The organism is Pannonibacter sp. SL95 (genome assembly GCF_026672425.1).
In the GTDB taxonomy this organism is placed as follows: Bacteria; Pseudomonadota; Alphaproteobacteria; order Rhizobiales; family Stappiaceae; genus Pannonibacter.
Map to the genome: position 1 here is coordinate 507,904 of NZ_JAPPRC010000006.1, position 115,016 is coordinate 622,919.

Genomic DNA, 115,016 nt, shown 5'->3' on the forward strand with positions numbered 1-115,016 from the left:
CGACCAGATGATCCCCTGGTTCTCGAGCGAGGGCTGGGCCTTCCCACTGGGAGGCACGTCAAACCATTTCCGCCGCTCTGCCTTGATCGAGGCGGGGGGGTGGGACCCCTACAACGTGACGGAAGACGCGGACCTCGGCATTCGCCTCGCGCGATTTGGCTATGACAGCGCGGCGCTCAACAGCACGACTTTCGAGGAAGCGCCGGTGACCTGGAAAGTCTGGTATGCGCAGCGGGCGCGCTGGTACAAGGGCTGGCTGCAGACCTGCTTTGTCCATCTGCGCGATCCCGGCCTCCTGTTGAAGCAGGCAGGCCTCGCCAAGACATTGCCCATGAGCATCCTCATTGCCGGCAGTCTCGTGACCCTCGCGGTGCATCCGCTGTTTACGTTGGCGTTGGTCGGGTATTGCCTGGGCCTGTGGGGCTTGCCGCTGACGGATGGTTTGGTCGGCCAGATGGTCGTGATCCTGAGCGGCCTCACGGCATCGGTCGGCTATGGCGCTGCCGTCTTTGCCAGCCTGACGGCAGCGCGACGGCGCGGCATTCCCTTGCGCATCCTCGATCTGGCCGGCATTCCGCTCTACTGGCTGTGCGCCAGCCTGGCGTTCTACCGCGCCATCTGGGATTTTGTCGTCCGGCCGCACCATTGGCACAAGACGACACATGGCACGGCCCGAAACCGGCTGCTGCCGGTGGCGAACACCATCAGCTGACTGCGGTGGCTGCGTCAGGCGACGAAATTCGCCGACGAGCCTGATCCCGCCGAGATCCCGACGACCAGATCGTTGAAGTCGAAATCGGCGCCTTGTGCCTTTGTGAGGTCCTCAAAACCGAACGTGTTCTGGCCGAGCAGCCGGATATGTTCGGCTCCGTCCGAGTTGGCGATGCCAAGCACGAAGACCTCCTTGGTTCCCGTCAGCAGCACCGGGGCGTAATAGCCATTCTTGCCAGCGACAGTCCACACAGCGGAGACGGGCGATGTGTCGCTCCCCTGGAACGTAAAACTGCCGCCGCCATCGAGGGATTTGGCGACCTCTGAGCGGAACGCCGATGCGTCCGTCATGCTGACGCCATTCAGGCTGATCTTTCCGGACAGATCCATGTCGAGGCGGACAAAGGCGAGCTGATTGGTGAGCGATGTGCTGCCGGTCAGCGTCAGGTTCAGTTTCTGGCCCTGATCGAGATACATCAACGGCAGATCCGTGTTGCGCTGGGCGCTCGCCATCAGGGCATTGCTGCTGAGGTCGTTGTTCGCTGTCGCGCTGAGCGTCAGACCACCAACGGAAACCGTCAAAGGCGATCCGGATGCGCCTGACACGGTTGCGCCCGGATGCAGCGTCACAACGTCATTGCCGCTCAATACGGCAAAGCGCAGCTCCTCGCCGGGGCGCAGCAACACGGATTGGGAGCCAAGCACCAGCGTGTTGCCTGCGTCGTCGGTCGCAGCTCCAACCGTGCCGCGAATGGCATCGTCAAAGGAGACAGAGGCCCCCGACACGCCAGCGCGGTTGACGTAATTGCCTTTCGCGTCAACAGCATAGACAAGAACGGACAGACCCGTGTCGACGGACTCGGACTGAACGGCAAACTTCACCCAACTCGCCTGCGCATTGGGCGCGCTTGTCAGGTCGATCTTCACGCCGTTGCCGGCGCTGTTGGCAAGGATCGGCGCCTCGTCGACATCAACCTTCAGGGTGAGCGTATTGCTCGCCGGCGAGATCGCAGCGCCAATGCCGCTGCCGGCCGCCAGCATCTCCGTCACGGTCACCGTGTAGGTGCCATTGCCAAGCGCCAGCGCCGTGCTGGTCTGCCACATGCCATCGAGATCGCCGCTGGCATAGACCGGCGCCAGCACGTCCTGCCCGCCCTGGCGGACCGAAATGGCGGCCAGGTTGCCCGCGTTCACCTTGTTCGTCGTTCCGGAAATCCACGAAGCGGTCCCGGTGGCGCTGTTGGTGCCAGTCCAGCCAAACGCGAGTTCGGCGCTGGTGCTGGTTGCGTTGTTGCTCGCCAGATTGACTTGGCCTGACAGGGCCGTAAACACGCCGGCGACGAGCGTTCCAGCGATCGGGGCCGTTGCCAGTGGCTGCTGGCTGACATGCAGCGGATTGGTGTTCCAGGTCAGCAGATCGGGGCTTAGCGTCGTGCTGCCGCTGTAGAGGAAATCGACCGCAAAAGTCTGGATTGTCGATGAGGTTGCGGTTTGCGGACTGACGTTGGCCAACCCGTCAACTGCAAGGCTACCGGCCTGGTTGGAAATGGCCGGGTTCAGGAACTGGCCACCTTTGGTGGTCGTGTAGAGATTGAAGGTTTTGGCCGCCGCACCGGATCCGACAACGATCTGATACCAGCCTATGCCGTCCTGCACCGTAGGCAGGCTGCTGATGACCAGCGCGCCGGCGGTCTGCGGGGTGTTCGGGATGGCATTGATGACATATGTGCCCGTCGTCGCGTTCTGGGAGATCGCCCAGTTCTGCCATAGACCGCCGTTGCCAGCGCCGTTCAACGTCAACGCCTGGAAATAGGGTTCACCATTCACCGTGCCATCAAAGATGCGCAAGGTGATCAGGGTATCGTCCTTGAGTATCGCATTCTGATTGAAGAAGTTGAGCGTCACTGTACAGGGGTTGACGCTCTGCCATTTCGGAATGTTGTAACTTCCCTGGAAGAACTGCTTCGTTCCGTAGTCAACTTCACCAATCGGCGCGATGTAGTTGTAGATGACCGGTGTCACGTATCCGTTCGGGATCTCGCTGTCATCAAACAGCTTCAGGTCGATGTTCTTGACGTTTTTCCAGACGCCATTGACCTGTTCGGCGACCGAAATCAGCGGCCCGCCCTGGGCATAGGCGTCCATCAGGTTGTCGGAATAGCCGGACCCGTAGGAGTTCGACATGTTGAAGAAGACTTGCGAGTAGTAGTCATGGAACGGCGCTGCCTTGCCGGACAGGCTCTGGCCGAAGGCATAGGTCGGGTCCCAGTTCCAGTTCTGGCTCAGGTTGATGGTCTGGCTGACGAACGGGTTCAGCGACTGTCCTGCGGTGCCATAGTAGCCGGCCGTGAAGCCGGTCAGGAACTGGGTCAGGACTTCACCCCACTGGGTGTTGGCCCCGGTGTTCATTTCCGTCGATCCGGAGTTCAGGATCGTATAGGCCGTTGCATCGGTCTTGCTGGCGTAGATTTCCACGTTGCCGAGAGTGGAATAAATGCTGTTGGCCAGGGCGTCGGCGGTGATCTTGATGTGCCCCTTGATCTGGCTTGTCGCCGTCGGGTTCAGCCAGAAGAAACCGGGCTTGCCGTCAGCGCCAGCGACCCATTCCAGGCTGTACCCGAAAAAGCCGGCTTCATGATAGACGCCATTGCTGTCCTTGGCCCCATTGAAGAAGCCTGACACTGTTACGCCCGGAGCCGCGGTCTTGAGCGTATCGATGTATCCGTTCCAGCTTGACGCCGTGTAGGGTTGGCTTCCAGCTGGCAGCGTGACCGACTGGGCTGGCGACGTGACACTCCGGTAAGTGCCGGCGAGCGGACCATCGGTGAAGGTGCTCAAGGATTGTCCGTTGGCGCTCTTCAGGTTCCAGAACAGCGACGATCCGGATGATTCATAGCCGCGAGTAGCCGTAGTGCCGTTGGCATAGGGCACCTTGATCTCCATCGGAATGCCGAAGCCTTCCACCGATGTCAGGTTGCCTACGTCGCCTGACTGGCCAAGCAATGTGACTTCGAAACTGTCATAGCGAAACTGGTACTGCGCCGCCGTGTTCCAGTTGATCTGGCTCTGCTGGGTGATAAGGCTGGTCAGATCAGTCTGGGTGCCGTTCGGGTCCTGGCTCTGGATGAGGAAATAGATCTTTCCGCCATTAAGCTGTGTCGGCAGATCAATGCTGACAGTGCCCTTGTCCTTGACGGTGCCGTTCGACACCATCTTCGTCCACTGCGCTGCGCCATTGGCATCGAAATAGACCGCGTAGGCATCAACACCCTTGTTGCCCAGCGTTGTTTGCAGCTTCGAGGACAGCGCTACGTTCAACGTCGTCATGATCCGGCTTCCCCACCCGAGAGTTCTTGGCGGAAACCCTGACGTGCAAGCCTTGAATGAAGCTTACCGTGACCATTCAAATTCGAAGGATAGCGAACAAAAGCTTAACCATGCCGCTACGTCAGCGCAGCAGATGGAAGTCAAACAAGTTCGGAAGGACTGGAGCGGGTAGCGGGAATCGAACCCGCGCTAAAAGCTTGGGAAGCTTCTGTGATACCATTTCACCATACCCGCGCGCCCCCATAGATCGCCGCTTGCCCCCGGTCTGTCAAGCGCACATCGCGCATTTCAACGGCCGATGCAGCACGGCTGGCATATCCAGTCGAGCCCGCCCGCGAGCAAACTGGAGACCGAATACTTCTAGATTGATTCAAAAGCAGAAATTCGCTTGCAACCTGCTCCGTGACTTGCAAGGTTGCGCGCGCAATTTTGCTCACTTGGAGTGTCTGTTCATCATGCGTGACGCAGTTCTCGCGCTTATTTCCTCCCGCCGCTGGGAAGCGGGTATCATTACGATCATCGTTTTCAACGCGATCACACTTGGCCTGGAGACAAGTGCATCTGTGATGGCTGCGATTGGCCCCTTGTTGCATTTCCTCGACAACGTCATTCTTGGCATCTTCGTCGTCGAACTTCTGCTGCGGCTTTACGCACACCGGCTTGCCTTCTTCCGCGATCCCTGGAGCATCTTCGACTTCGTGATCGTCGTGATTGCCTTGCTGCCGGCCAGCGGGGCCTTGTCCGTCCTGCGCGCCCTGCGCATCCTTCGCGTGCTGCGGCTGATTTCGATCGTGCCGTCCCTGCGCCGGGTCATCGGTGGCCTGATCGCTGCCCTGCCTGGTATGGGCTCGATCATCGTGCTTATGGTTCTGGTCTTCTATGTCTTCGCCGTCATGGCGACGAAGCTCTACGCCCAGACGTTCCCTGACTGGTTCGGTGATCTCGGACGGACGACATACACCCTGTTCCAGATCATGACGCTTGAGGGTTGGTCCGACGGTATCGTCCGTCCGATCATGGAAGTTCACCCCTATGCCTGGGCGTTCTTCATTCCCTTCATCCTCTGCACGGCATTCACGGTGCTCAACCTGTTCATCGGCATCATCGTGTCGGCAATGGAAGACGAGCACGAACAGGATGCGATGGACGAGCGCCGCGCAATCCAGCTGGATACATCGCAGATCCTTGTCGAGCTGAAGGCTTTGCGTGCCGAGGTGGCTGACCTGCGCGCCGAGCGTCGCTGAACCCGGACGGCTTACGGTTTGATGGCAACAAGATCGGTGAGGCGCTCAGTCCAGCGTCTCACCGGCCCAGGCGTCGACATTGACGGACCGCGCTTCGGCGAGGTTCGTCAGTCCGCGGCGCTTCAGTTCCCGGTCCAGATGGTTCAGGATCGCATGAACGAGATCCGGTCCCTTGTAGACCAGCGCGGAGTAGAGCTGCAGCAGCGTCGCGCCAGCGGTGATCTTCGTGAAGGCAGCCTCTGGCGAGTCGATCCCGCCCACTCCGATGATCGGCAGATCCGGGCCGACCAGCTTGCGCGTCCGCGCGAGAATGATGGTCGCGCGCCGGAACAGGGGGCGACCCGACAGACCGCCCGCCTGCGCGCCGGTCGCCGTATCCGAAAGGCCCTGCCGCGACAGCGTCGTGTTGGACACGATCAGGCCGTCGACGCTGTGCTTGCCGACGGCTTCGGCAATATCCTCCAGCCCTTCTGAAGAGACATCCGGCGCGATCTTCAACAGCACCGGAACCTTGCGACCCGTGTGCGATGCAGCGCGGTCCCGCTCAGCCATTACGGCCGCCAGCAACTCGTCCAGGGCTTCCTTGGCCTGCAGATCGCGCAGGCCCGGCGTGTTGGGCGAGGAAATGTTGACGGTGAAATAGGACGCGAGCCCGGCAAACTTCCGGATGCCGGCGACATAGTCCGCGACCCGGTCCGCCGCGTCCTTGTTGGCCCCGACATTGACACCGACGATGCCGCCGCGCTTTCGACGGGCCTCCAGCCGCGCGAGCAGGGCGTCATGGCCTTCGTTGTTGAAACCGAACCGGTTGATGACGCCAAGGTCAGCGGGCAGCCGGAACAGGCGTGGCTTTGGATTGCCGGCCTGCGGCAAGGGGGTAACGGTCCCGACCTCTGCAAAGCCGAAGCCGAGCCCGAGAACCGCATCGGCAACTTCGCCGTTCTTGTCGAAACCGGCTGCCATGCCCAGCGGATTGGGGAAGGGCAGGCCAAGCACCGTCTGCTCCAGCGACGGGAAACGGGCGTTGTCAAAGCGGGGATAAAGCCCGGCCGCAAGCGCGCGGATTGTCACGCCGTGGGCTGTTTCCGCGTCGAGACAATGGAGTGCGCTGAGGGCGAGGCGACCTGCGAACGAGGACATCATGCATCCAGCTCCGGAAACTGATGGGCGCCATCCTGACCGAGGGGCAGGGGGTGCACCCAAATTGCCTGACTGGGCGAAAGCGTGCCGTACAGATGCGGAAACAGCGCGCCGCCGCGGGAGGGCTCCCACTTCAACGCGGTGCCGAATGCGTCGCTGTCGAAGGCGGCCAGCAGAAGATCAGTCTGGCCTGCGAAATGCCGGGCGGCCGTTTCCCGAACCTGCGCCGCCGTGGAAAAATGGATGTACCCGTCCGCAAGGTCGACCGGGGCTCCCCGGAAAATGCCTTCGCGCTCGGCCGCACGCCACATCGCATCTGGCAGGATCTTGAAGATTAGCGTCATGTCGGGAAACCGTTGTCTTGTGACCGGATGCCATCCACCCGGACGGGCGCAGGCGGGCGGACCCTAAACGCTGCAATTGCGTTGGACAACTGACCTCGGCATGGTTACGGGTCGGTATTTTCTTGACTTCAGGAATAATTGCCGGAGTGTGGAGCGGTTGAGAGGGATATATTCCTGAAATACAATCCGGGAGATGAACGCCATGCTCTCGCACGAGCGAGTATGGGCCGCAATTGACGCCCTGGCCGCCCGCAAGGGTCTTTCGCCGTCTGGCCTGGCACGGCGTGCCGGGCTGGACCCGACGACATTCAATCCGTCGAAGCGCATTGCTGCCGACGGGCGTCCGCGTTGGCCATCAACCGAATCCCTCGCCAAGGTGCTGGAGGCCACTGGAGCACCACTTATCGAGTTTGTGGCCCTCATCTCGCCGCAGGCCGCTCCGGTCAGCCCCGCGGAAGCGGCGCAGCAGACGGTTCCCTTCGCTGGCCTGTCAGACGTTGGCGGTGCCGGTTTCTTTGATCCGAGCGGCTGTCCAGCCGGCGAGGGCTGGGATGAGATCCCGTTTCCGGACATGGACGGACGCAGACTGTTTGCGCTGGAAGTTTCCGGCAATGACCGGCTGCCGGTCTATCGCGATGGTGACCTTGTAATCGTGGCGCCGGACGTTCCGGTTAGGCGCGGTGACAGGGTGGTTGTCCGGCAGACCGGTGGCGGCATCGACCTGCATGTGCTGCATCGCAGGACAGCACGAACCATCGAGTTGCATCCGCTGGCTGCCTCCGGCACCATTGTCGTGCTCGATCTTGCCCAGGTCGACTGGATCTCGCGGATCGTCTGGGCCAGCCAGTAACTCCGGTTGCCTCTGCTGCAACCGTTCGCCCGGAGCGCGTCATGTCGTTCACGAAGCCTGCCTTTGCGCGCCATGCTCAATGGCCGTTCGTCTCACTCGCGCTGATGAGTTTTGCGCTGATACAGAATGTTGGAGCGGTTGCTGCCGAACAGGCGCCCGCGCCTTCGGCCATCCGCAACGTGTCGCCGCCTGGCGTTGCAACGCCGTCCGTTTCTGGTCCGCTGCAGCGTGTTGCGCCTGTTGGCAAGCTGGCCGAGCCAAAGGACCCCGAGGCTGGACTGCCCAAGGGGGCCTTCGACCTGAAGGGCGCGGTCGTGCTGGATGGTGGCACTTTGAAATCGGGCCGGCTCGTCGTGCGCATCGCGCATGTCACGGCACTGGGCGCAAAGGATACCTGCACGTCACGGCTTGGTGGCGACTGGCCATGTGGCGCAAGGGCCCGCTCGTCGCTGCAGGGCCTGGTCCGGGCCTTTACCCTGGCCTGCGAGCGTGTTGCCGCGGTCGGTGAGCGCGAGATCTCGGCGACCTGTTCCAAGGGCGGTCAGGACGTTGGCCTCTGGCTCGTGAAACAGGGCTGGGCGGTTCCGGCAGATGGCGCACCCGAGGCCTATCAGGCCGCCATTGAAGCGGCCCGCACCGCCAAGGCCGGGCAGTGGCAGGCGGAATGGGTGGCTGAACTTGCGCCTCTGGTGCTCACGACCCCAATCGAGCCAGTAATCGAGGAAGCGTCGCCCCAGCCGGCCGGGACACAGGCCGAGCCGCTCGTCGTGATGCCGGGCGCCGCTGCGGGCACTGGCGACTGGGTCAATCCCTTTGATGTGAAAGACCCGGAAGCGCTGGGCGCTCCCGGGTCCGTTGTTCCCAATTGACCGACCGCAGGCTTAGCCGGCGACGAGTTCGCCGCTGAGCGCCTTGGCGATCAGCGCGCGTGTCTCGGCGATGCCATAGAGGGCCACGAACGAGCCGAAGCGCGGGCCCTGCTGCAGACCCAGCAACACCTGATACAGCGCCTGGAACCAGACCACGGAGACGCCCGGACCACCGTCCGGGCTCTTCTTGGCGTGGTCCTGATACCGCTCGATCTTGCGCGCCACATCGAGTGCCGCGTCCTGGATGGTGCTGCCATCGGCACCAGCCGGCAGGGCCGCAAGCGCAGCATCGAGTTCCATGAGAGCCGCGCGCTCGACATCGTCCGGGGCGCGGAACTGCTTGGTCGGCTTGACGAAGTCGTCGAAGTACCGAATGGCAAAGGTCACCAGCTCGTCGAGCTTCGGATGAGTTTCCTTGGTCACAGCCGGCGCATAGCGGGTGATGAAGGCCCACAGCACGTCCTTGTTCTCGGCATTGGAGGCCGAAACGAGGTTCAGCAGCATGGAGAACGGGACCGGCATGTTGATTGCCGGAACGTCGCCGGAGTGGATATGCCAGGCCGGGTTCATCAGCTTCTGGTCCGCCGACATCGCCGGGAACTTTTCCGCATAAGCGAAATACTCGTCCACCGCCTTCGGGATGACGTCGAAATAGAGCTTCTTCGCGGTCTTCGGCTTGCCGAACATGTAGAGCGCCAGGCTCTCCGGCGCGGCATAGGTCAGCCATTCGTCGATGGTGAGGCCATTGCCCTTGGACTTGGAGATCTTGGCGCCGTCATCGGCCAGGAACAGCTCGTAGACATAGTGCTCCGGCGGGGTGCCGCCGAGGATCTCGCAGATCTTGTCGTAGAGCGGCATGTTCGGACCATGGTCCTTGCCGAACATCTCGAAATCGACGCTGAGCGCAGCCCAGCGGGCGCCGAAGTCCGGCTTCCACTGAAGCTTCACATGACCGCCGGTAACCGGCAGGGTGCAGTCGCGGCCATCTTCGCCCTCGAAGGTGATGGTGCCGTTCTTGGCGTCGACTTCCTTCATCGGCACGTAGAGCACGCGGCCCGAAATCGGGGAAATCGGCAGGAACGGGCTGTAGGTCGCCTGACGCTCAGCGCCCAGCGTCGGCAGCATCACGTCCATCAGCGCCTGATAGCGTTCAGCCGCGCGCAGCAGGATGCCGTCGAGCTTGCCGGACTTGTAATACTCGGTCGCGCTGGCGAACTCGTATTCGAAGCCGAACGTATCGAGGAACCGGCGCAGCATGGCGTTGTTGTGATGGCCGAAACTGTCGAAGTCGCCGCCGAACGGGTTCGGCACAGCCGTCAGCGGCATGTGCAGATAGGGCTCCAGGAACGCCTTGTCCGGCACGTTGTCCGGGATCTTGCGCATGCCGTCCATGTCGTCCGAGAAGCACAGGAGCCGCGTCGGGATCTTGTCTTCGGTCAGCAGGCGAAAGGCCGTGCGCACCATGGTCGTGCGCGCCACTTCGCCGAACGTGCCGATATGCGGCAAACCCGAGGGGCCATAGCCGGTCTCGAACAGGACCGGAATGGATGGATCCCGTTTCTCCACCCGCTTCACCAGTTTCCGAGCTTCCTCGAACGGCCAGGCCTTGGAGGTCCGGGCCGCCTCGACGAATTCGGGCGACAGGTCAAGCGAAGGGAGGGTATGTGCGCTCATCTCTAGCGGGATCCATGCATGTGTCTGGATGACGGGCCGTCGTGCTGGCCATCGTCTGGAAGCGCCTGCGCGGCCACAGCGGCGTTGCACCGCGGCAACAGGCTGGCGGACACTAGAAAAGCCTGTGTGTCACGTCAATGAAACTCTGGGGTCATTGCGGCGATCCGGCGCTTGTCCTTGGATCGGTGAGGCTATACCAGTGCTGTCACGAGTGTTTTGCCCCTCAGGGAGTGACCGATTTTATGAGCCAGAAAGTCAGCGTTCAGGAAGCCCTTCTGTATGTCATGGTCACCATGTCCGCTGCGGACAGTTCCATGCCGGACAACGAACTGGGTTCGATCGGCGATCTGGTGAAGGCGTTGCCGGTGTTCGCAGGGTTTGACGGCAACAGCATCGTCAAGGTCGCGCAGGCCTGCGGTGATTTGCTGCAGGATGCCGACGGGCTGGACACGATCCTCGATCTGATCGCCGACAGCCTGCCGCCGCGCCTCTATGACACGGCCTACGCGCTGGCTGTCGAGGTTGCCGCCGCCGATGGCGACGTTCCGGAGGAGGAATTGCGCCTTCTCGAACTCCTGCGCGATCGTCTCAGCCTCGACAAGCTGACGGTGGCTGCCATCGAACGCTCTGCTCAGGCCCGCTACCGCACAGCCTGACAGGTCAGTTGAGGATGCGCCGCATGGACGGCGCATCCAGCGAGAAGGCCGGAATCTCGACGGCGATGAACCGTCCGTCCGGCAGCTCCATCCGGTAGCTTCCTTCCATGATGCCGGAGGGCGTCGGCAACGGGCAGCCTGAGGTATACTCGAACGCCTCTCCCGGCTGGATGACCGGCTGCTGGCCAATCACGCCTGCGCCTTCCACTTCCTCGACCCGGCCAAGCGCATCGGTGATGATCCAGTGCCGGCGGCGCAGTTGCACCGGGATCTGGCCGAGATTGCGGATCTCCACCGTATAGGCCCAGACAAAGCGGCCATTCAGCGGTTCTGATTGCTCTTCCAGGTACATCGGCTCGACCGTAACCTGAATTCCCAGTGTGGTTGCTCTGTACATGGACTGTCCTGCATTGCGCTGGGAGAATGCATCCCGTGCAAAGGATATAGGGGGAACGCCTGCAGTTGGACAGTGCAGCCTGTTCGTCTGCCGTGCCGGCGTGATTTCGCGTGATTGCCGATGACGCAGCCGTGACGGTGTGGGGGCTTGCCGCAGCCTTCCGCGTGGAGCACACAGGCGGTGCCAACGCGGAACCATGCCATGTTTGATGCCCGTCTTCGTCCGTTGATCGATCCACCGCTGAATGCGGTCGGACGGACCTTGGCTGCCGCAGGTCTTGCGGCCAATGCCGTCACGGCCATCGGCCTGGGGTTTGGTCTGGCGGCCGCCGCGTTGATTGCTCTTGGATATCCGCTTCTGGCCTTGCCGCTGCTTCTGGCCAATCGCCTGGCCGACGGGCTCGATGGCGCCATCGCCCGGGCAACGTCCCGCACGGATCTCGGCGGCTATCTGGATATCGTTTTCGACTTCCTGTTTTACGGTGCCGTGCCGGTCGCCTTCGCGCTGGCGGATCCGGCGGCCAATGGTGTCGCTGCCGCGGTGCTGCTGTTCAGCTTCTATGCAAACGGCGCCGCCTTCCTGACCTTTGCGATCATGGCTGAGCGCAGGCGTCTTGAGACATCACGTCAGGGACTGAAATCGCTCTACTATCTTGGCGGGCTGGCTGAAGGGGCCGAAACGATCCTCGTTTTCACGCTGATGTGCGTCTGGCCGGACAGCTTTGCAGTGCTCGCCTACGGCTTTGCCGCCCTGTGCGGCCTGTCGGCAGCGGCGCGCATCGCCACTGCCATCCAGGTGCTCAAGCGGTGAGCCTTCGCGGGCCGATCTAGAGGGCGGCGGCAGCGGCCAGCCCGCGCTCGATGTCGTCCAGCAGGTCGAGCGGGTCTTCGAGGCCAACCGAAAGCCGCAGCATTCCGTTGGTGATGCCAAGCTCCAGGCGGGCCTCTTCGGCGACGTTCTTGTGTGTCGTCGTTGCCGGATGCGTGATCAGGCTTTTGGCGTCGCCAAGGTTGTTCGACAGCTTGATGACCTGAAGTGCATTGGTGAAGGCGAAGGCCGCTGCCTTGCCGCCTGCCAGCTCGAAGGCCAACATGGTCGATCCGCCCGTCATCTGCCGCGCAATCACAGCCGCCTGGGGATGGTCCGCCCGGCCCGGATAGATCAGGCGGGAGATCGTCGCATGCCCGGCGAGCCGGTCAGCAAGGCGCTGGGCACTTTCGGTCTGGCGGGCAATGCGCAGAGGCAGGGTTTCGAGGCCCTTGAGCAGAACCCAGGCATTGAATGGGCTCATCGCCGGTCCAGTGTGCTTGACCAGCGGCAGGACCTCGTCCTCGATCCACTTGGCGTTTGACAGCACGACACCGCCAAGGCAGCGCCCCTGGCCGTCGATGTGCTTGGTGGCCGAGTAGACCACCACGTCCGCACCAAGCTTCAGCGGCGACTGGAACAGCGGCGTGGCGAAGACGTTGTCGATGATCACGCGCGCGCCGACCGCATGGGCGATCTCGGCGACGGCTGCGATATCGATGACGTCCAGCGTCGGGTTGGTCGGGCTCTCGAGGAACACCGCACGGGTCTTCGGGGTCACGGCAGCACGCCACTGGTCCAGATCCGTGCCGTCGACAAGCGTGCTGGTGACGCCGAAGCGCGGCAGCAGCGTCTCGACGATGTAGCGGCAGGAGCCGAACAGCGCCTTGGCGGCGACGACATGATCACCGGCCTTGACGCTGGCCATCAGCGCCAGGTTGACGGCAGCCATGCCACTGGCGGTGCCGATTGCGGCCTCTGCCTGCTCAAGCTCGCACATCCGCCGTTCGAACATGGCAACGGTCGGGTTGGAATAGCGCGAATAGACGAAGCCCGGATCCTCGCCATTGAACCGTGCCTCGGCGGCTTCGGCATTCGGATAGACAAAGCCCTGAGTGAGGAAGATCGCTTCGGACGTCTCGCCATGCTGCGAACGGATCGTGCCGCCATGCACAAGACGGGTCGCGGTGCGCAGGCCGTCACTGGTTGCGCCGCTGCTAGCGGACTGGTCGTCGGATGCGGTCATCGGTCGAGGCTCCAGATACAAAAAAACCGGCCATAGGGGCCGGGTTTCACCTCCCGACCTTTTTAGCTACTTCTTTAACGTGGCTGCAAGCCGGCCGGCCCAAATCACCACGGAACGACTGACGCATTACGCCATTCCCGGCAAAGCGTCAATCACGCGCATAAAACTTGGTTGGCCGGAGAGAAACCATGAGCTAATCACTCAGATCCCCGGAGCGGCAGGCTGTCCTGCCCGTGCGACGCGAACGCGAGAGGTCTGTCCATGCGCCCTGAAGGCATCCTGCCCGCCCATATGATCGAGGACATGTTCCGGTCTGGCGGCATCCTCAGCGCTGCGGCGCCCGTCGAGGGGCAGATCCAGCCGGCAAGCCTTGACCTGCGCCTCGGCAGCCTGGCCTACCGGGTGCGTGCCAGCTTTCTTCCTGGTCAGGGCGTCACAGTCGCCGACAAGCTCGATGCCTTCGCGCTGCACACGATCGATCTGGCTCCCGGAGCTGTGCTGGAGACGGGCTGCGTCTACATCGTGCCCTTGCAGGAGAGCCTCGCCCTCAGCGAAGCGGTCTCCGCAACGGCCAATCCCAAGAGCTCGACGGGCCGCCTCGACGTCTTCACCCGTGTCATCACCGATGAGGGACGGGCATTCGACACGGTGCCAGCTGGCTATCGCGGGCCGCTCTATGCGGAAATCTCGCCGCTGACCTTTCCCATCCTCGTTCGCGAAGGCTCGCGCCTGTCACAGATCCGTTTCCGCATCGGCGAACCGCTGATCGGGGACAGCGAGCTGGAAGGCGTGCATCAGGTGCAGCGCCTCGTCAGTGGCGGGCATGAGCGCATTGGCGGTGGTGTCCAGCTGTCCATCGATCTGGAAGGTCAGGGCGAGGGCAGCCTTGTCGGCTACCGCGCCAAGCACCACACGGGTGTGATCGATGTCGACCGCACTTCAGCCCATCATCCGCTGGATTTCTGGGAACCGATCCACCGGCGCGGACCTGCGGAACTGATCCTCGATCCGAACGAGTTCTACATCCTCGTCAGCCAGGAAGCGGTGCATGTACCGCCGCTGTTTGCCGCTGAGATGGTGCCGTTCGATCCGCTGGTCGGCGAGTTCCGCGTGCACTATGCCGGCTTCTTCGATCCGGGCTTCGGTCACGGCGGGGCAGGTGGCGCGGGCTCGCGCGCGGTGCTGGAGGTGCGTTCGCACGACGTGCCCTTCATTCTCGAGCATGGCCAGACGGTCGGTCGTCTTGTCTATGAACACATGCTGGAACGTCCGCACAGCCTTTACGGCGAGGGCATCGGTTCCAATTATCAGGGGCAGGCCCTGAAACTGTCCAAGCATTTCCGTCCGCTTGCCTGATTGGCCGTCAGGCTGGGCCGGGCACGCAGGTTGATCTGATGTTCGCTGAAGCCGCTGTTCCGATCGTTCATCACCCGGCCTATCGCGCCGAGCTGCCGGATGGCCACCGGTTTCCGATGAACAAGTTCCGCCGCGTTGCCGAGCTTGCGCTGGCGGAGGGGCTGGTACCGGGTGGCCGCTTCCACAGGCCGCGTCCGGCGCCGTTCGAATGGGTCGCGCTCGCTCACGAGCGTGCCTATGTGGAGCAGGTTTTCGCGGCTGATGTTCCCCCGCTGATTGCGAGGGAAATCGGCTTTCCGATGACGGAGAGTGTGGCCCTGCGCGGCCGTTGCGCCACTGGCGGCACGGTGCTGACCGGCTATCTGGCGCTAGAACACGGCCTTGCCTGCAACACGGCCGGAGGCAGCCACCATGCGCGCCGGGCCCATGGTGCCGGCTTCTGTGTCTTCAATGATGTCGCCGTTGCCATCCGGGTGATGCAGGCCGATGGAGTTATTCGTCGCGCCCTTGTCATCGATCTCGACGTGCACCAGGGCGATGGCACCGCCGACATCTTCAGCGGCGATCCGGATGTGTTCACCTTCTCGATGCATTCTGAGAAGAACTACCCGGTGCGCAAGATAGCGTCGTCGCTCGACATCGGGCTTGAGGACGGCACAGAGGATGAAGCCTATCTGGAGCAGTTGGCAGCGGCCCTGCCTTACGTGCTTAACGAGGCGCGGCCCGATATCGTGTTTTACAACGCAGGGGTCGATCCGTTCGCAGGAGACAAGCTTGGCCGCCTGTCCCTGTCCCGCGATGGGCTGCGCCGGCGAGACGAGCATGTGATCGGGCTGGTCCGCGCGCTGGGCCTTCCGCTCGCCGGTGTTCTGGGCGGTGGCTACTCGGCCGACATTGACGAACTTGCCGACCGCCACCTCACATTGCTGCGTGCGGCCATCGCGGTTCAGTCCGCACAGGCCGAACGCGTCGGCTGATCGGTGTCAGCGTCCGCGCGCGGAAAAGATCCTGCTCACCAGCCAGATCGGCACGACGATCACGGCGCCAAGCACCAGATACTTGCCGACCTGCTCGATCGCGGCAAAGCCCATGTCCCAAAGGCGCTGCACGAAGGACAGCAGCAGATCGATGACGCCAAGCGGATCAAGATCCAGGGCAGACAGGATGACGCCGACAACGAGCGACAGGAACACGAGGCGCACGATGACGCGCAACGGCGTATCGCCCAGAAACCGCGTCAGACCATCACCAGACATGTCCAGTACCCTTATTGATGCGAACCTGTGGCTCCATACATAGGCAATTAAGCAGGGGTCTGCATCCCCGCGGCCGGGCAGGTCTGTGAATAATCCGGTTTGCACCTGTCAGGCCACGGAATCTTCCATGCCCGGATCGCCGTTCAGCCGCACGGACTTTGGCGGCACGCCGTACCAGGTCTTGACCGCGCGGGAGAATGCCGAGAGTTCCGAGAAGCCGAGCAGGAAGGCAATTTCCTTCATCGGCAGGGACGTGTCCTTGAGATAGCGCGCGGCCATGTTGCGTCGGATGGTTTCGGTCAGCTTGCGGAACGACGTCCCTTCGGCTTCCAGCAACCGCTGCAGCGAGCGCTGCGACATGCCGAGCTCGGCGGCCACGTGCTCCAGCGAGACGGTGCCGGACTTCAGGGCCTCGTTGATCTTCTCCGCCACCCGCGTCAGCGGATCGTTGCGGCCGCCGTATTCCTCCATCTCGCGCAGTGCAGCCTGCTCGACGATGGCATAGAGATTGGCTTCGCTGCGCGGAGTGGGGCGCGGCAGGTAGTGTTTCGGGATGACAATCCGATCTTGCGCCTGACCGAAACGCAGACGCGACCCCAGGCGTCGTTGCAGATCAGACATGCGGCGAGGTGCAGGCTGGGAGATGTCGATCAGCAGCTTTGCCGTCGGATCCTGGATCGCAAACTCGATCCGTCCGATCGCCCAGGCCATGCGCTCGTAGGTGCTCTGCACGCGCGGGATCCCGCAGTCCGGAACCTGCCATTGCAGGACACTGACGTCGCCTTCGTCTTCGAGGCTCATGCGGTAGAAATTCGTACGGAGCGGCAGAAAGCGGACCCAGTTGTTGAGGCCGGTTCCAAGGTTCGGCGCGCAAAGCCCGACATAGTCGAAGGTCGAGTACAAGCCCAGTGGCAAGGAGGCGGCGACGTCGAGGATCAGTCCATCGTCGTTTGAGGCATGTGCCACATGCTCAAACAGCTGAAGAGCGGTGCGATAATCGACCGTTGCGGCGGGACAATGCGGCTGATCGGCTCGTATGCCGAAGTGCCGGGCAATCGCGGCCCAGTCCAGTCGCTTCATTTTGCAGACGATTTCGAGCGAGTGCAGTGTGTCTGCCCTGCACCAGTCGTCTTGCAGTCGCCGTAACCCTCGGTTGTGCAGCACCGCTCTATCTCCCTCCCCACAAGAGGCCTTTACACTGTTCTATAGACGTCTGTCTGGCGCAATAGGTCAAAGGAGTGTCGCGGAGCGGGGAGTTCGATTTAATTTGGCAGGTTTAGTTAAAAATGCGGTTGATTGAGCCAACGACTTTCACTCGGGAAAAGCGCAATACCTATCCGAAAGCGCATGTGAACGCTGCGTCAGATTCTCTTTCTGGGCGTTTCAACGGGTCCTTGTCCAGGACGCCGGGGAATTCGTTTCGCATAATGAAACGCGACGGGTTCCTGAAATGCGCTGGTTCGCATTGTTTTCGGCAACACGTGGCCCCATCACCAACGAAAAAGACCGAATACAGAGCGAAACCGCCCGAACAGCATAGGAAAGTCTGTCGAGAAGATGTCGACAGGCTTTCCGTGCTTTCAGCGATGGGTAAACGATAAATCGGCTGGTCACGCGAAAATTGTACCAATCCAGCGGTTGAATATCGTTTTTCATTAAATTATCCGCTGCAATGGCTTCACAATATTGTGAACGCGCTAAGAGTTTCTGCAGCTGTGGAAAACTCTGCAAGCAATCATTTGCAAGCGCCATGATGCAATCGATTTCCGTTGTGGCGCAATACGCATCTGGGCTGAACCTGAGTCCACAGGCAGGTCAGAGTTGCAAGCAGTCATGCAAAAATGGGGAACGCAATTTCTCGATTGCGTTCCCCGGCAGCTGAACCTTCTGGCTCTGTCAGGCTGCGTCAAGTTCTGACGCGTTGGCCGACTTGCCCTCTGCCTGCGGCGGGAACTTGCCGTAGAAGGTCTCGTTGTTCTTGGCCATTTCGCGCAGCAGCTTGTTCGGCTTGAAGCGCGGGCCCCACTTCTTGGTGAACTTCTTGCAAAGCTCAACGAAGGCGTGGGTACCCATCATGTCGATGTAGCTGAGCGTGCCGCCGGTGTACGGGGCGAACCCGAAGCCGAGGATCGAGCCGACATCGGCCTCGCGGACGTCTGTCAGGCACTTTTCTTCAAAGATGCGGGCGGTTTCGAGGGCCTGCATCACCAGAAGGCGCTGCTTCAACTCCTCGACATTGAAGGCGTCAGCCGGCTTCGGCTTGCCAACCACATCCGGGATCCCGGCCCAGAGAGACTTTTCCTTGCCCTTGTAGTCGTAGAAGCCCTTGCTGTTCTTGCGGCCGAAGCGCTCGCGCTTGACCACCATCTCTTCCAGGATGTTGTCCAGCGGGCCTTCGACGTAGTTGACGCCAAGGTCCTTGCGGGTAGCCGAGACGATCTTCCAGGCCAGATCCAGCGCCACTTCGTCGCCAAGCGACAGTGGCCCGACCGGCATGCCGGCCATCTTGCCGGCGTTCTCGATCATGGCTGCCGGTACGCCGTCGGCCAGCATCATCAGACCTTCGCGCACATAGGTCATGACCACGCGCGAGGTGTAGAAGCCACGGCTGTCATTGACGACAATCGGGGTCTTCTTGATGGCCTTGATGTAGTCCAGCGCCATGGCCAGCGCCTTGTCCGAGGTCTTCTTGCCAAGGATCACCTCGACCAGCATCATCTTGTCGACGGGCGAGAAGAAGTGGATGCCGATGAAGTTCTTCGGGCGGGACGAGGCTTCTGCCAGCGAGGAAATCGGCAGCGTCGAGGTGTTCGACGCATAGATCGCCTTGGCTTTCAGCGCAGCTTCGGCCTTTTCGGTGACGACACGCTTGACCTCACGGTCCTCGAACACGGCCTCGATGACGAGGTCGCAGTCCGCCAGCTGGTCGTAGTCCGGCGTCGCGTTGATGCGCGCCAGCAGCTTTTCCTTGTCCTCGGCGGTTGCCTGGCCACGCGAGACGGACTTGCTCATCAGCTCGTCCGAATGCGCCTTGCCCTTGTCGGCAGCGGCCTGGTCGCGGTCGATCAGCACGACGTCAATGCCGGCCTTGGCCGTGACATAGGCAATGCCCGCGCCCATGAAGCCCGCGCCGATGACGCCGATCTTCTTGATCTTGTTCGGCTTCACGTCGGCCGGACGGCGCGCGCCCTTGTTCAGCTCCTGCATGGAGACGAACAGCGAGCGGATCATGTTTGCTGCTTCCGGTGTCTGCAGCACATGCGCGAAGTAACGGCTCTCGACCTGCAGGGCCAGATCCATCGGCAGCTGCAGACCTTCGAACACGGACTTCAGCAGACCACGAATGCCCGGATAGTTGTCCTGGGTCTCACGGCGATAGATGGCGTTGGCGGCCGGCCAAAACTGGAAGCCGGCCGGGGAGTAGACCGGGCCATTCGGCAGCTTGAAGCCCTTCTCGTCCCAGGGCTTCACCGGCTTCACGCCCGCCTTGAGCATCTTCTTGGCCGTCTCGACCAGCTTCTTGGCCGGTGCGGTCTCGTCGATGAGCTTCATCGACTTGGCCTTGTCGGCACGCAGGGTCTGGCCCTGCATCAGGAAGGTGAGGCCAGCCTGTGCATCGGTCATGCGCATGACGCGCTGCGTGCCGCCGGCGCCCGGGAACAGGCCCACCTTCACTTCCGGCAGGCCGAGCTTGAAGCTGTCATCTTCCACGCCAACGCGGGCATGGCAGGCCAGCGCCAGTTCGGTGCCGCCGCCCATGCAGGTGCCGTTGATCGCAGCGACGAACGGCTTCCCGCAGGTCTCGAGCTTGCGGTAGATCAGCGTCAGCCGGCGCGAGCCTTCAAACAGCGTCTTGGCTGCGGCTTCCGCATCCTTGCGGCGCTCCTTGTGGAAGCCCTTCAGCAGGCCGTCGAGCATGGTGAGGTCGGCACCGCCCGAGAATGCGGCCTTGCCGGAGGTGATCACGGCGCCCTTGATGGCCGCATCAGCCACCACATCCGCAATGATCTTGTCGAGGTCGTCCATCACCGAGATGTCGATGACGTTCATCGACTTTTCCGGCATGTCCCAGGTGATGAGGGCGATGCCGTCGGCATCGGTTTCAACGGTGAAGTTCGTGTAAGCCATTGTGGTTCTCCCCGAGGACAGCCGTCAGACGCGCTCGATGATCGTCGCCGTGCCCATGCCGGCGCCGATGCAGAGGGTGACGAGGGCGGTGTTGAGGTCGCGGCGCTCCAGTTCGTCGAGCACCGTGCCGAGGATCATGGCGCCTGTGGCGCCAAGCGGGTGGCCGAGCGCGATCGCGCCGCCGTTGACGTTGACCACCGACGGATCAAGATCGAAAGCCTGGCGGAAGCGCAGCACGACCGAGGCGAAGGCTTCGTTGATCTCGAACAGGTCGATGTCCTTGAGGCTCATGCCGGCATTGCGCAGCAGCTTCTCGGTCACGTCGACCGGGCCGGTCAGCATCAGCGCCGGTTCGGAGCCGATGTTGGCAAAGGCCTTGATGCGTGCGCGGGGCTTCAGCCCGGCCGACTTGCCAGCCTTGCGCGAGCCGATCAGCACGCCTGCAGCGCCATCGACGATACCCGACGAGTTGCCGGCGTGGTGCACGTGGGTGATGCGCTCCAGTTCCGGATGCGCCTGGACGGCGACCGCGTCAAAGCCGCCCATCGCCCCCATCATCTCGAAGGATGCGCCGAGTGCGGCCAGCGACTGCATGTCGGTGCCCGGACGCATGTGTTCGTCCTTGGCCAGGATGGTGATGCCGTTGACATCCTTCACCGGGACGACGGACTTGGCGAAGTAGCCTTTGTCCCAGGAGTGCGCTGCGCGCTTCTGGCTTTCGACGGCGTAGCTGTCGCAGTCATCGCGGGTGAAGCCGTATTTGGAGGCGATCAGGTCCGCCGACACGCCCTGCGGCATGAAATAGGAGGGCAGGGCCACCTGCGGATCGACCGGCCATGCGCCACCCGATGCGCCGATGCCGACGCGGCTCATGCTCTCGACACCGCCAGCAATCACCAGCTGGTGCTGGCCGGACATGACTTGGCCAGCGGCCATGTTCACCGCATCGAGGCCGGAGGCGCAGAAGCGGTTGATCTGGATGCCGGGCACCGAATTGTCGTAGCCGGCAGCAAAGACGGCCGCGCGGGCAACGTCGCCGCCTGCTTCGCCCACCGGGTCGACGCAGCCCAGGATGACGTCATCGACAAGCTTGGTGTCGAGTTCGTTGCGGTCGCGGATGGCTTCGAGGGCGACGGCGGCGAGGCGGACGGCGGTCACCTCATGCAGCGAGCCGTCCTTCTTGCCGCGTCCGCGCGGAGTGCGCACGTGGTCAAATACATAAGCCTCAGGCATGGAATCCTCCTGAACGTCGTGGTTGGTCAGGCAGATGCGGGCAGCGGATAGCCCGGCATCAGCGCATAGGGGGGAGCCCAGCCAGGCTGGGCACGAAGCCGGTCAAGCCAGCGGGACATGTTGGGATAGGCGGCAAGATCGATCCCGATTTCGTCGGGCCAGAACAGATAGCCGCACAGGGACAGATCTGCCGTCGTCAGCCGGTCGGCGACCACGAAATCGCGGCCAGTCAGGTGCTTGTCGAGGATGGCAAAGGCCGACTTGGCCCGGGCCTCGAAAAAGGCAGTAACCGGTGTTTCCCCGGTCTTTGCGAATTGCCGCAGGTAACGCAGCGTCGCCGCATAGCTGCTGAGCTTGTGGTTGTCGAAAAGGACCCAGCGCAGGATCTCGCGGGCTTCCTCCTCGGTGCGGGCACCGAACTCGCCAAGCTCCTCGGCAAGGTAGTCGAGAATGACGCCGGACTGCACCAGCTTGAGGCCGTTATGCTCCAGCACGGGCACCTCGCCCATCTCGTTGACTGTCTCGCGGAACTCCGGTGACCGGGTGGCTCCGTTGAAGAAGTCGACGAACCGCGGCTCCCAGTCTGCCCCGGCCAGCTGGAGCATCAGGGCGACCTTGTAGGAATAGCCCGATTGGGCAAAGCAATGCAGCACATACTCGGCCATGCGTTCCTCCCGTCATGGCATGACACCACAGGCATGTGACCAAGGCGTGGCCCGGCGGTTGCGCCGGGCCAACCGGATCAGAATGCCTCGGCAGGCAGGCTCATCATGGTGTCTGCACCGGTCGAGATGCGGGCAAGATGCGCGGCCGTTTCCGGCAAGGTACGCTCCATGAAGAAGCGGCCGAAGACCAGCTTGGCCTCATAGCGCTCCTTGTCCTCGCCGGCCGCGATCTTGTCCTGAGCGGCCTTGGCGATCTGGGCCCACATGTAGGCGAGTGCGACCAGACCGAAGAGGTGCATGTAGTCAGTGGAGCCAGCGCCGGCGTTGTCGAGCTTTGCCATGGCGTTCTGCATGAACCACATGGTCGCGGCCTGCAGGTCGTCATGTGCCTTCTTCAGCGGCTTGGTGAAGGGGGCGAGCGCCTCGTTTTCCTTGTTGGCCTTCAGGAAGTCGCCAACCTCGGCAAAGAAGGTCATCACGGCGCGGCCACCATTGGCCGGCAGCTTGCGGCCGACAAGGTCAAGCGCCTGGATGCCGTTGGCACCTTCATAGATCATGGCGATGCGGGCATCGCGCACGAACTGCTCCATGCCCCATTCGGCAATGTAGCCATGGCCGCCGTAGAGCTGCTGGGCGTTGACCGCGTTGGCAAAGCCGGTGTCCGTCAGGACGCCCTTCAGAACCGGGGTCATCAGGCCCATCAGGTCGTCCGCACGGGTCCGGTCTGCCTCGTTATCCGAGCGATGCGACACGTCGCCCTGCAGTGCGGTCCACAACACCAGCGCGCGGGCCGCCTCGTTGAACGAGCGGATCGACATCAGCACGCGGCGCACGTCCGGATGCACGATGATCGGATCGGCGGCCTTGTCGGCGGCCTTCGGACCGGTCAGGGCGCGGCCCTGGATGCGGTCCTTGGCGTAGACGACCGCGTTCTGATAGGCGACCTCCGACTGGGCGAGGCCCTGAACGGCAACGCCAAGACGGGCCTCGTTCATCATGGTGAACATGGCGCGCAGGCCCTTGTTCTCCTCACCGACGAGCCAGCCGGTCGCCCCGTCATAGTTCATGACGCAGGTCGCGTTGGCGTGGATGCCCATCTTGTGCTCGATCGAGCCGCAGGAGACGCCGTTGCGGGCGCCGAGCGAACCGTCGCCATTGACCATGAATTTCGGCACGACAAACAGCGAGATGCCCTTCACGCCCTCCGGTGCGCCTTCGATGCGAGCCAGCACCAGATGGATGATGTTCTCCGCCATGTCGTGTTCACCGGCCGAGATGAAGATCTTGGTGCCGGAAATCTTGTAGCTGCCATCGGCCTGCGGTGCGGCCTTGGTGCGGATGAGGCCCAGATCGGTGCCGCAATGCGGTTCGGTCAGGTTCATCGTGCCGGTCCAGGTGCCGGCCACCATGTTGGGCAGATAGGTTGCCTTCAGCGCGTCGGTGCCATGCAGCGTCAGCGCAGCCACGGCGCCGGCGGTCAGGCCCGGGTACATGGCAAAGGCCATGTTGGCGGAGGAAAGATATTCGGCCATGACCATGGCCAGCGTGTGCGGCAGGCCCTGGCCGCCGTGATCGGGGTGAACCGACAGGCCGCCCCAGCCGCCTTCACAATAGGCGTCATAGGCTTCCTTGAAGCCCTTCGGGGGAGTGACGCTGCCGTCGTCGTGACGGACGCAGCCGGCCTGGTCACCGCTCTGGTTCAGAGGCTGGATCACCTCCTCGCAGAACTTGGCGCCTTCCCGCAGGATGGCTTCAACCAGATCGGGCGATGCATCGGCAAAGCCCGGCAGGTTGCTGTAGCGTTCGTAGCCGAACACATCCTTGAGTAGAAACAGTGTGTCCTCGACGGGGGCACGGTAGGTCGGCATAAATTCCTCCCAGAACGAAACCGCATAATCACGACTTGACGTTTCCGTAAACGTCAACTGCCGCCTTTATATACGCGCCATTCCCGGGCGGACAAGTCGTGTCCTTGCGGAAGGTACGCCTGATTCTTTATAAAATGAACAAAAGTCGCATGCCCTAACGCACAAAACCGGAGCGCGTGCCCCGGTTTTGCGTGATTTTCGATCAATTTGCGGCCGTGCCGTGTGCGTCAGGCTTATTCGCCCTCGGCTTCCTTGTGCTTCAGCATGCCGGATACGATCTCGACGGTGCGAGACAGTTCCTCGATCGCCTGGTCGATATCCTTGCGCTGGTTGACCAGCACGGCAATCTGTTCGCTGAACCGCGACAGGGCGACCCGCAGTTGAGTCACCTGGCCGTCGCGCAGGTCATAAAGATCCAGCATGTCGCGGATCTCGCTGAGCGAAAAGCCGACGCGCTTGCCCATGACAACCAGCTTCAGGCGTGCGCGGTCGCGGCGCGTGTAGACGCGGTTGAGGCCATCGCGCTTCGGGTTCAGCAGGCCCCGGTCTTCATAGAAGCGCAGGGTGCGCAGGGTGCAGCCGAATTCCTTGGCGAGGTCGCCAATGGTGAAGTGGGTCTTCTTCGTGCTGTCGTCAGCAGCAGCCACGACATCAACAATCTCGGTGTTGTTCCGGAGGGATAGTGCTTCGCTCATGTCCTGTTCCTGCTCGCATGCCCCGCATTGGCAGCTGATCCGTGCGCCCGGTCAGGTGCGGAGGGCGGCTTGCGCGGTGTCGCTACACCGGGAGGGGTGTGGAAACGCCGTTCTCTGACTGAACGCCATACCTTACGCTAAGGGAATGGTCCACACCTCGCATGCGCCTTTTTTCTTGATTCGGCGTTTTTGGGTGTCTGGCAAACGAGCGGTTAAGACAAATTTGCAAGCTGCGACCGGAATTAACGCGCTGTTTACCCTACCACGACAAAGATTCACCCATTGCTTCGGTGCCATTGTTTTTCCAGTTCCGGGACCGCGCAGCTCGCAAGTTTGTTGTCAAAGGTCAGAACGACCGCAAGACCAGGTCCAGCCCATGTCGTCTTGGAATATCCGCAGAGCAGGAAGCGGCGGCGATGAACGGTCGCGTAGCGGTCGTGACCGGGGTTACGACGCGGATCGCGGCTATGCCGATCCTTATGAAGACGACTATGAAGACGAACTGCCCGTGTCCCGCCGGACCGGTCGGCGTGAGGCACCGCGCGACCGCGTCGAGCGCTTGACCCGCACCGCGACCGCCGCATCCGACTACGCCCGTGACGAGGATCGCTACGGACCCGAGCAGGAATTGGACGCTGTTGCCGATGAACTGGACCGGCTCATGGGCGACCGCCAGCGGTCGCGCCGCCGTGATCACGCCGAGCCTGACGCAAGATCGCAGCGCCGCAGCGAGCGCGCCGCGCCGCAAGGCGAAGCGCCGCGCGGCCGTCGGATCGGTGCCGTGATGGAAGCGCTGGAGCGCCTGGACCAGCGCGTCGGAGATCTTTCGGACCGCACACAATCGTCCCGCCGTGGCGGTGACCTGCGCGACACTCGCGATGCCCGAGGCCGTTCTGGCCTCGATGACAGCTACGGCTATGACGAGGTGGACGACGAGGAGGCCTACGCAGCCGAAGCCCCGCGTCGCCGCGACCGCGCTGATCGCGACCTTGACACCCGCCGCCCGTCCCGCAGCCGCTATGACGACGAGACTGGCCGCGATCTGCCGCGCCGCGCCCGCCGGCGGCCGGAGGATGACCGCGACATCAACCGTGCGGCTGCTGACCTGCGCGCGCGCCGTGACGCGCTCGACCGGCTGGCTGAGCCGGATCTTGATGTCCTTGACGATTACCGGCCCGATTATCGGCCTGACTACCGTGAAGAACGCCCGCGTCCGCGCCGCCCGCGCGAGGCCGACGCGCCCTCGCGGCAGATCTACAAGGACCTGTCGCGCCGCATCGACGCCCTGCGCAAGCCGCATGAGGAAACGCTCGACGTGGTGCGCCGCGAGATCGGTGCCTTACGCGAAACGCTCCAGGCCTGGCCGGACCGGGATCGTGGCCGCGAAGACCGCGACCGTCATGAGATGCGCCGCCTTGCCGATATGGTCGAACGCCTCCGCGTTGACCGGACCGACGACCGTCAGGCGAAGGAACTTCGGGCCGAGATCGCGGATCTGCGCCATCTCGTCAGCAACACCAATGTCGATGGCACGCTGAAGACGCTCGAGATGGGCTATGCCCACATCGTCCAGCGTCTGGACGAACTGTCCCGCTCCTCGATTGATCCGCGCGCGGTCAAGAGCCTTGCGGCGCGGCTCATGGAAATCGAGGATGGTCTGTCGGCGCTGCCGCGCTCCGAGCATCTCCTGGTGCTCGAAGGCCGTATTGGCGACATCTCCGAGCGCGTGGAAAGCCTCCTGCGTGCGCATGGCCGTCTCGACATCGAGCCGCTGCGCCAGGAGCTGAAGGATGTCCGGCGGATCGTCGAACAGGTTGACTTCAGCCGGGTGATCGGCGGTCTCGATGACCGGATGCGCTTCGTTGCCGATCGCCTCGACGAACTGGAAATGCTGGCGCGCGAACAGCGCGGCCTCGACAGCCGCATCAGCGCGATGGAAGAGCGGTTGCCGGATCCGGAGAGCTTCGACCGGTTGAACGGCCGCCTCGAAGAAATCTTCGGCATGCTGTCGCGCAATCCCTGCACGTCCGGCGATGACGAGGCCCGGTTCGGCAAGGTGGACAATCGCCTTGACGAGATCATGGATCGTCTTGCCGCCATGGAGCGTGGCAAGGGCCAGCAGCAGCCCGCCATGGATGCCGCCTTTGCCGGGCTCGAAACCCGGCTGATGGGCATCCACAGCAAGATCGAATCGCTGGAGGAGCGCTCGTCCCGTCCCCTGTCCGTGGAGCTGGGCGAGGGTGCGGGCATCGAAGCCGAGTTGCTGGCGCAGCTTGAGCGCCAGGTTGGCGATCTGTCACGGCGTCTCAGCGAGCCGCGCGACCAGGTCTCCAATCAGGACATCGAGGCCCTGCGCCGCGAGATCGCCGAGATGCGCGCCGCTGTCCAGATGCCGGCCCCCGCGGTTGTCGCGCTGGAACGGCGGATCAGCGATCTAGCTGATGCGGTCAACCGCGGCAGCGAGACCATGGATGATCGCCGCCTCGATCTCATCACTGACAAGATCGGCGCATTGGCCAACCAGCTGGAGTCCGCCGAAGGCCGCCTCGCCGGTGTCGACGGCATCGAGAAGGTGCTGCTGCGCATCGAGGATGGATTGCGGGCGACCCGCGCCGAAGTGGCCGACGTCGCCAGCGAGGCCGCTCGCCGTGTGGTGCGTGACCATATCCCGGAAACGCGTGACTATGACGACGCGATCGGCGACCTGCGCGATGATCTGAAGCGTCTGCTTGATGCAGCGCAGGGCACCGAAAGCCGCACCCGCAACACGTTCGAGGGCGTGCAGTCTATCCTGTCCGGCATTACCGACCGTCTGGACTCGCTGGAGCGCAGTGGGGTGTCGCGCCCGGCCGGCCGGCCCGCCGAACCGCCGCGGGATGAACCGCGCGGACGCGCGCCGCTGCCCGGCCTGCCCTTGAGCGCCGAAACGCGAGACCGTCCGAAGGAGCGCTCACGTGATCGCAAGGCGGACTTCATCGCCGCCGCACGCCGCGCGGCCCAGGCCGCGTCTGTGGAAGTGCAGCAGGCCCGGGCCGAAGAAGCGCGGGAGAGCAATCCGGAACAGGCATCGTCCGGTGGCTGGCTGAAGCGGGCCTTTACCCGGTCCAAGACCGCGCAGGCGGATGACGCGCTGGAACTGGGATCCGAGCAGGAAATCAAGCCGGCCAAGCGGTCCCGGACGGCGCCTGAGGAAATTGCGGCGGTCAGCCGTGAGGACCGTCCGGCACCGGAGGCATCGGGCGGCGGGCTGCTCAGCGGTGGTCGCAAGCGCGCGCTGCTGTTTGCAGCCGCTGCGGTGATCCTTGCCATCGGCACGCTGCAGATCTTCCGCCTTGCCAGTGGCGGCAGTGAGCCCGTGGCAGGACTTGACGCGCCCGATGCAGCTGCCCCGCAGGTTGCGGAAGCTCCGGCGGAAGGGGCAGCGCCGCTACCGGTCCTGGAGCTGCAGGAAAAGGACATTGTCGCGGCACCCGTCGCCGGTGAGCCGGCGGTCGTGGCCGAGGAACAGGCTGTCGTCGCAGAAGCTCCGCGCGAGCCCGAAGCCGCAGGGCAGGGACCGGATGTTCCGCTGACGCCTGGGCCGATCGCCGGCCCGCTTGCTGGTCCCTCACCGCTGGTCACGCCGCAGCCGGCTGACGCGGTGCCTCCGGCCGTGGCCTTCGCACCCCCGGCCATTTCCGGCAAGTTCGGCGACACCCCGTTCGTCAACGGCGGGGCTCCGGTCCTGCCGTCCAATCCGACGACGCTTGCCTCGGCACCATCCTCGTTGCAGCCGAACCCTGTCGCTCCGGTTGCCCCGGGCGGCACACTCAACAACCTGCCGCCGGAAGCCATTGGACCGATGGCACTGCGCAGCGCTGCTGCGGCCGGAAATGCGGCCGCAGAATTCCAGATCGGCGTGAACTACACCGAAGGCAAAGGCGTGCCGTCCGATCTGACCGAGGCGGCGAAGTGGTACGAGAAGGCTGCGGCAAAGGGCCTTGCCCCGGCGCAGTACCGGCTCGCGAGCCTTTACGAAAAGGGGCGCGGCGTGCCCAAGGACATCGCCAAGGCCCGCGAATGGTATGTGAAGGCCGCCGAGGCCGGCAACGCCAAGGCCATGCACAATCTGGCTGTTCTTTACGCCGAGGGTGCGGAAGGGGCGCCGAACTTCACCGAAGCTGCCCGCTGGTTCAAGTCCGCTGCCGAGCACGGCGTGCCGGACAGCCTGTTCAACCTTGGCATCCTCAATGCCCGGGGCCTGGGCGTGCCCAAGGACCTGGCCGAGAGCTACAAGTGGTTTGCCATCGCCGCCAAGCAGGGCGACGGGGAAGCGGCAAAGAAGCGGGATGACATCGCGAACATGATGGACCAGGCCCAGCTGGCTGCTGGCCGTCTCGCCGTCGACACGTTCAAGCTTCAGGAGCCGATCCCGGCGGCCAACACCGTGGTTCTGGATCCGGCCTGGGATCATGCCGCCGGTGTTCCGGCAACCAATGCCTCCGTGCTCCAGGGCACCGACATGGTGCAGCAGGCACAGGGACTGCTCAAGACGCTCGGGTTTGACCCAGGCTCGGTCGATGGCCAGATGGGGCCGAAGACGCGGCAGGCAATCGAGAGTTTCCAGCGGAGCGCCAAGCTTCCGGTGACGGGAGAAGTGACCCCGGAGCTGGTAAAAGCGCTTCTCGGACGGTCAATCTGATCGATCCACGCTGTTGAAGGTTGACAGGGCCGCGAAAGCGGCCCTTCTAGCAGCATTTCCCGGGCCGTGATGACAACCACAGCCCCCAACGCCGGTACAAGCCCGTGCAGATCTACCTGCCCATCGCCGAAATCTCGGTGAACATGTTCCTCATCTTCGGCATGGGCGGTGCCGTCGGCTTCCTGTCGGGACTGTTCGGCATCGGTGGCGGTTTCCTTCTGACACCGCTGCTGATCTTTTCCGGCATTCCGCCCGCTGTGGCCGTGGCCACCGTGACGACCCAGATCGTTGCCTCCTCGTCCTCCGGCGTGCTGGCCTACTGGCGGCGCGGTGCCATCGACATGAAGATGGCGACCGTGCTGCTCATTGCGGGCGTTGTCGGCTCGGCCGCCGGGGCGTGGCTGTTCGAAATCCTCAAGAACATGGGTCAGCTCGATGTGGTCATCTCGCTGTCCTATGTCACCTTCCTCGGCACGATTGGCGGGCTGATGCTGGTCGAATCCGTCGGTGCGATCCGCCGCCGCCGGCAAGGCAGCAACCGGCCGGCACGCCATCCTGGACAGCACAACTGGATCCACGGCCTGCCGTTCAAGATGCGGTTCCGCCAGTCAAAGCTCTATGTAAGCGTAATACCGATTCTGGCTCTGGGGGCTGGCATCGGCTTTCTTGGCACGGTGCTGGGCATCGGCGGCGGCTTCATGATGGTGCCGGCGCTGATCTATCTCCTGCGCATGCCCACCGGCATCGTCGTCGGCACGTCCCTGATGCAGATCCTCTTCACGATGGCAGCGGCAACGATCCTGCACGCCATGACGACGCAGACGATCGACATCGTTCTAGCCCTGATCCTCATGGTCGGCGGTGTCATCGGGGCGCAGTTCGGCGCGCGTATGGGGCAGAAGCTGCGCGGTGACCAGCTGCGCCTTCTGCTTGCGCTGCTCGTGCTGGCGGTCGGTGTCCGCTTTGCCGTTGATCTGCTGATCACGCCCGACGACTTCTTCTCCGTCGCCATCAAGGAGGGGAAGGGCTGATGATCTCGCGCGGCCGATCCCTGTTCCTGGGCCTGCTTTTTGCGGCCACCCTGCATGCTGGGTCCGGTCAAGCGGAAAGCCTCATAACGTCCCTGTCTTCGGATCAGGTACTGATCGAATCCAATTTCACCGGCGCCGAGATCGTCATCTTCGGACAGATCGGCCGCGATGGGCAGACCGTAGCCCGACCGGGAAACTATGACCTGGCCGTGGTTCTGCGTGGTCCGGAGCAGATTGTCACGACGCGGCGAAAGGACCGGTTCCTCGGTCTCTGGGTCAACCGCGAAGCCGAGACCTTCTACGCGGTGCCGTCGTTTTATGTGATGTCATCCACCCGTCCGCCCACCGAAATGGGGCACCGGACGATGCTGGAGAAATACGGCATCGGCATCAACTACCTCAACCTGCCGATCAGCCCGCAATCGGAAGTTCCCTTGTCCGATCGTGATGATTTCCGCGATGCGTTCCTGCGCCTGCGGCGTCAGCAGGGTGTTTTCTCGGAACAGGCTGGAAAGGTCGAGTTCCTCACCGACAGCCTGTTTCGCACCACCATCTCTTTGCCGGCCACCACGCCGGTCGGTGTCTACACGGTCGACACCTATCTGATCCACGAGGGTGCGATGCTTGCAACCCAGGAGAAGGGATTGACCGTCGCCAAGACGGGCTTCGAGCAGATGGCGTTCGATCTCGCCCATCAGCGCCCGGCGCTCTACGGCGTGCTTGCCGTGGTGATCGCGGTCTTCACCGGCTGGCTGGCCGGCGTCGTCTTCCGCAAGGATTGAGCCTTTTCAAGGCGCGATGCGTCTGCAGTCCAGCGCCTTGGTATGAAGGGATCAGTCAGCGACGAGCTTTGACGCCGTGAACGGGTACAGCCGGTCCGCGCCAAGCATGAAGGCGGAGAAGCCGCGGGGCGGGAACAACTCCGCAAAGGCAGCGTCCATCACATTGAGACCGCCAGTCAGGGCACCGAAGGCCGGCAGGATGAGCCGGTTGCTGTCGGTCGCAAAGCAGGGGCGGCGGATCGAGCGGCCGTAGCGGCGCACCTTTGCAGCCGGATGGAGATGGCCGCAGACCTCGCCGGGCTGGGCTCCCGGGCGCGGCTCATGCCGGAAGGTAAAGCTGCCAAGCGTCAGCTCGTCGACGCATTCACCGCAGAGGCGCACGGGTGCGACCGGGTCATGGTTGCCCGTTACCCAGATCCATTCGCGGTTGAGCTGCAGCGTCGTGAGGAAGGCGCGATAGGGGGCCGGCAACCTGTCCGAGCCCTCGGCATCATGAAAGCTGTCGCCAAGCGCAATGACGCGGGCCGGGTCGAAGGCATCGATCACCATGGCAAGGCGTTCGAGTGTGGCGGCCGTATCGTAGGGCGGCAGCATCACACCCCGGCGGGCATAGGAGGATCCCTTTTCCAGATGCAGGTCAGCGACGATCAGCGTCTGCTGCTCTGCCCACCAGACAACACCGCTGTCATGCAGCCCGAGAAGCTGTCCGCCCACCGCGATATCGTGGCAAACCGGAGCGATCCGCCGGAACTGTCCCGCATTCCTCAGCGCCGTCATGCCATGGCCTCCTCGATCAGGTCATCCGCCGCCTCGGCCAGGATAGCATCCTGGGCCTCGCCATAGACCGGCTCGCGCCCGATTTCCAGGAGAACAGGAACAGCAAGGGGGGAAACGCGGTCGAGGCGAGTATGCGTGATTCGACCTCTGATCCTTGCCAGAAGTTCACCAAGTCTTGAGATATCCAGAAGTCCTTCTGCGGCATCGTTCCAGGTTGCCCTGAGCAGGATATGATCCGGCTCATGCTGGCGCAGAACGTCATAGATCAGGTCGGAGGACACCGTGATCTGCCGTCCGTTTTTCTCCTGCCCCGGATGCCGCCGCTCGATCAGACCGGCGATGACAGCGCAGGTCCTGAACGTCCGCTTCATCAGGCTGGATTCGGCAAGCCAGGCGTCGAGGTCGTCGCCCAGAATATCTTCCTCGAAGAGCGCATCCAGGGACAGCCGACCGGCCCCGATCATCTGGGACAGGTCGCTGAGGCACCAGATCGAGAGGGCATAGTCATTGGCGACAAACCCCATCGGCCGCGCCCCCAGGCGTTCCAGCCGCCGCGTCAAAAGCATGCCGAGCGTCTGGTGCGCCAGTCGGCCCTCGAACGGGTAGCAGACCAGATAATGCTTGTCGGAGCGAGGAAACGTCTCAACCAGCAAGCCATCGCGGCGGGGCAAGACGGATTTCAGGCGTTGCAGTTCCAGCCAGTCGCGCACCTGGCCCGGCAGATGCGGCCAGTGCGCGGGATCGGCGATCAGCCGGCGCACGCCATCTGCCAGATAGGTCGACAGCGGAAACTTGCCGCCTTGGTAGGAGGGGATCATCGGGCTTGTCGATCTTGCCCGCGAGACATAGGCCTCGTTTTCAAGGATCGTCTCGAAGCGCAGGATCTCGCCGGCAAACAGGAACGTGTCGCCTGGCGTCAGCTGTTCGACGAACCATTCCTCGATCTCGCCCAGCACCCGTCCGCCACGTCCGAGCGGCGTCTTGCGCCCCTCCGCCTTGCTGCGCACCAGTCGCACCTTCAGCATCGGCGCCTCGACAATGGTGCCGACATTGAGCCGGTACTGCTGCGCGACCTTGGGATTGGCGATGCGCCAAAGCCCGTCAGGCCCGCGCTTCAGCTTGGCATAGCGGTCATAGGTTTTTAGCGCGTAGCCGCCCGTGGCGACGAAGTCGACCACCTTGTCGAAGGTGGCGCGGTCCAGATGGCGATAGGTCTCGCAGGCCCTGATCTCGCTGAACAGCATGTCCGCATCGAAGGGAGCCGCGCAGGCAACGCCGAGCACGTGCTGCGCCAGCACGTCGAGCGCACCCCGTCGCAGCGCGGGCGTGTCCTGCCCGCCCGTCAGCGAGGCTTCCAGCGCGGCGCGGCATTCCAGCACCTCAAACCGGTTGGCCGGCACCAGCACCGCCTTCGAAGGTTCATCCATGCGGTGATTGGCGCGGCCGATCCGCTGGGCAAGCCGGCTTGCCCCTTTCGGTGCGCCGACATTGATGACCAGATCCACGTCGCCCCAATCGATGCCCATGTCGAGCGACGAGGTTGCAACGATGGCCCGGAGCTGCCCGGCCGACATGGCCGCTTCCACCTTGCGCCGCTGTCCGACATCCAGCGAGCCATGATGCAGGGCGATGGGCAGGGTTTCGGTGTTGATCTTCCAGAGGTCCTGGAAAATCATCTCGGCCTGCGACCGCGTGTTGACGAAGATCAGCGAGACCTTGTGCTCAAGGATCTGCTTGTAGATGTCATCCAGCGCATAGCGCGCGGAATGCCCGGACCAGGGCACGCGTTCGGCCGACTCCAGGATGCGGATATCTGGCGCGGCTCCGCCAGTGACGGTCACGACCTCGCTCAGGCGGCGCTCATCCGGGTTGGTTTGCGGCATGAGAAAGGCGCGAAGGTCATCCGGTTCGGCAACAGTCGCAGACAGGCCCACCATGCGCACGTCCGGCGAAAATTGCCGCAGCCGCGCCAGCCCAAGCGCCAGCAGGTCGCCGCGCTTCGACGTGACCAGCGCATGCAATTCGTCGAGGATCACGGTCCGGACCCCGGACAGCATGGCCATTCCCGCCGCGTCGGACAAAAGCAGGGCAATCTGCTCGGGAGTGGTCAGCAGGATGTCCGGAGGCACGAGTTTCTGCCGCTGGCGCTTGTGCGCGGGCGTGTCGCCCGTGCGCGTTTCAATCTGCACCGCCAGGTTCATCTCGGCCACCGGGGCTTCGAGGTTGCGGGCAATGTCGACAGCCAGAGCCTTCAACGGCGAGATGTACAGCGTATGCACGCCGGACCGCTCGGCCCCCTTGGCCGATCCCGGTTTCCGCCGGGCGGCGCCCGAGATCTCGATCAGGCTCGGCAGGAAACCGGCGAGCGTCTTGCCGGCGCCGGTTGGGGCGATCAGCAGCGTGGAGGACCCGCGCCCCAGCTGATCGATGAGGGCCAGCTGATGCGCACGCGGGCTCCAGCCGCGCATCTTGAACCATGCGTGGAATCGGTCAGGCAGCAGCGCGGAATGGGACAGCTCGGTCATGGCCGGCGAATGTAGGCGCGGCGGCCACGAAAGGGTAGGGGCAAACCGGCCCGAGCCCGGTCAACCGTTGCACTGGTAAATCTCGCCGGGCACCCTATCCTTCGGCCATGTCCAGTCTGCTCACCCTGACGCCGGAGGGCCTCTATTGCCCGGCGGCCGCCCTTCACATCGACCCGGTACGGCCGGTTCCCCGTGCGGTCATCACCCACGCGCATTCCGATCATGCGCGCGCAGGCCATGGTGCTGTCCTCGCAACGCGTGAGACCCTCGACATCATGGCCCTGCGTCTGGGCGATGCCTTCGCCGGCTCCCGTCAGGCGCTCGCCTATGGGACTACTCTGATGATTGACGGCATCCGCTTGTGGCTCGCGCCTGCCGGCCACGTGCTTGGCTCGGCGCAGGTGGTGCTGGAAGCCGGTGGCGAGCGGGCCGTTGTCTCAGGCGACTACAAGCGTCAGGCGGATCCAACCTGCGCGCCTTTCGAGCTGGTGCAGTGCGACACCTTCGTCACCGAGGCAACATTCGGCCTACCCGTGTTCCGGCACCCGCCCATTGCAGGAGAGATTGCGCGGCTGCTGGCGTCGCGCGCGCTGTTTCCGGGACGCACCCACCTCGTCGGGGCCTATTCGCTCGGCAAGGCGCAACGGCTTCTGGCCGAGTTACGGGCTGCTGGATACGAACGCACCGTCTATCTGCATGGCGCTCTGGAAAAAGTCACCGCCTATTACATGGGGCAAGGCCAGGCGCTCGGTCCGGTCGAACCGGTCGGCGGACGCGGCAAGGAGCTGGCAGGCGAAATCGTCATCTGCCCGCCGGGAGATCTGGCCGGCCGCTGGGCCCGGCGCTTTGCCGATCCGGTGACGGCGGTTGCCTCAGGCTGGATGCGCGTTCGGGCGCGGGCCCGGCAGCGCGGCGCCGCGCTGCCACTCATCATCTCCGATCACGTCGACTGGCCGGACCTCTGCCGGACGGTCGAGGAAACCGGTGCCTCCGACATCTGGGTGACCCACGGAGCTGAGGAGGCCCTCTGTCACTGGTGCAAAACCGTTGGACGCAATGCACGCCCTCTCCATATGATCGGATATGGGGAGGAAGAGGCTGATTCTTCTCCGGCCCCCGACACTGCGTCCGCTGAATGACCGGGCGTGCCGGGTTCCGGCGCCTGTCCTTCCCTGGCCTTGCCGGCCACGTCCGCCAGCCCGGCGCGCCAGTTCCGGCAATGACCTTGCACAGGACCAGAGCCCAGGACTGAAGACATGGCAGACGACCGCTCCCACGATCCCGCCGGCGACGAGCCAACCGCCCTCGAGGCCGGTATTGCAGGTCTGTTCGAGGATTATCTCGCGGGCTTCAACGACGCTGACGCCGATGCGCTGATCGACTGCTTCTGTCTGCCCGCCACCATCTGGCAGATGGACAAGGGCTATGTGTTCGACGACGAGGAAGACCTCGCTGAGAACATCGAAGCCCTGCTGGAGGCGCTGGACAAGGAGGACATCTCCTTCTCCGAGTTCGAGGTTGTCTCGGCCCATATCTCCGGCAACACCGCACTCGTCACCCTCGACTGGCGTCAGGAAAGCGCGGACGGCGAGAATGTCTTCGAATTCACCTGCCACTACCAGCTGATCTTCGATGGCGATGACTGGCGGATCGCCATGATCGTCAACGAGCAGTAGGGCCGCAGACCCGTTCATCGCAGCGGAAAAAGAAATGCCCGGCACACAGGCCGGGCATTCGATTTCAGATGTGAACGGTTGCCTCAGGCGTCCCGCTTCTTCGGCTTCTTCTTCGGAGCAGGGCCATCCTTGCCCGGCTTCTTGAAGCCGCCTTCCTTGAAGCCGCCCTCCTTGAAGGCAGGCTTGTTCTTGCGCGGGGCAAAGTCACCGTCCGGTCCGGACTTGGCGCGCTTCGGGCCGCGGGCCAGCGGAGCCTCGTCCATCGGCGTGAATGCGGGATGCGTCGGCCGCGGCTCGTCGTCGTCAAAGCGACGGCGCTTGGCCGGCTTGCCAGGACCACCGGCCCCGCCACCAAAGCCACCCCCGAAACCACCGCGACCGCCACGGTCGCCGTTACGTTCACGGGCGTTCTCATAGCGGCTGCGGCCGTCGCCGCCATCACGGCCGGAGTCGCGGAATGCGGGAACCTGGCCAGCACGCATGTCGGTCACCTCGATGGTGACGCCGCGCTCGCCCGAACCATCACGCCGAATGACTTCGGCGTATTTCTCAGCGTGGTTGCCGGCGATCTCGAACAGGGTTTCCGTGCCGCCAATCTTGATGGCACCGACTTCCTTCTTCGTCACATGGCCGGCGCGGCAGATCATCGGCAGCAGCCAGCGCGGGTCCGCGCGGTGCTTGTGGCCAAGCGACAGGCGGAACCAGATGCCGTCCTCGAACTTGTTGCGCAGCTCCTGGGAACGTGCGCCGCCAAAGTCATCGTCGCGCTGGAAGCGCTCACCGCGTTCCCCACGCTCGCCACGACCACCGCGCGCTTCAAAGGAATCTTCCGTCAGCTCTTCAGGAGCCGGCAGACGCGACTGGTAGAGGCGAACGAACGCGGCTGCGATCCGCTCGGCGCCATGCGCCTGCATCAGTTCGCGTGCGATCTCCAGATCTTCTTCCTCGGCGGCCTCGGCCAGGACCGGATCCGCCAGCAGGCGAGCCTTGTCCTGAGCGCGGATGGCGTTGGCCGACGGTGCCTCGCGCCACTCGGCCTTGACGCCGGCGGTCTGCAGCAGACGTTCGGCGGTCCGGCGGCGCGAGAAGGGAACGATGACGACGCTCGTTCCCTTGCGCCCGGCGCGGCCCGTCCGGCCAGACCGGTGCAGCAGGGCAGCCTTGCCGGTCGGCATGTCGGCATGGATGACCAGATCCAGGTTCGGAAGGTCGATGCCGCGTGCGGCAACGTCGGTTGCCACGCAAACACGGGCGCGCCCGTCACGCATGGCCTGCAGCGCATGGCTGCGCTCAGCCTGGCTCAGTTCGCCGGAGAGGGCCGCAACGGAGAAGCCGCGGTTGCCAAGGCGCGAGGTCAGGCGGTTAACGGCCTCACGGGTGGCGCAGAACACGATGGCCTTCTGGGCCTCGTGGAAGCGCAGCACGTTGATGATGGCGTTCTCGCGCTCGTTCGGCACCACCGGCATGGCGACATAGTCGATGTCGACATGCTGCTCACGGGCGTTGATGGTGGTCAGACGCACGGCGTTGCGCTGGTAGCGCTGCGCCAGGTCTGCGATCGGCTTCGGCACCGTGGCCGAGAACATCAGCGTGCGCCGGTCTTGCGGTGCGGCATCGAGGATGAACTCGAGGTCTTCACGGAAGCCGAGATCCAGCATCTCGTCCGCCTCGTCGAGCACGATGGCCCGGATGGCAGACAGATCGAGCGCACCGCGTTCGATATGGTCACGCAGGCGGCCCGGCGTTCCGACCACGATATGCGCACCGCGCTCCAGTGTGCGGCGTTCAGCGCGCGGGTCCATGCCGCCAACGCAGGACGCCGTGTGCGCGCCGGCTTCTTCGTAAAGCCAGGTCAGCTCGGCCTTGACCTGCAGCGCCAGTTCGCGGGTCGGGGCAATGGCCAGGGCCAGCGGAAGGCCAGCCTGCGGCAGCCTGTTTTCATCGCCGAGAAGGGTTGGGGCGAGGGCGAGGCCAAAGGCCACCGTCTTGCCGGAGCCGGTCTGTGCGGAGACCAGCAGGTCAGCCTCGGCAGGAGCCTCGGACAGGATTGTTTCCTGAACAGGGGTGAGGCTGGAGTAGCCGCGCTTCGCCAAAGCGGCGGCCAGCGCCGGGGCGACGGCGTTCGTGTCGATCATGCGTGTCTTTCGTGAAGGGGGCGGGCGTGCGGGAAGATCGCCGCAAGGGCCGGCCAGATTTTTCAAGTGCTCCTATACGTCAAACTCGGCCCGCCGTCCACCAAAGAGCGGACATAGCTGCGTCTTTCCTTGCGATTGGCTCAAACAGGCCTTCCCGCACCGGCTTTGCGCCTTAAGATAGGACCATGAAAGCCTTCGCCCGCCTGCTCGACAGCCTTGCCTTTGAAACGTCCCGCAATGCGCGGGAAGCGTTGCTGGTTGACTATTTCACCCGCACACCCGATCCGGACAGGGGCTACGCGCTGGCCGCCATTACGGGCACGCTGGATTTCCGCGCTGCCAAGCCCGCCTTGCTGAAGGCCTTGATCGGCGAGCGCAGTGACCCGGTGCTTTTCGCCCTGTCCTATGACTTTGTTGGCGACCTCTCCGAAACGATCGCCCTGATGTGGCCAGCCCCGCCACGAGAGGCAGATGCTGACTTGCGGCTGGCCGCGGTCGTGGAGGCGCTTGCCCGCGCCAGCCGCTCAGATGCGCCCCGCTTGATCGCGGAATGGCTGGATGCGCTCGACGAGACCGGTCGCTGGGCCTTGCTCAAGCTCGTCACCGGTGGTCTGCGCGTTGGTGTTTCGGCTCGCCTTGCCAAAACGGCGCTGGCTCGCCTTGGCAGTGTCCCGGTCGATGAGATCGAGGACGTCTGGAACACGCTGAAAGCCCCGTATCTGCAGTTATTTGCCTGGATCGAGGGGCGCGCGGGCAAGCCGGAGAGCCGGGATCCGGCGCCATTCCGCCCGCCCATGCTGGCCCATCCGCTGGACGAGGCGAAGGACTTCGACCAGTTGGCGGCCTCTGATTTCGTCGCAGAATGGAAGTGGGATGGCATCCGTGTTCAGGCGGCGGCGGGCCGCGATGGCGAAACCCTCCATCGACGTCTCTATTCCAGGTCGGGCGACGACATCACGGCTGCCTTTCCCGATCTTCTCGAGGACCTGCGCTTCGATGGTGCCATCGACGGTGAGCTGCTGGTGGTGCGCGATGGCGAGGTCCAGCCTTTCTCCGAACTGCAGCGCCGGCTCAATCGCAAGACGGCAGACGCCAAGCTGATACAGGCTTTGCCCGTGGCCATCCGTGCCTATGACCTTCTGGCCGAGGATGGCCTTGACTTGCGGCCGCTCAGCTTTCTGCAGCGCCGTGAAAGACTGGAAGCGCTGGTCAGGCGGTTGCAATCGCCGCGCATTGATCTGTCGCCGCTGATCACCTTCGCCGACTGGCCGGGGCTTGCCTCCGCCCGGTCCGAACCCTCGTCACGCTTGCAGCCTGCGGATGCCGCGGCCGTCGAAGGCGTGATGCTGAAGCGGGCTGCCGCACCCTATGTTGCCGGACGGCCGAAAGGCGAATGGTTCAAGTGGAAGCGCGATCCATTCCTGATCGATGCCGTGCTGATGTACGCGCAGCGTGGCCACGGCAAGCGCTCGTCCTATTACTCGGACTATACGTTTGGTGTCTGGCTCGGGGCGGAGCTTGTGCCGGTTGGCAAGGCCTATTTCGGCTTCACCGACGAGGAGCTGATCCTGATCGACCGTTTCATCCGCGCCAATACCGTTGGCCGGTTTGGTCCTGTCCGCGAGGTCGCGCGCCTGCCCGACAAGGGTCTGGTGCTTGAGGTTGCCTTTGAGGGGCTCAATCGCTCCAGCCGGCACAAGTCCGGCCTTGCGATGCGGTTTCCCAGAGTGTCCCGTTTGCGCTGGGACAAGACACCGGCCGAGGCGGACCGGATCGAGTCTCTGGAGGCACTGCTCTCGGCCACGCGCGCGTGACTTGCCTGTGACCTGATTTCTCGGCCATTGTCGCTCGCCGGCCGCGGCGCAGGTTTGTTGAGGGGTTTTCGCATGACCGGGACAATCGAGTATTTCTACACGCATGTTTCGCCCTGGGCCTACATGGGCCACGCACTGTTTATCGACCTGGCTGCACGCCACGGGATGACCGTCGAGTTCCGCCCGGTGAATCTTGGCGGCGTGTTCGATGCGTCCGGCGGCATGCCTTTGGCAAAACGCCATCCGGTTCGTCAGTCCTATCGCCTCATCGAGCTGCAGCGGTGGCGGGACAAGCGCAATCTTCCGCTGACGATCCACCCGCGGCATTTCCCCGCCGATCCGACGCTTGCCGACTGTTGCGCGCTTGCGATCTTGAAGGCGGGTGGGCCGGTTGCTGACTTCTCGGACCGTCTGTTCCGTCACCTCTGGGCGCAAGAGGGCGATCTCAATGACCGGGCGAGCCTCGAAGCCATTGCCACGTCACTTGGGGCAGATGGTGCACGCATGCTGGCAGATGCGGAAAGCGCCGAGATCAAGGCTGCGTATGCCGCGAACCAGGCCCGGGCCATTGAACTGGGTGTCATCGGCTCGCCCTGCTACGTGCTGCAAGGGGAACCGTTCTGGGGCCAGGACCGGCTTGATCTCCTGAGCGATGCCCTCGAAAGCCGGCGCGAGGCCTACAAGCCTGTGTAATTCCTGCCGTCCTTTCGACATAGACCATCGCTAGGCTCTATGCTGACACGTAAGGCGCGTCTTGCAGCGGGCTTGATCGCAGCGGGAGATTTTTGGCGATGGCACAGTTCAGCCTTCGGGCATTCGGCGAACGGCAGCTTGGTTTGCGAAGCGGCGCTGCCCTGCTTGGCGTGATGATTTGCCTGAGCAGCGCGGCCGCAGAAGGGCAGGCGCTCAAGAAGCCTTCGCTGGTGACGGGTGACGACCCGCAGCGCTTCGCCCTGATCGAGGTCGAGGGCGAATACCTTCGTCTCGATCGCCGCCTTGGTGACATCAGCGTCTGCAAGAAGCTGAATGATGTCTGGCGCTGCACCCCGGCGCCGGACGCAGAACTGGCCTATCTGTCCGAGATCGAGCGCCTCTCAGCCGAGGTCACCGAGCTGAAGGCGCGGCTGGCATCCACTGGCGGGGCTGGCAGTGGCGCGGAGAAGCAGAACGGCGGCTCTGCCGCTCCGCTGCTTTCGCAGCCGGAGACAGGCGCCCCGCGCGTCGAAGCGCCCAAGACCGAAACGCAACAGGCTCCACGCCTGTCCGAAAAGGACGAAAAGGAGCTAGAAGAAGTCCTTGGTGTCACCGAAATGGCGATGCGCCGCTTCTTTGGCCTCATGCGCGAATTTCAGCAGGACATGAACGGCACCAGCCGCCAGTAAGCTGTGACCGGATATACTGGCGGTTCAGTCCATTTTCAGGCGCAGGATCGTTTCTCGTTCATCAGCCGACAGCCCGATAGCCGTCCGTGTCTCGTGGCTCATCGGAAGCACAACGGAATCGCACAGCGCGACAGGTCGGCCGGTTCGTGCTTCATACATGTGATGCCGCATGGAAAAGGTGTTCGCCTGGCAGCCAGTGATTCCGCTGGCAACAACGACGCTGTCCCCGGCCTTTACAGGGCCTGCCCAGGACAGTTTCATTTCCACCGCAACCCGTCCTGCATTGCGCGCGGATAGAACAGAGCGGTTAAGCGGTGTGCGCTCCCAAACGAAGGGGGCCGCTTCCGTAAAGCATCCCATGGCAAAGCCGTCGTCCGCGCGCCCATCAGCGCCCAGGTGCCGCGACAGCACTGTCGCACGATGCGTGATCGTTGCGCCTGCGCTCAGGGTCGCATCGAGCGTCGTCCGCAGGGAAGCCGGCGTTGCCGGCAAGCCGCGCGGTGTGGCCTCCGTCGTCATCTGCTCCTGGCTGTCCTTGAAACGATTGCGAAGCGTCCTGGCGGCCTCGATCGCGGGGCTGTAGCCATCAACGGCTGTCGCAATCAGCGATCCGTCCGTGTGATCGCGGATCTCGTGCAGCACTGACAGAATATGCGGTCCGTCAAAACAGACCCCGGCACTGACATGCAGCAGTGTTCCGCCGCGCGCTTCCTGATGAAACCTGACATGACGGACACGTCTTGCACCAACAAGCGATTCACTGAAGCCTGTTAACAGACGAAACTGCCTCTCTGATTCCTCAAAGCGAGCAAAATAAAACTGCACGTTGAGGTGATCGTTATCGTCACACTCCCAGGTGTTGACGAATGACAGCAGCGTTTCTTGGGCAGGCATGGTCCGGACGGTTCCATCTCTTGTGCAGACAAATAGAAAGACACCAAACCATCTACCGGCTTGGCCGGATTCACTGCATACTTACCCTGAGAAAATTATCAATGAGAATATTGCTTTCTAATGAAATACCGAGGCCGAAATTCTGAAAAACATGACATCCGCCGGGAAACAGACGCATTTCCGCGGGATTTCCTGCAGCGACCCAGCGACCTGCCATAAAAATCGTGTCATCCAGCAGTGGGTCACGGGTGCCGACGACAAAATGCGCGGACGGCAAATCGCTCAGGTCAGCGAGCAATGGCGATACATCAGGCAAGGCTGCGTCATGCCCATGCGCCAGATAATGGCGGACGAACATCTCGATATCGCGCGTGTTCAGCACCAGCTTTTCTGATCCCCAGGCCCGGGCGCTGGGCGTGAGCCGAAGATCGAAGCAACCTGCGATGAAGACGGCCGCATGAAACGCCCGCAGCCCATGACGGTCGCGCAGCCGGATGAGAGTGGCGGCCGCAAGATTGGCCCCGGCGCTGTCGCCGCCAATCGCCAGCTTTGACACGCCAAGACTGTGCCGTCCGGGTCCAGCCAGCCAAAGGGCTGCAGCTTCACAATCATCAGGCCCGCAAGGGTAGGGATGCTCCGGTGCCAGGCGATAGTCGACTGACACAGCGATCAGCCCGGTGCGGTCCGCCAGCTCCACGAGCCGCTCGTCTTGCATGTCGGCGCCACCAAATGTCCAGCCGCCGCCATGGATGTGCAGGAAAGCCCCGGTCGGGATCGCCTTCGGCTCGATGATCCGCAAGGTCACCGGCCCGTGCCGTCCCTCGATGACGTGTGTCCGGGCGCGGGCGCTGCGCAACGGCGGCGGAAAGGGGCCGAGCCCCTGTTCACGCCGTTCGCGGACGACCTGTGGGGGGAAACTCCACTGATCCGGCAAGGCCGACAGACGAGATGCAAGATCCTGATTGAAGGACCGCGTTTCCTCGGCAATGGCGGCAGGATCGAAGATGGCGGGGTCAATCGTGAGCATGCAGCCTCGCAAATAACGCAGTGTCTGCAAGGCTAGTTCCTTGCCGCTGGGCTGCCAAGCTGCTCAAATGCACATTCCAAGATCTTCGAACGGACAGCTGACGTCGATCCGGTGTCTAAGGCTTGCGCTGGCGACAAGCTGCCAACATAATCCGCGCGGATTGTGGTTCAGGGAGGAACGCCGCAAGGCAGATCACAGTCTCGCTGCGGTTTGGCGTCGCCAAGGTGCGCTTCCGTTCGTCAGGTTTGAACGGAAGGCGCGTTGCAACGCGGATCGTAGATGGAGATGGGCCTTTGACATAAGGTCTCGGGGTGATGGGCGGATGCAGCAACGTCTGCAGTCCCGCACGCCGAACGCAAAGCCGGCGATGGAATGGCCCGGCGGAAGGCCACAAAAGGGGGCAGAGGGTTTTGGCAGATACCAGCTATCAGTTCATCATCGCGGATGACCATCCGCTGTTTCGCGGTGCGCTGCGCCAGACGCTCGAAATGCAGTACCCGGGTGCTGAAATCATCGAAGCGGGCGCGCTGGAGGATGTGACGGGGCGCCTCGAAAGTGTCGGCGACGTTGACCTGGTCCTGCTCGATCTGACCATGCCCGGCATGCGCGGCTTTTCGGGATTGATGTACTTGCGCGCTCAGTATCCGGCGGTCCCAGTGGTGATCGTGTCTGCCAATGAGGAAGCTGGCGCGATCCGCCGCAGCATCGAGTTCGGTGCGTCGGGCTTTATCCCGAAGTCGCGTGGCATCGATGTCATTCGCGATGCCATCGGAATTGTCATGGACGGCGGGGTCTGGACGCCGCCTGACGTCGATGTTGCAACGCCGGACGAGAGTGCCGACGTCGTGCGTCGCCTGGCGACACTCACGCCGCAGCAGGTCCGCGTTCTGATGATGTTGTCCGAAGGCCTGCTGAACAAGCAGATTGCCTATGAGCTGTCCGTCTCGGAAGCCACCGTCAAAGCCCATGTTTCGGCCATCCTGCAGAAACTGGGTGTTGAAAGCCGGACCCAGGCTGTCATCGCTGCATCGCGCATCGAGGCAGGCCAGTGGCAGATGGCAGTCGGCGACACGAACTGACACGGCAATCGGTCTTTAACGCCTCGTCTTTCCGTTGACGCGCAGCGAGACCAGCGCGCGTCAGCAGTGGCTTAACGTTTGTTTGCCATGACACTTTACCGGAGATTCATGTCACAGGCGTACACCTGACCTTGGGGAAATTGCGGAACCAGGGGGCTGCGTTACGGCGCGGTCGGGACGGGATGGCATGGTCAGTTTAAGCAGGAACGTTGCCGGGCTTCTGCGCCGCTTGCGCAACCTGGTACCGGACCCGGGCCTGCCCGGACATGCAGAGAGCGTGCTGGAGCGACAGGCGCTTCAGGTTGCCTTTGGCGGTTCGGCCGGAGATGAAACGCTGACACGCCGGGTGCATGCGGCCCAGGTCGGGGCCATTTTGCGCCTTGCGCCCTATACGTTCTTTGCCAATCTCTTCAACCTCGCCATCATGCTGTTTGCCTTCCTCGGTGCCATTCCGCTGGTTGCGGCACTGGTGTGGGCTGCCGCAGTGTTGATTGTGCTGTCGTTTGGCCTGAGGTCCTGGTGGCGCAGCCTGTCGACGCCTATCCTCGCTGCCTCGCCGAGGGCGCTGAAAGCTGCGACCTGGCACGCCAGCATTCTGGCCGCCCTCTGGGCCTGTGGCCCGGTTGGTCTGATGTTGACGGATGATCCGTCCAAATTCCTGGTGATCGCCTGCATCACCACCGGGATGATCTGCGCCGGTGGCTTTGTCCTTGCCACCATTCCGGCTGCAGCAATCGCCTGGGTCGCGATCATTTCGGCCTCAGCGGCGGTGACTTTGATCGCCGAGGGCACGTCAGTCACCCTGTCGATCCTGGTGCTGCTGGCAACCTATTGTCTCATCGTGGTGGGTTCGATCCTGTCGAACGCACGCCTGTTCGTGACCCGCTTCATGGTCGAGGCCGAGCTGCACAAACGCGGTGAGGTGATCCATCTGCTGCTCAACGATTTCGAGCAGTCCTCCAGCGACTGGCTCTGGGAAACCAATTCCGCCGGTGTGCTCCAGCGTGCATCGACCCGGTTTGGCGAGGTTTGTGGTCTGCCGCCGGAAGCCCTGCAGGGGCGGCGGCTCAGCGAGATGTCCGGTGGGGCGAAGGATACTGCCGGTGGCTGGCTGGTGCTGGCTGAACTCATGGAACACCGCCAGGCGTTCCGGGAACACCCTGTGCCCGTGAAGATCCAGGGTGAAGCCCGGTGGTGGGCGCTCACCGGCCGGCCCGCCTTCGATGATCGCGGCCGCTTCAAGGGCTATCGCGGCGTCGGCTCCGACATTACCGAGTCGCGCCGCGCGCAGGATCTTGTCACCTACATGGCCGAGCATGACGCACTGACGGGCGTCGGTAACCGCAACTGGTTGCTGTCGCGGGCGCAGGATGCGATTGCCGAGATCTATGCCGATGGGACCACGCTCAGCCTTCTCATGGTCGATCTCGACAACTTCAAGGCAATCAACGACACGCGCGGCCATCCGGTGGGGGATGAGATCCTGAACCGGGTCGCGCAACGGTTCCGCAAGGTTTGCGAGGGCCGTGCTGATCTTGCACGGATCGGGGGGGACGAGTTTGCGGTCCTTTATGCCTGTGCCAGCCGCCAGGAGAGCGAGACGCTGGCGCAGCAGCTGATCGACATTCTCAAGACGCCGATCACGACGGAACACGGTGGCCATGCGATTGGCGCGACGATCGGCATCGCCTGCGCACCACTGCACGCCGAAACAATCGAGGAACTGATGCGTGTCGCCGACATCGCGCTCTATCGCGCCAAGCGCGCCGGCCGCGGTCAGGCACTGTTCTTCGAAGTCGAGATGGAGCGCGAGGTTCGCGAACGTCGTGAGCTGGAAACCGCGCTGCGCTATACGCTGGAACGGGGCGGACTGTCGCTCGCCTTCCAGCCGATCGTGTCTGCGCGGTCGGGCGATGTGGTCTCCTGCGAGGCACTTCTGCGGTGGGATGACCCCGGCTTTGGCACCGTTCCGCCGTCCCTGTTCATTCCGGTCGCCGAGGAGGCGGGGCTCATCGTTCCCATCGGCGCCTGGGTGCTGCGTGAGGCCTGCCGCCGGGCGGTCGAGGCGGACAGCGGCATCGAGATCGCCGTCAACCTGTCGCCGTTGCAGTTCGCAGCCCCTGGCCTCGTCGAGACCGTTCGCCAGGCATTGACTGAGTCGGGCCTTGCCCCAGAGCGGTTGATCCTGGAGATCACAGAATCCGTGCTGATCCAGGACTTCGGTTCAACGGCCACCACGCTGGCAGAATTGTCGGCACTTGGCGTCCGCATTGCGTTGGATGACTTTGGTACCGGCTATTCCTCACTGTCCTATTTGCGGCAGTACCGGTTCGACCGGATCAAGATCGACAAGTCCTTCGTAGCGGAAATCGGCCGCGGCGGTGAAAGCATCGCCATCATCTCGGCCGTTATCATTCTTGCCCGCAGTCTGGACATGGAAGTAACGGCAGAAGGCGTCGAATCCGAATCCCAGGCCGAAATGCTGCGCCTGATGGGATGCGACACACTGCAGGGCTACTACTTTGGCCGCCCAGTGCCGGCGTTACCGGATCTGCGCCCCAGTCCACCAAGTCAGCTGGCCAGGGCCTGACCTTTTGCCTAGACCGGGCTCATCGCGCGAGCGAGGAAGTTGCCCGGCTATTCCGCTGGCGACAGCTCCGCACGGCTACGGGCCAGATGCGCCCGCAGGGCGGCGGGCTTTACGGGCTTGTTGATCAGGGCGATATCCCGATCCTGCGCTTCTGCACGCACTGGCCGGCTCCGGTCTGCTGTGATCAGCACCGCCGGAATGCCTGCACCGAATTTCCATCGCAAGCGGACCACGCAGTCGATGCCATTGCCTTGATCGAGGTGATAGTCGACGAGCATGATATCCGGCGCCCGCCCAACCTCGGCAATCCGCTCGGCCGCCTCGACATCATCGGCAGCGGTGATCGCACGGCAGTTCCAGCTCTCCAGCAAGCGCCGCATGCCATCGAGAATGTTGGGCTCGTTGTCGATCGCCAGGACAAGCAGACCGTCGAGCTGCCCTGGGGCGGGAACAGGCTCCGGTGCCAGCGTCGTCTGGGGCAGGGCTGCGGCGGTCGGCAACTCGACGGCAAAGCACGAGCCCTTGCCGCTGCGTGAGCGCAAGGTGACCGGGTGATCGAGCACCCGGCTGATCCGCTCCACGATCGAGAGACCGAGGCCCAATCCCTTGGCCGCGCGCATCCCCTCGTCCAGACGGTGGAACTCCAGGAAGATTGCTTTCTGCTTCGACGCCGGAATACCGAGCCCGGTGTCATGCACCTCGACAACGACGCGTCCAGCATGACGGCGGCAACCCACGAGCACCTTGCCGCGGCTGGTGTATTTCACGGCGTTCGAGATCAGGTTCTGCAACAGGCGGCGCAACAGGCGCCGGTCGGATCTGACCGAAAGCGAGGGAGCGACGAACGTCAGCTCCAGACCCCGTTCCTGTGCAACCGGCTCGAATTCCAGACGCAGGGCATGGAACAGTTCATCAAGCCGGAAGATTGTGTATTCGGGCTTGAGGGCCCCTGTATCAAGCCGCGAAATATCAAGAACGGCTCCGATGATGTCCTCGACGGACTCGAGCGAGGCCTCGACGTTGCGCACAAGATCGCCCACATCGCCTTCCTGATAGCGGTTGACCAGGACCGAGGCGTAGAGGCGCGCGGCATTGAGCGGCTGCAGGATGTCGTGCCCGGCCGCCGCCAGGAAACGCGTCTTGCCGATATTGGCTTCTTCGGCCGCATGCGTTGCCTGAACCAGCTTGTGGTTCACACGTGTCAGCTCTTCCGTTCGTTCGCGGACGCGGCGCTCCAGTGTCTCGTTGGCCTTGGCAAGGGCATCTTCCGCCATCACCCGTTCGGTGATGTCCGTAAACGTCGTCACGATGCCGCCGTCGGGCATCGGACTGATGCGGACCTCCAGCACGGTTCCGGACAGCACCAGTCGTTCCTGGAAGGTCTCCTGGTGGATGACCAGCTTGTCGAGCCGGTCGGAGACGATTGCCTCTGTGGAGCCGCCTGACAGTTCACCCCGTTCGGCGTTGAAGCGGATGATCGTGTCCAGCTGTGTGCCGACCTGGCCGTATTCGGGCGGAAGACCAAGCAGGTCGCGGAATTGGCGGTTCCAGCAGATGAGGCGCAGGTTGACGTCGAACACGCCGATGCCCTGGCGCACCTGGTCGAGCGCGGTTTGCAGGAGATCGCGGTTGTACTGGATCGCCTCGGAGGCGTCGTCCAGCAGCTTCATGGCTCCCTTGATGTTGGAGTCGCGCCGCTTGAGCATGAGCGACAACACCAATCGGGACGATGCCGCGCCAATGGCTGAGGCCAGCAGCTGCTCGGAGTATCGCAGCATCTGGGCATCGGCGGTCGCCGCGAGGTCCAGCGTCAGGCCGCGCTCCAGTGCATAGCGGTCAAAGGAGCGCTCGGTGCGTTCCACTCCAAGGTAGCGGGCGACAGTCGACTTGAGATCCCCGACAGTGACGTTGGTGCGCCACAGACGCAGCGATGGAGCTGGCAGGATGTCCGGCGGCACGAAGATGTTTGCCTGGAGCCTTTCAGCTGGCTCCGGTGTCCGGCTCAGGGAGAAGCCGATGTAGCAGGCGACATTGACCAGCAGGCTGAAAGCAACCCCATGCAGGAACGGGTCGGCGTCGATGCCGAACAGGGCCTGTGGCCGCAGCAGCTCCAGGCCGAACGGGCCGGCATCGAGAAATGTCTCGGGAAACAGGCCCGACCGGGCAAAGGTCGGCAGCAGCAGGGTGTAGAGCCAGAGACAGAACCCGCTGGCCATGCCGGCGATCGCCCCCCGCGCCGTCGCCCGGCGCCAGATCAGCGCTCCGATGAAGGCCGGAGCAAACTGGGCGATGGCGGCGAAAGACAGCAGGCCGATTGAGGAGAGGGCAGCCGTATCGCCCGCTGCCCTGTAATAGGCGTAGGACAGCAACAGGATAAACAGGATGGCGGCGCGTCTGGTGCGCAGCAGAAGACGGCTCATGTCCCTGGCTGGCGCGCCAGCCGCTTCTTCCTGCGCCCGGCGCCTGAGGATCATGGGAACGACGATGTCGTTTGAGATCATGATCGACAGGGCAACGGTCGCCACGATGACCATGGCCGTTGCTGCCGACAGGCCGCCGATGAAGGCAAACAGCGCCAGCAGGCCTTCACCCTTGGCGATAGGCAAGGCCAGCACGTAGGAATCGGCATTGACGCTCGCCGGCAGGGTCAACAGGCCGGCTGCGGCAATCGGCACCACAAACAGGTTGATCAGCACCAGATACAGCGGAAACAGCCAGGTCGCGCGGCGCAACTCCGCTTCCGAATTGTTCTCGGTAACGATCACATGGAACTGTCGTGGCAGCATCAGGACAGCAATGAGCGACAGCGTCGTCATGGCAATCCAGTTGCCGGTGTTGATCGGCTGCGCAAAGACCTTGGCCGTCTCCGGGTGCGTCGCGATCGCGGCGACAAGATCAAGCGGGCCGTCGTAGAGCTGGTAGGTCACCCAGATGCCAACCGCAAGGAAGGCAACCAGCTTGACGATTGCCTCAAGCGCGATTGCCAGCATCAGGCCTTCCTGGTGTTCGGTGGCGTCAATGTGGCGTGTGCCGAACAGCCAGGCGAAGCCGGCAAGACCAACAGCGATCAACAGCGTGATGTCGCCGAAGGACGTGATGAGGGAGGTGCCGTCCGGCGGACCAAAGGGGCCAATCATCGTCATGACGGACAGCGAAATCGCCTTTAGCTGCAAGGCGATGTACGGAATGATCCCGATCACGGCGATCACCGTCGCAACGGCTGCGACCGTCTGGTGCTTGCCATAGCGCGCCGCGATGAAGTCGGCGATGGAGGTGATCTTTTCCGTCTTTGACAACTGGATGATCCGCCGCAGGATCTTGTAGCCAAAGGCAAACAGGATCACCGGCCCGATGTAGATCGTCAGGAATTCGAAGCCGTTGCGTGTCGCCCCGCCGACGGACCCGTAGAAGGTCCAGGACGTGCAGTAGACCGAAAGCGACAGGGCATAGATCAGCGGGCGCCCTTTGCCACCGCGCCACAGGCGTGCGGTCCGGTCACCATAACTTGCTATCGCGAACAGCAGCAGGATGTATCCCAGCGCCGTCAGCGTGACGATCCAGCCATCCAGCATGGTCTGTTCGGTTGTCCTCTGTCTGCTTGAATGCCGGCCTGGTATCCGGCAGCACGCGTGATCCGACCACAGCGCAAAGCCCCTGTCCATTCGCCTTCAGGTGGGGGCTTCATAACGGCGATAAGAACATGTTAAATATTACACTGCAGCGAAGGGCGGTGCAGTGGGGCTGCCGCCCGCGAGAAGAACGCATGGAGCGGACATCATGCTGAAGGAATTCAAGGAATTTGCCATCAAGGGCAACATGCTCGACATGGCGATCGGCATCGTCATCGGCGCTGCCTTCAGCGCAATTGTCTCGTCCATGGTTGACGACATCATCATGCCGCCGATCGGTCTGATCCTCGGCAACGTGGATTTCTCCGAGCTGTTTCTGGTGCTGAAAGACGGCGCAACCGCTGGCCCCTATGCCACCGTTGATGCCGCCAAGGCCGCGGGCGCTGTGACCTGGAACCTTGGCCTGTTCATCAATGCGATCGTCAAGTTCACGATCGTGGCTTTCGCCCTTTTCATCGTCGTGAAGGGCGTCAACCAGCTGCGCCGGACCGAAGAAGCCAAGCCCGCAACGCCGCCGGCACCGAGCCGCGAAGAAGTGCTGCTGGGCGAAATCCGCGATCTTCTGAAGAAGTAAGCGGACGATCTGGTCTGTGATCCATCGCTTTGCGTGATGTGAGCTTCACGCAGTTTGACGTGTCACTGCGTACAAGGCTTTGTAAGATGACCAACGGGCCGGCCTTCGCCGGCCCGTTCCACATTCGGTCGTGCAAAAGGTGTCCCCGTGTCCCAGTCGCTTCTCTCCGCCCTGCGTGCTCCTGCCCGGGAGGCTCCGGAAAGCGGAATTGTCGAGATCGTGAATGCGGCAAGGGGACGCGGCGACCTGATCCCGCTCTGGGTCGGTGAAGGCGATTTGCCGACGCCCCGGTTCATCTGCGAGGCGGCCGAAACTGCGCTGAAGGACGGCGAGACATTCTACACCTATCAGCGCGGCTTGCCGGAACTGCGGCAGGCCCTCGCGGACTACCATGCCCGCGTCTATGAGCGGCCCTTTGACGCTGAACGGTTTTTCATTACCGGGTCCGGCATGCAGTCCATCCAGATTGCCGTGCAGATGATTGCCGGCAGCGGCGACGAAGTCCTCGTCCCGACGCCGTCCTGGCCCAACATTGCAGCGGCCGTCGGCATCAGCGGTGGCACTGCGGTGTCTGTGCCGATGAGCTTTGGCAACATGGGTTGGGAGCTGGACATTGACCGGCTGGCGGCTGCGGTTACTCCGCGCACGCGAGCGATCTTCCTGAATTCGCCGAGCAACCCGACCGGCTGGGTTGCCGACCACTCCACGCTGGCGGCCATCCTCAGCCTGGCCCGCAAGCATGGTCTCTGGATCATTTCGGACGAGGTCTATGGCCGCTTTTACTACGGTGAAGGCGGGCGCGCTCCGGCGTTCCACGACATTGCCGAGGATGGCGACCGCATTCTTTATGTGAATACCTTCTCGAAGAACTGGGCGATGACCGGGTGGCGCATCGGCTGGATTTCAGCGCCGGCCGAACTCGGCCAGGTCATCGAGAACATGGTTCAGTATTCGACGTCCGGTGTCGCTGCCTTCATGCAAAGGGCAGCCATTGCGGCGCTCTCTCCGCAGGGTGATGCCTTTCTTGTCGAGCAGATTGCTCGCGCGTCAGCAGGCCGGCGGATTGTCAGGGACGCGATCTCGCGCTTGCCCGGTGCGCGCTTTGCAGAACCGGAGGGGGCGTTCTACCTGTTCTTCGGGCTTCAGGATCACCCCGACAGCCGCGAGCTTGCGATGGCGCTTGTCCGCGAGACGGGTCTGGGTCTTGCTCCAGGATCTGCATTCGGCCCTGCGGGCGAAGGTTTCCTGCGTCTCTGCTATGCGCGCCGCGAGGACCATCTCATAGAAGGCACCCGTCGGCTCGCCGAATGGCTTTCGCATTGACGAACGCCTGACAGGTACGTTACGCAGTTTTCCGTAAGTGGCTGCAAGTCCTGCGGGATGGAAGACAGAGCCGCAGCTGATGCAGGCGGTGAGAGGCACGATGGCAGACGAACCTGCTCGGGGCGAAGAAAAGACCACTGAAGAGCCGGTCTGGACAGTCTCGGGCGCACGGCTTGAAAGCGTTCTCGACACCGCCGTCGACGGCATCGTCGTGATCAACGACAGGATGCAGGTTCTGGCCTACAACAAAGCCTGCGAACATCTGTTCGGATATTCCGTTTCCGAGGTCCTGGGGCGAAACGTCTCGATGATCATGCCGGCGCATTATGCCGCCGCGCATGATGGATACGTCCAGCACTATCTCGATACCGGTGAAAAGCGGATCATTGGCATCGGCCGTGAGGTGGCGGCTCGGCACAAGGACGGCACGGAATTTCCGGTCGAGCTGTCAGTCGGTGAAGCCGTGACGCCCGATGGCCGCCAGTTCATCGGCATCTTGCGTGATCTGCGTCCACGCAAGCAGATCGAGCGCAGCCTTGCTCAGGCACAGGCCCAGCTGGTGCACATGACCCGGATCAGCGCCATCGACGAGATGGGGGCCGCCATCGCGCATGAGCTGAATCAGCCGCTCACGGCCGTGCTTCTTTACCTGCAAGCCGTGGTTCGCAAGTCGCGGGACAAGTCGCTGCTGGATGCGCAGATGCTGGGCGTCATCGAAAAGGCCATGCGCGAGGCCGAGCGCGCAGGCGAGATCATCCAGCGCATGCGCCAGCTCGTTGAAAAGCGCGAGCCAGAGCGCAGCGACACGGATGTCGCGCCCTTTGCCCGATCCTGTGTCGAACTGGTGGAGCTCGGAAGTGCCGACAGTGGTGTGTCCTTCCAGGTCCGTATCGACCCGGACATGCCCTTGGTGTCAATGGATCCCGTTCAGATCCGCCAGGTTCTTGTCAACCTGCTGCGCAACGCCCGCGAGGCTGTATCTGCTGCGCCGGTCCGGCAAGTGAGCCTCCATGTGACCATGGATGAGGGGTACGCCGAGTTTCGCGTGGCGGACAGCGGACCCGGCGTGCCGAAGGAAGTCGTGCCCGAACTGTTCCGGGCTTTTTCCAGCCAGAAGCGCAAGGGGCTGGGATTGGGTCTCGCGATATCGCGGACGATTGCCCAAAATCACGGGGGTGACCTCGTTTTGCGACAAGCAGCGGGGAAAGGTGCGACGTTCGTGCTTCGCTTGCCCGTAGAATGTGGCATTGATAGTGCGCTGGCCCCGGATCAATAAGGGTAAGTGCGCAAGACCTTGATTCGCGAGTGAAAGGACCGAATGGCCATGAGCAACGCAAACTCGGATACAAGCCAGACCATCTATGTTGTCGACGATGACCCGGCTGTCCGCGATGCGCTCTCTGTCGTTTTCGAGATGGAAGGTTTCAACGTAACGAGCTTCGCCGATGGTGATGCTTTCATTGAGGCCGCCAACTCGCAGGTGCCCGCTTGCGTGATTCTTGATGTCCACATGCCGGGACGGTCTGGCATCGATGTGCTGAAGCTTTTGAGCGCCGAGCACTATGCCGCGCCCATCTTCATCATCTCCGGCCAGGGCGATATTCCGATGGCAGTCGAGGCCATCCGTAACGGTGCATTCGACTTCATCGAAAAGCCATTTGATGCCGACACCGTCGTCGAACGGATCCGCGAGGGCATCGCTGCGATGTCCAACCGTGCGCCTTCGAGCGAAAGCCATCCTGATTTCCCGGGAGCGGAGCTTCTGACCCGCCGCGAACGTGAAGTTCTCGGCAAGATCACAGGTGGCGCCTCCAACAAGGAAGCCGGCCGTGATCTGGGCATCAGCCCGCGAACCGTCGAGGTCCATCGGGCGCGCATCATGGAAAAGCTGGGTGCCCGCAACGCCGCTGACCTGGTTCGGATCGTTCTCGGACATTGAAGGGTCCTGACGGCGGGGAGAGGTTTCACCCCGCCGGTTCAAAAACTTCCTCGTAATAGTGCGTAGATCATTCCCGGCTGGAACGCTCTATACTCTGAGATGCCTGAAGATCGGGCGTAATGGAGTTCCGTTCCCCGTGACCGTACACATCATCGAAGATGATTATGGGGTTGCCGATGCGCTGGCAACGCTCCTCGGTGGTGTGGGCCATGATGCAATCTGCTATCCGGATGCCGAGTCCTTTTTCGAGGCGCCACCACCCCTCTCGCAGGACGTTGTGATCGTTGACCTGGGGCTGCCAGGACTGAGTGGCGTGCAGGTCGTGCGGTGGCTTGAGAAGCTCAAGACCCCCCCCCGCATCATTGTGATTTCCGGGCAATCCAACACGCAGATCAGGAATGTGATTTCCAAACTCCGGCCTGTGGTATTCCTGCGGAAGCCGCTTTCGGAAGATTTGCTTGTGCCTCATCTTTAAGGCGCCTCCGGGCGAGGACGTCTTTTTTCGAATTTCCCCTGTATAGCTGCGCAACATTGCCGCAGCGGCAAGACATCTCGCCTTCGTTTCTTGCCCGTTATGTAAAATACCTTACGCACTCGACCGGATTTTCCCTTTGCCCGGGTCCGTTTAGGTTCCCAATGTCAGCTATCGGGATCGTTTTGGCATCGGACGGGATGCACGAACATGGTTCGCAGGCAAACGGGTGGACGGACCCGCTGCGATTGTCCTGACTGGTCATGACAGCCATAGGAGGGCAGAATGGCTTATCTCGAACGTACCCCTGATGCAGATGTGGCTTATCGCGGTCAGTCGCTTGGCACTCGCAAGCCGGCTGAGGCCCAGCCGTCGCTATGCAGCTTCGGCGCCAAGACAGCGCAGTATCGCCCGCATGAGGTCGTCTATTATGAAGGCGATCCAGCTGATCGCATCTTCGAAGTGGCGCGCGGCACGATCATGCTGTTCAAGCTGTTGCCGGATGGTCGACGCCAGGTGGTCGAGGTGCTTCGCGCTGGCGACATCTTCGGTCTCCCCAACGGTAGCGAACAGGACTGCACCGCCGAGACGCTGACCGACGCCAAGGTCAATGCCCTCGATATGCACCAGGTCGAGTCCTCTCCGGCCATCCAGCGCCAGTTGACGCGCTGCCTGGTTGCGCAGATGCAGTCCCTGCATGAGCACGCGGTTCTACTCGGACGCAAGTCAGCGACCGAACGCGTCGCCAGCTTCCTGATGCATCTGGTGCCGGATCGCGGCACCAATGTCTGCGTCGGTCCGGTCGATGAGGCCAACGACAGCCGGCAGGTCAAGCTGCACATGACCCGGCAGGAAATCGCAGATTATCTCGGTCTTACAATCGAAACGGTCAGCCGCGTCATCTCCGACATGAAGCGCCGTGGCCTGATCAATGTGGAGCGCAACGACGAGATCCGCCTCAATCGGGTCTGCGCCGTTTGTCAGCTCACCGGAAGACACTGACCTTCAAAAAGCACAAAGCCCCATCGGTCAGATGGAGGGCCGGTTCCTTGAGGAGCCGGCTTTTCCGCGCTGGAGACTTGCAGCGGTCAGAGATTGGCCCTGGCGTCAAACAGCCATCGAGTGGCGCGGCGGGATGATCGCAGACGCAGCCTTGCCGAAATAGGCATCGAAGGCGGCAGCAACAACACGCACATAGGGTTGCGCGTCCTCCGGAATGAGGATCACGTCGCCCTCAACAACGGCCAGCCCGTCGGCGGCCAGCGGTTCAAGCTTCGCCCGGCTGTCGTCCAGACAGGCGGGGGAAAGCCCGTGCCGCAGCAAGATCTCTGCAAGATCAACCCGGTGATCGGTCATCAGGTGTTCGATGATCTCGCCCCGCGCCTTGTCTTCGGCGCTCATGGCAAAGCCGCGCAAGACCGGCAGGCGATTGCTGGCCAGCGACCGGCTCCAGGCGCCGGTATCAGAGGCATTCTGGACATAGCCCTGCGGCAAACGACCGATGGATGAAACGCCTAGCCCGATCAAGGCTTCACCTGTGTCCGTCGTGTATCCCTGGAAATTGCGTTTCAGCGCGCCGCTGCGCTGTGCAACAGCCATGCTGTCGTCAGGCAAGGCGAAATGGTCGAGACCAATCGCGACATAGCCGCCAGCGAGCAGGGCTTCGCGGGCAATGCTCGCCATTTCCAGCCGTTCAGCAGGAGCTGGCAGCGTGCTCTCATCGATCAATCGCTGATGCTTCTTCATCCAGGGCACATGCGCATAGCCAAACAAGGCAATCCGCGATGGGCGCAGGTCCAGCGTATGGGCAACCGTATCGAGAATTGTCTCACGGCTCTGGTGCGGCAGACCGTACATCAGGTCGAAATTGATGGCGTCAAGGCCAGCCCGGCGAAGATGGGCCGTCGCTTCTTGCACGACGCTTAGCGGCTGCACCCGGCCGATGGCCGTCTGCACATCTGCGTTGAGATCCTGAACACCAAGGCTGGCGCGATTGACCCCGATTGCGGCCAGCGTCACGGCAAGGTCGGCCGTCACATGCCGCGGGTCGAGTTCCATCGCGTGTTCCATTCCAGGAACAAGATCGAAGGCGACGCGCATCAGCCCCGTCAGTTCGATGAGGCGGCGGGCCGGAAGAAGGCTCGGCGTGCCGCCGCCCCAATGAATATGCGTGACGGGCCGGTTTCCGCCCAGATGCCGCGCAACAAGTTCGATCTCGCTGGCCAGTGTGGCCGCATAGGCGTCGAGTGGGGCATCCTTGCGGCTCGCCTTGGTATGGCAGCCGCAGTAGTGACAGATGTCCCGGCAGAACGGCACATGGAGATACAGCGACAGTGCCGTTGCCTCCGGCAGATCTCGCAGCCATGCTGCATAGAGTGTTCCGTCGACCTCGTCATGAAAATGCGGGGCGGTCGGATAGCTGGTGTAACGTGGCACGTTGCGGGTGCCGTAGGGGGCAAGTCTGTCGCTCATGCCATCGTGATGCCAGCGGCAGGCGGTTCCCGCCTTGATCTGTCTCAACCTGCATCGCGTTGCTGGTGTTTTGGTACGTGCGTATTCGGGCACAAGGCAATATACTGGCCATCCTGCCGCTGTCCCGTCGAAGTCCCCATGTCCCCATCCAGCCCTTTTGCCGTGAACCTGCGGACACTCCTGCTTACCCTCACCGTCGGAGCGATCGGGGGAGGTGTCTTTGCGTTCGCCGGTCTACCGGCGGCGTGGCTGTCCGGGGCAATGATTGCAGTTGCGGCCGCAGTCCTGCTCGGAATGCCGAGCTTCGTTCCCAACCGTCTGCGCGATACGCTCTTTGTGCTGCTGGGCGTTGCCATGGGAAGCGGCGTCACGCCGGACGTCGTCGAGCGCATCGGCGACTGGCCCATGTCGATGCTGGGACTGTGCGTCGTGGTCTGCAGCGTCATGGCCGCGACCTACTGGTTTCTGAGATCAGTCGCCGGCTGGTCGCGGGAGACCTGTTACTTCGCGTCGATCCCGGGCGCGCTGTCGTTTGTCATTGCGCTTGCCTCCGATCGTCAGGCCGATATCGCGCGCGTTGCTGCCTCGCAGACAATCCGCCTGTTTTTCCTCGTTGCGATCTTGCCCGGCATCATCGTCGGCGCCACGCCGCCGGATCAGCTGCCGGTGCTGGCCGCTCCGGTGCTGGCGCCGTTGCCGCAGTTTCTGATCGCAATGGTGCTGTGCATTGCCGGCAGTTTCCTTGCCGAACGGCTTCGGTTTCCCGGCGGCTGGCTGACGGGCGCGTTCTTTGTCAGTGCGGCCCTGAATGGCAGCGGGTTGATCAACACCCACGTGCCAGAGCCTCTGATGATTCCCTGTTTCGTCGCTCTCGGTGCGATGATCGGGACCCGCTTTGCTGACACCACGCCCGCAATGCTGCTGCGGCTGCTTGCCGCATCGGTCGGCGCGTTCCTGGTCGGCTTTGCTGTGTCCGGGTTGGGTGCGCTGGCTGCAGCCTGGGCTCTCGGCTTGCCCTTCGGACAAGTGCTTCTTGCCTACGCCCCGGGCGGGCTTGAGGTGATGATGTTAATCGCCTTCCTCCTGGACCTCGATCCGGCCTATGTCGCGGCCCACCAGCTTGGCCGCTACATCGCGCTTGTGCTGGTCCTCCCGCTCGTCACGCTCGCCGTCCTGGGGCGCGCAAAGCAGAATCGCCCAGCTTCGTCAGAAGAGCCGGACCGCCCGGCTTGAGCAGATCAGAGCTGCTTCTGTCGCCTGGAAACGCGTCCTGGCACGCATTTGTCGTGGCGCCATCAGCCCGACCAGCCACCTTCTTCCGCATCTGCTGCGGCATGTCGCTGCGGTTGATTTGAATCAACGCAAACTGGACGCCCCCGTGCGCATGGTCTCGCTTGGGTCGCTGGCACTCTGCCGGCGACGGAAAAGACTTGGGGCGCAAGAATGGCACAACCAAAAGCCAAACTGATTACGCTCGAGGAGGGGGGCTTCGCGCTCTTTCTCGTGCTGCTCGCCTTCGCCTGCATCATCGTGGCAGGGAAGACATACGACCAGGTGATGGCATTCCATACCGCCTTCGGCGCGCTCTGTGCGGCCGCTGGTGCGTTCATCATCTTCAAGAACTACTTCAACGATGGTGGCGAGCCGATCCCGCAAGAGATCGACGGAAAGCCCAATTACAACATGGGACCAGTCAAGTTCGGCTCGGTCGCGGCCATGTTCTGGGGCATCGCTGGCTTTACGGTTGGCCTGATCATCGCGCTTCAGCTGGCCTTTCCGGCGCTGAACTTCGACCTGCCCTGGACCAACTTCGGTCGCCTGCGCCCGCTGCACACCTCCGCGGTGATCTTCGCCTTTGGCGGTAACGTGCTGCTGGCGACGTCCATGTACGTGGTGCAGCGGACAAGCCGGGCGCGCATGCCTGGTGAAATCCTGCCGTGGTTCGTGATCCTTGGCTACAACGCCTTCATCGTCATCGCCGGCACGGGCTACCTGCTCGGCGCAACGCAGGGCAAGGAATACGCAGAGCCGGAATGGTACGCCGACCTGTGGCTGACCATCGTCTGGGTCGCTTATCTGATGCTGTTCCTCGGCACGCTCTGGAAGCGCAAGGAACCGCACATCTACGTTGCCAACTGGTTCTACCTGGCTTTCATCGTCACCATCGCGATGCTGCACCTGGTCAACAACGCCACCATTCCGGTGTCGGTGTTCGGAACCAAGTCCTACATCGCCTGGGCTGGCGTGCAGGACGCCATGGTGCAGTGGTGGTATGGTCATAACGCGGTGGGCTTCTTCCTGACCGCCGGCTTCCTGGCCATCATGTACTACTTCGTGCCGAAGCGTGCCGAGCGGCCGGTCTACTCCTACCGTCTGTCGATCGTGCACTTCTGGGCTCTGATCTTCATCTACATCTGGGCAGGTCCTCACCACCTCCACTACACGGCGCTGCCGCAGTGGGCCTCGACGCTGGGTGCGACCTTCTCGATCATCCTGTGGATGCCGTCCTGGGGTGGCATGATCAACGGTCTGATGACGCTCTCGGGTGCCTGGGACAAGCTGCGTACGGACCCGGTCCTGCGCATGATGGTGGTGTCCGTCGCCTTCTACGGCATGTCGACCTTCGAAGGTCCGCTCATGTCGCTGCGCGCGGTGAACTCCCTGTCGCACTACACGGACTGGACCATTGGCCACGTGCACTCGGGTGCTCTCGGCTGGGTGGGCTATATCTCCTTCGGTGCGCTCTACTGCCTCATTCCGTGGCTGTGGAACAAGAAGAGCCTGTATTCGCTCAAGCTGGTGAACTGGCATTTCTGGCTCTCCACCATGGGCATCGTGCTCTACATCTGCGCCATGTGGGTGTCTGGCATCATGCAGGGCCTGATGTGGCGCGCCTACGACAAGATGGGCTTCCTTGAATACTCGTTCATCGAAACCGTCGATGCGATGTTCCCCTTCTACGTCATCCGTGCCCTCGGTGGTGCCCTGTTCGTGATCGGTGCGCTCATCATGGCCTACAACCTCTGGATGACCGTGCGTCATGGCGAAGCGGCTGTTGCCGAGCGTCAGGCGGGCGGTGCTCTGGCCCCGGCCGAATAAGGGGAGGCGAGACATGTCTGCTTGGAACAAACACGAAGTCTTCGAGAAGAACTCGCTGATCCTGCTGGTTGGCATCCTGCTCATGGTTGCCATCGGCGGTCTGGTCGAGATCGTCCCGCTCTTCTATCTGAAGAGCACCATCGAAAAGGTGGAGGGCATGCGTCCCTACACCCCGCTCGAACTGGCTGGCCGCAACGTCTACATCCGCGAAGGCTGCTATCTCTGCCATTCGCAGATGATCCGTCCGATGCGTGACGAGCTGGAACGTTATGGCCCGTACTCTCTGGCAGCGGAGTCCATGTACGACCATCCGTTCCAGTGGGGTTCGAAGCGCACCGGTCCCGACCTTGCCCGCGTCGGCGGCAAGTACTCGGACGACTGGCAGCGTGACCACCTGCGCGACCCGCGTTCGGTCGTGCCGGAATCGATCATGCCCGGCTATCCCTTCCTGCTGGAAGCCAAGGCCGAGACACGCGGTATTGTCGATCATCTGAAGGCCAACGTGATCGTCGGCGTTCCTTACACGGACGCCATGGTCGAGAACGCAGCTGCCGACATGGCGGCCCAGGCCAACCCCGACAGCGACGGCGTCGATGCGTTCCTGGAACGCTACCCGAACGCCAATGTCCGCGACTTCGACGGCAATCCGAAGGAAGTCACGGAGATGGACGCGCTTGTCGCCTACCTGCAGATGCTCGGCACTCTGGTGGACTTCAAGATGTACGACAACAAGGCCGACCTGCGCTGAGGAGACGACCATGACCGAGACTTACACCTCGCTGGCCGGCTTCGCTCAGACCTGGGGACTGCTCTACTTCGTGCTCATGTTTGCACTGGTGGTTGCCTATGTGGCCTGGCCGAAGAACCGGAAACAGTTCGACGATGCCGCTCAAATCCCGTTTCGGGAGGACTGATCCATGACCGACATTCACAAGAGGGACGTCGACGCACTTTCGGGTGTGGAGACGACTGGCCACGAATGGGATGGCCTGAAGGAACTGAACAACCCCCTGCCGAAGTGGTGGCTCTACGTCTTCTACGCCTGCATTGTCTGGGCAATCGGCTACTGGGTCGTCTATCCGTCCTGGCCGCTGCTTTCCAGCTACACCACGGGCGTGATGGGCAACAGCCAGCGCGCGGATGCCCTGGCAGCGCTTGAGGCAGGCAAGGCGGCGCGTGCCGAACTGGGCACCAAGCTGATCGACGCCTCGCTGGCGGACATCTCGTCCACCCCGGCGCTGCTCGACTTCGCCATGGCCAACGGCCGCGCGGCATTCGGCGACAACTGCGCCGCATGCCACGGCTCGGGCGGCACCGGTGCGGCCGGCTATCCGAACCTTCAGGACGATGGCTGGATCTGGGGTGGTACCCTGGATGACATCCATACGACGCTGAAGTACGGCATCCGCTCTGGCCATTCCGACGCCCGCATCGCCGACATGCCGGCCTATGGCCGTGACGGTCTGCTGGAGAAGGACCAGATCACCCAGGTTGCGAATTTCGTGGCCTCGAAGACCGGTCTCGAAACCGAGGCAGGTGTCGATCTGGCCGCTGGCGAGACGATCTACCAGGAGAACTGCGCCGCCTGCCATGGCGAGGACCTCAAGGGTCTGCGCGAGATGGGCGGCCCCAACCTGATGGGTGCCAACTACCTCTATGGCAAGTCGCTCGCAGCCATCAAGGCGCAGATCAACAACCCGCGCATGGGCGTCATGCCCGCCTGGGAGGGCCGTCTTGACCCTGCCACGATCAAGTCCCTTGCCGTCTACGTCCACTCGTTCGGTGGCGGTGAGTAAGGGGCTGTCTGTCACCTGACACGGTGTCGCAGGTTGATCGGTCGCAAGGCCAGACCAGCAGCACCGCACTAGGGTGGCAGCAAGCAGCAAGAGCCGGGTCGGCCTGCCGCCGACCCGGGAACCCTCCCGGGATCCGTTGGGGCCGGATCCGGACAGGAAAGGACGGAACGATGCGTGTAGAGCCAGACGCCGCACTGGGCGGCAACGAGCCAGAAGAGTGGTTTGCCTCCGCGAAGAAGATCTACCCCATGGCAACACATGGGACCTTCCGGCGGATCAAGTGGGCGCTCCTCTTCATCACGCTTGGAATCTACTACTTCCTCCCGTTCATCCGCTGGGACCGCGGTCCGAACGCGCCGGATCAGGCCGTGCTGGTCGATCTCGAAGGCCGGCGGGCCTACTTCTTCTTCATCGAAATCTGGCCGCAGGAAGTCTATTACCTGACGGGCCTGCTGATTGTTGCCGCGCTGGCGCTGTTCCTCATGAACGCCATCGCCGGCCGCATCTGGTGCGGCTACCTGTGCCCGCAGACTGTCTGGACCGATCTCTTTATGTGGGTCGAGCGCCAGATTGAAGGGGACCGGCGCGACCGGATCGCACTCGACAAGGCTCCGATGACCTTCTCGAAGTTTGCCAAGCGGGTCGCAAAGCATACGTCCTGGCTGATGATCGCCTGGTGGACGGGCGGCGCCTGGGTGCTCTACTTCTCCGATGCACCGACCCTGGTGTATGAACTGGCCACGTTCCAGGCCCCCTGGTCAGCCTATCTCTGGATCGCGATCCTGACCGCGACCACCTATCTCCTCGCTGGCTTCATGCGCGAGCAGGTCTGCATCTACATGTGCCCCTGGCCGCGCATCCAGGCAGCCCTAACCGACGAAAAGGCGCTGAACGTCACCTATCGCTGGGATCGCGGCGAACCGCGCGGCCCGCTGAAGCGCAACAAGGAACTGGCCGAGCAGGGGCTTCCCGCTGGCGATTGCATCGACTGCGGCCAGTGCTTCCATGTCTGCCCGACGGGTGTCGACATTCGCGGCGGCCTGCAGCTTGACTGCATCCAGTGCGGCCTGTGCATCGACGCCTGCGACAATGTCATGACCAAGGTCGGCAAGCCGACCGGCCTCATCGGCTATGACACCGACGAGAACATCCAGCGCCGGCTGGATGGCAAGGATCCGATCTACGAGATCGTCCGCCCGCGCACGGTGATCTACGCAGTTGTCATTGCCCTGACTGGCGCAATCATGCTGTACGCCCTCTTGACCCGCGACTTCGCCGGCATCAGCGCGCTGCATGATCGAAACCCGATCTTTGTCGCCCAGAATGATGGCAGCATCCGCAACGGCTTCACCGTTCGCCTGATGAACAAGCGGACGCATGAGCGCAGCTTCCTGCTCAACGTCGAGGGCATGCCGGCCGGATCCCGCATCGAGGCCGTCGGGATCGAGCACTACTTCGAAGGACGCCCGTACGTGGTCGTCGGTCCAGACCAAACCCGCGAAATCCGGGTGCTTGTCTCTTCGCCGGCCGGTGCAAAGCTTGATCCATCCACGCCGATCACTTTCCGACTGACCGATACGGTCATGGGTGAGGTGGTCACGACCAAAGACTTCTTCAAAGCACCCTGAAGGGAGGGAGCAATGACGATCAACAGCAACGCAGGCACACTCAGGCCCGCCGCCGGACCAACGAAGGACGTAAAGCCGTTCACTGGCCGCACGGTGCTTTACTGGGTTCTCGGCTTCTTCGGCGTCATCTTCGCCGCCAACGCCGCCTTCCTCTACTTCGCCTTCGGGTCCTTCCCGGGAACTGTCGTTGACAGTTCCTACAAGGCCGGTCTGGCTTTCAACGGGGAAGTGGCGGCAGCCAAGGCACAGGCAGATCGCGGCTGGCAGGTCGGGGCCCATCTCGACCGCAGCAGCGGTGGGGCTGCCCGCATTACCGTGAGCGCCCGCGATGCCGCGGGCGTGCCGGTCGCGGGCCTTGTCTTCACCGCAAGGCTGTCGCACCCGACCGCCGCTGGTCTGGACCAGACGGTTGCGCTCGCTCCGCTGGAGGACGGCCGCTACACCGGTGTGACCGGCCAGCCGCTCGCGCCGGGCAACTGGAACATGGTCATCGAGGCGGAGGGTGCGGAAGGGCGCATGTTCCGCTCGGAGAACCGCGTCTTCCTCAAGGACTGACGCGTCGATCCGCGACTGAACGCAACTTGCACGGCACGAGGACGGCTATGACGGTGCATATGCGAGACTGGGATGCCTTTGTCACGCCAGCGGCGGACGGTGGCGTCCACATGGACCTGGCGGTGGAGGGCATCACCTGCGCCGCCTGCATGGGGGAGATCGAGCGCGGTCTGGCCCAGCTGCCTGGTGTCACAAGGGCCCGCCTCAACCTCACCAGCCATCGGCTGGCCGTGGACTGGGACGCCGAACAGACGCCGGCCGATCTCATCGTCTCCACGCTTGACCACATGGGCTATCGCGCCCATCCGTTCGATCCGGCCGCCCAGAAGGCGCGCGAGGATCGCACGGGGCGCGAGTTGCTGCGGGCCATCGGCGTTGCCGGCTTTGCCTCCATGAACATCATGCTGATGTCCGTGTCTGTGTGGTCCGGCAATGTCACGGATATCACGGATGAAACGCGCGACCTGTTCCATTGGGTCTCGGCGCTGATCGCCTTGCCGGCGGTCGCCTACGCCATCCGCCCGTTCCTGCGCAGCGCGCTTGCCGCCATTCGTGGGCGCCGTCTCAACATGGATGTGCCGATCTGCATCGGCGTGTCGCTGGCTGTCGGCCTTTCCGTCATCCAGACCTTGCAGAGCCAGCATCATGCCTATTTTGAATCGGCGACGATGCTGCTCTTCTTCCTGCTGGTCGGGCGCTATCTCGATCACAACATGCGCGGACGCACCAGATCGCTCGCCGAAAACATCGCGGCGCTGAAAGCGGAAGTCGCCGCACGCATCGCCCCCGATGGCACCGTGCGGGAAGTTCCGCTGTCCAAGATCGAACCGGGTGACCGGGTGCTGGTGACCGCCGGCGAGCGCATTCCCGTCGATGGCGTCATCGATATTGGCCAGTCTGAAGTCGACCAGAGCCTGGTGACCGGCGAAACCGCGCTTGCACCGGTCGGGCCGGGCACGCGGGTCTATGCTGGCACGCTCAATGCCGACGGCGTGCTGGAAATCCGCGTTTCGGCGGCTTCTGGCGCAACCCTGCTGGACGAGGTCAATCGCCTTCTGGAGGCAGCCGGACAGGCAAAGTCGCGGTATGTGGTCCTCGCCGACCGTGCGGCCTCGATGTATTCGCCCATCGTCCATGCAGCTGCGCTGACAACTTTCCTTGGCTGGACGCTCTACGGCCTTGGCTGGCAGCCATCCCTGATCATCGCCATCTCGGTGCTGATCATCACGTGCCCCTGCGCACTCGGGCTTGCCATTCCGGCCGTGCAGGTCGTGGCCTCGGGGCTGCTGTTCCGCGCGGGCGTGTTGATCCATTCCGGTGATGCCATCGAGCGGCTTGCTGCCGCCGACACGATCGTCTTCGACAAGACCGGCACCCTGACCCTGGCGCAGCCGGAGCTGTTGGTCTCGGTCGCGGCGCAGGATGAGGAGATGACGCTGGCCGGGCGTCTGGCGCTGTCCAGCCGGCATCCACTTGCCCTGGCACTGGCACGCGGAACGGGCGCAACCCATCCGCTGAATGGCGTCAGCGAAACAACGGGCTCTGGCGTTGAGGCTGCCCACGAGGGGCAGTTGATCCGGCTCGGCAGTCCGGCGTTCTGCGGCGTACCGGACCATCAGGTTGCGGACATGCTTGCCCGCCATGGCGATGCCTCGCTTCTGGCAGTTCGCTGCGGCTCCGGTGAACCGCGCCTGATCCCGATGCGGCAGAGCCTGCGCCCCGATGCAAGGGAGGTGATCGGGCTGCTTCAGTCGCGTGGCTACCGGATCGAGATCCTGTCGGGTGACCGTTCCGGTGCCGTCGAGGCCGCAGCTGATGCCCTGGGCGTGGCATCCTGGCGCGCTGGAATGACACCCGCCGACAAGATCGCGCGCCTCGAGCAGTTGAAGGCCGAAGGGGCGACGGTTCTGATGGTGGGCGACGGCCTGAATGATGCGCCGGCTCTTGCAGGGGCACATGTCTCGCTGTCTCCGGTGACAGCGGTCCATCTCAGTCAGGCAGCAGCTGACGCCGTGTTCCTGGGCGACGCCTTGGCACCTGTCGCAGATGCCCTGCTCATTTCGCGCCGGGCCAAGGCTGTAATGATGCAGAACCTCTGGATCTCGGTGATCTACAACCTGATTGCCGTGCCCATTGCCGTGGCTGGTTTCGTCACGCCGCTGGTCGCAGCTGCTGCAATGTCAGGGTCGTCGCTGATTGTCACCGCCAACGCCCTGCGCCTGCGTCTGTTGCGCAGTGGGGCAAGGGTTTCCGGGTAAAACGCGGCGGCGGCAAGCCTCAGGCAAGCCCTGCCGCCAACGATCCCCTTGCACCGCGCAACGGGGACGCGCGATGATGGGTATGCGACAGGCTGAACCAGTCTGTTCGGCATCCGGGAGAGTGAATTGTGGAAGTGCTGCTTTATCTCATTCCCGTCGCCGTCGGACTTGGCGCTCTGGGATTGTTCGGATTTCTATGGTCTTTGAAATCCGGTCAGTACGATGATCTCGAAGGCGCGAAATGGCGCGTTCTGGCCGATGACGATCTGCCGGAAAGTCAGAGGCCTGACGGGGGGCAGAAGAACTGATCGAGATGTATCGGGTACGAATGCAAGGGTGTCATGGCCGCCGTGCGGACAGCGGCGGTGTTCAGGGCAGTCAACCGATCAGCGTTGACAGCATCATGCTCGCAGAAACCATGATCAGCGCGACGCCGGAAAACAGCAGCGTGTTTTCACGAAGCGGGAAATTCGATGCCTGAAACTGGTTCGATCTGCAGTGTCCGGCAAGATGCACGACTTCGATCTTGCTCTGATTGCGGCTGCTGCGCATGACTTGCTCCAGATACCTGTTGAAGCGGACATCCGTATTTTTCCCGCTCTTGCAGTCCCTGTTGTAGGCCGGATTTTTGAAAGGGCAGTTAAGTCATATCGCTGTAATGTCTTAATCTGCGGAAACTTTACCGACTGTTAAATTCTGTCGCGACAACTTTAGAACAAATCGGCAGTTCTGATCTAAGGCATTGAATTCAATAAGAATCTATTCGAGTGACGCAAGCTGGCACGCCCTCGATGAACACCGATCCATGAGGGTCGAAGACGGCCGCAGGCTGGTGATTGATCGAAAATGGCAGTCAGCGGCCTTCGTTGACGTCAATTCCTTACCGAAAGCCGGCCTCGCGTTAACACCTCCAAACGCACGCTCATCGGGCATTGCCGACGCGGCCTGGTATGAGCATTGAAAACCGCTGACTTGCGTGAACGGATCGCTTTCCTGGACCGCGAAAGTCGCCGGATCGCAGGAAAGCTTGCACTAACCCTCTTTTCACCGTTTCCTGTTTAGGATCTGCCTCACATTTGGAGGTCCCGGTGAGCGTCGATCTGGCATCGCTGACATTTTTGCTCGTTGAGGACAGTGCGTACATGCGCACGATCCTGCGCACCATGCTGCAGGGCTTCGGGGCCCGGCGGATCGTCGAGGCGGAAGATGGTGCATCCGGGCTCGAGGCCATGGACCGCGCAAATCCTGATGTGCTTATTCTGGACTGGGTCATGCCCATTCTCGACGGCGCAGACATGGTGCGCATGATCCGCACCTCCAACAATCCTTTCGCCTACATCCCGATCATCATGGTGACTGGCCATACCGAGCGCAGCCGCATCATCGAGGCGCGGCGACTTGGCGTTCATGAATTGCTGTCAAAGCCGATCTCGGCCAAGGCGCTTTATCAGCGGGTCTCGAACGTGATCATGAACCCGCGTGACTTCGTGAAGACGCCGAGCTACTTCGGTCCGGCGCCGCGTGAAATTCGCAACCGTCAGAAGATCTGGCAGGGTGGCGTCCGGCCGCCAGAAACGCGTAAGCCTGCCGACACTCCGCCGGCCGATGCGGGCGACGCTACGGAAACCCTGGCGATCGGCTGAGCGTCCGCGCTTCAGGCTGCCAAGGCAGCGAAGGGCCGGACCGGGACCGGTGGGAGCGCCTTGCGGCGCTCGAAATCGCTCAGGAAATCCTGGATAAGATCGAGGTCGACAGCGTAATTGCTGATCAAGTGGCGCATCAGGCTCTTCGATGGAAGATGCCCGTATCCCTCCACCGCTGCGTAGAAACCGTCCAGAGTATCGATGCGCTTCAGCAATTCCACCATGGCAAGTCTCCTGATTTGCCGATGGGACAATTTTCCGCGCTTATGGTTAATGGTCAGTGAATGCACCTGTCATTTTCGTCAATTCACGTAGGGGTCGGTATTTGCCGGCTATGTGAATGATTGCATGTGCGCATGTACTTTACCCCTCAGGATAGAAACCAGCGCCGGGCATTGCCGTAGCAAACGTCCCTGATGAGGCCGTCCGCAAGATCCCGGTCGTTGGGCATGTGTCCCTGTTCGATCCAGTTTCCGACCATGTTGCAGAAAAGACGGCGGAAATACTCGTGCCGGGGGAAGGAAAGGAACGAGCGGCTGTCGGTCAGCATGCCGACGAAAGTGGAGATAAGACCCATCTGGGCAAGCTGGGTCATCTGGCGCTCCATGCCGTCGAGCTGGTCATTGAACCACCAGCCGGATCCGGCCTGGACCTTGCCCGGAACGCTGCCGTCCTGGAAGTTGCCGGCGGTCGTCACGATCACCTCATTGCGTGTCGGATCAAGGGCATAGAGGATGGTCCGGGGCAGCGAGCCGGTCCTGTCGAGCCGGTCGAGCAGCGCATTCAGCTCTGCCGCGATCGGACGGTCCGCGATGGAATCGCCGCCGGCATCGGGGCCGAGCTGGCGGAAGAGGGCGGTGCGGTTGTTGCGGGTGGCGCCGATGTGCAACTGCATGACCAGCCCGCGGGCAGCATAGGCACGGCCGAGGCCGACCAGCACCGCGCCGTGGAAATCGGCAATCTCGGTCTCATCAAGACTTTGATTTGCAAGGCGTTTTGCCAGGATACCATCGAGCCGTGCCGCACCGCAGTCGGCGCCGGCGCGCAGGATCTCGATGCCGTGGTCGGTGGCGACGCAGCCGGCGGCAACGAAGTGATCGAGGCGGGCGATAAGCGCGCCGGTCAGATCCTCGAAGTTGCGGATCGGATGGCCGACGACGGATGCCAAGCGATTGATGTAGCTCGGGAAACCGTCCAGCTCGATCTTGAAGGCCTTGTCCGGCCGGAAGCTCGGCACCATGCGGAAGCCGAGGCTCGGATCGTCCTTGAGGGCGATGTGGTGCTCAAGGCTGTCGCAGGGGTCATCGGTGGTGCCGACCAGCTCGACCTTCATCTGCCTGAGGAGGCCGCGGGCGGAGTGGCTGGACTTGCCAAGTTCGGCGTTGGCGGCGTCCCAGATCGCGGAAGCGGACCCGGAATTGAGCACGGCTCCTGACAGTCCGAAGTAGCGGGCGAGCTCCAGATGGGACCAGTGATAGAGCGGATTTCCCAGCAATTTCGGCATGATAGCTGCGAAGGCATCATACTTCTCGCGGAAATCTGCCTCGCCGGTGATGCGCCTTTCGTCAATTCCGGCCCACCGCATCGCGCGCCACTTGTAGTGATCTCCTTCCAGCCAGATGCGCCCGAGACTGTCCCAGGTGGTGTCCGCGGCGATCTGATCGGGCGGCAGGTGGTTGTGATAATCGATGATCGGCAGACCGCTGGCGACCTCATGGTAGAGGCGGCGGGCGGTGGGGGTGGCGAGCAGGAAATCGGGGCCGAGGAAGGGCTGCATTGTCAGGAGGCCTTGGCGAAACTGTCAGGAGAAGAGGGCGGTCAACGAGGCGCGGACGCCCTGTTCACGCAAGCGGCAATAGCTGTCGAAAACGGCCGAGCGGAACAGCGGATCGGCAGCGAGCTCTGGCGGGAAAACTTCCGAAAGTTCAAGCATCGCAGAGACATAGCCTGCGCCATCCGGAACAGCGGCGATGATCTCGGCAAAGCGCGGCGCCATCGGGTCATTGACGGGAAGCGGCTGGCCGGCCTCGTCACTGCCCCTGACATAAGCCATCCAGCCGGTGACAGCGAGCGCCAGCAGCGGGAAGGCTTTGCCGGCATCGAGATGCCAGCGGATCGAGGCCAGCAGGCGCTGCGGCAGTTTCTGTGAGCCGTCGTTGGCGATCTGCGTCGTGCGGTGCTTCAGCCGGCTGTTGCTGAAGCGGGCCAGAAGTTCGTCAGAATAGACTTTGAGATCAATGCCTTGCAGGCCGCTCAGGGTCGGAGCCTGCTCGCTCATCATCAGCCGTCCTGCGGCTGCGGCAAAGAGCGGATCGGCCATGCAGTCCGAAATCGTCGCCTTTCCGGCCAGCGCGCCAAGATAGGCGAGGAAGGAATGCGAGCCATTCAGCATGCGCAGTTTCATTGCTTCGAAGGGGGCTACATCCGCGACAAACTGTGCGCCTGCGCGGACAAAGTCCGGTCTTTTTGCGACAAAATCATCCTCGATCACCCACTGGCGGAACGGCTCGCAGACAATGCCGTTGATGTCGTCCGATCCGATCTCGCGCAGCAGCTGTTTTGACGGCTCGTCGAGGGCGGGAACGATGCGGTCGACCATGGTCGAGGGGAAGGTGCAGTGCCGGGCGATCCAGACGGCCAGATCTTCGTCCAGCGCCTTGGCATAACCGATGATCGTCGCCCGGGTCACCGCGCCGTTGTGCGGCAGGTTGTCGAGCGGCAGCACGGTGACGCCGGCCAAGCCGCTGTCGCGCCGCAGCCGGAGACCTTCGACGATGACGCCGATGGCGGTGCCGGGCTGGCGGGGGGAGGCGAGGTCGGCAACGATGCCGGGATGGGCCGTGTCGAGAGCGCCCGAGCGTGAGCAGTAGCCCTTCTCGGTGATGGTCAGGCTGATGATCGACAGGTCCGGATGGACGAAGTGGCCAAAGAGCGCCGGAAGTCCGTCTCGGGCCGGATGGCAGGTTGCGACCAGACAGTCGATGCGCCGGGCCGCGATGCCGGCATCGTCGGCGGCGGCAACCCAGAAGCGTCGGTCGGTTGCATCGAGGGCCGTGAGCTCCTCAGCGCCGGAATTGAGGCGCACTGCGACGAGGCCCCAGTCGGCAGCCTCACCGGGACCAGCCTGGTCCAGTGTCTCGTCGAGGATCGAGCAGAGGAAGGCGCGGGCGAAGGCGCCGAAGCCGAAATGCAGGATGCGCGGCTTCAGCATCTGGCGGTCATAGGTCGCGGTCTTGACCCGTACGACCTGTGTCACCTCGGGAGCAGCGGGAGCGGAAACGGACATGGACTTGACCTCTGCCTCAGGCACGGGGAACGGGACGAGCGACGCCTGAGGCGATGGGTTCGCCATTCAGGATCAGGGGACGGGTTTCGCCGGAGGGAAGAAGGAAGCTGGCGTCTGCCCAGGCCGGATCATGCCGCCCGCTGCGGGAGACGTCGAGACGGATCTCGGACGCGGTCGAGGTGAGGGCAAGGCGAATGAGGGCGTGGTTGCCGTCGAGCGCATCGACGGCAAAGCCGTCATCGCCATATTCGAGGCTGACACCGGTCGCGGTGCCCGGGGCAGGGAAGAGGGCGTAGGTGCGGGACGTGTCCCGGGCGGCCTGGGCGCGATTGAGATCATCGGCCAGCGGCAGCACCGCGCCACCACGGACGAAAAGCGGCATGGAGGCGAGCGTCACCGGCAGGGTGACAGTGGTGCCGCCCGCATGCCAGCTGCCGGCCCAGAAGTCCCACCAACCGGTGTCGTTCTGCGGCAGGTAGACGGTGCGCTCGGTCACGCCGGGATCGACCACATTGGCGACCAGCAGATCGCGGCCGATCAGGAACTCGTCGCATTCCTCGAAGGTGCGCGGGTCGTGTTCATGGTCGAGGAAGGTCGGCCGCAGCATCGGCTCGTCGGCCGTCACGGCCTGGTGCAGCGCGGTGTAGAGATACGGCAGCAGCCGGTAGCGGAACTTGATCGCTTCGCGGATGAGCGGCGTCACGTTCGGATACATCCAGGGCTCGTTGACCGTGTGGTCGTCGTTCCAGGAATGGATGGTGAAGCGCGGATGGAAGATGCCGTTCTGCACCCAGCGGACGAAGAGTTCCGGATCGGGCTTCGGGCCGGCAAAGCCGCCAACGTCGTGGCCGATGTTGTAGAGGCCGGAGAGTGACATCCCGAGACCCATGCGGATGTTGTAGCGGATCGTCTCCCAGGCGGTGTAGTTGTCGCCGGTCCAGGTCTGGGCGTAGCGCTGCAGGCCAGGCGCGCCGGAGCGCGAAATGAGATAGGGGCGGGTGTCGGGCTGGTGCGCCACCTGCACTTCATGGCTGGCGCGGGTCATCAGCACCGGCAGCAGCGGCCGGATCAGGCCAACGTCGATCTCCTCGCCAAAGCCGTGGCAGCGGGCATAGTTGTCCCAGACCTCGAACTCGTTGTTGTCGTTCCAGGTCGAGTTGATGCCGTAGCGCAGCAGCTTGTCGGCGATGTTGCCCTGCCACCAGGCGATGGTCGCCGGGTTGGTGAAATCGAGGTTCGAGCCCTCGTCATCCCAGAAGACGGAGCGGGACGGGACGTCGCTCTCGCTGTCTTTGATGAACAGGTCGCGCGCGGCGACGTCCTGGTACATTGGATGGTCCTGCAGCAGGCAGGGCTTGATGTTGGCAGCCAGATGCAGGCCGGCGCCCGCAAAGGTGGCGGCGAGACCCGCCGGATCGGGCACCTTGGCGCTGTTCCAGGTGAAGACGTAGCGCTTGGCACCGATGGACGAATAGCCGGAGGACAGCTGGAAGCTGTCACAGGGAATGTCGTGTTCGTCGACGAGCCGGACAAAGCCTTCGAGCTGCTCCTGAGCATTGGGGGCATCGGTGTAATGCATGGTCGAGCCGGAGTAGCCGAGGCTCCACAGCGGCGGGAATGCGGTGCCGCCGGTCAGGCGGACATGATGTTTGACCGCGTCCAGAACCGAAGGTGACCAGCGCATGTAGTAGTCGAGATCGCCATCCTCGGCGCGATAGGTGCGGTAGGGCTTGTGGTAGTTGTCCAGCTCATTGCCCAGATCGAACCAGCAGCCGGCCAGATTGTCGTAGAAGACCGAGAAGGTCCCGGCATCGGGCGTGCGGGTGATGGTGACGGGGATATGCTTGTAGAGCGGATCGGTCGAGCGCGCGTCATAGCCCATGGCATCGAGATTGCGCATCTCGTAGCGGCGGCGGGAGCGCTCCAGATCGCCAGCCTTCTCGCCGAGGCCATAGACCTTCTCACCCTTGCGGCGATTGAGGTAATGGGCGTGGGCGTGCGACTTCACGTCCAGCATGTAGGCGCCGGTCGGGCGATCCTCGGCGAAGACCAGGAACCGGCCATCAGCCTGACGGGCCTCCCAGACGAAGGTCAGGGGCGCGGTGATGGTCAGCCGCAGGTCATCGGTGGAGAGAACGAGCCCGGCCTCGCCACGGTCCTCGACGGTGAAGGGCGGGCAGGCAAAGCCGGACAGGTCCAGCCGCGATCGGCCCTCCCAGGCAACGTCGGCGGGCGCTGCCGTGCCTTCAGCCTTTGGCGCAACAGACCAGGATCGGCCGAGGCGGAACTGGCCATCCTTGCGCAGGACAACACGGAAGAGCTGCGGTTCGAGGACGAATACGGCGAGGAGGTGACGGTTCTCGACCAAGAGCTCGATGCCGGTGTCAAAGGTCCGGGCGAGGCGGAAGGAGTGCAGCGTCTTCATGGGAACTCCGCAAGGCGGTGCAGCGCCAAGCGGTGAGCGCTGCAGGATCGGAATGGGTCAGGATGCGGCAGACAGCAGGCACCGCGGATGCGTGCCTGCTGTCATTGAGGTCAGCCGCCGTAGCCGAGCAGCCAGCGCGGCAGCGCGAGGCTGAGGTCCGGCACGTAGGTGATGAGCAGCAGCACCGCGATCTGCATCGCGATCATCGGGATGAGCGGCTTGATGACACGGGCAATCGACACCTTGGCAACGGAACAGCCGACGAACAGGGCCGAGCCGACCGGTGGCGAACAGATGCCGATGCAGAGGTTGAAGGTCATCATGACGCCGAAATGCACCGGATCCATGCCGAGATCCTTGACCACCGGCAGGAAGATCGGCGTGAAGATCAGCAGCGCCGGCGTCATGTCCATGAACATGCCGACAATGAGCAGGGCAATGTTGATGATGAGCAGCAGCACAAGCGGATTTTCCGACAGGGCTAGCAGCGCGTCCGATACGGCGTAGGGAATGTCAGCGAAGGCCATCGCCTTGGACATGGCAATGGAACAGCCGATCATCAGCAACACGATGGACGTGGTCACGGCCGAGTCCAGGAAAATGGACGGCAGGTCCTTCAGCTGGATTTCACGGTAGATGACCAACGCCAGGAACAGGCTATAGACGACCGCGATGGCGGAGGCTTCCGTTGCGGTGAAGACGCCACCGATGATGCCGCCCATGATGACGATAATCAGGCTGAGCGGCAGCAAGGCATCGATCGTCTTGGCAATGACCGTGCTGAAGCTGGGGCGCGGAGCGACCGGATAGCCACGCTTCTTGGCCATGATTCCGGCGACGATCATGATGCCGAGGCCCATGAGAATACCCGGGACATAGCCAGCAACGAACAGCGCCGCGATGGACGTGCCGCCGGAGATCAGCGAGTAGACGATGAAGGTGGTGGACGGCGGGATCAGCAGGCCGGTGGGGCAGGAGGCGATGTTGACGGCCGCCGAGTATGCCGGATCGTAGCCTTCCTTCTTCTGCAGCGGGGCCATGACGCCGCCAACCGCAGCCGCGGCCGCGACCGCCGAGCCCGAGATGGCGCCGAACATCATGTTGGCGAGGACGTTGCAGTGGGCGAGTGAACCCGGAAGGCGGCCACCCAGAACCTTGGCGAACTCGATGAGGCGCAGGGCGATGCCGCCCCGGTTCATGATGTTACCGGCCAGGATGAAGAACGGAATGGCGAGCAGGGTGAAGCTGTCGAGACCCGAGGCGATCTGCTGCGCCGTGATGAAGATCGACTGGTCGACCGTCATGAACAGGGCGAAGGTCAAGACCGAGGCGATGCCAATGGCATAGGCGACGGGGACGCCCAGAACCATGAAAAGGCCGAAGGATCCGAACAGGACGAATGCGCTGAAGAGTTCCATGGGTTCGTCCCTCAGTCCAGGGGGCCGCCGGCCGGGGCTTCGGCGTCAGCATCGATGGGATGAATGCGTCCGGAGACGAGGCCTGCTGCAAACTCGAGGCAGTAAAGCACCATCATGATTCCGGCGAACGGTACCGCGCCGTAGACATAGCCCATCGGCAGACGCAGGGCGGGGGAGAGCTGGCCGGTTGCGAGCGTTTTCTGCACCAAGGTCGTGCCGCCATAGACAAGCACGACGGCCGAGAAGAGACCGACCAGCAAGGTGACAAGCAGGGCAAGCCAGCGGGCCCTGTCCGGTCCGGCCAGATGCAACAGGATGTCGATGGCCAGATGCTTGCGCTGGCCGAGCGTGTAGGCAGCACCGATCAGGCCGACCCACATGAACAGAAACCGGGCGAGTTCGTCGGTCACTGTGCTGGGAGCATTGAGGACGTAGCGCGAGAAGACCTGCCAGACCACGCAGGCGACGAGCACCGCGAAGACGGCGGCAATAAACACACCCAGCGCGTGGTCGACGCGGGCTTTCAGTGCATGCATGAGCGCATGTCCTCCACTTCGGAGCCGTCTGCCGGAGCAGCGCCCCTGTTTCCTCCCCGAACCTTGCGGTTCGGCCCCGGTTCCGGATTGGTTGACCAGAACGATGCCCGACGGCATCCGGTCAGCTTATGGGCAGTCCGATTCTTCCGGAACGACAAATCGGCTCTGAATGCAGGCGCAGACTCGTGATTTTGGTCGGCAACGTCAGGGTGGCGCACCGCGACCGAGCAAGCAAGCGCAGTCACTGCCGGGAGCACGCTCCCTGTCAGCGCCCTAGAGAATGCGCATTTTCAAAAATTGGTCAACCAATTTTCAAAACTGGTTGACACAGGGCCGTGTTTGGCGAAGTCTCTGGTCGCAAGCCGAGCCAGGAGTGATCGGCCAATTCGTCCGGACCGGTGATCCGCCCGCCCGCCCCTGACCCGATCTTGCGAGGTCACGCGGAGAGGGCAGGCGCGTAAGGTCCGGGTCTGGATCATCGGGAGGAATTTGACATGCGTATGATGAACCGTCTCGCCGTTCTGGCGGGTGTTGCGCTCATGGCGTTCACTGCTGTCGCCGACGCAAAGACGCTGAAGCTGAACCACAACAACCCGGAAGACCATCCGCTGCACAAGTCCATGGAATTCATGGGCAAGCGCGTGGAAGAGCTGACCAACGGCGACATCAAGATCCGCGTCTATGCCAATGCGCAGCTGGGCAACCAGCGCGAATCCATGGAGCTGATGCAGAACGGCACGCTCGATATGGCCCGTTCCAACGCCAGCGAGCTGGAAGCCTTCGAAGAGTCCTATTCGGCGCTGAACCTGCCCTTCATCTTTGCCAATGACGACCACTACTACAAGGTTCTGACCAGCGACATCGGCGACGACATCCTGGCGGCTTCCAAGGACAAGGGCTTCGTTGGCCTGGCCTACTACGTCGAAGGCGCGCGCTCCTTCTATTCCAACAAGGAAATCAAGACCCCGGCCGACCTGAAGGGCATGAAGATCCGCGTGCAGCCGAGCCCGTCGGCCATCCGCATGGTCGAGCTGCTGGGTGCGGCTCCGACGCCGATTGCCTTCGGTGAACTCTACAGCGCCCTGCAGCAGGGCGTGGTTGATGGTGCCGAGAACAACCCGCTGGCGCTGACCGTCAACCGTCACGGCGAGATCGCCAAGGTCTACTCCGAGAACGAGCACACCATGATCCCGTCGGTGGTGATGGTGTCCACCCAGACCTGGGACGGCCTGACCGCCGACCAGCAGAAGGCCCTGAAGCAGGCCGCGCGCGAGTCCATGGACTTCCACCGCGATGGCTGGAACAAGCAGGTCGCAGCCGGCAAGGCGCTGGCCGAAAAGGAAATGGGCGTGAAGTTCGTGGCCGTCGAAAAGGCCCCGTTCGTCGAAGCCGTGAAGCCGATGTATGAGGAAGCCGCTGCCAAGTCGCCGCGCGTTGCCGACCTCATCAAGCGCATCCAGGCTGCTGCCAACTAAGATACCAGACGGACCCCGGGCCGGGTGCGGCCCGGGGTTCCTATTGGCTGTTTCAAGACTTTCCTGCTGCTTGTACCCCCGGAGACCTGCCGTGCTTGAACGTTCCGCCCTCGCCGAAAACGCCCTGCAGGCGCTGCATGACGAGGACTATGACCGCCCGTTCAACACGCAGGCGCTGAACCATTCGACGCTGGTCTTCACCCGTGGCCGCCCGCGCATCAGCCTCAATGGCGACTGGAACTTCTGCGTTGACCTGCTCGACACCGGGCTGCGGCAGAAGTGGTTCGCCATGCTGCCGATGGCGGCCGAGGAGCGGCCGGAGCCCTGGGACTATGACCCCTATGAGGGCGAGACCGTGCCGGTGCCCTCCAACTGGCAGATGCTGAAGGAGAAGTGGTACTTCTTCGAAGGCAGCGCCTGGTACACCCGGCCGCTCGACATGGCCGCAATCAACCCGGGCACGCGCAAGTTCCTGCGCGTGGGCGCAGCGCAATATGACTGCAAGGTCTTCCTCAACGGCGCATTTCTCGGCAACCACTACGGCGGCTCGACGCCGTTCATGGTGGAGCTGACCGAGCACCTGAAGCCCGGCCGCAACTGGCTGATGCTGATGGTCAACAACACCCGCACGCTGGACCGCGTGCCGATGCGCAACACCGACTGGTTCAACTATGGCGGCGTCTACCGCGAGGTGGAACTGTTCGAGACGCCGAAGACGCTGATCCGCGATCTGTTCGTCCATCTGGTGCCCGACGGCCGCTTCGGCACGATCCGCGCCGAAGTGGCGGTCGAGGGCGCGGACACGGCACGGCTGGAAATCCCGGCGCTCGGCATCGACACGGCCCTTGCGCTGGACGCCAGCGGGCGCGGCGTCATCGAGATCGCGGCCAAGCCCGCGCTGTGGTCGCCGGAGAGCCCGGTGCTCTACGACGTGCGCCTGACGGCGGGCGAGGACAGCGTTCGCGACCGTGTCGGCTTCCGCGAGATCCGCACGGTTGGCGACGAGATCCATCTCAACGGCAAGCCGCTGTTCCTGCGCGGGATTTCCGTGCATGAGGACGACCGCACGCTCGGCAAGGTGATGCGCGAGGAAGATCTCGCCCGCCGCTTTGCCCATGCGCGGGAGCTGAACTGCAACTACCTCCGCCTGGCCCATTATCCGCACCACGAGCGCGCCGCCGAGATGGCGGATGAGCTCGGGTTCCTGCTCTGGGAAGAGATCCCGGTCTACTGGGCGATCGACTTTGCCAATCCGGCCACCTACCGCGATGCTGAGAACCAGCTGATCGAGCTGATCAAGCGCGACCGCAACCGCGCGTCCGTCATCATCTGGTCGGTCGGCAACGAGAACCCGGACACCGATGCGCGGCTCGCCTTCATGCGCGGCCTTGCCGAGACGGCCAAGGCCTATGACCCGACCCGGCTGACTTCGGCGGCCTGTCTCGTCAACCACGCCAAGACCTGCATCGAGGACCGGCTGGCCGACCACATCGATGTCATCGGCATCAACGAGTATTACGGCTGGTACGAGGAGAACTTCGAGGATCTCGCCGCCATCGGCCGCAATTCCAATCCGGGCAAGCCGGTGGTGATCTCCGAGACCGGCGCCGATGCCGACATCAGCGCCACCGGCCCGCGCCGGGCCCTCTTCAGCGAGGCCTACCAGACCGAAGTCTACGAAAAGCAGATTGCGACGCTGCGTCCGCTTGACTACGTGAAGGGGATGTCCCCCTGGATCCTCTATGACTTCCGTGTCGAACGGCGGCAGAATGTGTTCCAGAAGGGCTTCAACAAGAAGGGCCTGATCGCCGGTGACAAGGCGACCAAGAAGGAGGCCTTCGCGGTGCTTTCGGCCTATTACGCCGAGCGCCGGGACGAGGACCAGGCGCGCGGCGGCGGGGGAGAAGCATGATCGAAGCGGCGGGCAAGCGGCGCTACGAAGAGGTGGCCGAAGCGCTCCGCAGGGAGCTGGCCGAGGGCCGTTACAAGGTCGGCGACCGGATGAAGCCGGAACGCCAGATCTCGGACGAGATGGGCGTGTCGCGCTCTCTGGTGCGCGAAGCGATCATCCGGCTCGAGATCGAGGGCCTTGTCGACGTGCGCAAGGGCTCGGGCACCTATGTGGTGCGCCTGCCGGCCGGCGATACGGAAGATCCGCGCGGCGATATCGGCCCGTTTGAACTGCTGCAGGCGCGGCAGGTACTGGAAAGCTCCATCGCTGCCTTTGCTGCCACGACTGTGACCAAGGCCGACATCCTGCGCATGCGCGAGGCGCTGGACATGGAGCGCCGCGCCATCGAGGAGGGCAGCGGCGACTATTCCGGCGATGAGCTGTTCCATCATCTCATCGCCGAGGCGACGCAGAACAGCGTGCTGGTCGACATGATCGACGAGCTGTGGGGCAAGCGCGAGCAGAGCCCGATGTGGGAACGCCTGCATGCCCGCATCTTCGATGTCAGCTACCGCGGCCGCTGGCTGGAGGACCATCAGGCGATCCTGACGGCGCTGCAGTGCAAGGACCCGCGCGCGGCGCGTCAGGCCATGTGGCAGCACCTCGAAAACGTGCGCCAGACCCTGATGGAACTCTCGGACGTCGATGATCCGGAGTTCGATGGTTACCTCTTCGACAGCGGCCTTGTTGCCGCTGCCGTGTCCTGACCTGTGCCCCATCACCACCTGAACAACAAGACCGCCTCCAACTGAGGACAGACCAAGATGCAACAGACCTGGCGCTGGTTCGGCCCCGCCGATCCCGTTTCCCTCGCCGATATCCGGCAGGCCGGCGCAACCGGTATCGTCACCGCGCTGCATGACCTGCCCAATGGCGTGGTCTGGCCGGTTGCGCGGATCCTCGAGCGCAAGGCCATGATCGAGGCTGCCGGCCTGACCTGGGCCGTGGTCGAGAGCATCCCGGTGCATGAGGACATCAAGACCGCCGCGCCGGGCTGGGAGCGCTATGCCGAGGCCTGGGCCGAGAGCCTGACCAACCTTGCGCGCTGCGGCATCCGCACGATCTGCTACAACTTCATGCCGGTGATCGACTGGACCCGCACGGACCTCGCCTATGAGCTGCCGGACGGGGCGAAATGCCTGCGCTTCGACGCGGTGGCCTTCGCCGCCTTCGACCTGTTCATCCTGCAGCGGGACGGGGCAGAGGCAAGCTACAGCGCCGCCGAGATCGAGGCCGCGCGGGCAGCCCATACGGCCATGTCCGACGCCGACATCGCCAAGCTCACCGCCAACATCATTGCCGGACTGCCGGGCGCTGAGGAAAGCTATTCGCTGGACAGCTTCAAGGCGCGGCTGGCCACCTATGCCGAAACCGACGCCGAGCGCCTGCGTGCCAATCTGGCGGCGTTCCTGAAGATCGTGGTGCCGGTGGCCGAAAAGGAAGGCGTCGTGCTGGCAATTCACCCGGACGATCCGCCGCGCCCGCTGTTCGGCCTGCCGCGCATCGTCTCGACCGCCGCCGACATGAAGGCAATTGCCGCCATGGTCGACAGCCCGGCAAACGGATTCACGTTCTGCACCGGATCCTATGGTGTGCGGCCCGACAACGATCTGTGTGCCATGTTCCGCACCCATGCGGACCGGGTGCATTTCCTGCATTTGCGAGCGACCAAGCGCGAGGAGGGCGGCCTGACCTTCCACGAGGCGGCGCATCTGGACGGCGATGTGGACATGGTTGCCGTGATCCGCGAGATCGTCGCGGTCGAGCGCCGGCGCGGCAACGCTCTTCCCATGCGCCCGGACCATGGCCATCAGTTGCTCGACGACCTGCGCAAGACCTCGACCCCCGGCTACCCCGCGATCGGCCGCCTGCGCGGCCTTGCCGAACTGCGTGGTGTCGAGCGGGCGGTGAAGGCGCTGATCTGATAAAGGCGTTGCTGCCGGGCTGAAGGCACTGATCATTCAAGAAATGGCCGGGCGTAAAGCCCTGCCATTTTTGGTTGATGACAAACCTCGACTTCTCCGCAGTCATCCCGGCCAAGCGCAGCGCTGAGCCGGGACCGGAGAGTCGAGGCCTCTATATTTCAATCAGCTAACCCGGGAGAGACCTAGGCTCTCCGGTCCCGGATCTCCGCTTCGCTGCGTCCGGGATGACGGCGGTTAGGTCGAGGGTCGCCTCTAAACAAAATGGCCGGGCACAAAGCCCGGCCATTTGTCATTGGGGCTGTGACGGGGCTCTTGTCAGAGCTTGCCTTCGAGCGCCGCGTCGAAGATCGACAGGGCGGCGTCGCGGGTCAGTTCGACCGGGTTGCCGCCGGCGGTCGGGTCGACGATGGCCATGTCGGCGATGAGGTCGCGCTTGGCGCCGTCGACGCCGAGGCCGCCGATGGTGTGCGGTACGCCGAGGTCGGAGCGCATCTTCAGGATATGCGCCTGGAAACCGTCGAAGCCGCCGGCAATGCCGCAGAAGGCCGCCAGACGCTCGATCTTGGCCTGGATGGCCGGGCGGTTGAACTTCAGCACATAGGGCATGAACACGGCGTTGGTCATGCCGTGGTGCGTGTCATAGAGCGCGCCGACCGGGTGGGACAGGGCGTGGATGGCACCAAGGCCCTTCTGGAAGGCGACGGCACCCATGGCGCCCGCGCTCATCATGTGGCCACGCGCCAAGAGATCGGAGCCGTTGGCGGCGACGATCGGCAGGTTGTGGATCGCCAGACGCGCGCCTTCGACCGCGATGCCTTCCGACATCGGGTGATAGAACGGCGAGCACAGCGCCTCCAGGCAGTGGGCGAGGGCGTCCATGCCGGTGCCGACGGTGATCATGCGCGGCATGCCGGTGGTCAGTTCCGGATCGCAGATGACATATGCCGGCAGCATCTTCGGGTGGAAGATCACCTTCTTGGTGTGGGTCGCCTCGTTGGTGACGACGCCGGCGCGGCCGACTTCCGAGCCGGTGCCGGCCGTGGTCGGCACGGCAACGATCGGGGCAATGCCGGCCGGATCGGCGCGGGTGTACCAGTCGCCGATGTCCTCGAAGTCCCAGATCGGGCGGGTCTGGCCGGACATGAAGGCAATCAGCTTGCCGGCATCGAGGCCGGAGCCGCCGCCAACCGCCAGCACGCCGTCATGGCCGCCGGCCTTGTAGGCGGCAACGCCTGCGGAAATGTTGCTGTCGACCGGGTTCGGCTTGACGTCGGAGAAAACGGCGCAGTCGATGCCATCGGCTTTCAAGAGCGCGACCATGTCGGCGATCATCGGCAGCTTCGCAAGGCCCGGATCGGTGACCAGCAGCGGGCGCTTCATGCCGGCGAGCTTGACGACAGCAGGCAGTTCCTTGATGCGGCCCGCGCCGAAGCGCACGGCGGTGGGATAGGACCAGTTCACGGACGGAAGGGCAGTCATGGGTCGGGCTTTCAGTCAGTTGGTGCGTTGGGGTCAACGCGGTGAATGGTGTTGCACGGGGGACAGGCTGGGCCTTGCCATCCCATTGTCACTTGAAGCTTGGCTCATCCCGGGCAACTGGCAGAGCCTCAACCCCTCTCCCTCCTTGAGGGGGAGATGCCCCCGGCAGGGGGCAGAGGGGGGTATCGGTCTGTCAAGTCATCCGGCGGTGATCATGCGCTGAAACGCTGGCACCCCCCTCTGTCTGCATTCGCAGACATCTCCCCCTCAAGGGGGGAGAGGGCGCTGCGGCCAGCAGGCCAGTCGCAGGGCAGCTCCGGTCTCTTTGCCTGTTCCCCATTCCCATGCGGCGAGGGGAACATGCGGGTTTCAAACTCAGTGCTCGAGGCGCAGGTGGTAGGACTTCGGGCGTGTCAGGTTGGCGAAGCCGACTTCCGACAGGGCGGCGCCCTTGCCGGTGTCCTTCACGCCGGTCCAGACAAGGCCCGGATCCACGTAGTCGCAGCGGTTCATGAACACGGTGCCGGTATCGATCTGGTGACCGATCTTCTCGGCAGCCACGGCATCCTCGGTCCAGATGGACGCGGTGAGGCCATAGGGGCTGTCGTTCATGAGCTGGATCGCCTCGGCGTCGTCCTTCACCTTCATGATGCCGACGACCGGGCCGAAGCTTTCCTCGCGCATCACCGACATTTGGTGATTGACGTTGGTCAGCACCTGCGGGGCGAGGTAAGGCGTGCCGGCCTTGTCCATGGCAAAGGCAGACATGTCGATGTGGGCCTTGGCGCCCTTGCGGATCGCTTCCTCGGTCTGCTCGCGGACCCAGGTGGCAAAGCGGGTCTGGGCCATCGGGCCGATGGTGGTTTCCGGATCGAGCGGGTTGCCAAGCTTGTAGTCGCGCGTCATGGCGACGAAGCCATCGACGAACGCGTCGTAGCGGCTTTCGTGCACATAGATGCGCTCGATGCCGCAGCAGCACTGGCCGGAGTTGAAGAAGGCGCCGTCGACGAGGTTGGCGACCGCGTAATCGAGATCCGCATCGGCCATGACATAGGCCGGATCCTTGCCGCCAAGCTCCAGGCCCATGGTGGCGAAGGTGCCGGCCAGTGCACGTTCGATGGCCTTGCCGCCAGCGACCGAGCCGGTGAAGTTGACATGGTCGATGACGCCGGAGCCGAGCAGCTTCTCGGTGCCGTCATGCGACAGCACGATGTTCTGGAACACGCCCTTGGGCAGGCCGGCCTTCTCGAAGGCGGCAGCGAAGCGCTCGCCGACCAGCAGCGTCTGCGCGGCGTGCTTCAGGATGACCACGTTGCCCGCCATCAACGCCGGGAAGATGGCGTTGCCGGCGGTCATGAAGGGGTAGTTCCACGGCGCGATGACCATGACGATGCCGAGCGGCTCCATCTTGAGGTAGCGCTTGAAGCCCGGGCGGTCGTTGCGTTCGATGTTGGCCAGCGCGCTTTCGGCAATGCTGGCCATGTAGCGGGTGCGCTCGGTGAGGCCACCCTTCTCGCCGCCGTAGCGCACGGGGCGGCCCATCTGCCAGGCCAGTTCGGTGACGATGTCGTCGTTCATCGCCAGGAGGGCATCAAGCGCCTTGAGGCAGAGGTCAACGCGGGTGGCAAGCGGGGTCGCAGCCCATCCGGCCTGCGCGCTGCGGGCGGCGGTGACCACCCGTTCCACCGCGACAGCGTCCAGCGCCGCGCGTTCCGCATAGACCGATCCATCGACCGGCGAGATGAGTTTGATCGTGTCCGACATGGGTCACCTTCAAAGAAACACCGCCGGGTGCCGGCGGCTGCAGTGTTCGCCGGGACGGCGGCCCGGGTGATCCGGGCCAGCCCTCCTCAGGCGCGTTCAAACCCGCGGGCGATCTCGTAATCGGTCACCACACGGTCGAATTCTTCCTGTTCCCATTCGCCTGCGCGCAGGTAATGGTCAATCACCTTGTCACCGAATGCCTCGCGCAGCATGGACGAGGCATTCAGTGCCGACAGCGCATCGCGCAGGTTGCGCGGGATCTGCGGGGTCTTCTGCGCCTCGTAGAGGTCGCCGGTCATGGCCGGGGCCAGCTCCAGCTTCTCCTCGATGCCGCGCAGACCGGCTGCGATCTGCACCGCAAGCGCCAGATAGGGATTGAGGTCGGAGCCGCCAATGCGGCATTCGACGCGCACGCCCTTGCTGTCCTCGCCGCAGAGCCGGAAGCCGGCGGTGCGGTTGTCGATCGACCAGACCATCCGCGTCGGCGCGAAGGTGCCCTTCTGGAAGCGCTTGTAGCTGTTGATGTAGGGCGCCAGGAAATAGGTGTAGTCCGGCGCATACTTGATCAGCCCGGCCATGTAATGGCGCATCAGGTCCGACATGCCATGCGGCTTGGAGGGATCGTAGAAAGCCGGCTTGCCGTCCTTGGTCCAGAGCGACTGGTGCACATGGGCGGAGGAGCCGGTGCGGTCCTTGTGCCACTTGGGCAGGAAGGTCGCACCGTGGCCGTGCTGCCAGGCAATCTCCTTCACCGCGTGCTTGGCGATGGAGTGATAGTCGGCGCAGTTGAGCGCGTCGGCGTAACGGATGTTGAGTTCTTCCTGGCCGGCCTCGGCTTCGCCCTTGGTGTTCTCCACCGGGATGCCCGCAGCATAGAGATGGTTGCGCAGCGGGCGCATCACATGCTCTTCCTTGGTCGTCGCCAGGATGTGGTAGTCCTCGTTATAGGCCGAGATCGGCTCCAGGTCGCGGAAGCCGGACTTGCGGATCTCGTCGAAGCTCTTGGCGAACAGGAAGAATTCCAGTTCCGTCGCCATCATGGCGGTAAACCCAAGCGCATCAAGCCGGGCAATCTGTGCCTTCAGCATGGCGCGCGGGGAGTGCGGCACGTCGGCGTGGGTGTGGTGGTCCTGCACATCACAGAGCACCATGGCGGTGCCTTCGAGCCACGGCACCAGGCGCAGGGTGGAAAGGTCCGGCTTCAGCACATAGTCGCCATAGCCGCCTGCCCAGCTGGTCGAGGCATATCCGGGCACGGTGTACATCTCGAGGTCGGTCGCCAGGAGATAGTTGCACCCGTGTGTCTCCTCGTGCGCGCTCGACAGGAAATGCTGCACATGGAAGCGCTTGCCCATGAGGCGGCCCTGCATGTCGACCATGCAGGCCAGCACGGTGTCGATCCTGCCCTCAGTAGCCGCCACTTTCAGGGCGTCGATAGTCAGATTGCCAGCCATCTGGATGTACTTTTCTTGTTGTCCGGAGAAGGTCAGTGCGGGGCAGCCCGGACCGCAGAACGGTCCGGGCCACGATCAGCTCATCAGCCGTAGCGGTACGGACGGCCGGCCTTCGCCATGACGTCGTTGTACTTCTTGATGATCTCGACCACCTGGGCCTTGACCGGGGACTCGGCAGCAATCTCGTCCCAGAAGGACAGGGCGGCCTGCTCGACCACAACCCACTCGTAGTCCGGGATCGAGGTCAGCTGCAGCTTCGGACCGTTGACGCGCAGGTCCGCTTCGCCGCCCCAGTACCACCACTGGCGATAGAGGTGGGATGAGTCCATCGCGAGCTGCAGCATCACCTTGAGATGATCCGGCAGTTCGTTCCAGCGGTCGTTGTTGGCGAAGAAGTGGCCAACCCAGGCGCCGGAGATGTTGTTGGTCAGGAAGTACTTGGTCACGTCAGCCCAGCCGACGGTGTAGTCCTCGGTGATGCCCGACCAGGCGATGCCGTCGAGCTCGCCGGTCTGCACGGCGACCTGGATGTCTTCCCAGGGCAGGGTGACCGGAACGACGCCGAACTGGGTCAGGAAGCGACCGGCGGTCGGGAAGGTGAAGATGCGCTTGCCCTTCAGGTCTTCCAGCTTGGTGATCGGGTCCTTGGTGGCAAAGTGGCACGGATCCCAGGAGCCGGCCGAAATGTGCTTCACACCGACCTTGGCATATTCGTCTTCCCAGATCTTCTTCAGGCCGTACTGGTTGAACAGCACCGGCACGTCGAGCGAATAACGCGTCGCGAAGGGGAAGTAGCCGCCGAACACGGCGACTTCCGTCGGCGAGGCCATGGAGTCGTCATCGGACTGCACGGCGTCGATGGTGCCCTTCTGCATGGCGCGGAAGAGTTCCGAGGTCGGAACCAGCTGGTCGGCGTAGAACAGCTCGATTTCCATCTGGCCATTGGCTGCCTTGTTGAAGGCGTCGATGGCCGGCTTGATCACATGTTCGCCGAGAGCGGGACCGGCATAGGTCTGCAGGCGCCACTTGATCGGGGCCTGGCCCAGCACGGCCGGGGCCGCGAGGGTGGTTGCACCGGCTGCCGCAACCGTCGTCAGGCCAGCGTTCTTCAGGAATTCACGTCTGCTCGTCATGTCAAGTCACTCCCCTTTTAGGTGATCTGACCCGGGCGGGGTGGCCTTTGGCCATTGTTCTTGCCCGCCGGGGTCATCCGCATGTCGAAATCGTGTCTTTCAGGCCGCCAAAGAGGCGGGTCTTCCTTCCTCCCTTGCCGCCGGGCCCTCAGGTCCGGCCGGCACGATTGGCTACTTTGCGTAGACCAGTCCCGGCAGCCACAAGGCAATCTGCGGGAAAATCATGATGATCGCCAGCGCCAGGACCATGATCAGCACGAACGGGATGATCGAGGCGTAGATGTCGCGCATCGAGAATTCCGGCGGGGCCATGGCGCGCATCAGGAACAGGTTGTAGCCGAACGGCGGCGTCATGTAGGCGATCTGGGTCGTGATCGTGTAGAGCACGCCGTACCAGATCAGCACCTGGTCAGCCGGCATGCCAAGATCCAGCTTGGCAACCAGCGGCACATAGAGCGGCGCCACGATGACCAGCATTGCCGTGTCGTCGAGGAACGTGCCCATGACCAGGAACGACAGCTGCATCAGGATCAGGATCGTCCAGGGATTGAGGCCCAGCTCGCCGGTGAAGAAATACTCGATCGACTTCACCGCGCCGAGACCGTCGAAGACCGCGCCGAACCCGAGGGCGGCCAGGATGATCCACATGAACATGCAGGAGATGAACAGCGTCTGCTTCACGCAGGAGTGGAAGATCACCCAGGTCATCCGCCGCTTGGCCAGTGCCACCGCGAAGGCGGTCAGCGCACCGATGGCGGAGCTCTCGACAAGGCTTGTCCAGCCGTTGACGAAAGGCACCATCATCACGAGGAAGATGCCGATGGGCAGCAGGCCGGCCGACAGAAGGCGCAGCTTCTCACGCATCGGCACGTTGCGTTCTTCCGCCGGAAGGGCGGGGCCCAGTTCCGGCTGCAGCTTGCAGCGGACCACGACATAGACGATGAACATCGCCGCCATCATCAGGCCCGGCACCACGCCGGCAAGCCAGAGGTTGCCGACCGGCTGACGCGCGATCATGGCATAGAGCACCAGAACCACGGACGGCGGGATGAGAATGCCGAGCGAGGACCCGGCCTGGATGACGCCGGAGATCATGCGCTTGTCGTAGCCACGACGCAGCAGTTCCGGCAGGGCTATGGTCGCGCCGATGGCCATGCCGGCCACCGACAGGCCGTTCATCGCCGATACCAGCACCATGAGAAGGATGGTGCCGATGGCCAGACCGCCGCTGACCGGGCCCATCCAGACGTGGAACATGCGGTAGAGGTCTTCCGCGATGCGCGATTCCGACAGGATGTAGCCCATGAAGATGAACATGGGCAGCGTCAGCATCGGGTACCAGTTCATCAGCTTGATTGCCTGGGCGAAGGGAATGTCCGTCGAGCCGGTGCCCCAGAGCGCCAGCGCGGCAATGGCCGCGACACCGCCGATGGCGCCGAAGACGCGCTGACCTGTCAGCATCATCAGCATCATCGAGGCGAACATGAAGAGGGTGATCATCTCATAGGACATCAGATCGCCTCCCCACGAATGCGAGCGATGTCCTTGATCAGCTCGGAAATGGCCTGCAGCAGCATCAGGAAGAAACCGAATGTCATGATCACCTTGATCGGCCACATGTAGGCGCGGAAGGCCGTACGGCTGCGCTCCAGATGACCCATCACCTCGCCGGCGGCATCCGGACCTCCGGTGACGAAGGCCACAATGAGGTCCCAGTAGAACAGCAGGGGATGATCGTCGAAATAACCGAGCGAAAACGCCGTCGAGGCGAGCGAGCCGTAGAGCAGGACGCCGAGATAGAACATCAGCAGGAAGACTGTCAGGGCATCCACCGATGCCTTCTTGCGCGGGGACCAGTTGGCGTAGAAGAGGTCCATCCGCACATGCGCACCGGCCTGCAGGGAGTAGGGACCACCAAGCACGTAGTAGGTGACCATCGCAAACTGGGCGAATTCAAGCGTCCAGAGTGACGGCGTGAAGAAGGTCTTGGACATCGACGACCACAAGAGGATCCCCATCATCACGAACAGCCCGTACATGATGAAACGGCCGAGACCGATGCTGAACCCGTCGACCCAGCGGACATAGGTGCGTGCGAAACCGGGCATCATGCCTCCTCCGCCAGAGCGGGCAGGCTGTCAGCCAGGATCTTGCCCAGCCGCTGGCCCCAGGCCTTCTCGGCCTCCGGCGTCGCGACATCGGTGTTGCGGATTTCGATCATGGCGCAGGCCCGGCCCTGGGATTCGCCGTGACGCGTCAGGGTGTAGTAGACGCCATCCGCGGGAGAATAGGGCTCGTTGTCGCCGACCGTCAGATCGCCGGGAGCCTTTAGCGCCGCGATCATCGCGTCGCCGAGCCGCCGGTCCTTGTCGGCAATGATGCCGATTTCCCAGGGGCGGGAGACGCCCTTGTAGACGGGGGTGTAGGTGTGGACGGAGACGATGACGCTGCGCTTGCCGGCCAGCGCCCGCTCCGCCACCAGCGTTTCGATGGCGCTGTGGAAGGGCACATGCGCCAGCTCGATACGCTGTTTGCGATCCTGTTCGCTCAGGTTCTCGTTGCCGGGAATGCGCGTGGTCTCGCTGATCGCCGGGATGAGGTCATGCGCCGCGTGGTCGCGGTTGCAATCGATGATCAGGCGCGAGATGCGCGGATAGACGAGCGGGGCGTCGAGAAGACGCGACATCTCCTGGGCCGTGCCAAGCGCTCCCGGGTCCCAGGCGATGTGGGCCACACGTGCCTCGGCGCTCAGGCCAAGATCACCATAGGCCTCGGGAATGAAATTCGAGGCGTGGTCGCACACAAGAACATAGTCACTGCTGCCGCTGCGGTTTTCGATGGACACACGTGTCCCGTCGCTGGCAAGCGGCCCCTCCGGCTGCGCCATGCTGCCTCCCCATCTGGAAGTGACCGTCCGTTTACGTTTGTATTTTTTGTTACAGAATTGCGTAGACGGCCACGCTGTGTATGATTTGATACAAGGAAACGGTGCCTGTCAAACATAAAACATCAAACGGCCTGACGGGCCGGGGCAGGGGGCGGGCGAAAGGCTTGCGCCGAATGGGGGAACGCTGATGGACCAGGCTCTGGTCGAGGAAATCCGCGAGCGGCTGGACGAATTCACCACGACGGAACGCCGGGCCGCACAGGCGTTGCTGGCCAATTTCCCCTTGCTGGGATTGCAGACCGTGGCCCAGTTCGCCGATGCGGCGGGGGTCAGTTCGCCGACAATCCTGCGCTTCGTGGCAAGGCTCGGGTTTCCGGGCTTTCCCGAATTTCAGCGACGGCTGAAATTCGAACTGGAAAACCAGCTGAAAGCGCCGCTGGCGCGGGACCTCGCGTTGCCATCCGGGGACACGGGCTGCGGCAATGCCTTTGCCGACAAGCTGGTCGAGAACCTGCGCGAGACGTTCCAGCATCTGCCCGAACGGGAAATCGAGGCCTTCGTGCGCCTGCTGGCGGATGAGAGGCGGACGGTCTACCTGCTGGGGGGGCGCTTCACCGATGCGCTGGCCCGCTACATGGCGGCGCATCTGCGCATCGTGCGGTCTGGCGTGCACCATATGGCCGGGCAGGAAAGCAACTGGCTCGACCAGCTCATTGGCATGGGGCCGAAGGATGTGCTCGTTGTCTTCGACATCCGCCGCTATCAGGCCGGCATCGTGCGCTTTGCCGAGGCGGCGGCAAAGCAGGGCGTCACGGTTGGTCTCATCACCGACAGCTGGATGTCGCCCGTTGCCCGGATCTCGCAGCACGTGCTGCCCGTGCGGGTGGCCGTGCCTTCGCCCTGGGACTCCTCGACGGCGCTGATGGCTGTCGCGGAAGTGCTGATTGCCGGTGTGACCAAGGAAAACTGGCAGCGCAGCGAGCAGCGCATGCAGGCGCTGGAAGCCCTGCGCAACGGGGCCGACCCGGTGCGCCCATTGGAGAGCGACGACGGAGAGGCCTGAGATTGAAGACACACCTCGACACACCGTCGTCGTCCCGGACGAGCGTCAGCTCGAGCCGGGACCGGAGGGTCGAGGTTTCGGGGATCCAATGCGATGGAACCGGAGGCGCATTGGCTCACCGGTCCCGGGTCTTCGCTGCGCTGCGCCCGGGATTGTTTGTTGTCCGTGGTGCTAGGGTAAAGGGGAAGCTGCGACCCTTAACCCGCAGCTTCAGCGTCAGGCGACCGTCCCGGGGTCGGGTTTTCACCCGCTGTCATCATGGCTCCCTGACGCTTCCCTTTTCCCGCTTGGAGAGTTGATTGGGCCTCTGGCTGACACCCACGCCCGCAAACAATCCGAAGCACGTCAAGGATAGCACGGCCATGCCCGCCCTGCAGCAGCCTCCCGCCCATGTCTGCGGCTTCGATGTCGCCAAGGACAGCATCACCGCCTTCGACACCGCCACCGGCCGTGTCACGACCTTCCCCAACCGCTCCGCCAGCATCCGCAAGGCGCTGACAGGCCTGTCGGCCGACTGCCTGTGCGTGTTGGAGCCGACCGGCGGCCACGAGCGCCTGCTGGTGGGCGAACTGACGGCAGCAGGCCTTGCCTGCCACCGGGCCGATACCGTTAAGGTCAAGGCATTCAGCCGGTCCTTCGGCCGTCTTGCCAAGACAGACGCCATCGATGCCCAGGCTCTGGCCCGCTATGGCGAGGAGCGCTGGAAGACACTCGCCCTGTTCACGCCGGCCGATGAGACCCAGAGCACACTCGCCAGCCTCAATGCCCGCCGTCAGGAGCTTCTCGCCCTCAAGGTGGCCGAGCAGAACCGCTCAAAGATCCCCGGAGAGGGACCTGGCATCGCGATCATCCGCCGCTCCTGCCAGGTCATCCTGCGGGCGATCCTGCACGAGATCGAGGCCATCGACGCCGCCATCGAGGCGCTCGTCGACGCCTCGCCGCAGCTCGCCCGCCGGATCGAGGTCTGCTGCTCCCTGCCGGGCGTGGGCAAGCGCACCGCCATCACCCTCGCCGCAACCATGCCGGAACTGGGAACGATGGACCGGCGCCAGGCCGCAAGCCTCGCCGGGGTCGCCCCTCATCCCAAGGACAGCGGAACCCTCAAGGGATATCGCCGGATGCACGGCGGACGCTCCACCGTCAAGCCGGCCCTCTTCATGGCCGCCTTGTCCGCAAGCCGCGCAAACGGGCCATTAAAGGAGGTCTATCAAAGGCTTATCAACAACGGGAAGAAGCCAATCCTCGCAATCGCCGCCCTCATGCGAAAGATCATCGTCATCCTGAACGCAAGGATCAGGCACAACGCACAACAACAGAGTTGATGACGGCGGCGGAGGGCAGAGGTCCAGACCGACGATGTCCGTGTCTGCGACCGCGCCACGACACTCCGGCCGCCCCCTTCGCCCGCGAAGCGCAGCACGGGCTTGCAATCAGAACCAAAACATGAATAGTGATTCATGTTTCATGTTGGCGCGGCTTTCGGCGCGCCGGCCAGACAAAGGTGTCCCGTGAGCGAACACAGGCGTCAAGTCCGATCTGAAGCTGCCAGCGCAAGGCCGCGCAAGGCGAAGGCCGTGCCGGATGCGCTGCCGGTGGCCGAAGACGAACCGCGCGGCATCCAGCCGAAGACGGCGCGCGGCGAGGCGACGCGGCGGGCGATCCTGGATGCGGCCGAGCGGGTGATCGGCGCGAAGGGCTTCAGCGAGGCGTCCATCGGCGCGATCACGCGTGAGGCCGGCTGTGCGCAGGGCACGTTCTACATCTACTTCAAGGGCAAGGAGGAGGTGTTCTCCGAACTCGTCCTCGAGATGGGCCGGCTGGTGCGACGGGCGCTGACCCAGGCGACCGCGAACATTCCGGACCGGCTGGCGGCGGAAAAGGCGGGCCTGCGCGGCTTCCTCGACTTTGTTGCCGCCCATCCGGATCTCTATCGCATCATTCAGGAGGCGCTGTTCGTCGATCCGGCGGCCTATCGCGCCTATTTCAGCAGTTTCGCGGAAGGCTACCGTTCGGCACTGGCCGATGCGGAAGCGGCCGGGCAGATCCGGCCCGGCGATTGCGATGTTCGCGCATGGGCCCTCATGGGGATTGCCCGTGCGCTCGGCGAGCGTGCGGTCATCTGGGAGGACCGCACGCCCGTTGCCGAGGTGGTGGACGCCGCGCATGACCTGATCGTGCATGGCCTGCAGCCACGCGGGGACAAGCCGTGAGCCTTGCTGCGACCGAGGCCGCCGGGCCGCTGGCGGCGCTGCAGCTGGAAGGCGGGTACGCCCGCATCACGCTCTCCCGCACCCGCCGCCACAATGCGCTGGTGCCGGAGCTGCTGGCTGACCTGCGTGCCGCCATCGCGGTGGCGCGGCAGTCCGGGGCAAGGGCGCTGGTGCTGGGCTCCTCGGCGCGCAGTTTTTCGATTGGCGGCGACATCGCCGGGTTTCTTGCCCATGCGGGCAGCGCGGGCGAGCTCAACGCCTATGCTGCCGATCTGGTGGGGGAGCTGAACGGGGCGATCCTTGACCTGTTGGCGTTCCCGATGCCGGTGCTGACGGCGCTCAATGGCCCGGTCACCGGCGGCTCGACCGGACTGGTGCTGGCGAGCGATCTGGTCGCCGCCGATCCTTCCGCGTTCTTCCAGCCCTATTACGTGGACATGGGCTTTGCGCCCGATGGCGGCTGGACCGCCTTGCTGCCCGACCGGATCGGCACGGGCGCGGCCCTGTCGATCCAGTATTTCAACCGCCGGATCAGCGCCGACGAGGCGCTGCGTCTGGGTCTGGTCAGCGAACTGGCCGCACCGGGCGGGGTGGAGGCGGTGATTGCCGGCTGGCTCGCCACCCTGGAGGCCAAGGATCCGCGCAGCCTTGCCGCCACTCGTGCTGGCGTCTGGCCGAAGGAGCGGGTGTCAGTGGTGGCGGCGCGGCTTGAGGCCGAGCGCCAGCGGTTCCTCGCTCTTGTCACCCATCCTGACACGCTGGCGCGCATGCGCGACTTTGCGGCGGGGAGCGCCCGCACCTGAACGCGGCCGGATGGCCGGAACACATCTCTGGAGGACCGATGGATCACGTGACCGACATGGCCGCCCGCCGGGCCGAACTGACCCCGGACCGCGTCGCCTTCATCGACCAGGCAACGGGGGAGAGCCTCACCTTTGCCCAAGTGGAGCGGCAGGCGAGCCGGCTGGCCGCTGCCCTCCTCGACATGGGGCTGGTGGAAGGGGCAAGGGTGCCGATCCTCAGCCTCAACCGGCCGGAGTTCTTCATCGCGCTGTTCGCGGCACAGAAGGCGCGGCTCGTGCTGGTGCCGCTCAACTGGCGCCAGCCCTTTGCCGAGCTGTCGCCGCTGCTTGCCACCTGCCGCGCGCATGTGCTGCTGCATGACACGGCCTTCACGGATGTCGCCCGCGAGCTGGCCGCCCGCCATGGCCTTGCCCGCATCGGGCTGGAACCCGGCATGGACACGCCCTTCGTGCTGGCCGATCTGATTGCCGACGCGGATGCATCCGCCGCTGCCGCTGTTTCGGGACGACCCGTCAAGGCCAGCGCGCCGTGGTATCTGCTCTTCACCTCCGGCACCACGGGCCTGCCCAAGGCGGTGATCCAGACCGCCGGCATGGCCTGGGCCAATGCGGTCAACTATGTCCAGGCGACGGATCTCACCAGCACCGATACCTCGGTGAACTATCTGCCGCTGTTTCACACTGCCGGGATCAATCTCCTCACCCTGCCGCTGTTCTTGTTCGGCGGCCGCTCCACCATCCTGCGCAAGTTCGAGGCCGATGACGTGGTGCGGCTGATCGACGAGGGCGAGGTGACCGCCTTCTTTGGCGTGCCGGCGATCTATCAGGCTCTGGCGCTGCATCCGCGCTTCGGTGATCTCGACATCGCCCGCCTGCGTTCTCTGGTCTGCGGCGGGGCGCCGGTGCCGGAAAAGCTCCTCAGCGAATATCAGGCGCGCGGCGCCACCATCTGCAACGGCATGGGCATGACCGAAACCGGGCCGACGCTGTTCATCATGGACCCGGCCCAGGCCAGCGCCAAGCTCGGCTCGGTCGGCAAGGCGCAGATCCTCGCCGAGGTGCGGCTGGAGGGGGCGGACGGGCGCGTTGTCGAGGGCGCCGGGGAGGGCGAGCTGCAGGTGCGCGGGCCCGGCATCACGCCGGGCTACATGGACAATCCTGAGGCGACAGCCGGTTCTCTCACCGGGGACGGCTGGCTCCGGACCGGCGACATCGCCCGGCGCGATTCGGATGGCTATTACTTCATCGTCGACCGCATCAAGGACATGTACATCTCCGGCGGCGAGAACATCTACCCGGCCGAGGTCGAGCGGGTGCTGCTCACCCATCCGGCCGTGCTGGAGGCCGTGGTCATCGGCGTGCCGGACGAGAAATGGGGCGAGGTCGGTGCGGCCTTCCTGATTGCCCGTCCCGGCGCGGCGCTGGAGGTGGCCGACCTGCCCGCCTGGTGCCGCGAGCGGCTGGCCGCCTACAAGGTGCCCAAGAGCTTCTCCCTTGTCACCGACCTGCCCCGCACCGCCGCCGGCAAGGTGCGTAAGAACATCCTCAAGGACAGGCTGGGGGAGGGGTCTCCTTACGGCTGAAGCAACGGCTCCGCAGCCTCTCCGCCCCCCTCCCCACGAGAGGGAGGGGAGCTGTGAGGCCCCGCAAGAGACCAAACCTGAACCCCCGGAGACCCGCATGACACCAGCCGATCCCTTGCCGCATCGCCGGTCCTGGACGCCGAGCCAGGCGGAGTTTGATGCCTTTGCCGCCGTGTCGGGAGATGACAACCCGATCCATGTCGATCCCGCGTTTTCCGCCCGCACGCGCTTCGGCCGCACCGTGTCGCACGGGATGCTGATCTACACCCGCGTGTTCGGGCTGCTCGGCGAACTGTTTCCAGGGCACCGGCATCAGGCGCAGGCGCTGATGTTTCCTCATCCGGCCTTTGCCGGCGAGGAACTGGTGATCGCGCTGGAGCGGGGCGAAGCGACTGGCACCGTCGGCATCCGCGTCAGCCGGGCGGCGACAGGCGAAGAGGTGCTGACCGGTCTGGCGACGCTCGAAGGAGGCGCATGATGGGGTTTGTTGTGGGTGAGAGCGCGAGCCTGATGCGCAGCTATTCGGATGCGGATCTGGCCGCATTCTCGCGCCTCTCGGGCACGGCGGTGTCTCCGGCGGAGGGCGTGCCGGGTCCGCTGATCGGGGCGTTGTTCTCCTGTCTCCTTGGCGTCGACCTGCCGGGGCCGGGCACCAACTATCTGAAGCAGGAGATGCGGTTTCTCGCGCCGGTGCCGCTCGATGTGGAGCTGACCGCACGGGTGACGATCACCCGTCTTCGGCCGGAGAAGCATCTGGTCGATCTGGAGACGGTCTGCGAATTGCCCGAAGGCACGCGCGTCTGCGAGGGCCGCGCCCTCGTCTATGTCGAGGACGCGGTGAAGCGGCTGGAGGCCTGAACCGGAGGGCGTGACGCAGGACGGGGCCGCTCAGATGCAGCGGCCGCCGTCGACTTCAAGCGCCACGCCCGTGATGAACTCGGCCTCGTCGGAAGCGAGCCACAGCGCGGCATTGGCCATGTCCATCGGCTTCGACAGGCGGCCAAGCGGGATCGAGGCCTTGAACTGGGCCCGCTTTTCCGGCGTGTCTTCGCCCATGAAGAGATGCAGCATGCCCGTCTCGCCGGCCACGGGGCAGAGCGCGTTGACGCGGATGTTCTTTGGCGCGAGTTCCACGGCCATCGACTTGGAGGCGGTGATCGCCCAGCCCTTGGAGGCGTTGTACCAGGTGAGACCCGGCCGGGGCCGCAGGCCGGCGGTCGACGCGGTGGTGAGGATGACGCCGCCGCCTTGCGCTTCCATGATGGGCACCACGGCGAGGGTGGACAGGTAGATCGCCTTGGCGTTGACGGCGAGGATGCGGTCGAACTCGTCTTCGCTCACCTCAAGCAGTGACTTGTTGCGGTGGGAATAGCCGGCGTTGTTGATGAGGATGTCGAGCCGGCCGAAGCCCTCGGATGCGGCCTTGACCATGCGGTCGACATCGGCGCGCACCGTGACATCGGCGGTAACAGCGACGGCAGAAGCGCCGATCTCGCCGGCGACGCGGGCTGCGGCCTCGCCGTTGAGATCCGCCACCACGACCCTTGCGCCTTCCTCGGCAAAGCGTTTGGCCATGCCCTCGCCGAAGCCGGATCCCGCTCCGGTGATCACTGCCACCTTGCCCGTCAGCCTGTCTGCCATGCATGTTCCTCCCCGGTTTCGATCAGTTATTTTGCTGGCTAACCATGGCGCAGGACGAGGGTCTTGGTCGCCGAGAATTCATACAGCGCCTCGAAGCCCTTCTCGCGGCCGTGGCCGGATTTCTTGAAGCCGCCGAAGGGCAGCTCGATGCCGCCGCCCGCGCCATAGGCGTTGACGAAGACCTGACCGGCGCGGACCTGCCGCGCGACGCGCACGGCACGCTGGCCGTCGCGGCTCCACACGCCGGCGACAAGGCCGTAGTCGGTGCCATTGGCGAGCCGGATCGCCTCGGTCTCGTCGCGGAAGGGGATCAGCGACAGGACCGGGCCGAACACTTCCTCCCGCGCCAGCAGATGCTCGGGCGGCACGGGGCCATAGATCCGGGCTGGCACGTAGAAGCCGGTGTCAGGTGCATCAGGGGCGATGGCGCCTTCGGCTATGAGGGGAATGCCGTCGTTGGCGGCCCGCTCGACAAAGGACCGGACCCGGCGCAGCTGGCCCTCCGAAATGAGGGGGCCGAGATCAAGATCGCGGTCATGGGGACCGGCGACCAGCGTGCGAACGCGGGCACGCAAGGCATCGGCGAGCGGCTGCCAGATGCCCTGCTGCACCAGGACCCGGCTGCCAGCCGAACAGGTCTGGCCACAGTTCTGGATGATGGCGTTGATGATGACCGGAACGGCCTGTTCGAGATCGGCATCCTCGAAGACGATCTGGGGCGACTTGCCGCCCAGTTCCAGCGTGCAGCCAATGTGGTTGCGCGCCGCCGCCGTCTGGATCATCACCCCGACTTCCGGCGAGCCGGTGAAGGTGAGGAAATCAAGGCCCGGATGGTTGGCAAGGGCAGCGCCTGCCTCGTGGCCGAAACCGGAGACGACGTTGAAGACACCGGCCGGAAAGCCGGCCTCCAGCGCCAGTTCGCCGACACGCAGGACGCTGAGACAGGCATCTTCCGCCGGCTTCAGCACCAGCGTGTTGCCCATCGCGAGGGCCGCCCCGGCGACGCGGCCCATGATCTGCGCCGGATAGTTCCACGGGATGATGCCGCCGACGACGCCGAGCGGTTCGCGCAGGGTCATGGCGAGGAAGCCGTCGGCGGTGGGGATGGTGTCGCCCATCACCTTGTCGGCAGCGCCGCCATAAAATTCGAAATAGCGGGCGAGGGCGACGATGTCGGCCTTGCCCTGACGCAGCGGTTTGCCCGCATCGAGCGATTCGAGGGCCGCCAGTTCCTCGGCGTGTTCGCTGACCAGCGCGGACAGCCTGAGCAGCAAGCGGCCCCGCTCCAGCGCGGTGAGCCGCGGCCAAGGGCCGTCGTCGAAAGCGCGGCGGGCGCTGGCAACGGCCCGGCCGACATCGGCGGCGTCGCAGCGCGGAATACGGGCGATCAGCCGGCCATCCGAGGGGCAGAGGCTGTCAAACCGGTCATCGCCTGTGGCGGGTCCAACAATCCCGTCGATGACGGCCCCCGGCAGCAGAATCTCGCGTGTCTGGACCATCTCTCCCGGCATCGTATCCGCTCCCGTTTCGGTTGTCTTTCCGAACGCTAGCGGATGCAACGAGACGCCGCAATGCGCTCAAGGGGGAGAGACGGCGGGAAACCGGTCCGGGTGTTTCAACATGAGATGCTGCAGCAGGATGACCGACTTGGCATCGCGCAGCTGGCCGGTGCGCAGGAGATGTGCGGCTTCAGCAAAGCCAATTTCCAGCACCTCGATGTCCTCGCCTTCCTCTGCAAGGCCCCCGCCACTGGCCCGCGCCGCGCTGTCATAGATGGCCAGGTAAAGGTCAGCCCGGGCGCCGAGAATGCCCGGGCTGGTGTAGCTCGCCATCACATGGGTCAGCGTCAGTGCCGTAACGCCGAACTCCTCCAGAAGTTCACGGCGCGCGCCCTCTTCCGCATCCTCGCCCTGTTCCAGCCGGCCGGCACAGGCCTCCAGCGGGAACGGATCGTTCTGGTCCACCAGCATTGGCAGGCGCAGCTGGCGGCACAAAAGCAGTCTTCCCTCGACGGGATCAACCGGCAGCACCGCCACCACATTGAGCCCGTAGCGGACAACCTCGCGGGTGAGGTCCTGGACGGACCCGTCCCGGCGGCGCTGGCGGAAGGTGATTTCTTCAACGCTTGCCCGGCCCCGGTACACCTCGCGGCGGGACAGGATCTCGACGTCGGGCACAGTGTTGTCGGGGGCGGTCATGCGATGGTCATGCTCCTGTCTTGCGGGCGCTGCAGCTTAGCCGATGGCACGAACTGCACCAGATGCGAAACTGTCATTTGACATGACGCCTGATTCAGGTTTCATATTCTCTTGTCCGGTGACCGTTGTGCCGGCTGGCGTCTTCAACTCAAGGGAAGGCAGCCGGCCTTGCAGTTCGGCATGAGCCCCATCGACATGGTGGCCCCGTCAGAGGGCCCGACAGGATTTGCGGGAGCTGGACACATCAGGAGCGCGGGGGAGCGCGCTCCGGCACTCGGGAGGATGTTGCCAATGAACACGACCTTGCATTCGAAACTGCGACGGATGGCCCTGGTCACCGTTTTGGGGCTGGCCATTGCCGGACCTGTCGCGATGGCTGGACAGGCGCAGGCGGAGGACATCCGCATCGCCCATGTCTATGACAAGACCGGCGCGCTGGAAGCCTATGCCAAGCAGTCGCATATCGGCCTGATGATGGGCCTCGAATATGCCACCGGCGGCACCATGGAAGTGAACGGCCGCAAGCTGGTTGTCATCGAAAAGGACACCCAGACCAAGCCGGACATTGCCAAGGCCGTGCTGGCTGAGGCCTATGGCGATGACAATGCCGACATTGCCGTTGGCCCCGTTGCCTCCGGTGTTGCGCTGGCCATGCTGCCGGTTGCCGAGGAATACGAGAAGCTGCTGATCGTCGAGCCGGCCGTGGCCGACAGCATCACGGGCGAAGCCTGGAACCGCTACATCTTCCGCACCGGCCGCAACTCATCGCAGGACGCCATCGCCAACGCGGTCGCGCTCGGCAAGGATGGCGTGACCATCGCCACGCTGGCGCAGGATTATGCCTTTGGCCGCGACGGCGTTGCTGCCTTCAAGGACGCCCTGGGGCCGACCGGCGCCAAGCTCGCCTTCGAGGAATATGTCCCGACCGACACCCAGGACTTCACTGCCAGCGCACAGCGCATCTTTGATGCGATGAAGGACCAGCCGGGCCGCAAGTTCCTGTTCGTGATCTGGGCCGGTGCCAACAACCCGATCGGCAAGATCAAGGCCATGGAGCCGGAGCGCTTCGGCATCGAGATCGCCACGGGCGGCAACATCCTGGCCGCGATGGCTGCCTACAAGGCGCTGCCGGGCATGGAAGGGGCGACCTATTACTACTACGACATCCCGAAGAACCCGGTGAACGACTGGCTCGTCACCGAACACCAGAAGCGTCATGAGTCCCCGCCGGACTTCTTCACCGCCGGTGGCATGACCGCAGGCATCGCCGTGGTCGAGGCCATCAAGAAGGCCGGTTCGACGGACACCGAAGCGCTGATCAAGGCGATGGAAGGCATGGAATTCCAGACGCCGAAGGGCAAGATGGTGTTCCGTCCCGAGGACCATCAGGCGCTGCAGTCGATGTACCACTTCAAGATCAAGGTTGACCCGGCTGTGGCCTGGGGCATCCCGGAACTGGTGCGCGAGCTGAAGATCGAGGACATGAACATCCCGATCAAGAACAAGAAGTAAGCTTGTGAGTGCAAGCGGTGCCCTCTCTTGCTCCTCTCCCCCTCGTGGGGAGGGGTTGGGAGTGGGGCCGGACACACCAAACAGGCTTTGGTCCGGAGTATCCCGTTAAGCCGCAGCCCCCTCTCCCCCCTTGAGGGGGAGTTGCCCCCGGATGGGGGCAGAGGGGGTAACGGGACATCCGCTTGCTCCGGTCGTGCTGCCCAGCTGTTGCACCCCCCTCTGTCTGCTGTTGCAGACATCTCCCCCTCAAGGGGGGAGAGGGGCGCTGCCGCTCGCCGGAGCTGCTGTGGCCCCGGAACACCAATCTCGCCTTCCCCCAACCCCGCATGGAACGATCCAGTGGCGCGTGAACATCCCATTCTGGAAACCCATGAGCTGACGATCCGCTTCGGCGGGCATGTGGCCGTGGATCATGTCAGCTGTGCGTTCGAGCGCGGGACGCTGACGGCCATTGTCGGGCCGAATGGCGCCGGCAAGACGACCTATTTCAACCTGATTTCCGGCCAGCTCCGGGCGAGCCATGGCAAGGTTGTGCTGAATGGTCAGGACATCACCCGGATGAGCGTGCCGGAGCGGACGCTGAAGGGGATCGGCCGCGCGTTCCAGCTCACCAACCTGTTTCCAACCCTGACGGTGCGCGAGAACGTGCGCCTGGTGGCGCAGGCCAGGGCGAACCTTGGCCTTGATCTCTTCTCCATGGCCGACAGCCACGTGGAGCTGATCGAGCGGGCCGAACATGTGCTGGCCGAAGTGCGCCTGCTCGACAAGGCGAGCCAGACCGTGAGCGCCCTGCCGCATGGCGACCAGCGCAAGCTGGAGGTGGCGCTGCTGATCGCGCTGGGGCCGCAGGTGCTGATGTTCGACGAGCCGACCGCCGGCATGAGCGTCGACGAGGTGCCTGTGATCCTCAATCTCATCCAGGAGCTGAAGGCCGACAAGGATCGCACGATCCTGCTGGTCGAGCACAAGATGGACGTGATCCGGACCCTCGCAGACCGCATCATCGTGCTGCACAACGGGGCGCTGGTCGCCGATGGCGAACCGGCCACCGTGATCAATTCGGCCGTGGTGCAGGAAGCCTATCTCGGCAAGCGCGTGACGGAGGCCGCCCATGGCTGAACCGCTTCTGACGCTGGACGGCGTCCATACCCATATCGGGCCCTATCACATCCTGCAGGGCGTTTCGCTGACCGTGCCGCAGGGCGGGGTATCGGTTCTGCTTGGCCGCAACGGCGCCGGCAAGACCACGACCTTGCGCACCATCATGGGCCTGTGGCGGGCAAGCCGGGGGGAGGTCCGCTTTGATGGCCGCGACATCACGCAACTGGACACACCGTCGATCGCCCGCGCCGGCATTGCCTATGTGCCGGAAAACATGGGCATCTTCACGGATCTGACGGTGGCGGAGAACATGGCGCTGGCCGCGACCTCCGGACCGATCGATGCGAAGCGGCTCTCCTGGGTGCAGGATCTGTTCCCGCCGATCCGCAATTTCTGGAATTCCTCGGCTGGCACGCTGTCGGGCGGGCAGAAGCAGATGCTGGCCGTGTCGCGTGCGATCATCGAGCCGCGCCGCCTGATCCTGATCGACGAACCGACCAAGGGGCTGGCCCCGGCGATCATCGTCGCCATGACCGACGCGCTGCGCCAGCTCAAGGAAACCGAGACGACCATCCTGCTGGTCGAGCAGAACTTCGCCATGGCCTCAAGCCTCGGCGACACGGTGGCCGTGATGGATGATGGCCGCATCGTGCATGCCGGCGGCATGGCGACGCTGGTGGCCGATGCCGGACTGCAGGAACGGCTGATGGGACTAAGCCTGGAGGCGCATCAATGAGCGAGACCCTGATCCGGCCCCGCATCGAGGCGCGGCCGCTTGGTGAACGGCTGGCGGAAAAACTGCCGCTGCTACTGGTTCCCCTGCTGATGCTGGGCGGGCTGATCGTCACCGGCAGCCCCTCCACCTGGGCGACGCTGACGGTGGCGGGCCTCGCCATGGGGCTGATGATCTTCATCATGGCCTCGGGCCTGACGCTGGTGTTCGGCCTGATGGACATCATCAACTTCGGCCATGGGGCCTTCGTCGCAGTCGGAGCGTTCATCGGCTTCACCGTGCTGACGTGGCTGTCCGGCTGGACTGGGCATCCGTCGGTGCTGATGAACCTTGCGGCCATGTTGATCGCCGTCACGGTGACCATGCTGGCCACGGGCCTGATCGGCTACGGCTTCGAGAAGGTGATCATCAAGCCGGTCTATGGCCAGCACCTGAAGCAGATCCTCGTCACCATGGGCGGCATGATCATCGCGCAGCAGCTCATCCATGTGGTCTGGGGGCCGGATGCGCTGCACCTGTCGCGGCCGCTGGCGCTGCAGGGCTCCTGGGTCATCGGCGATGCGGCCATCGAGAAATACCGCATTGTCGCCGTCGGGGTCGGGCTGGCGCTGTTTGTCGCCATGCGGCATGTGCTGAAGCACACCAAGGTCGGCCTGCTGGTGCGGGCCGGGGTGGAGAACGGCGAGATGGTGGAAGCGCTCGGCTACCGCATCCGCCGGCTGTTCCTCGTGGTGTTCATGGTCGGCTCGGCGCTTGCCGGTCTCGGCGGCGTGATGTGGGGCCTCTATCAGGAAACCATCACCGCGCACATGGGCTCGGAAATCATGGTGCTGGTGTTCATCGTCGTCATCATCGGCGGTCTCGGCTCGGTCGAGGGCTGTTTCATCGGCGCGCTGCTGGTCGGGCTTCTGGCCAACTACACCGCCTTCGCCGCGCCCAAGGTGGCGCTCGTCTCCACCATCGGACTGATGGTGGTGGTGCTGATGTGGCGGCCGCAGGGCCTCTATCCCGTCGTCAAGGCCAAGTGAGGAGCGCGCCATGCTGATGAAACTCCTGTCCGGCGACCGGCCGGCAAGCCCGGTCCTCACCGTTCTCCTGCTTGTCATCCTCATCGGTCTTGCCTTTGCCCCGTTCCTGTTCCCCGGCAGCAAGCCGCTGGAGACGGCCGCGCGGATCTGCATCTTCATCGTGCTGGTGGCAAGCTATGACCTCCTGATCGGTTACACCGGCATCGTCTCCTTCGCCCACACGATGTTCTTCGGCCTCGGCGCCTATGGCACCGCGCTCGGGCTGACGCTGGGTGGGGCAAGCTTTGCCGCTGCCGGACTTGGCGCGCTGTGCGGGGTGGGCCTCGCGGCGCTGCTGGCGCTGGCCATCGGGCTATTTTCGCTGCGCGTGAAGGCGATCTTCTTCGCCATGGTGACGCTGGCGATTGCCAGCGCCTTCGCCGTGCTGGTGTCGCAGCTCTCCTTCCTCACCGGCGGCGAGGACGGGCTCAACTACAAGATCCCGCGCGAACTGACGCCGGCGTTCAAGCTGTTCGCGGAGCCGGTGCTGGGTCTGCGCATCGATGGCAAGGTGCTGAGCTATTATCTCGTTTTCGGCGTGGCGCTGGCGCTGTTCCTCGCCTTGGTGCGGATCGTCAACTCGCCCTTCGGCCGGGTGCTGAAGGCGGTGCGAGACAATGGCTTCCGCGCGGAGGCCATCGGCTACAAGGCCGTGCATTACCGCACGGCGGCGACGGTGCTGTCGGCGATGATGGCGGCGATGGCGGGCGTGCTGCTCGCCCTGTGGCTGCGCTACACCGGACCGGCGACGACCCTGTCGATGGAGATCATGGTCGACATCCTGCTGATGGTGGTGATCGGCGGCATGGGCACGATGTATGGCGCGGTCATCGGCGCGACGCTGTTCATCCTGGCCCAGACCTACCTGCAGGCCCTGATGGGACTGGCGGAAGGCGCGACGGCGGGCATTCCGCTGCTGTCGGCGCTGGTGGCCCCGGATCGCTGGCTGTTGTGGCTGGGCGTTCTTTTCGTGCTGTCGGTCTATTTCTTTCCGACCGGCATTGTCGGCCGGCTCAGGGCTGGCAAGGCGGGAGCGGCATGACGCAGCTGGGCATGGCAGACGGGGTGTTCCTGCGGGAGCGCCAGCCGGCGGCGGGACGCGCCGCGTCGCCTCTGGTCCTGCTGCATGGCTGGTCCTGTCACGGCGGCTTTTTCGAGCCCCAGCTGGAGGCGCTGGGCAGCGTTGTTCCGGTGCTTGTGCCCGATCTTCCCGGACACGGCCAGACGGGCGCTGCCCGGCCGAGGTCCATCGAGGCAGCGGCGGATGCGGTCGCGGGCCTGCTCGCCGCGCGCGATCTGTCCGGCGTGGTTCTGGTCGGCTGGTCGATGGGCGCGCATGTGGCCTATGCGCTGGCAGAACGGCATGGGACGGAACGGCTGAAGTCGGTCGTCGCCCTCGACATGACGCCGAAGGTCATCAACGACGCCACATGGGCGGGCGGGGTGCGCGACGGGCTCGACATCCTGCACAATGCCGAGGTGCTGGAGGCGATCATTCCGCGCTGGCCTGACATGGCCGAGCGGATCGCAACGCGGATGTTTGCGACCACTGAAACGCCGGATCCGCATTGGCTCGGCTATGCCCGGCGCGAGGTTCTGGCGTCAGACCCGGTGCTGCTGAAGCCGATGTGGGCCTCGCTGACGCAGCAGGATTTCCGCGCCTTCCTGCCGAAGCTGGGCCGTCCGCTGCATCTGGTCTGCGGCGGGCAGAGCGCGCTTTACGGCGAGACCGTTGCCGACTGGCATGCGGACCATGTGCCTGGCGTCACCCTGCACCGCTTCGCCCGCTCGGGCCACGCGCCGCATCTTGAGGAAGCCGGACGGCTCAACCGGCTGCTCCTGGACCTTGCGGGAAATTAGCCGGGCATCAAACCTTGCACGCGCCGGGTGGGCGCCTTATCTTGCCCGCATCGGCCCAGCTTCTGCCAGCCGTACGGGCATCGACCCAGACAAAATGGGACCCGGAAAGACTGGTTTGACCGGCGCCTGGCGCCAACTCGTTCTGCCTTTCCCGTTTCTGCCTTGACTGCATCGTTGCCGTATCGCCGCAAGACAAGCTTGCGGCGGTCGACCTGAATACGACTATCCGGGAAAGGATACCGCCATGCGCGAAACCGGCACCATCAAGTTCTTCAACCATGACCGTGGCTTCGGCTTCATCACGCCGGAAGGTGGCGGCAAGGATGTGTTCGTGCACATCTCGGCCTTCGAGCGCTCTGGTCTCGGCACGCCGGAAGAAGGCGCCAAGGTGACCTTCATCACCGAAGACGACCGCCGCGGCCGTGGCAAGCAGGCTGCCGATCTGGCTCTGGCCTGATCCGCGAGATTTCAAGGAAACGGGGCGGCCAGTGGCCGCCCCGTTTTTGTTTGGGCGATGATCTGCGCAGCATCTTCGACTTTGGCAAAGCCGCAGCACCCTCTCCCCCTTGAGGGGGAGATGCCCCCGATAGGGGGCAGAGGGGGGTAAGCGGCATCTCAGCCAACTCTCAAGCATCGTGTCTGCCGATACGCCCACACCCCCCTCTGTCCGCTTCGCGGACATCTCCCCCTCAAGGGGGGAGAGGGAGCTCGTGCGACGACCCGTGCTCAAGCAGCAGTCAAGGCGAGCCAAACGGGACCGAAAGTTACTCGGCGGCCTGGTCGACCTTGTGCAGGTCGGAGGGGCGGCGGGCCCAGGGGCGGGTGCCGGCCGGGATTTCGGCGACACTGCCAACCGGCTGGAGGTAATGCGTGACTTCCGGCCATTCGCCCGCGCGAAGCGAGGCTTCCACCTGGGGTTTGACGATCTCGAAGCTGGACACGCCGCAGCGGCGCATCAGCGGGATCTGGTCAAGGATGAAGTCGCCGATGGCGCGGATGTCGCCGGCGTAGCCAAGCTGTTCGCGCAGGATGCGGGCTGCAGAAAAGCCGCGCCCGTCGGTGAATTTCGGAAATTCCACCAGCACGCGCGGCAGACGGGCCAGATGCGGCTCCAGCTGCTGCACGTCCTCACCGGCAGCAACCAGCACCGCAGCGCCGTCACCAAGCGCAACAAGGCGCGAGGGATCGGCAAGGAAGCGGGACAGCGGAACCATCAGCTTCACCCCGTCGGCGGCGGGCTGAGCCGGCAGCTCTGCGTCGGCCTCAAGGCGCACCCAGGCTTCTTCGGTAAAGACGCCATTGGCGTAGATCTTGGTCATGCGAGGTGCGTCCTTGCAGCGTCAGGTGTTGCCCGCGCCCGGCAGCGGGCTCGAGGACAGGGAAAGATGAATGCCGCATTCGGTCTTGGCCTGACCGCGCCAGCGTCCGGCGCGCGGGTCTTCCCCCGGGGCGACCTTGTCGGTGCAGGGCAGGCAGCCGATGGACGGATAGCCCTCGGCGACCAGCGGATGCGGCGGCAGGTCATGCAGCTTGGCGTATTCGAGAATGTCGGCCGCTGTCCAGTTGGCGAGCGGGTTGACCTTGACGCGGCCATCCTCGGCCTCGAACACGGGCAGGGCAGCCCGGGTGGCGCTCTGGAACCGCTTGCGGCCGGAGATCCAGGCGTCAAAGCCCTTCAGCGCACGGGCCAGCGGCAGCACCTTGCGCACGTTGCAGCAGGCATCCGTGTCGTTCATCCAGAGCATGCCGGCCGGGTCGATGGCGGTCAGCTCGTCCCGCTCGGGCCGCGCGACGCGCACGTCGGTGAGGCCAAGCTTCTCCACCAGCGCATCGCGGTAGCGCAGCGTCTGCGAGAACAGCTTGCCCGTGTCGACGAACAGAACCGGCGTCGACGGATCGACCGCAGCCACCATATGCAGCAGCACCGAGGAGTCGGCTCCGAAGGACGACACCAGCGCGATGCGGCCACTGTAGTGGCTGTTGATGGCGTCGCTCAGGATTTCGAGCGGCGCCGCGCCGTCATACTGGGCCGCGAAGGCGCGAGCTTCCGCGCCAGCACCCAGATCAGGATCGAGGGCCAGACCGGCCAGATCACTCAGCCCCATAGAGAGCCTCCTTGAACGGGTCTTCGCCGACGCGGCGGTAGACGTCGAGGAAAGTCTCGTCCTTCGAGCTGCGCAGCTTCAGGTAGGTGTCCACCAGCGTCTCGATGGCATCCACCACCTCGTCGGAGGAGAAGCCGCGGCCGATGATCTCGCCGATCGAGGACTGCTCGTCGGCCGAGCCGCCGAGCGTGATCTGGTAGAACTCCTCGCCCTTCTTCTCGAGGCCGAGAATTCCGATGTGGCCGACATGGTGATGGCCGCAGGCGTTGATGCAGCCGGAGATCTTGATCTTCAGCTCGCCGATGTCGCTCTGCCGCTCCGGTGCGCCGAAACGTTCGGAAATCCGCTGCGCCACCGGGATGGACCGGGCCGTGGCAAGGGCGCAATAGTCCATGCCGGGGCAGGCGATGATGTCGGTGATGAGCCCGGCGTTGCCCTCCGCCATGCCGTTCTTCACCAGCACGTCGAAGATTTCCGGCAGGTCATCAAGCGCCACATGCGGCAGGATGACGTTCTGCTCGTGGCTGATGCGGATCTCGTCGAAGGCATAGCCCTCGGCGAGATTGGCGATCACGTCCATCTGGGCGTCGGTCGCGTCGCCCGGGATGCCGCCGATCGGCTTCATCGACAGGGTCACGCTGGTGTAGCCCGGCACCCGGTGCGGGTTGAGGTTGTGTGCCACGAAGCGGGCGAAGGCGGGGTCGGTGGCCTTGCGCGTCTCGACCTTGGCGCTCGTCTCGGCGCGCGGGTCCAGCTGCGGCGGGGCGAAATAGGTTTCGATGCGGCGCACTTCCGCGTCCGGCAGGCGCAGGATGCCGAAGCGGATCTTCTCGAACTCGGCCTCGATATCCGCCTTCAGGTCTTCCAGGCCCGTCTCGTGCACGAGGATCTTGATGCGCGCCTTGTACTTGTTGTCGCGGCGGCCATACCGGTTGTAGACGCGCAGGATCGCTTCCGAATAGGCCAGAAGGTCTTCCTCGGGCAGGAAGTCGCGGACCTTGCGGCCGATCATCGGCGTGCGGCCAAGACCGCCGCCGACGAACACGACAAAGCCGATCTCGCCGGCCTCGTTGCGGGCGAGCTGCAGGCCGATGTCATGCACCTGCACGGCGGCGCGGTCATGCGGCGCGCCGGTGATGGCCACCTTGAACTTGCGCGGCAGGAACGAGAATTCCGGATGCAGCGATGACCACTGGCGCAGGATCTCTGCATAGGGGCGCGGATCGGCGATCTCGTCGGCGGCAGCGCCGGCGAAGTGATCCGCCGTCACGTTGCGGATGCAGTTGCCGGAGGTCTGGATGGCATGCATCTCGACTTCGGCCAGCTCTTCCAGGATGCGCGGCGTGTCTTTGAGGCTCGGCCAGTTGAACTGGATGTTCTGGCGCGTGGTGAAATGGCCATAGCCCTTGTCATAGGTGCGGGCGATATGCGCCAGCTTGCGCATCTGGCGGCTGTTCAGCGTGCCATAGGGGATGGCGACGCGCAGCATGTAGGCGTGCAGCTGCAGGTACAGCCCGTTCATCAGGCGCAGCGGCTTGAACTCGTCTTCCGACAGCTCGCCCGACAGGCGGCGGCGCACCTGGTCGGCGAATTGCGCGGTGCGTTCCTGAACGAAGGCCTGGTCGAATTCATCGTAGCGGTACATGGCGCGTCTCCGGCAGGCGGAAGGCCGATGCCTTCCCCCGCAAATCTCGTTGTCAGGCGGTCTCGCGGGCCTGCTTGCCAAGGGCGGGATGGGTGGTGGGGCCGGCGGCGCGGATCTTCTCGCGGAAGCGCGCCGGTTCGAGCCGTCCATCGGTCTCGATCACGTCGATCTCGTAGGGCTCGACGATCAGCCGGGCGGCAACAGCCTGTGCCCCAAGGGCGAGCGCAGCGGCAATCTCGTCCTTGTCCGCAAGCACGCGCGCCTCGCCGATCAGCTCGACCCAGGTGCCCTCAGGGCCCTGGAACACGACCTCGCCGTCGATCAGACGGTTGGCGGTGATGACCTTCATTCCTCTCTCCTCAGGCCGCCCCGCGACGGGCAGCCACTTGTTCTGCGCCCTCAGGCGGCGATGGTGGCCCGCAGGCGCGGAGCAATCGGGGCGGCCTTCGACAGGGCCGCATGAGCGACGGCTTCGCCGATGACGATCAGCGTCGCGCCGGAAATGTCCGCGCGCTCACCGAGCGCCGGCAGATCGGCAAGCGTGCCGGCAAACTGGCGCTCCTCCGGATGGGCGGCATTCTCGATGATGGCGACGGGCGTGGTGCCAGCAAGGCCGGCCTCCATCAGCCGCTGCGACACCGCAGCGGCCACGGTGCGGCCCATGTAGACGGCAACGGTCGCGCCCTTCAGCGCCAGGCCGGCCCAGTCGGGCAGGGTCTCGCTGTCGGCACTGTGGCCGGTGGCAAACACCAGTGTCGAGGCGACCCCGCGCAGGGTCAGCGGGATCTGGGCCGAGGCGGCGGCGGCAAAGGCGGCGGTGACGCCGGGCACAACCTCAAAGCCGATGTCTGCGGCGCGCAGGGCGTCCATTTCCTCGCCCGCCCGGCCGAACACCAGCGGATCGCCGGCCTTCAGGCGCACCACCTTGTGGCCGTCCTGCGCCAGCTCGACCAGCACGGTGTTGATCTGGTCCTGCGGCACGGAATGGGCGCCCTTGCGCTTGCCGACCGAAATGCGCTGCGCATCGCGCCGGCCCATGGCCACCACGGCTTCCGGCACCAGCGCGTCATAGACGATGACATCGGCTTCCTGCAGCAAGCGCTGGGCCCGCAGGGTCAGGAGATCCTCGGCACCGGGGCCGGCACCGACCAGCCAGACGAAACCACTCTCGTCCTGGGCCGCATTCAGCAGGCGCTGTGCTTCCACGCGCGCCACATCCGGGCGGCCGGCATAGAAATTGGTGGCAACGGGGCCGGAGAAGAACTTCGCCCAGAAGCGGCGGCGGGTCGCGCCATCGGTGAGGACACGGGCGGCTGTCTCGCGCAGGCTCTCGGCCAGACGGGCAAGGTCACCGGTCGAGCGCGGCAGCAGGCCCTCGATGCGGGCGCGGATATGCCGGGCGAGCACGGGGCCGACGCCGGTGGACGTGATGGCAACGGCAATCGGGGCGCGGTTGACCAGCGCGCCGGTGTAGAAGTCGCAAAGCTCCGGCTTGTCGACCGCGTTGGCGGGAACGCCGAGAATACGGGCGGCCTCCACGACCGCGCGGTCCAGCCGCTCGTCCTCGCGGGCGGAGAACACCAGCGCCACGCCGTTCAGGTGGCGCGGGCGGAAATCCTCGGCAATGTGATGCGCGCCGACGGCGGCGATGACCTCGGCCAGCTCCGGCTCGATCTCCGCAGACACCACCTCGATGATGGCGTTGGTCTCGCCCAGGAGCCGCACCTTGGCCGCCGCTTCGCCGCCATGTCCAACGACGAGGACCCGCCGGTCCGCCACCTTGTGGAAGGCGGGGAACACGTCGAGGCGCGACAGGCGCTTCAGATCAGTCGTTTCGCTGCGAACGGACATGGCCGCACTCCGGGCGATGAAAAACTATGCTCAAGATACCGGGCGCTTTCGCAAAATACCGGGCATCGTTTTTCAAAGTTCTGAAGCGGGGGAGAAAATGCTCCTGTGTCAGCGAATTTTGCCGGAAATGGCGGGGACACAGAGGTCCACTCCGGGTCCCGCTGTCTGGCAAGCGCAAGTGGGTGGCGGACGGGGAAAGCCCGGCCGCAGATCCGCGTCTTACCCCGCCATCTCGCCGCGCAGCTGGCTGGGGGTGCAGCCGTAGCGCTTGCGGAAGGCGCGGGAGAAGTGGGCGCTGGAGGAGAAGCCGCAAGAATAGGCGACTTCCGAGATCGAGCTGCCGCGGAAGGTCGGATCCGTGAGCCGGGCATGGGCCCGCTCCAGGCGCAGGTCCCAAAGGAAGCTGGCCGGGGTCACGTTCTCGGCCTCGAAGGCGCGGAAGATGTAGCGGCGCGAGCAGCCCATACGCTGGGCGATTTCTTCGACATCGAGATTGGGACGGGCCAGATTGGCCTCGACATAGGCCTTCACCCGGCTCCGCAGGATCTTCAGCGACATGGAATCGCGTTCGTCCTCGGTTTCCTCAGGCAGGATCAGGCTGGTGGCGAGGCGGACAATCGTGTCGCCAACGCGGGCGCGGGCAGTTTCATCGAGCACGGGCGCCTCCGTCATTGCGTTGCGGACAAGGCCGGCAACGATGCGTGAAATTCCGTTCTGTTCGGCCGTGAAGAGATGCGGGCCGGTTAGACGCTGGAGCAGGGCCGCAGAAAAATTGTGCCGGGGCACCTGCAACAGGAACTGTGTGATGCGCGAGACGTTGTTGAGGGCGTAGGGGCGGGTCGGGTCATAAAGCAGCATGGAGCCGGTGCCGACGATCAGGCTCATGCCGCCCTGTTCCATCACCGAACGGCCATCCGCCTGCAGGATCAGCTTGATGGAATCCACGTCATGGGACCGCTGCGCCACCCGCTGACCGCGCACGCCATGCGCCGTCGCGTCGATGCGCGACAGGCGGCAGGGGCCGAAATCGGCAGACTGCAGCGTCGCGGCACGGGTTTCGGTTTCGAAGTCGAGCTGGATGTTTCCGAACAGCCGCCGGGCCAGACCGGGCAGTTCCGGTCCTGACCCGATGTCCATCGGGGCGTGGGTGAAAGCCATGACGTCCTCCCGCCATCTGCCGGTCTGTCGCCCTTTTGGGTGACCGGTCTGGTTCTGCCGTCCGGATCACCTGCGCCAGATGGCGTCAGTCCTCCAGATCCGGGTGCGGCACGGTTCCAGCCAGTGGAACGTCCTAGATAATAAACATATTAAATATCTCATTGGAAGAGGGGTGTGAGATACCTCGAGAAAAATGCTGAACCGGTTGGGGTGGGGACGTCTGGCTGTTGCCGGGCGCTATTGGTAGGCTCTGCCATTCCGATGCAATTGGGGAAACGAATGGAACCGGCCGATACCTTACTGATGCTGCCCGGCGGACAAGCTGTGGCTGACTGGTTCGGGCGGGTGCCTCGTTTTCACGATGCCGAGATTTTTGCGCTTGGCTTCGACATGTCCAGCGGGGCAACCCTGCGCCTGCATGCATGGAACCTGACAGGGGAACGCGACGGCAAGGGCGTCTTCCTAGTAGACAAGAACGCTGTCGTATCCATCCAGTTCGCAGGCGTCCGCGAAGTGAATCTGACCGATCTGAACCTCCTGCCGGCGATTGTTTACGAGCTGTCTGTCAGCAAAGTAGATTACGATTTCCGCGTTGAATGGTCGTCGAGTTACGGTGTTTACGGGTACATCGTTGCGTCAGACGCGCGTTTGGACCTGACGCCAGGCGCGCCCTGAGTCTGGACCGGCGCTTGGTGGCTGTTGAGCTATGCGATGCGGACAAAGAGGGGTGGTAATCTTTCATCGTCGCTCCTGCGCAGGCAGGAACCTAGTAATCGAGGCGTCGTCTGCTGAAATACACAACGCCCACCGGGGATACTGGATCCCTGCCTTCGCAGGGATGACGAGGGGGAGAGACGCGGGACGGCGCGGGGGGCAATGAAAACGTCAGTCTTCGAGGGGCTCGTCGCCCTTGCGCGGCCGGCCGCGGCGGGGGGAGGGGCTGGGGGCGCGGGTGCCGAGGTCGAGGCCGAGGGATTCGGCGATGAGCGGACCGTCGTTCATGACTTCGTCTAGCTCGCGCAGCATGTCCTGCAGGACGGCGAGCCGCTCGGCACCATAGCGGCGCGTGATCTCGGCATAGATGCCTTCCGAGTGCTGGCCGGCCTGGTCGATGAGGATCTGACCGGCCGGGCTGATGGAGATCAGCACGCGGCGCATGTCGTTCTCGTCGGCCATGCGCTGCACAAGATCCCGCTCCTCAAGACCCTTGAGGATGCGCGACAGGCTGGGTGCGAGCAGGCAAGTGGCGTCGGCCAGTTCCAGCACCTCGATTGCGGAGACCGAGGAGAGGGCCCGCAGCACGCGCCATTGCTGCTCGGTGATGCCAAACCGGGCAAGGCTGGGGCGGAACTGGCGCATCACGGCTTCCCGCGCGCGCAGCAGGGACATGGGCAGTGACTTGGAGAAATCACGCAGCCGAACCCGCATGCCGGCGCCCGACAGGGAGACGATGCTCTCGGTCGCCGGCAGACGGCGATGGGTGGGGCGAGAATCTCTTGTCATGTTCACAAATTTTCCAAGTGGCTGATGCCTATCCCGAAAGTGGCCATATGGAAAGCGCCATCGTTCCGGCAATGGGGCAAACCCACATTGACCGGTGGGGCAGTGTCCCTTGCCTGCCTGCGCAAGGTAGGGTGCAGCCGGTTTTGACCCCGCAGCCGGGTCGCTAGGGTGAGCCATCAACAGCGCCCGGCCCTGACGTCCGGGCAGGGAGGACACCCATGACCATCCAGACCGCAACGCCGATCGCCGCCTCGCAGATGAGTGAGGATGCTGCCCGGTTTCTCAACGGACCGCATCGCGCCTTCATCAAGGGGGTATTCACCGACGAGGGGGCCGGCGAGGCCATTGCCGTGCATGATCCGGCAACTGGGCGGGTGATCGCCGAGGTGCCGGAATACGGCGCCGCCGGTGTCGAGGCGGCGGTCGTTGCCGCGCGCGCCGCCCTGGAGGGGCCGTGGTCGCGGATGCGCCCGGCGGACCGGGAGAAGCTGCTCCTCGATCTTGCCACTGCCATCGAGGCGGACGGGGCGCTGCTGGCGGAGCTGGAGACGCTGGAAAACGGCAAGTCGATCGGCATCGCGCGCGGTCTCAGCGTCGGCGGGTCGGTGGAGTGGCTGCGCTATTTTGCCGGCTGGGCCACCAAGATCGAGGGATCGAGCTATGACACCTCCATCGCCGTGCCGCCGGGAAGCCACCATTTCTCGGCCACCATCAAGGAGCCGGTGGGCGTGGTGGCGGCGATCGTGCCCTGGAACTTCCCGCTGCTCATGGGCATCTGGAAGATTGCCCCGGCGCTTGCCTGCGGCTGCACCGTGATCCTGAAGCCGGCCGAGGAAACGCCGCTGACGGCGCTGCGGCTGGCCGAGATTGCCGCCCGCGTCGGCCTGCCGGAGGGCGTGCTCAACATCATCACCGGACGGGGATCGGTGACGGGCGCGGCGCTGACGTCGCATCCCGGCGTGGACAAGATCACCTTCACCGGCTCGACCGAAGTCGGCCAGAT

General features: G+C 63.8%; 99 protein-coding genes, 1 tRNA gene and 1 riboswitch (2 of these 101 only partly in view). Of the genes, 54 read left to right on the top strand and 46 right to left on the bottom strand.

Annotated features, from left to right (window positions below; translation table 11 throughout):
• Positions 1-712, top strand: the 3' portion of a protein-coding gene (locus tag OVA12_RS19420) for a glycosyltransferase family 2 protein (RefSeq protein WP_268140237.1). It extends 1,061 nt beyond the left edge of the window; the window shows 712 of its 1,773 coding nt (coding positions 1,062-1,773); the start codon falls outside the window, past its left edge; it ends in the stop codon at positions 710-712.
• 14 nt (positions 713-726) lie between these two features.
• Here the strand turns inward: OVA12_RS19420 and OVA12_RS19425 are convergent, their stop codons facing one another.
• Together OVA12_RS19425 and OVA12_RS19430 are read right to left on the bottom strand one after the other, a co-directional pair.
• Entirely contained in the window at positions 727-4,038 is a 3,312-nt protein-coding gene (locus tag OVA12_RS19425) for a beta-1,3-glucanase family protein (protein WP_268140238.1), read from the bottom strand.
• A 160-nt stretch (positions 4,039-4,198) separates the two neighbouring features.
• A tRNA-Gly gene (locus OVA12_RS19430) sits at positions 4,199-4,272 on the bottom strand.
• A 221-nt stretch (positions 4,273-4,493) separates the two neighbouring features.
• Between OVA12_RS19430 and OVA12_RS19435 the strand changes: the two genes are divergently transcribed.
• A complete protein-coding gene (locus tag OVA12_RS19435; protein WP_268140239.1) occupies positions 4,494-5,282 on the top strand; it encodes an ion transporter in 789 nt (262 codons plus the stop codon).
• A 45-nt stretch (positions 5,283-5,327) separates the two neighbouring features.
• Here the strand turns inward: OVA12_RS19435 and OVA12_RS19440 are convergent, their stop codons facing one another.
• Complete coding sequence (locus tag OVA12_RS19440; protein WP_268140241.1) at positions 5,328-6,425, bottom strand: quinone-dependent dihydroorotate dehydrogenase; 1,098 nt, start codon at positions 6,423-6,425, stop codon at positions 5,328-5,330.
• On the bottom strand, positions 6,422-6,766 hold the full coding sequence (locus OVA12_RS19445) for a DUF952 domain-containing protein (protein ID WP_268140243.1): 345 nt from the start codon (positions 6,764-6,766) through the stop codon (positions 6,422-6,424). Before OVA12_RS19445 ends, OVA12_RS19440 begins: the two co-directional genes overlap by 4 nt.
• A 202-nt stretch (positions 6,767-6,968) precedes the next feature.
• Between OVA12_RS19445 and OVA12_RS19450 the strand changes: the two genes are divergently transcribed.
• Positions 6,969-7,616 carry a S24 family peptidase gene (locus tag OVA12_RS19450; RefSeq protein WP_268140246.1) on the top strand — a complete coding sequence of 216 codons (648 nt, stop codon included), beginning with the start codon at positions 6,969-6,971 and terminating at the stop codon, positions 7,614-7,616.
• 41 nt (positions 7,617-7,657) lie between these two features.
• Positions 7,658-8,485, top strand: a complete 828-nt coding sequence (locus OVA12_RS19455) for a thermonuclease family protein (RefSeq protein ID WP_268140248.1) — start codon at positions 7,658-7,660, stop codon at positions 8,483-8,485.
• Between the two features lie 12 nt (positions 8,486-8,497).
• Here OVA12_RS19455 and OVA12_RS19460 read toward each other — a convergent pair whose 3' ends face one another.
• Positions 8,498-10,159 (bottom strand): lysine--tRNA ligase, encoded by a 1,662-nt coding sequence (locus tag OVA12_RS19460; RefSeq protein ID WP_268140250.1) that lies wholly within the window; start codon positions 10,157-10,159, stop codon positions 8,498-8,500.
• A 242-nt stretch (positions 10,160-10,401) separates the two neighbouring features.
• On the opposite strand from OVA12_RS19460, the gene OVA12_RS19465 reads away from it, so the two are divergent.
• Positions 10,402-10,815 (top strand): tellurite resistance TerB family protein, encoded by a 414-nt coding sequence (locus OVA12_RS19465; protein WP_268140252.1) that lies wholly within the window; start codon positions 10,402-10,404, stop codon positions 10,813-10,815.
• A gap of 4 nt (positions 10,816-10,819) precedes the next feature.
• Here the strand turns inward: OVA12_RS19465 and apaG are convergent, their stop codons facing one another.
• Positions 10,820-11,212: a Co2+/Mg2+ efflux protein ApaG gene (gene apaG, locus OVA12_RS19470; protein ID WP_106751709.1), complete on the bottom strand. Its 393-nt coding sequence runs from the start codon at positions 11,210-11,212 to the stop codon at positions 10,820-10,822.
• 201 nt (positions 11,213-11,413) lie between these two features.
• Here apaG and OVA12_RS19475 point away from each other — a divergent pair, with 201 nt between their 5' ends.
• A complete protein-coding gene (locus tag OVA12_RS19475) occupies positions 11,414-12,022 on the top strand; it encodes a CDP-alcohol phosphatidyltransferase family protein (protein WP_268140253.1) in 609 nt (202 codons plus the stop codon).
• A 16-nt stretch (positions 12,023-12,038) separates the two neighbouring features.
• Here OVA12_RS19475 and OVA12_RS19480 read toward each other — a convergent pair whose 3' ends face one another.
• The gene (locus OVA12_RS19480; RefSeq protein ID WP_268140255.1) at positions 12,039-13,265 is read right to left on the bottom strand and encodes an O-succinylhomoserine sulfhydrylase; all 1,227 of its coding nucleotides are present in this window, start codon (positions 13,263-13,265) and stop codon (positions 12,039-12,041) included.
• A 41-nt stretch (positions 13,266-13,306) separates the two neighbouring features.
• A riboswitch (SAM riboswitch) is annotated at positions 13,307-13,386 on the bottom strand.
• Positions 13,387-13,526: 140 nt separating this feature from the next.
• Here OVA12_RS19480 and OVA12_RS19485 point away from each other — a divergent pair.
• Both OVA12_RS19485 and OVA12_RS19490 read left to right on the top strand, forming a co-directional pair.
• Complete coding sequence (locus tag OVA12_RS19485) at positions 13,527-14,621, top strand: 2'-deoxycytidine 5'-triphosphate deaminase (RefSeq protein ID WP_268140257.1); 1,095 nt, start codon at positions 13,527-13,529, stop codon at positions 14,619-14,621.
• Positions 14,622-14,659: 38 nt separating this feature from the next.
• The gene (locus OVA12_RS19490) at positions 14,660-15,598 is read left to right on the top strand and encodes a histone deacetylase family protein (RefSeq protein WP_268140258.1); all 939 of its coding nucleotides are present in this window, start codon (positions 14,660-14,662) and stop codon (positions 15,596-15,598) included.
• A 6-nt stretch (positions 15,599-15,604) separates the two neighbouring features.
• Here the strand turns inward: OVA12_RS19490 and OVA12_RS19495 are convergent, their stop codons facing one another.
• The 8 genes from OVA12_RS19495 to OVA12_RS19530 all read right to left on the bottom strand — a co-directional run bounded on the left by OVA12_RS19495 (position 15,605) and on the right by OVA12_RS19530 (position 24,466).
• The gene (locus tag OVA12_RS19495) at positions 15,605-15,877 is read right to left on the bottom strand and encodes a DUF6460 domain-containing protein (RefSeq protein WP_268140260.1); all 273 of its coding nucleotides are present in this window, start codon (positions 15,875-15,877) and stop codon (positions 15,605-15,607) included.
• Positions 15,878-15,985: 108 nt separating this feature from the next.
• Entirely contained in the window at positions 15,986-16,957 is a 972-nt protein-coding gene (locus tag OVA12_RS19500) for an AraC family transcriptional regulator (RefSeq protein WP_268140263.1), read from the bottom strand.
• Positions 16,958-17,260: 303 nt separating this feature from the next.
• Positions 17,261-17,629 (bottom strand): hypothetical protein, encoded by a 369-nt coding sequence (locus OVA12_RS19505; RefSeq protein ID WP_268140265.1) that lies wholly within the window; start codon positions 17,627-17,629, stop codon positions 17,261-17,263.
• Between the two features lie 144 nt (positions 17,630-17,773).
• Complete coding sequence (locus OVA12_RS19510) at positions 17,774-20,005, bottom strand: FAD-dependent oxidoreductase (RefSeq protein WP_268140267.1); 2,232 nt, start codon at positions 20,003-20,005, stop codon at positions 17,774-17,776.
• A gap of 24 nt (positions 20,006-20,029) precedes the next feature.
• Positions 20,030-21,238 (bottom strand): acetyl-CoA C-acetyltransferase, encoded by a 1,209-nt coding sequence (locus OVA12_RS19515; protein WP_268140269.1) that lies wholly within the window; start codon positions 21,236-21,238, stop codon positions 20,030-20,032.
• A 26-nt stretch (positions 21,239-21,264) separates the two neighbouring features.
• Positions 21,265-21,903, bottom strand: a complete 639-nt coding sequence (locus OVA12_RS19520; protein ID WP_268140271.1) for a glutathione S-transferase family protein — start codon at positions 21,901-21,903, stop codon at positions 21,265-21,267.
• Positions 21,904-21,980: 77 nt separating this feature from the next.
• Positions 21,981-23,771 (bottom strand): acyl-CoA dehydrogenase C-terminal domain-containing protein, encoded by a 1,791-nt coding sequence (locus OVA12_RS19525; protein WP_268140273.1) that lies wholly within the window; start codon positions 23,769-23,771, stop codon positions 21,981-21,983.
• Positions 23,772-24,004: 233 nt separating this feature from the next.
• A complete protein-coding gene (locus tag OVA12_RS19530; protein ID WP_106751720.1) occupies positions 24,005-24,466 on the bottom strand; it encodes a MerR family transcriptional regulator in 462 nt (153 codons plus the stop codon).
• A gap of 376 nt (positions 24,467-24,842) precedes the next feature.
• Between OVA12_RS19530 and OVA12_RS19535 the strand changes: the two genes are divergently transcribed.
• The 3 genes from OVA12_RS19535 (at position 24,843) to OVA12_RS19545 (ending at position 30,960) form a co-directional block, all read left to right on the top strand.
• The gene (locus OVA12_RS19535; RefSeq protein WP_268140276.1) at positions 24,843-29,147 is read left to right on the top strand and encodes a peptidoglycan-binding protein; all 4,305 of its coding nucleotides are present in this window, start codon (positions 24,843-24,845) and stop codon (positions 29,145-29,147) included.
• Between the two features lie 104 nt (positions 29,148-29,251).
• Positions 29,252-30,178 (top strand): sulfite exporter TauE/SafE family protein, encoded by a 927-nt coding sequence (locus OVA12_RS19540; protein WP_268140278.1) that lies wholly within the window; start codon positions 29,252-29,254, stop codon positions 30,176-30,178.
• Complete coding sequence (locus OVA12_RS19545; RefSeq protein ID WP_268140280.1) at positions 30,178-30,960, top strand: TIGR02186 family protein; 783 nt, start codon at positions 30,178-30,180, stop codon at positions 30,958-30,960. The genes OVA12_RS19540 and OVA12_RS19545 overlap by 1 nt, the downstream gene beginning before the upstream one ends.
• Before the next feature lie 51 nt (positions 30,961-31,011).
• On the opposite strand, the gene pdeM is transcribed toward OVA12_RS19545, so the two are convergent.
• A complete protein-coding gene (pdeM, locus tag OVA12_RS19550; RefSeq protein ID WP_268140282.1) occupies positions 31,012-31,737 on the bottom strand; it encodes a ligase-associated DNA damage response endonuclease PdeM in 726 nt (241 codons plus the stop codon).
• Positions 31,734-34,262: a ligase-associated DNA damage response DEXH box helicase gene (locus tag OVA12_RS19555; RefSeq protein ID WP_268140284.1), complete on the bottom strand. Its 2,529-nt coding sequence runs from the start codon at positions 34,260-34,262 to the stop codon at positions 31,734-31,736. The genes pdeM and OVA12_RS19555 overlap by 4 nt, the downstream gene beginning before the upstream one ends.
• 107 nt (positions 34,263-34,369) lie before the next feature.
• On the opposite strand from OVA12_RS19555, the gene OVA12_RS19560 reads away from it, so the two are divergent.
• Together OVA12_RS19560 and OVA12_RS19565 are read left to right on the top strand one after the other, a co-directional pair.
• Entirely contained in the window at positions 34,370-35,401 is a 1,032-nt protein-coding gene (locus OVA12_RS19560; RefSeq protein WP_268140286.1) for a ligase-associated DNA damage response exonuclease, read from the top strand.
• Positions 35,402-35,518: 117 nt separating this feature from the next.
• Complete coding sequence (locus tag OVA12_RS19565; RefSeq protein ID WP_268140288.1) at positions 35,519-35,938, top strand: nuclear transport factor 2 family protein; 420 nt, start codon at positions 35,519-35,521, stop codon at positions 35,936-35,938.
• An 83-nt stretch (positions 35,939-36,021) separates the two neighbouring features.
• Here OVA12_RS19565 and OVA12_RS19570 read toward each other — a convergent pair whose 3' ends face one another.
• Positions 36,022-38,073: a DEAD/DEAH box helicase gene (locus tag OVA12_RS19570; RefSeq protein WP_268140290.1), complete on the bottom strand. Its 2,052-nt coding sequence runs from the start codon at positions 38,071-38,073 to the stop codon at positions 36,022-36,024.
• Between the two features lie 185 nt (positions 38,074-38,258).
• Between OVA12_RS19570 and OVA12_RS19575 the strand changes: the two genes are divergently transcribed.
• The 3 genes from OVA12_RS19575 (at position 38,259) to OVA12_RS19585 (ending at position 41,269) form a co-directional block, all read left to right on the top strand.
• Positions 38,259-39,887, top strand: coding sequence for a cisplatin damage response ATP-dependent DNA ligase (locus tag OVA12_RS19575; protein WP_268140292.1), 1,629 nt, complete (start codon positions 38,259-38,261; stop codon positions 39,885-39,887).
• Between the two features lie 72 nt (positions 39,888-39,959).
• Positions 39,960-40,580, top strand: a complete 621-nt coding sequence (locus tag OVA12_RS19580) for a 2-hydroxychromene-2-carboxylate isomerase (RefSeq protein ID WP_268140295.1) — start codon at positions 39,960-39,962, stop codon at positions 40,578-40,580.
• 98 nt (positions 40,581-40,678) lie between these two features.
• Positions 40,679-41,269: a hypothetical protein gene (locus OVA12_RS19585; protein ID WP_268140297.1), complete on the top strand. Its 591-nt coding sequence runs from the start codon at positions 40,679-40,681 to the stop codon at positions 41,267-41,269.
• 24 nt (positions 41,270-41,293) lie between these two features.
• Here the strand turns inward: OVA12_RS19585 and OVA12_RS19590 are convergent, their stop codons facing one another.
• Together OVA12_RS19590 and OVA12_RS19595 are read right to left on the bottom strand one after the other, a co-directional pair.
• Positions 41,294-42,163, bottom strand: a complete 870-nt coding sequence (locus OVA12_RS19590; protein WP_268140300.1) for a thioesterase family protein — start codon at positions 42,161-42,163, stop codon at positions 41,294-41,296.
• Positions 42,164-42,233: 70 nt separating this feature from the next.
• The gene (locus OVA12_RS19595; RefSeq protein WP_442793899.1) at positions 42,234-43,190 is read right to left on the bottom strand and encodes an alpha/beta hydrolase; all 957 of its coding nucleotides are present in this window, start codon (positions 43,188-43,190) and stop codon (positions 42,234-42,236) included.
• Positions 43,191-43,600: 410 nt separating this feature from the next.
• On the opposite strand from OVA12_RS19595, the gene OVA12_RS19600 reads away from it, so the two are divergent.
• Together OVA12_RS19600 and OVA12_RS19605 are read left to right on the top strand one after the other, a co-directional pair.
• Positions 43,601-44,269 carry a response regulator gene (locus OVA12_RS19600; protein ID WP_268140303.1) on the top strand — a complete coding sequence of 223 codons (669 nt, stop codon included), beginning with the start codon at positions 43,601-43,603 and terminating at the stop codon, positions 44,267-44,269.
• A 187-nt stretch (positions 44,270-44,456) separates the two neighbouring features.
• Positions 44,457-46,859: a putative bifunctional diguanylate cyclase/phosphodiesterase gene (locus OVA12_RS19605; protein WP_268140305.1), complete on the top strand. Its 2,403-nt coding sequence runs from the start codon at positions 44,457-44,459 to the stop codon at positions 46,857-46,859.
• 47 nt (positions 46,860-46,906) lie between these two features.
• Here the strand turns inward: OVA12_RS19605 and OVA12_RS19610 are convergent, their stop codons facing one another.
• A complete protein-coding gene (locus OVA12_RS19610) occupies positions 46,907-50,431 on the bottom strand; it encodes a PAS domain-containing hybrid sensor histidine kinase/response regulator (protein ID WP_268140308.1) in 3,525 nt (1,174 codons plus the stop codon).
• Positions 50,432-50,636: 205 nt separating this feature from the next.
• Between OVA12_RS19610 and mscL the strand changes: the two genes are divergently transcribed.
• The 6 genes from mscL to OVA12_RS19640 all read left to right on the top strand — a co-directional run bounded on the left by mscL (position 50,637) and on the right by OVA12_RS19640 (position 55,798).
• Positions 50,637-51,062: a large-conductance mechanosensitive channel protein MscL gene (gene mscL, locus OVA12_RS19615; RefSeq protein WP_268140310.1), complete on the top strand. Its 426-nt coding sequence runs from the start codon at positions 50,637-50,639 to the stop codon at positions 51,060-51,062.
• 147 nt (positions 51,063-51,209) lie between these two features.
• Complete coding sequence (locus OVA12_RS19620) at positions 51,210-52,385, top strand: pyridoxal phosphate-dependent aminotransferase (RefSeq protein WP_268140312.1); 1,176 nt, start codon at positions 51,210-51,212, stop codon at positions 52,383-52,385.
• A 100-nt stretch (positions 52,386-52,485) separates the two neighbouring features.
• A complete protein-coding gene (locus tag OVA12_RS19625; RefSeq protein ID WP_268140313.1) occupies positions 52,486-53,661 on the top strand; it encodes a two-component system sensor histidine kinase NtrB in 1,176 nt (391 codons plus the stop codon).
• Between the two features lie 48 nt (positions 53,662-53,709).
• Positions 53,710-54,324, top strand: coding sequence for a response regulator transcription factor (locus OVA12_RS19630; RefSeq protein WP_268140315.1), 615 nt, complete (start codon positions 53,710-53,712; stop codon positions 54,322-54,324).
• A gap of 136 nt (positions 54,325-54,460) precedes the next feature.
• Positions 54,461-54,799, top strand: coding sequence for a response regulator (locus OVA12_RS19635; RefSeq protein ID WP_268140317.1), 339 nt, complete (start codon positions 54,461-54,463; stop codon positions 54,797-54,799).
• A 282-nt stretch (positions 54,800-55,081) separates the two neighbouring features.
• Positions 55,082-55,798, top strand: coding sequence for a Crp/Fnr family transcriptional regulator (locus OVA12_RS19640; RefSeq protein ID WP_268140319.1), 717 nt, complete (start codon positions 55,082-55,084; stop codon positions 55,796-55,798).
• Between the two features lie 105 nt (positions 55,799-55,903).
• Here the strand turns inward: OVA12_RS19640 and hemN are convergent, their stop codons facing one another.
• On the bottom strand, positions 55,904-57,268 hold the full coding sequence (gene hemN / locus OVA12_RS19645) for an oxygen-independent coproporphyrinogen III oxidase (protein ID WP_268140321.1): 1,365 nt from the start codon (positions 57,266-57,268) through the stop codon (positions 55,904-55,906).
• A gap of 138 nt (positions 57,269-57,406) precedes the next feature.
• Between hemN and OVA12_RS19650 the strand changes: the two genes are divergently transcribed.
• From OVA12_RS19650 to ccoS, 9 genes are all read left to right on the top strand, one after another.
• Positions 57,407-58,501 (top strand): AbrB family transcriptional regulator, encoded by a 1,095-nt coding sequence (locus tag OVA12_RS19650; RefSeq protein WP_268140323.1) that lies wholly within the window; start codon positions 57,407-57,409, stop codon positions 58,499-58,501.
• A 210-nt stretch (positions 58,502-58,711) separates the two neighbouring features.
• A complete protein-coding gene (gene ccoN / locus OVA12_RS19655) occupies positions 58,712-60,367 on the top strand; it encodes a cytochrome-c oxidase, cbb3-type subunit I (protein ID WP_268140325.1) in 1,656 nt (551 codons plus the stop codon).
• 13 nt (positions 60,368-60,380) lie between these two features.
• Positions 60,381-61,115, top strand: coding sequence for a cytochrome-c oxidase, cbb3-type subunit II (ccoO, locus tag OVA12_RS19660; RefSeq protein ID WP_268140327.1), 735 nt, complete (start codon positions 60,381-60,383; stop codon positions 61,113-61,115).
• Positions 61,116-61,125: 10 nt separating this feature from the next.
• Entirely contained in the window at positions 61,126-61,281 is a 156-nt protein-coding gene (locus OVA12_RS19665) for a cbb3-type cytochrome c oxidase subunit 3 (protein WP_268140329.1), read from the top strand.
• A 3-nt stretch (positions 61,282-61,284) separates the two neighbouring features.
• A complete protein-coding gene (gene ccoP / locus OVA12_RS19670) occupies positions 61,285-62,163 on the top strand; it encodes a cytochrome-c oxidase, cbb3-type subunit III (protein ID WP_268140331.1) in 879 nt (292 codons plus the stop codon).
• A gap of 170 nt (positions 62,164-62,333) precedes the next feature.
• A complete protein-coding gene (gene ccoG, locus OVA12_RS19675) occupies positions 62,334-63,791 on the top strand; it encodes a cytochrome c oxidase accessory protein CcoG (protein WP_268140333.1) in 1,458 nt (485 codons plus the stop codon).
• Positions 63,792-63,803: 12 nt separating this feature from the next.
• Entirely contained in the window at positions 63,804-64,346 is a 543-nt protein-coding gene (locus OVA12_RS19680) for a FixH family protein (protein WP_268140335.1), read from the top strand.
• A 47-nt stretch (positions 64,347-64,393) separates the two neighbouring features.
• A complete protein-coding gene (locus OVA12_RS19685; RefSeq protein ID WP_268140337.1) occupies positions 64,394-66,604 on the top strand; it encodes a heavy metal translocating P-type ATPase in 2,211 nt (736 codons plus the stop codon).
• Positions 66,605-66,732: 128 nt separating this feature from the next.
• Positions 66,733-66,912, top strand: a complete 180-nt coding sequence (gene ccoS, locus OVA12_RS19690; RefSeq protein WP_268140340.1) for a cbb3-type cytochrome oxidase assembly protein CcoS — start codon at positions 66,733-66,735, stop codon at positions 66,910-66,912.
• Between the two features lie 70 nt (positions 66,913-66,982).
• Here ccoS and OVA12_RS19695 read toward each other — a convergent pair whose 3' ends face one another.
• Positions 66,983-67,156 carry a hypothetical protein gene (locus tag OVA12_RS19695; protein ID WP_268140342.1) on the bottom strand — a complete coding sequence of 58 codons (174 nt, stop codon included), beginning with the start codon at positions 67,154-67,156 and terminating at the stop codon, positions 66,983-66,985.
• 536 nt (positions 67,157-67,692) lie between these two features.
• On the opposite strand from OVA12_RS19695, the gene OVA12_RS19700 reads away from it, so the two are divergent.
• Positions 67,693-68,247 carry a response regulator gene (locus OVA12_RS19700; RefSeq protein ID WP_268140344.1) on the top strand — a complete coding sequence of 185 codons (555 nt, stop codon included), beginning with the start codon at positions 67,693-67,695 and terminating at the stop codon, positions 68,245-68,247.
• 11 nt (positions 68,248-68,258) lie between these two features.
• Here OVA12_RS19700 and OVA12_RS19705 read toward each other — a convergent pair whose 3' ends face one another.
• From OVA12_RS19705 to OVA12_RS19730, 6 genes are all read right to left on the bottom strand, one after another.
• Positions 68,259-68,471, bottom strand: coding sequence for a hypothetical protein (locus OVA12_RS19705; protein WP_268140346.1), 213 nt, complete (start codon positions 68,469-68,471; stop codon positions 68,259-68,261).
• A 146-nt stretch (positions 68,472-68,617) separates the two neighbouring features.
• A complete protein-coding gene (uxaC, locus tag OVA12_RS19710) occupies positions 68,618-70,024 on the bottom strand; it encodes a glucuronate isomerase (protein ID WP_268140347.1) in 1,407 nt (468 codons plus the stop codon).
• A 24-nt stretch (positions 70,025-70,048) separates the two neighbouring features.
• The gene (locus tag OVA12_RS19715) at positions 70,049-71,533 is read right to left on the bottom strand and encodes a mannitol dehydrogenase family protein (protein ID WP_268140348.1); all 1,485 of its coding nucleotides are present in this window, start codon (positions 71,531-71,533) and stop codon (positions 70,049-70,051) included.
• Between the two features lie 16 nt (positions 71,534-71,549).
• The gene (locus OVA12_RS19720) at positions 71,550-73,958 is read right to left on the bottom strand and encodes a glycoside hydrolase family 31 protein (RefSeq protein ID WP_268140350.1); all 2,409 of its coding nucleotides are present in this window, start codon (positions 73,956-73,958) and stop codon (positions 71,550-71,552) included.
• Positions 73,959-74,068: 110 nt separating this feature from the next.
• Complete coding sequence (locus OVA12_RS19725) at positions 74,069-75,376, bottom strand: TRAP transporter large permease (protein WP_268140351.1); 1,308 nt, start codon at positions 75,374-75,376, stop codon at positions 74,069-74,071.
• An 11-nt stretch (positions 75,377-75,387) separates the two neighbouring features.
• Positions 75,388-75,912 (bottom strand): TRAP transporter small permease, encoded by a 525-nt coding sequence (locus OVA12_RS19730; protein WP_268140352.1) that lies wholly within the window; start codon positions 75,910-75,912, stop codon positions 75,388-75,390.
• Between the two features lie 494 nt (positions 75,913-76,406).
• On the opposite strand from OVA12_RS19730, the gene OVA12_RS19735 reads away from it, so the two are divergent.
• The 4 genes from OVA12_RS19735 (at position 76,407) to uxuA (ending at position 81,263) form a co-directional block, all read left to right on the top strand.
• Positions 76,407-77,387 (top strand): TRAP transporter substrate-binding protein, encoded by a 981-nt coding sequence (locus OVA12_RS19735; RefSeq protein WP_268140353.1) that lies wholly within the window; start codon positions 76,407-76,409, stop codon positions 77,385-77,387.
• A gap of 91 nt (positions 77,388-77,478) precedes the next feature.
• On the top strand, positions 77,479-79,299 hold the full coding sequence (locus OVA12_RS19740) for a glycoside hydrolase family 2 protein (protein ID WP_268140354.1): 1,821 nt from the start codon (positions 77,479-77,481) through the stop codon (positions 79,297-79,299).
• Complete coding sequence (locus tag OVA12_RS19745; protein ID WP_268140355.1) at positions 79,296-80,045, top strand: FCD domain-containing protein; 750 nt, start codon at positions 79,296-79,298, stop codon at positions 80,043-80,045. The genes OVA12_RS19740 and OVA12_RS19745 overlap by 4 nt, the downstream gene beginning before the upstream one ends.
• 57 nt (positions 80,046-80,102) lie before the next feature.
• Complete coding sequence (gene uxuA / locus OVA12_RS19750; protein WP_268140356.1) at positions 80,103-81,263, top strand: mannonate dehydratase; 1,161 nt, start codon at positions 80,103-80,105, stop codon at positions 81,261-81,263.
• A gap of 315 nt (positions 81,264-81,578) precedes the next feature.
• On the opposite strand, the gene OVA12_RS19755 is transcribed toward uxuA, so the two are convergent.
• The 7 genes from OVA12_RS19755 to OVA12_RS19785 all read right to left on the bottom strand — a co-directional run bounded on the left by OVA12_RS19755 (position 81,579) and on the right by OVA12_RS19785 (position 89,980).
• Complete coding sequence (locus tag OVA12_RS19755) at positions 81,579-82,742, bottom strand: iron-containing alcohol dehydrogenase (RefSeq protein WP_268140357.1); 1,164 nt, start codon at positions 82,740-82,742, stop codon at positions 81,579-81,581.
• Between the two features lie 375 nt (positions 82,743-83,117).
• Positions 83,118-84,506 (bottom strand): aldehyde dehydrogenase family protein, encoded by a 1,389-nt coding sequence (locus OVA12_RS19760; protein WP_268140358.1) that lies wholly within the window; start codon positions 84,504-84,506, stop codon positions 83,118-83,120.
• Between the two features lie 86 nt (positions 84,507-84,592).
• Positions 84,593-85,960, bottom strand: coding sequence for a glutamine synthetase family protein (locus OVA12_RS19765; protein ID WP_268140359.1), 1,368 nt, complete (start codon positions 85,958-85,960; stop codon positions 84,593-84,595).
• Positions 85,961-86,043: 83 nt separating this feature from the next.
• Positions 86,044-87,093 (bottom strand): TRAP transporter substrate-binding protein, encoded by a 1,050-nt coding sequence (locus OVA12_RS19770; RefSeq protein ID WP_268140360.1) that lies wholly within the window; start codon positions 87,091-87,093, stop codon positions 86,044-86,046.
• Positions 87,094-87,264: 171 nt separating this feature from the next.
• On the bottom strand, positions 87,265-88,605 hold the full coding sequence (locus OVA12_RS19775; RefSeq protein ID WP_268140361.1) for a TRAP transporter large permease: 1,341 nt from the start codon (positions 88,603-88,605) through the stop codon (positions 87,265-87,267).
• Positions 88,605-89,201 (bottom strand): TRAP transporter small permease subunit, encoded by a 597-nt coding sequence (locus OVA12_RS19780; RefSeq protein ID WP_268140363.1) that lies wholly within the window; start codon positions 89,199-89,201, stop codon positions 88,605-88,607. Before OVA12_RS19780 ends, OVA12_RS19775 begins: the two co-directional genes overlap by 1 nt.
• The gene (locus OVA12_RS19785; protein ID WP_268140364.1) at positions 89,201-89,980 is read right to left on the bottom strand and encodes an N-formylglutamate amidohydrolase; all 780 of its coding nucleotides are present in this window, start codon (positions 89,978-89,980) and stop codon (positions 89,201-89,203) included. The genes OVA12_RS19780 and OVA12_RS19785 overlap by 1 nt, the downstream gene beginning before the upstream one ends.
• 187 nt (positions 89,981-90,167) lie before the next feature.
• Between OVA12_RS19785 and OVA12_RS19790 the strand changes: the two genes are divergently transcribed.
• The 7 genes from OVA12_RS19790 (at position 90,168) to OVA12_RS19820 (ending at position 96,497) form a co-directional block, all read left to right on the top strand.
• The gene (locus OVA12_RS19790) at positions 90,168-91,043 is read left to right on the top strand and encodes a MurR/RpiR family transcriptional regulator (RefSeq protein WP_268140366.1); all 876 of its coding nucleotides are present in this window, start codon (positions 90,168-90,170) and stop codon (positions 91,041-91,043) included.
• 362 nt (positions 91,044-91,405) lie between these two features.
• Positions 91,406-92,365 carry an IS110 family transposase gene (locus OVA12_RS19795; protein ID WP_268139841.1) on the top strand — a complete coding sequence of 320 codons (960 nt, stop codon included), beginning with the start codon at positions 91,406-91,408 and terminating at the stop codon, positions 92,363-92,365.
• A 252-nt stretch (positions 92,366-92,617) separates the two neighbouring features.
• Positions 92,618-93,253: a TetR/AcrR family transcriptional regulator gene (locus tag OVA12_RS19800; protein ID WP_268140367.1), complete on the top strand. Its 636-nt coding sequence runs from the start codon at positions 92,618-92,620 to the stop codon at positions 93,251-93,253.
• On the top strand, positions 93,250-94,056 hold the full coding sequence (locus OVA12_RS19805; RefSeq protein ID WP_268140368.1) for an enoyl-CoA hydratase/isomerase family protein: 807 nt from the start codon (positions 93,250-93,252) through the stop codon (positions 94,054-94,056). Before OVA12_RS19800 ends, OVA12_RS19805 begins: the two co-directional genes overlap by 4 nt.
• A gap of 38 nt (positions 94,057-94,094) precedes the next feature.
• On the top strand, positions 94,095-95,639 hold the full coding sequence (locus tag OVA12_RS19810) for an AMP-binding protein (protein WP_268140370.1): 1,545 nt from the start codon (positions 94,095-94,097) through the stop codon (positions 95,637-95,639).
• 97 nt (positions 95,640-95,736) lie between these two features.
• Positions 95,737-96,117, top strand: a complete 381-nt coding sequence (locus OVA12_RS19815; protein ID WP_268140371.1) for a MaoC family dehydratase — start codon at positions 95,737-95,739, stop codon at positions 96,115-96,117.
• A complete protein-coding gene (locus tag OVA12_RS19820; RefSeq protein ID WP_268140372.1) occupies positions 96,117-96,497 on the top strand; it encodes a phosphate acetyltransferase in 381 nt (126 codons plus the stop codon). The genes OVA12_RS19815 and OVA12_RS19820 overlap by 1 nt, the downstream gene beginning before the upstream one ends.
• A gap of 30 nt (positions 96,498-96,527) precedes the next feature.
• On the opposite strand, the gene OVA12_RS19825 is transcribed toward OVA12_RS19820, so the two are convergent.
• The 3 genes from OVA12_RS19825 to OVA12_RS19835 all read right to left on the bottom strand — a co-directional run bounded on the left by OVA12_RS19825 (position 96,528) and on the right by OVA12_RS19835 (position 99,478).
• On the bottom strand, positions 96,528-97,280 hold the full coding sequence (locus tag OVA12_RS19825; protein WP_268140374.1) for an SDR family oxidoreductase: 753 nt from the start codon (positions 97,278-97,280) through the stop codon (positions 96,528-96,530).
• A gap of 38 nt (positions 97,281-97,318) precedes the next feature.
• Positions 97,319-98,791, bottom strand: coding sequence for an aldehyde dehydrogenase family protein (locus OVA12_RS19830; protein ID WP_268140376.1), 1,473 nt, complete (start codon positions 98,789-98,791; stop codon positions 97,319-97,321).
• Between the two features lie 66 nt (positions 98,792-98,857).
• Positions 98,858-99,478, bottom strand: a complete 621-nt coding sequence (locus OVA12_RS19835; protein WP_268140378.1) for an NUDIX domain-containing protein — start codon at positions 99,476-99,478, stop codon at positions 98,858-98,860.
• A 324-nt stretch (positions 99,479-99,802) separates the two neighbouring features.
• On the opposite strand from OVA12_RS19835, the gene OVA12_RS19840 reads away from it, so the two are divergent.
• The 7 genes from OVA12_RS19840 to OVA12_RS19870 all read left to right on the top strand — a co-directional run bounded on the left by OVA12_RS19840 (position 99,803) and on the right by OVA12_RS19870 (position 106,208).
• Positions 99,803-100,990 carry a substrate-binding domain-containing protein gene (locus OVA12_RS19840; RefSeq protein WP_268141446.1) on the top strand — a complete coding sequence of 396 codons (1,188 nt, stop codon included), beginning with the start codon at positions 99,803-99,805 and terminating at the stop codon, positions 100,988-100,990.
• 339 nt (positions 100,991-101,329) lie between these two features.
• Positions 101,330-102,109 (top strand): ABC transporter ATP-binding protein, encoded by a 780-nt coding sequence (locus OVA12_RS19845; RefSeq protein ID WP_268140379.1) that lies wholly within the window; start codon positions 101,330-101,332, stop codon positions 102,107-102,109.
• Positions 102,102-102,827 carry an ABC transporter ATP-binding protein gene (locus OVA12_RS19850; protein ID WP_268140381.1) on the top strand — a complete coding sequence of 242 codons (726 nt, stop codon included), beginning with the start codon at positions 102,102-102,104 and terminating at the stop codon, positions 102,825-102,827. The genes OVA12_RS19845 and OVA12_RS19850 overlap by 8 nt, the downstream gene beginning before the upstream one ends.
• Positions 102,824-103,852 carry a branched-chain amino acid ABC transporter permease gene (locus OVA12_RS19855; protein WP_268140382.1) on the top strand — a complete coding sequence of 343 codons (1,029 nt, stop codon included), beginning with the start codon at positions 102,824-102,826 and terminating at the stop codon, positions 103,850-103,852. Before OVA12_RS19850 ends, OVA12_RS19855 begins: the two co-directional genes overlap by 4 nt.
• Before the next feature lie 10 nt (positions 103,853-103,862).
• Positions 103,863-104,933, top strand: coding sequence for a branched-chain amino acid ABC transporter permease (locus tag OVA12_RS19860; RefSeq protein WP_268140383.1), 1,071 nt, complete (start codon positions 103,863-103,865; stop codon positions 104,931-104,933).
• Positions 104,930-105,751, top strand: a complete 822-nt coding sequence (locus OVA12_RS19865; RefSeq protein WP_268140384.1) for an alpha/beta fold hydrolase — start codon at positions 104,930-104,932, stop codon at positions 105,749-105,751. Before OVA12_RS19860 ends, OVA12_RS19865 begins: the two co-directional genes overlap by 4 nt.
• A gap of 244 nt (positions 105,752-105,995) precedes the next feature.
• Positions 105,996-106,208, top strand: coding sequence for a cold-shock protein (locus OVA12_RS19870; protein ID WP_106754014.1), 213 nt, complete (start codon positions 105,996-105,998; stop codon positions 106,206-106,208).
• A gap of 307 nt (positions 106,209-106,515) precedes the next feature.
• Here the strand turns inward: OVA12_RS19870 and OVA12_RS19875 are convergent, their stop codons facing one another.
• From OVA12_RS19875 to OVA12_RS19900, 6 genes are all read right to left on the bottom strand, one after another.
• A complete protein-coding gene (locus OVA12_RS19875) occupies positions 106,516-107,070 on the bottom strand; it encodes a DUF934 domain-containing protein (protein ID WP_268140385.1) in 555 nt (184 codons plus the stop codon).
• Between the two features lie 21 nt (positions 107,071-107,091).
• Positions 107,092-107,856 (bottom strand): phosphoadenylyl-sulfate reductase, encoded by a 765-nt coding sequence (locus OVA12_RS19880; protein ID WP_268140386.1) that lies wholly within the window; start codon positions 107,854-107,856, stop codon positions 107,092-107,094.
• On the bottom strand, positions 107,843-109,501 hold the full coding sequence (locus OVA12_RS19885) for a nitrite/sulfite reductase (protein WP_268140387.1): 1,659 nt from the start codon (positions 109,499-109,501) through the stop codon (positions 107,843-107,845). Before OVA12_RS19885 ends, OVA12_RS19880 begins: the two co-directional genes overlap by 14 nt.
• A 52-nt stretch (positions 109,502-109,553) precedes the next feature.
• Positions 109,554-109,850 (bottom strand): DUF2849 domain-containing protein, encoded by a 297-nt coding sequence (locus OVA12_RS19890; RefSeq protein WP_106754018.1) that lies wholly within the window; start codon positions 109,848-109,850, stop codon positions 109,554-109,556.
• A 50-nt stretch (positions 109,851-109,900) separates the two neighbouring features.
• The gene (gene cysG / locus OVA12_RS19895; protein WP_268140388.1) at positions 109,901-111,352 is read right to left on the bottom strand and encodes a siroheme synthase CysG; all 1,452 of its coding nucleotides are present in this window, start codon (positions 111,350-111,352) and stop codon (positions 109,901-109,903) included.
• Between the two features lie 219 nt (positions 111,353-111,571).
• Entirely contained in the window at positions 111,572-112,510 is a 939-nt protein-coding gene (locus tag OVA12_RS19900) for a helix-turn-helix domain-containing protein (RefSeq protein WP_268140389.1), read from the bottom strand.
• A gap of 279 nt (positions 112,511-112,789) precedes the next feature.
• On the opposite strand from OVA12_RS19900, the gene OVA12_RS19905 reads away from it, so the two are divergent.
• Positions 112,790-113,185, top strand: a complete 396-nt coding sequence (locus tag OVA12_RS19905) for a hypothetical protein (protein ID WP_268140390.1) — start codon at positions 112,790-112,792, stop codon at positions 113,183-113,185.
• Between the two features lie 210 nt (positions 113,186-113,395).
• On the opposite strand, the gene hpaR is transcribed toward OVA12_RS19905, so the two are convergent.
• Positions 113,396-113,938, bottom strand: a complete 543-nt coding sequence (gene hpaR, locus OVA12_RS19910) for a homoprotocatechuate degradation operon regulator HpaR (RefSeq protein WP_268141448.1) — start codon at positions 113,936-113,938, stop codon at positions 113,396-113,398.
• Between the two features lie 293 nt (positions 113,939-114,231).
• Here hpaR and OVA12_RS19915 point away from each other — a divergent pair, with 293 nt between their 5' ends.
• Positions 114,232-115,016, top strand: the 5' portion of a protein-coding gene (locus tag OVA12_RS19915) for an aldehyde dehydrogenase family protein (protein ID WP_268140391.1). It continues 733 nt past the right edge of the window; 785 of the gene's 1,518 nt are visible here — the first part of the coding sequence; the start codon lies at positions 114,232-114,234; its stop codon lies beyond the right edge, outside the window.

Coding starts and splice junctions, on each gene's coding strand:
- mscL (WP_268140310.1), top strand. CDS start 50,637: ATGCTGAAGGAATTCAAGGAATTTGCCATCAAGGGCAACATGCTCGAC.
- OVA12_RS19545 (WP_268140280.1), top strand. CDS start 30,178: ATGATCTCGCGCGGCCGATCCCTGTTCCTGGGCCTGCTTTTTGCGGCC.
- OVA12_RS19480 (WP_268140255.1), bottom strand. CDS start 13,265: ATGACCGCATCCGACGACCAGTCCGCTAGCAGCGGCGCAACCAGTGAC.
- hpaR (WP_268141448.1), bottom strand. CDS start 113,938: ATGCGGGTTCGGCTGCGTGATTTCTCCAAGTCACTGCCCATGTCCCTG.
- OVA12_RS19595 (WP_442793899.1), bottom strand. CDS start 43,190: ATGCTCACGATTGACCCCGCCATCTTCGATCCTGCCGCCATTGCCGAG.
- OVA12_RS19785 (WP_268140364.1), bottom strand. CDS start 89,980: ATGGCGCAGCCGGAGGGGCCGCTTGCCAGCGACGGGACACGTGTGTCC.
- OVA12_RS19705 (WP_268140346.1), bottom strand. CDS start 68,471: ATGGTGGAATTGCTGAAGCGCATCGATACTCTGGACGGTTTCTACGCA.
- OVA12_RS19795 (WP_268139841.1), top strand. CDS start 91,406: ATGCCCGCCCTGCAGCAGCCTCCCGCCCATGTCTGCGGCTTCGATGTC.
- OVA12_RS19455 (WP_268140248.1), top strand. CDS start 7,658: ATGTCGTTCACGAAGCCTGCCTTTGCGCGCCATGCTCAATGGCCGTTC.
- hemN (WP_268140321.1), bottom strand. CDS start 57,268: ATGAGCGACAGACTTGCCCCCTACGGCACCCGCAACGTGCCACGTTAC.
- OVA12_RS19755 (WP_268140357.1), bottom strand. CDS start 82,742: ATGACTGCCCTTCCGTCCGTGAACTGGTCCTATCCCACCGCCGTGCGC.
- OVA12_RS19445 (WP_268140243.1), bottom strand. CDS start 6,766: ATGACGCTAATCTTCAAGATCCTGCCAGATGCGATGTGGCGTGCGGCC.
- OVA12_RS19450 (WP_268140246.1), top strand. CDS start 6,969: ATGCTCTCGCACGAGCGAGTATGGGCCGCAATTGACGCCCTGGCCGCC.
- OVA12_RS19825 (WP_268140374.1), bottom strand. CDS start 97,280: ATGGCAGACAGGCTGACGGGCAAGGTGGCAGTGATCACCGGAGCGGGA.
- OVA12_RS19905 (WP_268140390.1), top strand. CDS start 112,790: ATGGAACCGGCCGATACCTTACTGATGCTGCCCGGCGGACAAGCTGTG.
- OVA12_RS19610 (WP_268140308.1), bottom strand. CDS start 50,431: ATGCTGGATGGCTGGATCGTCACGCTGACGGCGCTGGGATACATCCTG.
- OVA12_RS19490 (WP_268140258.1), top strand. CDS start 14,660: ATGTTCGCTGAAGCCGCTGTTCCGATCGTTCATCACCCGGCCTATCGC.
- OVA12_RS19735 (WP_268140353.1), top strand. CDS start 76,407: ATGCGTATGATGAACCGTCTCGCCGTTCTGGCGGGTGTTGCGCTCATG.
- OVA12_RS19900 (WP_268140389.1), bottom strand. CDS start 112,510: ATGGCTTTCACCCACGCCCCGATGGACATCGGGTCAGGACCGGAACTG.
- OVA12_RS19830 (WP_268140376.1), bottom strand. CDS start 98,791: ATGCCGGGAGAGATGGTCCAGACACGCGAGATTCTGCTGCCGGGGGCC.
- OVA12_RS19520 (WP_268140271.1), bottom strand. CDS start 21,903: ATGGCCGAGTATGTGCTGCATTGCTTTGCCCAATCGGGCTATTCCTAC.
- OVA12_RS19625 (WP_268140313.1), top strand. CDS start 52,486: ATGGCAGACGAACCTGCTCGGGGCGAAGAAAAGACCACTGAAGAGCCG.
- OVA12_RS19485 (WP_268140257.1), top strand. CDS start 13,527: ATGCGCCCTGAAGGCATCCTGCCCGCCCATATGATCGAGGACATGTTC.
- OVA12_RS19760 (WP_268140358.1), bottom strand. CDS start 84,506: ATGTCGGACACGATCAAACTCATCTCGCCGGTCGATGGATCGGTCTAT.
- OVA12_RS19695 (WP_268140342.1), bottom strand. CDS start 67,156: ATGCGCAGCAGCCGCAATCAGAGCAAGATCGAAGTCGTGCATCTTGCC.
- OVA12_RS19535 (WP_268140276.1), top strand. CDS start 24,843: ATGTCGTCTTGGAATATCCGCAGAGCAGGAAGCGGCGGCGATGAACGG.
- OVA12_RS19475 (WP_268140253.1), top strand. CDS start 11,414: ATGTTTGATGCCCGTCTTCGTCCGTTGATCGATCCACCGCTGAATGCG.
- OVA12_RS19890 (WP_106754018.1), bottom strand. CDS start 109,850: ATGAAGGTCATCACCGCCAACCGTCTGATCGACGGCGAGGTCGTGTTC.
- cysG (WP_268140388.1), bottom strand. CDS start 111,352: ATGTCCGTTCGCAGCGAAACGACTGATCTGAAGCGCCTGTCGCGCCTC.
- OVA12_RS19855 (WP_268140382.1), top strand. CDS start 102,824: ATGAGCGAGACCCTGATCCGGCCCCGCATCGAGGCGCGGCCGCTTGGT.
- OVA12_RS19500 (WP_268140263.1), bottom strand. CDS start 16,957: ATGAAGCGACTGGACTGGGCCGCGATTGCCCGGCACTTCGGCATACGA.
- pdeM (WP_268140282.1), bottom strand. CDS start 31,737: ATGACGGCGCTGAGGAATGCGGGACAGTTCCGGCGGATCGCTCCGGTT.
- OVA12_RS19590 (WP_268140300.1), bottom strand. CDS start 42,163: ATGCCTGCCCAAGAAACGCTGCTGTCATTCGTCAACACCTGGGAGTGT.
- OVA12_RS19875 (WP_268140385.1), bottom strand. CDS start 107,070: ATGACCAAGATCTACGCCAATGGCGTCTTTACCGAAGAAGCCTGGGTG.
- OVA12_RS19770 (WP_268140360.1), bottom strand. CDS start 87,093: ATGACGAGCAGACGTGAATTCCTGAAGAACGCTGGCCTGACGACGGTT.
- OVA12_RS19630 (WP_268140315.1), top strand. CDS start 53,710: ATGAGCAACGCAAACTCGGATACAAGCCAGACCATCTATGTTGTCGAC.
- uxaC (WP_268140347.1), bottom strand. CDS start 70,024: ATGCAGCCCTTCCTCGGCCCCGATTTCCTGCTCGCCACCCCCACCGCC.
- OVA12_RS19865 (WP_268140384.1), top strand. CDS start 104,930: ATGACGCAGCTGGGCATGGCAGACGGGGTGTTCCTGCGGGAGCGCCAG.
- OVA12_RS19465 (WP_268140252.1), top strand. CDS start 10,402: ATGAGCCAGAAAGTCAGCGTTCAGGAAGCCCTTCTGTATGTCATGGTC.
- OVA12_RS19725 (WP_268140351.1), bottom strand. CDS start 75,376: ATGGAACTCTTCAGCGCATTCGTCCTGTTCGGATCCTTCGGCCTTTTC.
- OVA12_RS19640 (WP_268140319.1), top strand. CDS start 55,082: ATGGCTTATCTCGAACGTACCCCTGATGCAGATGTGGCTTATCGCGGT.
- OVA12_RS19585 (WP_268140297.1), top strand. CDS start 40,679: ATGGCACAGTTCAGCCTTCGGGCATTCGGCGAACGGCAGCTTGGTTTG.
- OVA12_RS19515 (WP_268140269.1), bottom strand. CDS start 21,238: ATGCCTGAGGCTTATGTATTTGACCACGTGCGCACTCCGCGCGGACGC.
- OVA12_RS19745 (WP_268140355.1), top strand. CDS start 79,296: ATGATCGAAGCGGCGGGCAAGCGGCGCTACGAAGAGGTGGCCGAAGCG.
- OVA12_RS19555 (WP_268140284.1), bottom strand. CDS start 34,262: ATGACCGAGCTGTCCCATTCCGCGCTGCTGCCTGACCGATTCCACGCA.
- OVA12_RS19880 (WP_268140386.1), bottom strand. CDS start 107,856: ATGGGGCTGAGTGATCTGGCCGGTCTGGCCCTCGATCCTGATCTGGGT.
- OVA12_RS19790 (WP_268140366.1), top strand. CDS start 90,168: ATGGACCAGGCTCTGGTCGAGGAAATCCGCGAGCGGCTGGACGAATTC.
- ccoN (WP_268140325.1), top strand. CDS start 58,712: ATGGCACAACCAAAAGCCAAACTGATTACGCTCGAGGAGGGGGGCTTC.
- OVA12_RS19495 (WP_268140260.1), bottom strand. CDS start 15,877: ATGTCTGGTGATGGTCTGACGCGGTTTCTGGGCGATACGCCGTTGCGC.
- OVA12_RS19440 (WP_268140241.1), bottom strand. CDS start 6,425: ATGATGTCCTCGTTCGCAGGTCGCCTCGCCCTCAGCGCACTCCATTGT.
- OVA12_RS19505 (WP_268140265.1), bottom strand. CDS start 17,629: ATGGCGCTTGCAAATGATTGCTTGCAGAGTTTTCCACAGCTGCAGAAA.
- OVA12_RS19815 (WP_268140371.1), top strand. CDS start 95,737: ATGACACCAGCCGATCCCTTGCCGCATCGCCGGTCCTGGACGCCGAGC.
- OVA12_RS19850 (WP_268140381.1), top strand. CDS start 102,102: ATGGCTGAACCGCTTCTGACGCTGGACGGCGTCCATACCCATATCGGG.
- OVA12_RS19570 (WP_268140290.1), bottom strand. CDS start 38,073: ATGATCGACACGAACGCCGTCGCCCCGGCGCTGGCCGCCGCTTTGGCG.
- OVA12_RS19730 (WP_268140352.1), bottom strand. CDS start 75,912: ATGCATGCACTGAAAGCCCGCGTCGACCACGCGCTGGGTGTGTTTATT.
- OVA12_RS19530 (WP_106751720.1), bottom strand. CDS start 24,466: ATGAGCGAAGCACTATCCCTCCGGAACAACACCGAGATTGTTGATGTC.
- ccoG (WP_268140333.1), top strand. CDS start 62,334: ATGCGTGTAGAGCCAGACGCCGCACTGGGCGGCAACGAGCCAGAAGAG.
- uxuA (WP_268140356.1), top strand. CDS start 80,103: ATGCAACAGACCTGGCGCTGGTTCGGCCCCGCCGATCCCGTTTCCCTC.
- OVA12_RS19715 (WP_268140348.1), bottom strand. CDS start 71,533: ATGTCCGTTTCCGCTCCCGCTGCTCCCGAGGTGACACAGGTCGTACGG.
- OVA12_RS19680 (WP_268140335.1), top strand. CDS start 63,804: ATGACGATCAACAGCAACGCAGGCACACTCAGGCCCGCCGCCGGACCA.
- OVA12_RS19510 (WP_268140267.1), bottom strand. CDS start 20,005: ATGGCTTACACGAACTTCACCGTTGAAACCGATGCCGACGGCATCGCC.
- OVA12_RS19870 (WP_106754014.1), top strand. CDS start 105,996: ATGCGCGAAACCGGCACCATCAAGTTCTTCAACCATGACCGTGGCTTC.
- OVA12_RS19720 (WP_268140350.1), bottom strand. CDS start 73,958: ATGAAGACGCTGCACTCCTTCCGCCTCGCCCGGACCTTTGACACCGGC.
- OVA12_RS19605 (WP_268140305.1), top strand. CDS start 44,457: ATGGTCAGTTTAAGCAGGAACGTTGCCGGGCTTCTGCGCCGCTTGCGC.
- OVA12_RS19580 (WP_268140295.1), top strand. CDS start 39,960: ATGACCGGGACAATCGAGTATTTCTACACGCATGTTTCGCCCTGGGCC.
- OVA12_RS19775 (WP_268140361.1), bottom strand. CDS start 88,605: ATGTCCTATGAGATGATCACCCTCTTCATGTTCGCCTCGATGATGCTG.
- OVA12_RS19840 (WP_268141446.1), top strand. CDS start 99,803: ATGGCCCTGGTCACCGTTTTGGGGCTGGCCATTGCCGGACCTGTCGCG.
- OVA12_RS19525 (WP_268140273.1), bottom strand. CDS start 23,771: ATGCCGACCTACCGTGCCCCCGTCGAGGACACACTGTTTCTACTCAAG.
- OVA12_RS19425 (WP_268140238.1), bottom strand. CDS start 4,038: ATGACGACGTTGAACGTAGCGCTGTCCTCGAAGCTGCAAACAACGCTG.
- OVA12_RS19860 (WP_268140383.1), top strand. CDS start 103,863: ATGCTGATGAAACTCCTGTCCGGCGACCGGCCGGCAAGCCCGGTCCTC.
- OVA12_RS19435 (WP_268140239.1), top strand. CDS start 4,494: ATGCGTGACGCAGTTCTCGCGCTTATTTCCTCCCGCCGCTGGGAAGCG.
- OVA12_RS19685 (WP_268140337.1), top strand. CDS start 64,394: ATGACGGTGCATATGCGAGACTGGGATGCCTTTGTCACGCCAGCGGCG.
- OVA12_RS19565 (WP_268140288.1), top strand. CDS start 35,519: ATGGCAGACGACCGCTCCCACGATCCCGCCGGCGACGAGCCAACCGCC.
- OVA12_RS19885 (WP_268140387.1), bottom strand. CDS start 109,501: ATGTACCGCTACGATGAATTCGACCAGGCCTTCGTTCAGGAACGCACC.
- ccoP (WP_268140331.1), top strand. CDS start 61,285: ATGACCGACATTCACAAGAGGGACGTCGACGCACTTTCGGGTGTGGAG.
- ccoO (WP_268140327.1), top strand. CDS start 60,381: ATGTCTGCTTGGAACAAACACGAAGTCTTCGAGAAGAACTCGCTGATC.
- OVA12_RS19460 (WP_268140250.1), bottom strand. CDS start 10,159: ATGAGCGCACATACCCTCCCTTCGCTTGACCTGTCGCCCGAATTCGTC.
- OVA12_RS19665 (WP_268140329.1), top strand. CDS start 61,126: ATGACCGAGACTTACACCTCGCTGGCCGGCTTCGCTCAGACCTGGGGA.
- OVA12_RS19650 (WP_268140323.1), top strand. CDS start 57,407: ATGTCCCCATCCAGCCCTTTTGCCGTGAACCTGCGGACACTCCTGCTT.
- OVA12_RS19560 (WP_268140286.1), top strand. CDS start 34,370: ATGTCCAGTCTGCTCACCCTGACGCCGGAGGGCCTCTATTGCCCGGCG.
- apaG (WP_106751709.1), bottom strand. CDS start 11,212: ATGTACAGAGCAACCACACTGGGAATTCAGGTTACGGTCGAGCCGATG.
- OVA12_RS19575 (WP_268140292.1), top strand. CDS start 38,259: ATGAAAGCCTTCGCCCGCCTGCTCGACAGCCTTGCCTTTGAAACGTCC.
- OVA12_RS19810 (WP_268140370.1), top strand. CDS start 94,095: ATGGATCACGTGACCGACATGGCCGCCCGCCGGGCCGAACTGACCCCG.
- OVA12_RS19765 (WP_268140359.1), bottom strand. CDS start 85,960: ATGGCTGGCAATCTGACTATCGACGCCCTGAAAGTGGCGGCTACTGAG.
- OVA12_RS19820 (WP_268140372.1), top strand. CDS start 96,117: ATGGGGTTTGTTGTGGGTGAGAGCGCGAGCCTGATGCGCAGCTATTCG.
- OVA12_RS19780 (WP_268140363.1), bottom strand. CDS start 89,201: ATGCCCGGTTTCGCACGCACCTATGTCCGCTGGGTCGACGGGTTCAGC.
- OVA12_RS19835 (WP_268140378.1), bottom strand. CDS start 99,478: ATGACCGCCCCCGACAACACTGTGCCCGACGTCGAGATCCTGTCCCGC.